The organism is Kitasatospora sp. NPDC057223, assembly GCF_042669755.1.
GTDB lineage: Bacteria > Actinomycetota > Actinomycetes > Streptomycetales > Streptomycetaceae > Kitasatospora.
The window spans coordinates 1-86598 of record NZ_JBHUWW010000020.1 but is presented as its reverse complement, the minus strand read 5'-3'; the positions used below and the strand labels follow the sequence as shown (position 1 = coordinate 86598).

Here is an 86598-nt window from a genome sequence, read left to right as displayed (position 1 = left end):
TCCCCCAGGGGATCGGCCGCATACCCCACCTTCGCCAGCGCCCGCTTCGTGAACTCGTCCGTATTGACGATGATCTCCGCACCGCGCGGCAGATCGATGACATTGGCCATCAGAGCGGCCGGGTTCATCGCCACCAGCACGTCGGGCGCGTCGCCCGGGGTCAGGATGTCGTGGTCCGCGAAGTGCAGCTGGAAACTCGACACACCCGGCAGGGTCCCGGCAGGAGCCCGGATCTCGGCCGGAAAGTTCGGCAGCGTCGACAGGTCGTTCCCGAAGGACGCCGTCTCCGAGGTGAACCGGTCACCCGTCAGCTGCATCCCGTCACCGGAGTCCCCGGCGAACCGGATGATCACCCGGTCCAGCCGCTTCACCGGCTTGGACCGATTGGGCGCGCTGGCCTCGCCGGCCGTGCTGACCATGAACATCTCCCTCTGCTGCGAAGGCGGTTGGGGGAATGGGCCGGTCCCCCGGGGGTGTCGGGGACCGGCCCTGCTCCGGGGCGGCCTGGCGTCGGGCCCGGCCGCTGGGGTTTCGGGGGCTCTCCGTCGGACCCGCCCCTGGCCCCTCGCATCGGAGTCTGCGGTCAGGGCACTGGAGCCGCTCTGCACAACCTCTGGATGGCAGGCGGGTTTTCCGGTACCCGGGCCGTCCGCGGCACGGCGCCGCTGGTGCGGACCGGCCCGGATGTGCAAGGCTCGGACGTCCCCGGCGGGCGGATGTGGGAGGGCCGGCGAGTGGACCGCAGGACGTTCGGAGAGCTTCGCCGCCGGATCGGCTACCCCGATGCCGCCGTGCCCGAGGAACGCGACTGGTACACCCTGCGCCCCGGTTACGCGGCCGTGGAGTTCGCGGGGGACCCGGCCCGGCGGGCGGCCCTCGGCTGGGACGACGACGCCGATATGGCCGAGGTGTGGCGCCGCACCGCCCGACTGTCCGCGCACCCGGTGCTGCTCCGGGACGGACGCACCGGCCGGCCGCTCAACCCGGCGGGCCCGACCGGCATCGCAGGGCTCGGCCGGCTGCGCCGGTTCGGGCCCAACCCCACCGCCGACGGGGTCGTCACGCTCGGCGAGGGCGCAGCCGCGCGGGTCCTCCTGGTCGAGCGGCGGGACACCGGCCAGCCGGCCTTTCCCGGTGGGTTCTGCGACCCGCGGCCGGACGGCACGTTCGAGCACCCCTTGCGGACGGCGCTGCGCGAGGTGTACGAGGAGACCGGCGTCGTCGTCCGCGCGGGGGGCGTGGAGCTGCTGCACCGGGGGGTGGCCGCGGGTTCGCTGCGCAACACCGACAACGCGTGGATCGAGAACACGGCCTACCACGTCCGGCTGCCCGCCACCTCGGCGGACCCGCCCCCGGCGGCCGGGCGGGACGACGCGCTGACGGCCGGGTGGTTCCGGGTCGCCGGGGTGGACCCGGCGCGGATGAGCGACGTGCACGCCGCCAACCTGCTTCGGCTGCGCGCCCTGCTCGGCCGCTGAGCCCATCGGGCCTGCCGAAGCTGCCGAGCCCGCCGGACCTGTTGAGCCCGCTGACCTCGCGGCCGACCGCCCCGGGCGGCCTGCACCACCGGTACCGACCACCTCGCCGCAGGGGGCGTGCGCTCTCGCCTGCTCACTGTGAGCAATCTCGGAGTCGCCTTCCGCCTGAGCCGCCAGCCAGGCTCAACACAGCGGAGCTCTGCGGTCAGTGAGAGGTAGTCAGACATGGCGATGCCCAACCCGTTCCTTCAGGAGACCTGGTACTGCGATTACTCCGATCCGGTCATCAAGGGTCTCGCCGCCGATCTCCAGGCGGACGCCCGGGACGACCGGGAGACCGCGGTGGCGATGTTCCGATTCGTCCGGGATGCGGTCCGTTACGAGGTCGGCAACTGGCAGCGGAGTGCGGTGGAGACACTCGCGCATGCCAGCGGCACCTGTACGAACAGCGCCAACCTTCTGGTGGCGCTGCTGCGTTCGTCCGGCATCCCGGCGGGATACGGCATCATGTCGGTGCGCGGGCGCGAGTACTTCGGCCCGATCGCGCCGCGCAGGCTCAGCCGCCTGGTGGGCGAGGTGAGCAAGCACGTGTACGCGTGTGTCGAGCTCGACGGCGTCTGGGTGCGGTGCGACCCCTCGGACGACAAGGCGCTGTCCCTGGGGACGGTGCATCTCAACCCGCAGAGCCGGATGGTGGACTGGGACGGCACCCGGGACGCGATGCTCAACCTGGACCCCCATCACATCCTGGACGACCGGTCGCCGGCCGCCGACATCGACGGCCTGATGGCCAAGCCGATGCGCCGGGCGATGCGGGTGCCGGTGCGGATCGCCAACCACTACATGGACTTCCTGCGCGCGGAGGGCGCGGGCATGCGGGATCCGGCGGAGGCGGAGCAGCGGTTCGAACGCTGGCTGCGCGGGCGCCACCCCGCGCTGTACCTGGCCTACCGCGCGCTGCCGGCCGGCGCCCCACAGGTCGAGCCTGCCGCCTCCTGAGGTGACGCGCACGTACGCGAATGGCTGGACGGCCGAGGCCGTCCAGCCATTTTCCGCGCCCTCAGTCCTCGGTGAGCCCGAACCTGGCGTGCAGCCGGCGCAGCGGCGCCGGCGCCCACCAGTTCGCCTCGCCGAGCAGCCGCATGGCGGCAGGGACCAGGAGGCCCCTGACGAGCGTGGCGTCGATCAGGACGGCGAGGGCCAGGCCCGCCCCGAGCAGTTTCAGGATGCTCAGCTCGGAGGTGGCCAGCGCGCCGAGGACGGTGGCGACGATCAGGGCGGCCGCCGTGATCAGCCGGCCGGTGCGCTCCATGCCGAAGGCGACGGCGCGGGTGTTGTCGCCGGTGGCCAGGTACTCCTCCCGGATCCGGGACAGCAGGAAGACGCTGTAGTCCATGGAGAGGCCGAAGGCGACGCAGAACATCAGGATCGGCACGGTCACCTCCAGTTGCCCGGTGTGCACGAAGTCACCGACCAGCCACTTGAGGTGGCCGTCCTGGAAGACGTACACCATGGCGCCGAAGGAGGCGGTCAGGCTCAGCATGTTGAGGATCAGCTGCTTCAGCGGGATGACCACGCTGCCGGAGAACAGGAACAGCAGGACGAGCATGCTGACCGCGATGATCGCCCCGGCCCAGGGCAGCCGGCCGCTGAGCATCGCCTTGGTGTCCACCTGGGTCGCGGCGTCACCGCCGACCAGGACGTCGGCGGGCGCGGGCAGCGCCCGCACGGCGCGGGCGTACGCCTCGCCGGCGGACGAGCCGGGATCGACGTCGGAGACGACGGACAGCCAACTGCCGCCGCCGGCCGCGAAGGCGGCGGAGGCCGGTCCGGCGGGCGCGGCCAGGTTGCCGGCGGCGAAGGTGCCGACCGCGGAGTCCACCCGCTGGGTGTGCGGGATCGCCGACAACCGCTGTGCGTAGTCGGTCAGTTCGGCCTGGCTCCTCGCCGGGTCGAGGGCGGGTGCGACGACCACGACGGGCGAGGTCTGCGCGCCGTGGAACTCCGCCCGGACGGTGTCGGAGGCGACCTGCGAGGCGCTGCCGCGTGGCAGTACCCGGTCGTCCATGAGCGCGAACCTGGCCTGGGTGAAGGGGAGGACGAGCGCGGCCAGCAGCAGGGCCACGCCGCCGCCGATCAGCACCGGGCGGCGCATCACGGTGTGCGCCAGGCGGTGCCAGAGACCGTTGCCGGTGCGCGAGCCGGGCAGCCGCCGGCGGACCGGGGCGAAGACGTCGAAGCGGTCGATCCGGTGGCCGATCAGCGCCAGCAGTGGCGGCAGGACGAGTACCGAACTGGCCGCGGCGATCACGACGACGACGATGCCGGCGTAGGCCAGCGAGCGCAGGAAGTAGATCGGGAACACCAGCAGGGCGGAGAGCGACAGAACGACGGTGAGCGCCGAGAACAGCACGGTGCGCCCGGCACTGCGCAGGCTCGCGGCGACCGCCTCGGTGACGGTGCGCCCGGCGTCGAGTTCCTCGCGGTACCGGGTGACGATGAACAGGCTGTAGTCGACGGCGAGGCCGAAGCCGAGTGCCGTGGTGATGTTCAGTGCGAACACCGAGACCGAGGTCGCCTCGGTGAGCACCCGGAGCACGGCGTAGGTGCCGACCACCGAGACGACACCGACGAGCGCCGGGAGGGAGGCGGCCACCAGCGAGCCGAAGGTGGCGAGCAGGATGATCAGGGTGAGCGGTGCGGCGAGCACCTCGGCCTTCTTGAGGTCGAGGGCGCTCTGCTCGTCGGCCTCGGAGTTCACCTGGGCCGAGCCGGTGGCCTTGACGTCCAGCGGGCCGTGCCGGCCGACCAGGGTCGGCACCAAGTCCCTTGCGAGGTGGTAGGACTGGCTCTCGTCCCCGCCGAGCTTGACCAGCACGAGTGCGGTGCGGCCGTCCGCCGAGCGCAGGGTCGGGTCCTGTGCGCTCCAGTACGACTGGGCGTAGACGACACCCGGGGTCGCGGCGACCTTCCCGGTCAGTTCGCGCCCGGCGGCGGCGGCCTCCCCGTCACCGACGTCGCCGTCGGCCCGGACCACCAGCACGAGGTTGGGCGCGCCGGCGTGGAACTGGCCGGCGAGCAGCCGGTCGGCCTTGATGGACTCGGCCGAGTCGGGGGTGTACCCGCCGCTGGACAGCTTGCTCTCGACGCTCGCACCGACCAGGGCGGCGGCCACCGCGATGAGTCCCACCAGCAGCATGGCGATCCGCCGGCGGTCCACCAGGACCCGGGCGAGCGAGGCCAGGCGGCCGGTGACCGGGGCGGGCCCGTCCCCGGTTTCCGGGTGGGCCTGGATGGTTGTGGACATGGCATCCTCATGTCGTTGTCGTTGATCCGGCGCCGCCGCAGGCCGGGGCGCCGCGTGTCGGAAGGACGCGGATCAGGACGCCGCAGGGTGCCGGGGCTATCGGGCCCCGTCGATCAGGTGGCAGCAGAGGCCGTCGTAGGCCCACTTCTCCCACTGCTCGGGCGTCCAGCCGCGTTCGGTGACCAGCAGGTTGTACATTTCCGGGCCGAGCAGGGCGTAGCAGATGTCGACGGCCCGCTCCGGGGTGAGGCCCTCCACCAGCGCGTCGGCCTTCACCAGGGCGTCGACGAAGTGGTGCTGCACGACGCGGCGTTGCTCCTTGTTGGCGGCCCACAGCTCGGTGCCGTCGTCGTTGGTGATGACGGCGTTGCGCAGGACTTCGAGCAGTGGGGCGACGCGTTCGCTGATCTCCCGGGTCATCCGGGCCAGCATCCGGATCAGCTCGTGCGGGTCCTCGGCGGACAGTGCCGCGATGACGTGCGGGCGCTCCAGGGTGGGCACCGGGTCGTCGTCGCCGGCGACGTGCAGGTCGATCAGTTCCTTGAGGATCTTCTGCTTGTTCCCGAACGAGAAGTAGATCGTCTGTACGGCGACGCCGGCCTCCTGGGCGATCGACTCGATCGTGGTCAGCCCGTAGCCGTTCTGCACGAACAGCTTTATGGCGGCGTCGAGCATCCTCCGCCGGGTCTGCTGCGAGCGGAGGCGTCGTCCGTCTGTCCGGTTCACCATGGTGATCACTACCTACTTATTGTAGCTTAACTCTAGAGTTCGACACTAGATTTACACCACCACAGCGGAGGGTGCAAGTATGACCGTCAACTCGACACCGCAGACGGCCGATCCGGCCGTGTCCCGCCCCGTTTCCAAGTCGCTCGTCCCCCTGCTCACCGGGGGTATGGGGCTGTCGATGCTCGTGCTGTACACGATCGGGGCGCTCGGGCCGTCCATCATCGACGACCTCGGCATCTCCCGCTCCCGGCTCGGGCTGCTGCCCGCCGTGGCGTTCGGCACCGCGACCGTGCTGTCGCTGTACGCCGGGCACCTCACCGACCTGGTCGGCGGACGCCGGGCGTTCATCGTGCTGACCGCCCTGATCGGCGCCGACTTCGCCCTGCTGGCGGCCGGGCACGGGTACCCGATGCTGCTCGTGGCACTGGTGCTCGCAGGGGTGCCGCAGGCGCTGGCGAATCCGTCCACCAACAAGCTGATCGCCGCGCATCTGCCGCCGCAGCGGCGGGCGCTGGCGATCGGCATCAAGCAGTCCGGCGCGCCGCTGGCCGCCCTGATCGCCGGTCTCAGCCTGCCCGCGCTGGCCCACGCGCTCTCCTGGCGGACCGCGATCCTTCTGGTCGTGCCGATCGCCCTGCTCGCCTCCGTCGCCGCCGCGGCGACGCTGCCCCGCGACCAGGCTCCGACCGGCCCGCGTGTCCTCAGCCTGCCCGCCGCGCCGAACGCCGCCACCCGGTGGCTGATGGCCTACTCGCTCTGCGTCGGCTGCGGGCTCGCCTCGCTCAGCACCTACCTGCCGCTCTACGCCCACCAGCGCCTCGGCATGGGCGAGCAGCAGGCCGGCGCGCTGATCTCCGCGATCGGCCTGTCCGGGATCATCACCCGGGTGCTCTGGGCGCGGTTCAGCAGCCGGCTGTCGGACATCCCGTCCTCTCTGCTCGTGCTGGCCGTGGCCGCGCTCGGCTTCGCCGTCCTCATCCCGGCCGCCACCCACGGCACCTGGCTGGTCTGGATCGGCGCGCTCGGCCTGGGCGGGTCGGCCGCCGCCGCGAACGCCGTCTCGATGATCGCGGTGACCAAGGGGCGCGGCTTCGGGCAGACCGGGCACGCCTCGGCCCTGGTGTCGATGGGCTTCTTCGCCGGCTTCGTGGCCGGACCGATCGCGTTCGGCCTGCTCGCGGACGGGCGGGCCGGGTTCGGCGGCGGCTGGACGCTGGTCTGCGCGGTCTTCCTGGCGGCCCTGCTGTGCGCCCGCGCCGGCCGGGTGACGCTGCGGGCGAGCGCCTGAGCTCGGGTGCCCGTCCGGCCCGCCGGGCGGGCACCCGAGCGGCCGGCCGATTGTGGAAGACTTTACTAGAGTCTTCCACTAGAGTTAGACTACAGTAACTTGGCCGTGGGACAGCCACGGCCTCAACGCGTGGAGGGGAGGGCCGAGATGGCCTCAGCACTGGCGGGAAAGCGCGCGGCACTGATCCTGCTCACCGGCGTCGAACTGATCGTCTTCCTGGACGTTTCGATCATCAACCTGGCGATGCCCACCATCGGCGCCGCGCTCGGCATGAGCGTGGTCGCGCTGGTCTGGGTCAGCACGGCCTACCAGGTCACCTTCGGCGGGTTCCAGCTCGGCGCGGGCCGGGCCACCGACCTGCTCGGGCCGCGCCGGATGTTCCAGGTCGGCCTCGCCGTCTTCACTGCGGCCTCCCTGCTCGCCGGGCTGGCCCAGTGGGGCTGGCTGCTGATCGCGGCCCGCGCCGTCCAGGGGTTGGGCGCCGCGATCCTGATCCCGGCCGAACTCGCCCTGATCACCAGCACGTTCACCGAACCGGAGGCCTACCGGCGGGCCTTCGGCGTGTGGAGCGCGATGGGCGCGGTCGGCGCGGCCGGCGGCGTGGCGCTCGGCGGCATCATCGTCCAGACGCTCGGCTGGGAGTGGGTCTTCCTGCTCAACCTGCCGATCGGGGTGGCCGGCCTGGTGCTCAGCGGGCGCCTGCTCCCCGCCGACGGCGTCGACCTCTCCGCGGTCGGACGCCGGCGCCTCGACCTGCCCGGAATGGTCACCGGCACCGGCGCCCTGCTGCTGCTGGTGTACGTCGTCACGGCGGCGGCCGAGGGCGGCATGGGCCCGGTGCAGTGGCTGCTCACCGTACTGGGCGTGCTGCTCGGCGCCGCGTTCCTGCTGATCGAGCGCAAGGTCGACGAGCCGCTGCTGCCGTTCCGGATCTTCCGTGAGCGCAACATCAGCGGGTCCGCCGCCGCCAACCTGGTGGTCGGCGCGACGCACGTGCCGGCCTTCGTCTTCATCTCGCTGTACTTCCAGGAGGTGCACGGTTACAGCGCCATCCGGGCCGGTATGGCCGTGCTGCCGATCGCCCTGGTCAGCATCCCGGTCTCGCGGACGCTGATCCCGGTCGCGCTCAAGGCGGCCGGGCCGCGGCTGGTCCTCGCCTTCGGCATGACGGCGATGGCGGTGGCCCTGTTCCTGATGGGCCGGCTGCCGGTGGACGCCGACTACCTCACCGGGTTCCTGCCGGCGGCGCTGATCTTCGCGGTGGGCCTGCCGGCCTGCTTCGTCGGCGCCACCATGCCCGGCGTGAAGGCCGCGGCGCCCGGGCAGACCGGCATCGTGTCCGGCGTGGTGAACACCACCCAGCGCCTCGGCGCCGGCCTGGGCGTCGCACTGCTGGCCTCGCTGGCGCAGTCCCGCACCGCCTCGGTGGGCGGCGACCGCGCGGCGGCGCTCAACGCCGGGTTCCACTACGCCTTCCTCGGCGCCGCCGCGATGGCCGTGGTCGGCGTCGTGGTGGCGCTCACGGTGATCCGCCCGGAGCCGCCGAAGGTGGAGCCGGTGGAACTCGCCGACCTGGCGGCCCGGCCCTCGGGGGCAGCCGCGGAGTGACCCGCGGCATCGAGCAGGGCAGGGGCAGCCGTCCGGGCCGCCCCTGCCCGTTCGGCCGTCCGGCGGCGGGGCCGGCGGACGGCCGCGCCGCTCCGGCTGGCCGCTCTCAGACCTGTGACCGCGCGCCGGTGAGTTCCAGGGTGCCGTCCGTGCGCCAGCGGCCGAGCCAGTCCGAGCGGTGCAGCAGGCCGAGGTCCGGCTGGTCCGCGTCGAAGGCGCCGACCCGCTCGAAGGGCAGCGACGGGCCGGTGGCGCACACCTCGCCGACCCGGCCGGGCGGCAGCGGGCAGCCCTCCCGGTCCAGCACCTCGACCTGGACGTTGGGGACGGGGCTGCCGAACCCGCCGGCGGGAGCCACCCTGGTGGCGCCCGCGGCCGGGAACTCCTGGACGGTCCACGGCATGACGCCCGACGGGGTGAACTCCGCCCGCAGGGACGTGCGCGGCAGCAGGGCGAAGTGCAGGTCGAGCACGTCCTGCGGGCACGGGCCGCCGACCAGCACGACGGTGCGCGGGCCGACCCGGTCCGGGCTGTCCGCCAGGGCGGCCAGTACGCCCCGGTACTCCTCGGGGCTGAACACCGCCGCCGTCGTCCGGGCCCAGCCGAGGCCGTGCACCAGATCCCGGTCCCGGGACCGGTGGTGGAGCGTGCCGCCGCCGGCGAAGGCCCACCACATGGCGGAGAGGGTGCGCGGCCCGGTGGGCGGCTGGCGGACGGCGACCGCGCCGTCGGCCGCGCCCGCCTCGCGCAGCCGCGCGGCCAGCAGGTGCTGCCAGGCCAGGTGGTCGACCAGCTGCCCGCCGGCCCCGGCGTCGTCCTCCTCGTCGACCAGCAGGTAGGCGGCGTCCAGCGGGCCGGAGCGCGGGAGCGAGGGGTCCGCGCGCACCCCGCTGAGCCGCTCGCGGACCTCGGGGTCGTCCAGCACGATCACCGGGCTGCCGCCGGGCCAGACCGCCCGGCCGGACGCACTGCACAGGACGGCCTGCGCGCCGCTCAGCGCGGCGATCCGCGCCGCCGCGGCGGCGGATGCCCCGTGGGCCACCGGCACGCACACCCCGCCGGACTTCAGCACCGCCAACTGCGCCACCACGGACTGCGGATGGTCGTCGCAGTGCACGATCACCGGGTCTCCCAGCTGGACCCCGCCGCGGACCAGCGCGGAGGCCAGCTGGGTGGCGCGGATCTCCGCCCGGCCGTAGGTGAGGCGGCCCGCGTCGTCCCAGACCGCGATCGCCCCGGGCCGGCGGTGGGCCGCCCGGGTGAACACCGCGTCAAGGGTGAACGGCCGGGCCGCGTCGCGCGGCCCGGGCCCGGGCCGGCCGAAGGCCGGCACCCCGCGCAAGACGTTCCGATCGGCCGGAGCATGCTGGGTGATCATGATGTCCCCCTGTCGGGCGCGGACCGGATATCCGCCGGAATGGACGGGGGAATCAGCCCCCGTCCATTCGTCGATGCTGCATTCCCGTACCGCTCCCGGTCATCTCCGAGATTGCCGCATCCCGCAATTCGGGGCGCTTTCTCAGGAGATGAAGTCGTAGGACAGGTGGCTTTCCTCGGCCGCATCCGTCCAGTCACCGTATCGCCGCATTCCGTACAGCAAAGGGAACTGGGAACGGAGTTGGGAGACCGCTACCACCCGGCCGAGCACCATGGCGTGCGAGCCGACCTCGTGCACGTCGGTGACGGCGCAGTCGGCGACGGTGTGCGCCGCCTCGACCAGGTGCGGGCCGCAGGCCTCCCCCTCGGCCTGCCAGGCCACCCGGTCGAAGCGCTCCGGGGAGCCGGAGGAGAACAGCTCGGCCGTCCACCGGGCGCTGCTGTGGAGCAGGTTGACGGCATAGCCACCGCTGGCGAGGGCGGCCTCCAGGGTCGGGCTGCCGCGCCGCAGGCAGACCAGGAGGGTCGGCGGATCCAGCGTGACGCTGCACAGCGAGGTGCAGGTCATGCCCCACGGCTCACCCTCGGGGGTGAGCGCGGTGATCACGGCGACGCCGGTGGGAAATCCCGCCATCAGCGGGCGGATGTCCGGTACACGGTCCGAGGTCATGCGAACGGGTCTCCTGACGATCGGTCAGACCGGCTCCCTGACCAGGGCCGGACGGTCGGTGCGCGCAGGCCGGACGGCCTGGCGGATCTCCTCGACCAGCTCCGCGGTGAAATCCGCGAACGCCGGGCCGAGGAAGTGGAAGTGGCCGCCGGTGAACGTCCGGCGGCGGAACGGCCCGCGGGTCTCGCGCGACCACGGGGCGAGCGAGGCGGGCGGCGCCCAGACGTCGTCGACCGCGCCGAACGCGGTCAGCGGCGAGCCGATCGGCGCCCGGCGCGGGTCGGGCCGGTAGCCCGCGACGGCGCGCAGGTCACTGCGGACCAGTGGCAGGAACCGGGCCCGGAAGTCCGGCAGTTCGCCCGCCCGGGGGTGCATCCCGCCCATCCTGGTCAGCTGCGTCATCAGCTCGCCGTCGGACAGTTCCTCACCCGGCAGCGCCGCCCGGACGGGCTGCCCGGGCGCGGCCCGCCCCGAGACGCCGAGCCAGGCGGCCGGCCGGCCGGCCGCCTCCAGCGCGCGGGCCGTCTCGTACGCCACGACGGCCCCGAGACTGTGCCCGAACAGCGCGAGTGGGGCGCCGTCGCACCACGGCAGCACGTCGGCGGTGGCCACCGCCGCCAGCTCGGCAATCGACTCCAGCGCCGGGCGGGCGTGCCGTTTGCCGCGCCCCGGCAGGTCGAGCAGCAGGACGTCCCAGTCCGCCGGGACGCAGCGGGTGAGCGGGAAGTAGGCCGCCGCCGAACCGCCGGCGTGGTGGAACACCACCAGCCGGACGGCCGGGTCCGCGACCGGGCGCGGGCGGACGAAGGCGGTCATGCCGCAGCCTCCGCCCGGGTGGCGATGTCCGCCGCCAGCCGGCCGAAGATGTCCGCGAGCGGCAGCTCCAGGGGCAGGTCCTCGGCGGTCAGCCCGATCTCGTAGCGCTCCTCGACCCGGGTGATGAACAGGGTGGAGATGAAGGAGTCACCGCCGGACTCCAGGAACGACCGGTCGAGGTCCAGCTCCTCGGTGGAGTCGAGCACGGCGCGCAACTCGGCCCGCAGGTAGGCCCGGACGGCCTCCGGGTCGCGGGCGGCCGGAGCCTCGGACGCGGCGGCGCCGACGGCGGCGGCGGCCGGGCCCGCGCCGAGGGCCGGTTCGTCGACCCAGAACCGGCGGCGCTGGAACGGGTAGGTGGGCAGGTCACCCAGCAGCCGGGCACCCGGCGCGCGGAGCGCGTCCGGGCGCAGGTCCGCACCGGCCAGGTGGAGGGCGGCGACCGCGTCGAGCAGCAGGGCGGGCGCCCGGCCCGGCTGTGCGTCGGTGAGCGGCATGGCGCGGGTGGCGCCGGCCGCCTCCCACTCCAGCAGCGCCGGCCCGTCGGCCGGGGCGTCGGCCACCGCCCGCACGGGCAGGCCGAGGCGGCCCGCCAGCGCGGCCAGCTCGGTCGCCGGGTCGGCGCCGTGGCCGGTGAGCAGGTCCGGGAAGGCCTCGGCGAGGGCGCCGACGCAGGCCGTCAGCCGGTCCCGGTCACCGGCCGGCAGCCGCAGGGTGAGGCGGCGCGGGGCGGTGGCGGCCGGCGCCGCCGCGTGCCGGCCGACGGCCGCGGTGAGCCGGTCGGCCAGTTCGGCGGCGGTGGAGCCGGTGACGGCGATCCGGCAGGGCTGGGGCGCCCGGCCGGCCCGCAGGGTGTGGCAGGCGGACGGCAGCAGGGCCGGGTCGGCCTGCTTCAGGTATCCGGCGACGGCGGCGGCCAGTTCGGCGAGCGCGGACGGGTCCTTGGCGGACAGCGTGAGCAGTTCGGGCCGCCGCGCGCCGCCGGCCGGGGTCTCCTCGGCCCGCTGGTAGGCCTCCAGCACCACGTGCGCGTTGGTACCGCTCATGCCGAAGGAGTTGACCCCGGCGATCCGCCGGGCCAGCCCGGCCGGCCACGGCTGGTTGTCCACAGGAACGGTGAACCCCAGCTCGTCCCACGGGATGTGGGGGTTCAGCTCGCCGTCCTCGGGTGCGCGGGCCGCCGGGATTTCGCCGTGCTCCAGCATCAGGACGGTCTTGATCACGGCGGCGATGCCGGAGGCCGCCTCCAGGTGCCCGAGCCGGGACTTGACGCTGCCGATCGACAGTGGCAGGCCGCGCTCGCGGACGGCGGCGCCGACCACCCCGTCCAGCGCGCCGACCTCGATCGGGTCGCCGAGCACGGTGCCGGTGCCGTGGGCCTCGACGTAGCCCAGCTCGGCGGCCTGCACGCCCGCGTCGGCCAGCGCCGCGCGGATGACCTCCTGCTGCGCGGGCCCGTTGGGGGCGGTCAGGCCGGAGGCGGCCCCGTCGTGGTTGACGGCGGTGCCCCGGACGACGGCCAGCACCGGCCGCCCCTCCCGCTCGGCGTCCGCGAGCCGCATCAGGACGAGGGCGCCGACGCCCTCGCCGCGCCCGTAGCCGTCCGCGGTGGCCAGGAAGGACTTCGAACGCCCCTCCGGGGACAGCGCCCTGGTCTGGCTCAGCGACACCATCAGGTTCGCGGACAGCAGCAGGTTGGATCCGCAGACCAGCGCGTACCGGCACTCGCCGCCGCGCAGCGCCCTGGCCCCCAGGTGCAGGGCCGACAGCGAGGAGGAGCAGGCGGTGTCGACGCTGAGCACCGGGCCGCGGAAGCCCATCACGTAGCTGATCCGGCCGGCGCCGAAGCAGAGCCCGCCGCCGGTGGTGAAGTACGGGTCGATGCGGCTCAGGTCGGTGCGGTCGGCCATCCGCTCGTTGTACTCGGAGGCCATCATGCCGAGGTACACGCCGACATCGAGGCGGTCGGCCCGGCGGACGGCGATGCCGGCCCGCTCCAGCGCCTCCCAGGCGGTCTCCAGCAGCATCCGCTGCTGCGGGTCGAGCAGCTTCGCCTCGCGCGCCGAGATGCCGAAGAACTCGGCGTCGAAGTGGGCGATGTCGGAGAGGAACCCGGCCCGGTCCACGTAGGAGCGGCCCGGTTTGCCGGGGACGGGGTCGTGGACGGCGCGCAGGCCCGGCCGGTCCTCGGGGATGGTGCTGTAGGCGGTGCCGGCGCCGCGCAGGAAGTCCCAGTAGGCGTCGGGCGAGTCGAGACCGCCTGGCAGCCGCAGGCCGATGCCGACCACCGCGAGTGCGGCGCTGCGCTCCTCCTCCAGTTCCTGGACCCGGGCCCGAAGCCGGCGGGTCTGCTTGAGCTGGTCCTCCATCAGCGTGCGGATCTTCTCGGCGTCCATGGTCTCCGTCCTCATTTCTCTGCTGCCACGTCGGCCTGCACGGCTTTGACGAGATCGTCGAAGGACAGGCCCGCCAGGTCGGCGAAGTCCTCCTCCGGAGCGGGATCGGGCTCCGTCGGCGCCAGTAGTCCGGCGCAGTGGGAGGCGAGTTGGGCCACCGTGGGGTGGTCGAGCGCGACGGTGGCAGGGAGGTCCCGGGCGAGGGCGTGGGCCAGCCTGGTCCGCAGGTCGATCACCATGATCGAGTCGAGTCCGCAGTCCGAGAAGCCGGCGTGGTCGTCCGGGCCGAGCGGTTCGCCCAGCACCGCGCCGGCCAGCTCCCGGACGTGTCCGCGCAGCCGGTCCGCCAGGCTCTCCGGCCCGTCCCCCGCCAGCAACTCACCCAGCCAGCCGCGTGGTCGGGCGGCCGGGGCAGCGGCCGGGGCGGCCGGCCTACGGCGGCCGAGCGCCTCCAGCAGGGCGCCGCGCGGGTGTCCGGCCAGCTGCTCGGTGTACCGCTCCGGGTCCAGCGCGACGGCGGCCAGCCGGGCCCGCTGCCCGCCGAGCGCGAGCAGCAGCAGCTCCTCGGCCTCCTGGTCGTCGAGCGCCTGCACGCCCGTCCGGGCGATGGCCCGGCCGGTCGCGGCGCTGCCGGCCAGCCCGGCCTTGGCGGCCGGGGTCCACGGGCCCCAGCCGACGGCCGTCGCGGGTACCCCCTCGGTGCGCAGCCGCACCGCCAGGCCGTCCAGGAAGCCGTTGGCCGCCGCGTAGTTCGCCTGTCCGGCGGAGCCGAGCACGGCGGAGGCCGAGGAGAACAGCAGCAGGGCGGTGAGCTCGTGGCCGGTGAGTGCGGCCGCGAGGTTGGCGGCGCCCCGGGCCTTGGCGGCGAAGACCCGCTCGAAGGCCTCGGGGGTGAGCTGTTCGAAGGCGTGGTCGTCGGTGACGCCGGCCAGGTGCAGCACGGTGCGCAGCGGTGCCTCGCGGCCGGCCTCGGCGACCGCCCGGCGGCAGTCCTCGGGGTCGGTGACGTCGCCCTGGACGATCCGGACGACGGCACCCGCGGCGGTGAGTTCCGCGATGACGGCGCGGGCGGCGGCGTCCGGGGCGGAGCGTCCCATCAGGGTGAGCGCGGGGGCGCCGAGCCGGGCCAGGAAGCCGGCCGCGCTCAGGCCGAGCGCGCCGAGGCCGCCGGTGATCAGCACCGCACCGGGGGCGGCGGGCCGGCCGCCGGCGGCCTCGCACGGGGTCAGCCTGGCGGCGTGGGCGGCGCTGCCGTCGATCCGCAGCCGGGTCTCGCCGACGGGCGCGGCGAGCACCTCGGCCACCGTCGCCGGGTTCCAGTCGGCGCCGAGGGCGAGCCGCAGCAGGCGGCGCTGCGGCTGCTCGGCCTCCAGGGCGGCCAGCAGGCCCCAGAGTGCTTCGGCGGCCGGGGCGTGCGCCGGGTCGGCCGAGGTGAGCAGCGCGTACGGGGTGCCGGGGTCGGCCGTGCGCAGGGTGTCGGCCAGGGTGACGGCGGCGGCCTGTGCGGCTTCGGCGTCGGCGGGCGCGTCGTGGAAGCGGGCGTCGACCAGCAGGTCGACGTCGGTGGGCGGCCGGGTGCCGGCCGGGGTGACCGCGTGGCCGGCGGCCGTGCAGGCGGCGGCGAGGGCGCGGCCGGCCGGGGTGTCGGCGCCGAGCAGGGTGATCCGGCGGGCGGGCCCGGCGGCGGGCCGGGCGGGCTGCCAGGTCAGCTCGTAGGCGTGCCGTGGCCCGTCCCGCAGGGAGCGTTCGAGGAGTGTGCGCGGGGCCCGGCGGAACCGGAATCCGTCGGCGACCAGGACGGGGGCGCCGTCGGCGTCGTAGAGGCGGATGTCGGCGGACTCGACCTGCATCAGGCCGTCGGCGCTGCGGTCGTGGCGGGCGGCCCGGATGTGGCCCCAGAGTTCGCGGCCGGGGCCGGGCCGGCCGGGGGAGGACAGCCGGGCGATGGCGAACGGGATCGCCAGGGCGCTCTCCTCGGCCACGTCCTCGCCGGCGGCGGGCACGGCGAAGGTGACGGCGCTCTGCAGGCAGGAGTCGAGCAGCCCGGGGTGGATCCGGTAGCCGCTCGGGTCCTCGCCGGTCGCCTCCGGTTCGACGTAGCGGACCAGTGCCTCGTCGCCGCTGATCCAGGCCTCGTCGATCCAGCGGAAGGACGGGCCGAGGTGGTAGCCGAGGCTGCGCAGGTGACCGTAGAAATCCGCGCCGGTGAGGTGGCGCTCGGCGCGGGCGGCGAAGGCGCGCGGGTCGGGCAGCGGTTCGGGCAGGGGTTCGGGTCGGGCCGGGGCGGCCGGGGCGATCCGGGCCGACAGGTGCTCCTGCCACCGGCCGTCAGCGGGGTCGACGAGGCTCTGCACGCTGACCGTCCGGGCCGTGCCGGGCGCGGTGGCGGGACCGGAGTCGATCACCTGGAGCGGGTAGCTCTCGCCCTCCCGCAGGACGAGGGCGCGCGGGAAGTGCAGGTCCTCCAGCACCACCGGGCCGCCGTCGGCGCCGAGCGCGGAGAGCGCGGTGGCGGTCTGCGAGGCGCCCGGCACCGAGACGGTGCCGAACAGCCGGTGGTCGGTGAGGTGGGCCGGGTACCCGGTGCTGCGTTCGGTGGCCCAGACCCGGCCGGGCAGGGCGGGCGAGCGCAGTTCGGTGCCCCAGGCGGGGGCGCCGACGGGGGCGGCCGCGGGGTGCGCGGCGGCCTGCGGGGGCTGGGCCTTCGTCCAGTACCGGGTGTCGGCGAACGGGTAGCGCGGGGCGTCGGCCACCCCCGCGGCCGGCTGCACCCGCCGCCAGTCGAGGTCCTGGCCGGCCAGGTAGAGCGTCCGCGCGGCGCCCAGCAGCGCGGCCCGCTCGCCGGTGCCCCGCTTCAGCGAGGCGGCGAGGCCGCCGGCCGGGGTGAGGCCGGCGCCGTTGACCAGGTTGACCAGGGTGCGGTCGGGGCCGATCTCCAGGCAGACGTCCACGCCGAGCTCCGCCAGCTGCCGGGCACCGTCGTGGAACCGCACCGGCTGCCGGGCGTGCCGGCACCAGTAGGCGGCGTCGTAGGTGTCGTCGCCGGCCGGCCGGCCGGTGACGTTGGAGATCACCGGGAGCTGCGGGGCGCGGAACTCCAGCGGCGCGAGGGCGTCGGCCAGGCCTTCGACGGCCGGGTCCAGCAGGCGGGAGTGGAAGGCGTGCGAGACGGCCAGCCGCCGGGCCCGCACGCCCTGCTCCTTGAGCCGTTCGGCGAGCGCGTCGATCGCGGCGGGTTCGCCGGCGACCACCGTCGCCGCCGGGCCGTTGACGGCCGCGAGGTCCAGGCCGAGGCCCTGCGTCCAGCCGAGGACCTGCTCCTCGGTGGCGAGCACGGCGAGCATCGCGCCCCGTTCGGTGGCCTGCATCAGGCGGGCCCGGTCGGCGATCAGGCCGAGCCCGGTGGGCAGGTCCATCACTCCGGCGTGCATCGCGGCGGCGATCTCGCCGACACTGTGGCCCATCACCACGGCGGGGGTGACGCCCCAGGACTCCCAGAGCGCCGCCAGGGCGGTCTCCAGGGTGACGAGGGCGGGCTGGGTGCAGCGGGTCTCGTCGATCGCGTTCCGGTCCTCGCCGTAGAACATCAGCTCGGTGAGGGAGGCGCCGAGTTTCGGGGTGAGGACGGCGTCGCAGCGGTCGAAGACCTCCCGGAACACCGGCTCGCTCTCGTACAGCTCCCGGCCCATCCCGAAGTACTGGCTGCCCTGCCCGGAGAAGAGGAAGGCGACCTTCGGCGCGCGGCCGGCCCGGCCGCCGGGGGCGGGTTCGCGCAGCGCGTCGAGCAGTTGCTCCCGGCTGCGGCCGAGCAGGGCGCGGCGGTACGGGAAGTGCGCGCGGCCGGCGCCGGCGGTGGCGGCGAGTGCGGCGAGCCCGGTGTCGTCGGCGGCGGTGAGGCGCTGCTCCCAGGCGGCGGTGAGGCGCTCCAGGCCCTCGGGGTCGGGGGCGGAGAGCGGCAGCAGGTGGACGTCGGAGGCCGCCGGCCCGGCAGCGGGCTCCGGCCCGGGCTCCGGCTCCGGGGCGTCGGCGAGCAGCAGGTGGGCGTTGGTGCCGGTGAAGCCGAAGCCGGAGACGCCGGCCACCCTGGGGGCGGCGCCGCGGCGCCAGGGTGTCGGGGTGTCCACCACCCGGACGTTCATCTCGGCCCAGGGCACGTGCGGGTTCGGTTCGCCGAAGTGCAGGTTGGCGGGGATCAGGTCGTGGCGCAGCGCGAGCACCGTCTTGATCACGGCGGCCAGGCCGGCGGCGGACTCGCAGTGGCCGATGTTGCTCTTCACCGAGCCCACGTGCAGCGGCTCGCCGGGGCGTCGCCCCTCCCCCAGCACCCGCCAGGCGGCGCCGAGTTCGACCGGGTCGCCGAGGGCGGTGCCGGTGCCGTGGGCCTCCAGGTAGGAGACCTCGCGGGCGTCCGTCGCGGCGTCGGCGAGGGCGCTGCGGAGCATCGCCTCCTGGGCGGCGCCGTTGGGCGCGGTGAGACCGGAGGAGGCGCCGTCCTGGTTGACGGCGCTGCCCCGGATCACCGCGAGCACCCGGTCGCCGTCGCGGCGGGCGTCGCTGAGCCGCTTGAGGACGAGCACGCCGCAGCCCTCGGAGCGGACGAAGCCGTCCGCGTCGGCGGAGAACGTCCGGCAGCGGCCCTGCGGGGCGAGCATGTGGGCCTGGCTGACGGCGACCCAGGACATCGGGTCGAGCAGCACGTTGACACCGCCGGCCAGCGCCGCGTCGCTCTCGCCGGAGCGCAGTGAGCGGACGGCGAGGTGCAGGGCGACCAGTGAGGACGAGCAGGCGGTGTCGACCGCCAGCGCGGGCCCGGTCAGTCCGAGGGTGAAGGCGAGGCGGCCGGCGGCGGCGTTGAGCGCGGTACCGGTGCCGTAGTACGCGTCGACCTGGTCGGCGCCGCCCCGGGCGAGCAGCCGGGCGTAGTCGGCGGAGCTGACGCCGACGAAGACGCCGGTGCGGGTCTCGCGCAGCCGGCCCGGGTCGATGCCGCTGTCCTCCAGGGCGTGCCAGGCGGATTCGAGCAGCAGGCGCTGCTGCGGGTCCAGGCTCTCGGCCTCGCGGGCGGGGACGGCGAAGAAGGCGGCGTCGAACCGGTCGAGGTCGCCGAGGAACCCGCCCTGGTCGGTGGTCACCCGCCCGGGGGCGAGGGCGGCCTGGTCCCAGCGGTCGGCGGGCACCGGGGTGACGCCGTCGCGGCCCTCGCGGAGCAGGTGCCACAGGTCGTCCACGGAGTCGGCCTGCGGGAACCGGCCGGCCATGCCGACGATGGCGATCGGCTCGGCCTCGCCGGGCTCCGGCCGGGGTGCTCCGGACCCGGCCGGGGCGGGGGCGGGGGCAACGACGGGGGGCGGGGCGGCGGCGGGCCGGTGCGTGACGTGGCCGGCCAGCAGGCGGTCGGCGAGGCGGGTGACGGTGGGGTGGTCGAAGATGTCGGCGACCTGGACGGCGCCCTCGAAGGCCTCGCCGAGGCGGACGGCCAGGTCGACGGCCGTGATCGAGTCCAGGCCGAGGTCGAAGAAGCCGGTGTCCCGGTCGATGTCGTCGGCGGACGCGTGGCCGAGCTGGACGGCGGTCAGCCGGGCGACCTCCGCTGCGGCGGCCTCGCGGCGGGCCCGCTCGGGGAGGGCGGCGAGGCGGCCGAGCACGGAGGGTTCGGCCGGTCCGGCGGCAGGGGCCGCAGCAGTCGTGCTGGAGGCGGTGGCGGTGGCGAAGAGCCCGCGCGGGCGCAGGCCGTCGGTCACCTGGCGCAGCCGGCCGAGGTCGAGCGGGCAGGCCACCAGATGGCCGGCGGCGCCGGGTGCGGTGCCGGTGAGCGCGGCGCGGCCGGCGGCCGCGTCCAGGGCGCCGACGCCGAGCCGGGCGGAGCGGCTGCGGAGTCCGGCGTCGGCCATGCCGTCGCCGTCCAGCGCCCAGGGGCCGTAGGCGAGGCTGACGGCGGGCAGGCCGAGCGCCGTCCGGTGGGCGGCCAGTGCGTCCAGTGCGCCGTTGGCGGCGGAGTAGGCGGCGCAGTCCTCGGTGCCCCAGAGTGCGGAGACCGAGGAGACCAGCACGAAGAAGTCCAACGGCCAGCTCTGCGAGGCCTGGTGGAGCGCCCAGGCGCCGGCGGCCTTGCCGCGCAGGGCGTCCGCGAAGTGCTCGGCGGTCAGGCCGGCGGCCGGGGTGCGCTGCAGGGTGCCGGCGGCGTGGATCACGCCGTGGACGGGTGGCAGGCCGCTCAGCGGGGTGCAGGCGGCGGCGAGTGCCGCAGGGGTGTCGCAGCCGCCGTCGCGGTAGTCCACCCGGACGCCCTGGGCGCGGAGTGCGGCCAGGAGGGCGGTGGCGGGGGCGGCGAGGTCCGGCTCCGGGCGGCGGCCGATCAGCAGCAGGTGCCGGGCGCCGAGCCGGACGAGTTCGCCGGTCAGCTCCCGGCCGACGGCGCCCAGTGCGCCGGTCACCAGGTAGGTGGCGTCCGGCCGGACGGTGAGCGGCCGGGGCGGGGCCGTGGAGGGGGTGAGCCTCGGTACCCGCAGGGCGCCGGCCCGGACGGCCGCGACGTCCTCCGTGCGGTCGGCGGCGGTGACCAGGGCGATCAGCGCCGCGGCGTCGGCCGGGCCGGGCTCGGCCGGGAGGTCGATGACGCCGCCCCAGGCCGCGCCGAGTTCCAGGCCGAGGACGGGGGCCAGGCCGTGCAGCAGGCCGTGGTCGGTGCCGGCCGTCCGCTCGCCGTCGGCGGTGCGCAGCACGCCCCTGGTGACGGCGTGCACCCGGTGGTCGCCGCTGGTGGCGGCGAGGGTGGCGGTGGTGACCGCCGCGCAGAGGGCGGCGCCGGCGTCGACGGGGTCGGTGGTGCCGGGTGCGTCCGGTGGCAGCGCGGCGGCCCGCAGGGCGAGGACGAGTGCGGCCGGTCCGGCGGCGCCGCGTCCGGCCCAGAAGGCGGCCCAGCCGGCGGAGCCGGCGGGCAGCGGCTGCTGCTGCCAGTCGGACGGCGTGCTCAGGGGCACGGGGCACAGCACGGTGCCCCGGTGCCCCCGAGCGGCCGCTTCGCGGACGAGCTGCTCCAGCGACTGAGTGTCGTCGCCCGCGAAGATCAGGGTGGCGCCGGCGGCCGGGCCGGCGGGGGTGTGGTCCTGCCAGCGGAGTTCGTGCGCGCCGGGGAGCGGCGGGGTGCCCGCCGCGTGGTCGGGGGCGTACCGCTGCCGCTGCCACGGGTACGTCGGCAGGTCGGTCACCCGGCGCGGCAGGACGGCGCCCGGGGCGCCCTCGCCGCCTGTCGCCACGGCCGGCGAGGGGGTGCCGTCGGCCAGCGCGCGCAGCGCCTCGGCGGCGGCCTGCGGGGTGGCGGCGGTGATCCGGGCGCGGTGTTCGTGCCCGGTGCGGCCGGCGGTGGCGGTGTGCGCGAAGGCCGGGTAGTCGGCGGGGTCGAGGGCCAGGGCGCGCCCGGCGTAGCGGGCGGCGAGGGTGCGGAGCGCGTCGGGGGTCTTCGCGGAGAGGGTGAACCCCTCGACCGGCACGGCGGGCCGGTCGGCCTCGGGCTCCGGGGCGCCGAGGATGACGTGCGCGTTGGTGCCGCTCATCCCGAAGGAGCTGACGCCGGCGTAGCGGCCTGCCTGCGGGCTCCAGTCGGTCAGCTCGGTGGGCAGCGTGATGCCGGTGCCGGACAGGTCGATCCGCGGGTTGAGGGTGCGCAGGTGCACCAGCGGCGGCAGCTTGCGCTCGCGCAGGCAGAGCACGGCCTTCGCCAGCCCGGCGACTCCGGCGGCGGACTCCAGGTGGCCGAGGTTGGTCTTGACGGCGCCGACCGAGAGCGGGGCGCCGCCGTTGGGGCGGCCGAGCGCGGTGGCGAGCGCCTCCATCTCGATCGGGTCGCCGAGCGAGGTGCCGGTGCCGTGCGCCTCGACGAAGCCGATGTCGGCGGGTTCGAGGCGGGCCTCGGCGAGGGCCTGCTCGATCACCGCGACCTGGGAGAGCACGTTGGGTGCGGTGAAGCCGCCGGAGCGGCCGTCCTGGTTGACGGCGGAGCCGTGGATCACCGCGTGCACGCGGTCGCCGTCGCGCCGGGCGTGGTCGAGCCGCTTGAGGACGACGACGCCGCAGCCCTCGCCGCGGGTGAAGCCGTTGGCGCGGGCGTCGAAGCTCTTGCACAGTCCGTCCGGGGCGAGCGAGCGGGTCTCGCGGACGAGTCGCATCGAGTTCGGCGACATGATCAGGTTGGTGCCGGCGGCGAGCGCGATCTCGCACTCGCCGCGGCGCAGCGCCTGGGCGGCGAGGTGCACGGCGACCAGGGAGGACGAGCAGGCGGTGTCGACGGAGACGGCCGGTCCGGTCAGGCCGAGGTGGTAGGCGACCCGCCCGGCCGCGAAGTTGTGGCCGTTGCCGGTGGTCCAGGACGCCTCGGGCTCCCCCGCCAGCCACTCCCGGTAGTCCTGCCACATGATGCCGAGGAAGAGGCCGGTGCGGGCGGCGGCGAGGCCGTCGACGGGCAGCGCGGCGTTCTCCAGTGCCTCCCAGCTGACCTCCAGCAGCAGCCGGTGCTGCGGGTCGAGGTGGCGGGCCTCGCGCGGGCTGATGCCGAAGAACGCGGCGTCGAAGTCGAGTACCTCGTCCAGGAAGCCGCCGCGCTGCGGCAGGCCCTCCCACTCGGCCGCGAACGGGCCGCGCCGCTCGGGCGGCATCGGGCGGACGAGGTCGCGTCCGGCCGCCAGGGCGTCCCAGTAGCCGTCGAGGTCGTCGATGCCGCCGGGCAGCCGCAGGCCGACTCCGACCACGGCGATCGGTTGGCTGCCCTGCTGCTCGTCCAGTTGCCGGCGCAGGGTCCGGACGGTGGCGAGCGCGCGGGTGAGCGGGGTCTGCCGCGTGCCGTCGGAGGTGCTGGTCTCTTCCATGGACTCGGTTCCTCGCGGTCTGAAGCGATGGGCTGAAGCGATGGGCTCGTCGGTCGGTGGGTCGTCGGGGGCGGTGGGTCGGGGGGCCACCCCGGCGCCGGGGGCGCGCCGGGGTGGCGGGCCGGTCAGTCGGCCGGTGCGGCGGCGGGCAGTTGGGCGCAGAGGGCCTCGGCCAGCGCCCTGGGGTTGCCGTGGGCCCAGAGCAGGGTGGGCGAGAGCCGGGTGCCGAAGGCGGCTTCGAGGCGGTTGCGCAGTTCCAGGCTCATCAGCGAGTCGAGACCGAGGGCCTTGAACGGGGAGTCGGCCTCGATCCGCTCCGGGGCCAGGCGCAGCACCCGGCCCGCCAGTTCGCGGATCTTCTGTTCGGCCGGGGCCGTCCGCGCCTCGGGGGCCGCGGCGAGCAGCCGGGCCAGGAACTCCCCGCCCCCGCCGGCCGCCTGGCCGCCGTCGCGGGAGGCGGCGTGCAGGAGCTGCCAGCTGCCCAGCGCGGCGGTGTCGGGGTAGGCGTCGAACCACTGCCGCAGGTCGATGGGCACGTACCCGGTGACGGGCCGGTCGAGTTCCAGCATCCGGGCCAGTGCGGGCCAGGCCTGCTCGGGCGGGAAGCTGCCCATGCCGCGTTCGGCGAGCCGGGCGCCGCGCTGCTCGTCGTTCGCGGCGAGGCCGATGCCCGCGAACGGTCCCCACTGGACGCTGAGCGCGGGCTGTCCGCGCCGTCGGCGGGCCTCGGCGAAGGCGTCCAGGTAGGCGTTGGCGGCGGCGTAGGCGGCCTGGCCGGTGTTGCCGACCAGGGCGGCGGCGGAGGAGAACAGCACGAAGAGGTCGAGCGGGTCGCCGGTGGTCTCGTTGTCGAGGTTGCGCGCGCCGGCCGCCTTCGGGGCCAGTACGTCGTCGAGTTGACGCTCCGTCATGGTGGCGACGGTGGCGTCGGCGAGCAGGCCCGCGGCGTGCACCACCCCGCGCAGCGGCGGCAGGCCGAGCCGGGCGGCGGTCAGCGCGGCGTGCAGGCCGGCCGCGTCGGCGACGTCGCAGCGGGCGGTGCGGACGGTGGTGCCGAGCTCGCGCAGCCGTTCCAGTTCGAGGGCGGCTGCGGCGCTCGGTGCGGAGCGGCCGAGCAGCAGCAGGGCGCCGGCTCCGTGTTCGGCGAGGTAGCGGGCGAGTGAGAGGCCGAGCGCGCCGAGGCCGCCGCTGATCAGGTAGGTGCCGTCGGCGCGGAACCGGCCGCCGGGCATCGGTACGGCGGTGACGGCCTCCACGGTGGACGGGCCGAGCAGCACGGGGATGCCGGCGGCGCCCTCGGCCTGGTCGGCCTCGGTGAAGGTGCGGGGCCGGATCGGCAGCGGTGCGAGTCCGCCGGTTTCGACCAGTGCCCAGGCCTCGGCGAGGGCGCGGGCGAACCGTTCGGGCCGGCGCAGCAGCAGCCCGGCCGCGTCCACCGTGTCGAGGCCGGCGCCGGCCGGCAGTGCGGACAGGTCGACGGTGCGGGCGCCGGGGCCGCCGAGTTCGACGTACCGGCCGTCCTCGGCGAGGGCGGCCAGGCCCGGGGCGAGGGCGGATCCGGTGGGGCGGCCGAGCACGAGGTCGGCGCCGCGTCCGCCGGTGGCGGCCCGGACGGCCTCGGGCCAGGACGGGTCGGCGGTGTCGAAGGTCTCGACACCCGCCAGGTGGGCGTGCAGGGAGTCGTCGGCGGTGGCGGCCAGCGGCCGGCCGCCGAGCGCGGCGGCGATCCGGACGGCGGCGAGGCCCTCGGCCCCGGTGACGTGCACCAGGACGCTCCGGCCGGGCGTCGGGCGGGCCGACTCGGCCAGTGCGTACCAGGCGGTGGCCGCGGCGACCGGCAGGGCGGCCGCGTCGGCGTCGGAGAGGCCCTCCGGGATCGGCCGGGTGTGGTCGGCCCGGACGGTGACGTGGCTGGCGGGGCCGCCGGCGGCGCAGGCCGCCACCCGGTCGCCGACGGCGGGCGCGCTCACGCCGGGGCCGACCGCGAGCACCCGTCCGGCGCAGGCCAGCGGGGTGCCGGCCACGGCGGCGGTGACCTCGACCTCGACCTCACCGGCGGCCGGGGGGCGCCGGGTCAGCGGGACGGGTGTGCCCGGTGTGCCCGGCGCGGTCGGGCCGGCCAGCCGGAAGGGCTGGTGGCGGGTGCGGGCGACGGGCAGCAGGTCGGCGCTGTCCGGCGCGGCGCCCCGGGCGAGCCGGGCGGCGAGGCGGCGGCCGGCCCGCAGCGCCACCTGGTCCTCCTGGCCCGCGGCGGCGGCGCCGAGGAGTTCGGCGGCGCAGGCGGCGGCGGTGGCCGGATCGCCCGGATCGGCGGGGCCGAGGTCGAGCAGGCGGGGGGTCAGCTCGCCGTGCTCGCGACGCAGGACGCGGCCGTAGCCCCAGTAGAGGGCGGCGCCCGGATCCGGCAGGTCGGCCGGGACGGCGGCCTGTGCGCCCCGGGTGACGACGGTGAGGCCGGGCGGCACGGGGAGCGCGGCGCAAGCGGCGACGACGGCGGTGAGCCGGGTCAGGCCGCGCTGCTGCGCCTCGGTACCGGTCGCGGCGGCCGGGGCGAGGAAGGCCACGCCGTCCGCCTCGCCGGCGCCGCCGAGCACCTCGGCGAGTGCCACGACGGCGGTCTGGGCGCCGGCGTCGGCCAGTGCCTTGGCGAGCGCGTCGGCGTCGGCGCCGTCCCCGCAGACGATCCAGCGGCCGGCCGGGCCCGCGGGCCGTTCGGCGCTCTCGGTGACGTCCGTCCAGTCGATCCGGTGCAGGCGGGCGGTGTCGGTGCTCTCCGCCGTGCCGGTGCCGGGCAGCGGCCGCAGTTCGAGGCCGTGGACGCTGAGCAGCGGGCGGCGCAGCCCGTCGAAGAGGTGGACGTCGAACAGGCCCTCGGCGCGGCGTACGGCGTACGACCAGAGCTCGGTGACCGGTTCCGCCGGGTCGGCGAGCACCTCGACGCGCCGGGCGGCGGTCGGCACCAGGGCGGCGCCCGCGCCGTCCCCGCCGCTGAGGGCGAGGGTCACCTGGAGGGCGCCGTCCCACAGGGCCGGGTGCAGCACGTGCGGGCGGTTGGCGGCGCGCAGCGGTTCGGCCAGCACGATCTCGCCGAGGGCCTGGTCGCCGTCCGGGCCGGCGTAGAGGGTGCGGACGGCCTGGAAGGCGGGGCCGTACTCCAGGCCCCGGGCGGCCCAGCCGCGGTAGAAGTCGGCGACGGGCAGCGGGTCGGTGCTGCCGGCCCAGCCGGGGAAGTCGGGGGCCGTCCCGGAACAGCCGCCGGTGCGGACCCGGGCGGTCGCGCTGACCTCCCAGCTCTGCTCGCCCTCGGGCAGGCGCAGCAGCCGGAAGGAGCCGCCTGCGGGACCGTCCTCGGTCCACTCGACGGACAGCCGGGTGGCGTCCTCGCCGAGCGGCACGCCGCGCAGGAAGGCCACCCGCTCCAGGGCGGCGGGCAGTTGGCCGGTGCGGGCGCGCAGGGTGGCGAGGGCCATCGTGAGGGTGGCGGCGCCCGGCAGTACGGGGGTGCCGTGCACCTGGTGGTCGCCGAGCAACGGCAGGTCGGTGAGCGAGAGTTCGAGCGCTCCGTGCCAGGTGCCGGGGGCGCCGGGAGCGGGGGTGAGCACCGGCTCGAAGCCGCGGGCCGCGTCCGCGGTGCGCGGGCGGTCGGGCGTCCAGTAGCTGTCGCGGCGCAGCGGGTAGCCGGGCAGCGGCAGCCGGGCCCGCCTCGGCAGGCCGCCGAAGGGGGCGAGGCCGGCGGTGTAGGCGCGGCCGAGGGCGGCGGTCAGGTCGGCCGCGGTGCCGTGGTGGCGGCGCAGTGTGCTGAGGACGGCGACCGGCTCGGCGCGGCCGGCGGTGAGCTGTTCGACGGCCGGGGCGAGGACGGGGTGCGGGCTGATCTCGACGACGTGCGTGACGCCCGCGTCCAGCAGCGCGGTCATGGTCTCGGCGAAGCGGACGGGGCTGCGCAGGTTCTCCACCCAGTAGGCGGCGTCCATCTCGGGGCCGGCCAGCGGGCCGACCCGGACGGTCGACATCAGCTCGACGGTGCCGGGGCGGGGCCGGGCGGGAGCGAGTGCGGCCAGCAGGTCGCCCTCCAGCGGGTCCATCTGCGGGCTGTGCGAGGCGTAGTCGACGTTGACGAGCCGGCAGTAGGTGCCCTCGGCCTCCAGGAGTTCCTTCAGGGTGAGCACGGCCTCCTTCTCGCCGGACAGCACGCAGGAGCTGGGGCCGTTGTGCACGGCGAGCGAGACGCTGTCCTCGAAGCCCTCCAGGGCGGCGAGGGCGCTGTCGCGGTCGAGGTCGACGGCGAGCATCCGGCCGAGGCCGGAGGTGCGGCGGGCGATGGCGCTGCGGCGGGCCATCACCAGGGCGGCGTCCTCGTAGCTGAGGATGCCGGCGAGGGTGGCGGCGGTGATCTCGCCCTGGCTGTGGCCGAGCACCACGTCGGGTTCGACGCCGCTGGCGCGCCAGAGTTCGGCGAGGCCGAGCGACATCGCCCACAGGGTGGGCTGCAGCATGTCGATCCGGGTGGTCCACTCGTCGCCGGTGCGGCCGGTGAAGATGTCGGTGAGGTCCCAGTCGGTGTGCGGGCGCAGTGCCTCGGCGCAGCGGCGGATCGTCTCGGCGAACAGCGGGCTGTCGCGGTACAGTTCGCGGCCCATGCCGTCCCACTGGGAGCCCTGGCCGGGGAAGACGAAGGCGGTGCGGCCGGGCGGGACGGCGCGGACGGCCGGTTCGTCCTCGCCCGCGCCGGGCGCCGCGAGGGCGGTGAGCGCGTCGCGGAGTTCGGCGGGGCCGGTGGCGACCAGGGCGGTGCGGGTCGCGAAGTGGTCGCGGTTCCAGGCGAGCGTGCCGGCGAACGCGGCCAGGCCGTCGGCGGATTCCGGTACCAGCGGGGCGAGCCGGGCGGCCTGCTCGCCGAGCGCGGTGCGGTCCCTGGCGGAGAGCGGGACGAGCGCGGGCAGCCCGGCGGGGGCGGCGGCCGGGGGCTCGGCGGGCTCGGGCTCCGGGGCGCTCATCAGCACGACGTGGGCGTTGGTGCCGCCCCAGCCGAAGGAGTTGACGCCGAGGTAGACCGGCCCGGTGGCGGGCAGCGCCAGCGGCTCGCGGACGACCTTCACGTTCAGCTCGTCGAACGGGATCGCCGGGTTGAGTTCGGCGGAGTGCAGGCTGGGCGGCACGATCCGGTGGCGCAGCGCGAGCAGCAGCTTGAAGAGGCCGGCCATGCCGGCACTGGCCTCCAGGTGGCCGATGTTGGTCTTGACCGAGCCGATGTGCAGCGGGTTGCCGGGGGCCCGGTGGCGGCCCAGCACCCGGCCGAGCGCGGTCGCCTCGATCGGGTCGCCGCGTCCGGTGCCGGTGCCGTGCGCCTCGATGTACGTCGGCGCGCCGTCGGGCACCGCGCCGTCACCGTAGGCCTGGCGCAGCAGGTCCTCCTGGCCTTCGGGGCTGGGCGTGACGAGGCTGTCGCCGCCGCCGTCGTTGTTGACCGCGGTGCGGACCACCACGCCGTGGATCCGGTCGCCGTCGGCGAGGGCCCGGCGCAGCGTCTTGAGGTACAGCGCGGCGACGCCCTCGCCGCGGACGAAGCCGTTGGCGGAGGCGGCGAAGGCCTGGCAGCGGCCGTCCGGGGAGAGCCCGCCGAAGTGGGTGAGCCCGACGGTGACGTGCGGGTCGAGGATCAGGTTGACGCCGCCGACGATCGCCGCGTCCACCTCGCCGCCGCGCAGGGCCTGCGCGGCGAGGTGCAGCGCGACCAGCGAGGAGGAGCAGCCGGTCTCCACCGCCATGCTGGGGCCGCGCAGTTTGAAGAAGTAGGAGAGCCGGGCGGCGACCACGTCCAGCGCGTTGCCGTACAGGCTGTGCGGGGTGGGCCGGGCGCCGCGGCCCATCCGCAGCAGTTCGTAGTCGTGCCAGGACGCGCCGACGTACACGCCGGTGCGGCTGCCGGCCAGGGCGGCGGCGGGCTGCCCGGCGTCCTCCAGGGCGCGCCAGCCGGCCTTCAGCAGCAGGCGCTGCTGCGGGTCGATGGCGGCGGCCTCGCGGGGGGAGACCCCGAAGAAGCCGGCGTCGAACTCGTCCACCCCGTCGAGGAATCCGCCGACGGCCTGGATGTCCTTCTCCGGGTCGAGCGGGCGGGAGGTGTCCCAGCGTTCGGCGGGCACCGGGCCGATCGCGTCCCCGCGGTCCATCAGCAGGGTCCAGAGGCGGTCGGTGTCGGGTGCTCCGGGGAACTTGCCCGCCATGCCGACGACGGCGATCGGTTCGACGGGGTGGTGGGCGGTGTGCGCGTCCATTCGCTGCCCTTTCGGCCTTGTCGAAAATCGAAGGGATCACCTCGGAACCTACCGTCGGCCGTAAATGCGGGAACACCCCTGAATATTCGGGGGTGTTCCCGCCGGACCCCTATTCCACCGATACCCCTAGGCGCCGGACGCGGGTGTGACCCGGGTGTTACGCGGTTGTCATTCCCCGCCGCGCAGACGCATCCTGACCAGCCCCTTGCTCGCGTTGATCATGCGGCCGCCGATCTCCGGCGGGGCGTCCCGGCGGCACCAGAGGGCGTTTGCCGCCATCTTCCCGGGGGTCATGTTGAAGCAGCGGGTGTCGCGCTCGCCGAGTGCGAACGACGGCGAGATGAAATCCGCGTTCTTGATGTGCGCGAGAATGCGCTCGGCGGCCTTGGCCGGCGTCACCGTCCCCGCCTCCACGGCGAGGCACTGCTCGCGGGCGAGGACGCCCATCTCGTTGAAGCCGGAGCTGACCGGCAGCGGGGAGCCGGGGTGCTTGCTCTGCTCCAGGTCGAGGAAGACGTCCTCGCGGCCGGTCTTCTGGTACCGGTAGTAGGCGTCCTCCAGCATCACGTTGCCGAGCATGGTGCCGAGCATCCAGGTGCGGTTGACGGCGTTCCAGAGCTCGTAGTCGCGGAAGCCGACGAAGGAGCTGTAGACGATGTCGTCGTGGAAGTCGAACAGGCCCTGCTGGAGGTGCTCCAGGTACTCGAAGCGCGGCTGCGACCAGTCGCCGTCGCGGGAGGCCGCGATGAGCCGCCAGCCGAGCGCGTTGACCAGTTCGAGGGTGTTGGTCAGGCCGCGCGAGTACAGCGCGTCGATGAAGCCGGCCGCGTGCGAGGTGAGGCAGAAGCGGTCGCCGACGACCTGGTTGGCGGAGTACTGGAGCCGGCCGGTGGAGACCCAGGGGCGGACGGCCTTGGCGCCCTCGAACTGCCAGGCGATCTCCGGGAACCGGGCCAGGAAGTCGTCGAACTCCTGCTGGGCGGAGAGCTCGCCCTTGGGGAACACCCGCGGGTCGAGGGTGAGGCCGACGCTGCACAGCGGGTTGAGCGAGTCGGCGTGGTTGTCGAACGGGATGACCCAGAGCCAGCCGCCGTCGAAGACGTGGTGCAGGGTGCCGTTGTGCCACGGGTTCGGCTGGGCGTGCCGGCTCGCGGTCGGCGACTTGTCGAAGGCCTTCACGCCGACCATGTGGGTGAACATGGCCCGTGAGTGCGTCCGGGCCCGGGTCGGCGTCTCCCGCAGCCCGAACTTGTCGGCCAGCGGCGAGCGGAACCCGCTGCCGTCGACCACGTAGCTGGCCCGGAACTCCTCACCGCTCTCGGTGCGCAGCACCGCGCCGGAGTCCGGGTCGATCTCGATGTCCGCGATCCTGGTGGCGAGCCTCGGGTGGGCGCCGTACTTCACCGCGACGTTGAACAGGTAGGAGTCGATGTCCTGCCGGAACAGGTGCGTCTCGGTGCGGATCGCCGACGGCACCACCAGCTGGTTGACCTGGTCGGCGGCCTGGCCGCGGCCCTCCTGGTGGTAGACGAAGCCGAAGTTCTGCTTCTGGCCGCAGTTGCGCGAGACCTTGGTGCGGATGCCCTTGAAACTGGACAGCGGCATCAGCTCGGGCACCTGGTAGCGGTCGGCGATCAGCCGGGTCATGCCCGAGGTGTACGGGATCGTGGACTCGCCGACCGCGAACCTCGGGTGCGTGCCCGCGTCCAGCAGCAGCACCCGGACGCCGTTCCTGGCGAGTACCGCACCGAGCATTCCTCCGGCCATTCCGCTGCCGAGGATCGCCACATCGTATTCGTTGCCCCGCTGCTTGGCGGACTTCATGGCCGACACCTTCCTCACCATTCCTTCTCCTGGACTCCGGTACTTCCCGACCGCTGCTCCGACCGCTCCGGCGGATCGCCCGGGGCCCCGGGGAGCAGTTCCTTCCTCGCCCTGACGCCGAGCTTCCGGAAGACCCGGGTCAGGTGCTGCTCGACGGTGCTCACGGTGACCGTCAACTTCTCCGAGATCTCCCGGTTGGTCAGGCCCCGCGCCGCGAGGACGGCCACCCGGCGCTCCGCGTCGCTCAGCGCGGCGAAGGCCGGCGAGGCCCGGGCCGGCGCCGGGCCGTCCGCCCCGGCGGGGTGGGCGTCCGCGCGCAGGCTGCGGGCCAGCGGCTTCGCGCCGACCGCCTCGGCGAGCCGGCCGGCGGAGGCGAGCACGGACCGCGCCCGGGTCAGCCGGCCGGCTTCGGCGTGCGCGCGCCCGAGGTCGGCGAGCGCCCCCGCGGTCTGCAGCCGGTCGCCGCAGGCCTGCAGGATCTGGACGGCCTCGGTGAGCAGCGCGGCCCGCTCGGCGGGCCGGCCCGAGAGGGCCAGCACGCGCAGCGCCGCCCCGCGCGCCCGGGACGCCCCGCGCCCGGCCAGTTCTACTTCCTGGCGGGCCAGTTGGTGGGCCCGGCGGGAGTCGCCCAGGGCCAGGTGCGCGCGCGCCGCCTCGCTGCGCCAGGGCACCAGGGTGGGCTGGTCGAAGCCCCAGGTGCGCATCAGCTCGCCGCAGGCGGTGAAGTCGTCGAGGGCGGCGTAGGGGCGGCCGGTCGCCAGCTGGTACCGGCCGCGGGCGTGCAGGAAGTACAGGCCGAACCGGCTCGCGTACATCCCGTCGGGTACCGGGACGTCGAGGTAGCCGGCGGCGCTGTCGTAGTCGCCGGTGTCGGTGGCCGCCTGGACGAGGTTGGCCAGCGGCCCGCCGATGCAGACGCCCCAGCTCTCGGCGGGCACCCGGGCGAGCGCGGACTCGGCGAGCCGCCGGGCCCGCGCCGGATCGCCCTGGCGCAGTGCGATGCCGGCCCGCAGTGAGGCGAACTCCGCCTCCCAGAGGGGCACATGGCGGGCCTGTGCCTCCTCCAGCCAGTGGTCGCACCAGCTCGCGGCGGCCTCCAGCCGGTCGGCGAAGGCGAGCGCCGCCACCGTGCACATCAGTGACTCCTGGGTGCTCTTGCCCAGCCGCATGGCCCGCATCGCCGATTCGGCCTCGGCGACGGCTCCGGCGTCCGGCCCGTGCGCGAGGACGTAGCTGAGCGCGGCGGCGCCGCGCACCCGGGGATCGGTGCCGGCGCCGGGGCGGCGGTCGGCGGCGACCAGGCCGGGGTAGGTCGCGGACAGCAGTTCGCGGGCGGCCCGCAGCTCCGGGCCGCCACCTGCCGCGGCGCCGTCCTGCGGGCCGCTGAGGCGCTCGATCGCATCCACTGCCTCGTCGTACCGGCCGTGCCACAACAGGTACTTGGCGAGCATCAGGGCGTGGTGGTCGGGCAGCCGGCCCTCCCGCAGGGCGACCGCGAGCTCGCCCAGGTGGGTCGCGCTGATCGACGGGTTGAGCACCCAGGCGGCGGAGGCCAGCAGGGCGCGCAGGGTGACCCGCACGCCGTCGTCCCGGCAGATCCGCAGCGCCTCGTCCAGGCAGGTCCTGGCCTCCTTCGCGCGGTTGCCCGCCAGGTGCCGTTCGGCGGCCTCGCGCAGCACGGCGACCGCCCACGCGGGCGGCTGCGGGCCGCCCGGGTCCTGGAGCCCGGGCTCGGGCGCGGCGCCCAGCAGGTGGCGGGCGATCCGGGTGACCTCGGCGCCCTCCTGGTAGAGCAGTCCGGCGGCCCGGCGGTGCAGGCCGGCCCGCTCGGCGGTGGTGAGGCCGGCCAGGACGGCCCGGCGGGCGACCGGGTGGCCGAGCCGGCGGCCGTCCAGCAGCCCGGCCACCCGCAGCGCGTGCTCGGCGCGGGCCACGGTGTCCGGTGTCTCCTCGACCAGCCGGGCCAGCAGGTCGCCGCCGTCCTCGTCCTCGTCCAGGACAGCGAGTGCCTGGGCGATCCTCGGCAGGACCGGCCGGCCCCGGTGCAGGCAGCTGAGCACGGTGTCGCCGTACGCCTCGCCGACCGCGAGTTCGGGCCCGCCCGGGGCGCTCGGCGCGGCGGCCGGGCGCTGGTCCTCCAGCAGGGCGCGGACCAGCAGCGGGTTTCCGCCGCTGACGGTGTGGCAGCGCTCGCCGAGCGCCGCGGCGGCGGCCTCGCCCAGCTGCTCGGCGAGCAGTGCGGTGACCCCGGCCGGGGTGAGGCGTTCGAGCGTGATCCGGCGGTAGCCGGGCCGGCGCAGCAGCTCGGCGTGCAGTTGCGGGTGGGACGGGTGGGCGAGCGTGCACTCGGCCAGCAGCAGGGCGATCCGGGTGTCCCGCAGCCGGGGCAGCAGGCGCACCAGCCAGTGCAGCGAGAGCGAGTCGGTGAACTCGACGTCGTCCACGCAGACCAGCACCGGGGAGCGTTCGGCGGCCTCGGCCAGGTCGTCCACGCACCGGTTCAGCTCGTCCGGTCCGGGCAGGTCCAGCGGCTCCAGGCCGGCCGAGCGCAGCAGTTGGTTGAGCACTCCGCACTGGGAGCCGCGCTCGGCCCAGGAGCCGGTCGCGCTCAGCACCAGGAATCCGGCCTCCGCCGCCTGCGCGCGGGCGGCGGCCAGCAGTTCGGTCTTCCCGCAGCCGATGCCGCCGCCGACGGTGGCGGCGCCCGCGCGGCCGGCCGCGCAGCCGGCCAGCAGCTCGGCCAGCTCGGCCAGCTCGCGCTCCCGTTCGACCAGACGCATGCGTCTCCCCCTTCAGCCGGAACGTCCTTCCTCGGGCCGTGCTACGAGCGCGTGGGCACCGGCTCACGGGGCTTCTCGGGCGCCAGGTGCGGCAGTTCCACCGGCTTGGCGTAGACCCGGGCCAGCAGCGGGCCGGTCATCATCGTGGTCACCACGGCCATGACGACCATCAGCGAGTACAGCGAGCCGTCCAGCAGGCCGAGTTGGAGGCCGACCCCGAGGATGACCAGTTCGGTCAGGCCGCGGGTGTTCATCAGGACGGCGAGCGCCGAGGCCGGCCGGGCCGGCAGGCCCTGCGAGCGGGCGCCCAGGTAGGTGCCGCCGAACTTGCCGGCCACGGCGACCACCAGGATCAGGGCGAGTTCGAGCAGTTCGCCGCCGCCGAGTCCGCCGAGGTCGACCTTGAGGCCGGCCACCACGAAGTAGACCGGCAGCAGCAGCGAGGTGACCTGGCCGGTGCGGCCGTGGATCTCGGTGCGCATGGCGTCCGTCCCGGCCCGGGGCATCACCACCCCGAACAGGAAGGCGCCGAAGATGAAGTGCATCCCCATCGCCTCGGTGGCGGCCGCGGACAGCAGCACACCGATCAGGATCACCGCGAACTTCTGCGGGCCGAGCGGCAGGGGCCGCCCGCCGGGGGCGAGCAGGGTGCGCAGCAGCGGGCGCACGGCCAGCACCATGAGGATGAGGAAGGGCAGTGCGAGCACCACCCGCCAGTGCTCGGAGCCGTCGCCGCCGACGGCGGCCTGCACCGCGGCGAGCGCGGCCCAGGCCACCACGTCCACGGTGGCCGCGATGGCGAGTGCCAGGCTGCCCAGCGCCGTGGTTCCGAGCCCCCGGTCGGTGAGGATCCGGGCGAGCACCGGGAAGGCCGTCACCGAGACGGACAGGCCGACGAAGACCACGAACGCGGCGTGGTTGCCGCTCTCGTGCCCGCGCAGCAGGTAGAACGCCAGCGGGATGCCGAGGGCGAACGGGACGAGGGTGGAGCCGAAGACCGCGCCCGCGGCCACCCGGCCCCGCCCCCGCAGTGTGCCGCTCTCCAGTTCGAGCCCGACTCCGAACATGAACAGGGCGACCCCGACGTTGGCCATTCCGGTGAGCAGCGGGCGGATGCCCGTCGGGAACAGGAAGTCGGAGACCGCGCCGTTCAGCAGGGTCGGGCCGAGCAGCACGCCCGCGAGGATCTCCCCCACGACGGGCGGCTGCTTGATCCGGACCGCCAGATGGCCGAGGCCGCGGGCCAGGAAGAGGATCAGTGCTATGTCGACGAACAGCAACTGCACTTGATGACTGGTCATGTCCCGCGCTCCTCACTCACCTTCTCGGACGGTCCGGACGCGCTCAGGCCGGTTCGGTGCTCTGCCCGGCGGGCGGGGCGGCCAGCGGCTCGTCCTCGCCGTCGATCAGGTCGGCGAGGCTGAGGTTGAGCATCGGGTGCTTGCCGCTGAGGCCGGAGATGAGCTGCACGAAGTCCGCGGAGGGCTCGCGCTCGGCGTCGGGGTCGATCATTTCCTGGGCCAGGCTGTAGTAGAACTCCTTGTACTTGGTGCGGTCGTAGAACCGCTCGACGAAGGAGCGGATCTCGTCGAAGAAGCCGCGGTACGCGGTGGCGTAGCGCTTGAGGGCCTGCTCCTCGATCTCCGGGTGCTTGATGATCTGGTCGACGATCTTCGAGAGGACGCTGCCCGCCAGCGTCGCCAGCGCCACGCCGGTGGAGAACAGCGGGTCGACGAACGCGGCCGAGTCGCCGACGCACACCCAGCCGTCGCCGTGGAAGGCCTGGCTGGTGTAGGACCAGTCGCGCGCGGTGCGCCAGCCGGCCGCCTGGTTGGCGCCGGCGAGCATCTTCTTCAGCTTGGTGGAGCGCTGCATCTCGGCGGTGAAGAGGTCCTCCAGCGACTGCCCGTCCTTGCCGGCCTGCTCGGACCGGGTGACGTAGCCGACGCTGATGGTGCCCTTGTCGAGCGGGATCGCCCAGAACCAGCCCTCGTCCAGGCCCTCGATGAGGATGTTGGTGTACTCGTCGCCGGGGAGCCGCTCGCAGTTGTCGAAGTACGTCCAGACCGCGACGTTGCGCAGCTCCTCGTGCCAGGTCACCTCGGCGTAGCGGCGGCTGAGCAGGCGGGACTGGCCGGAGGCGTCGATGACCAGCTTCGCCCGGGCCTCGTGGCTGCCGTCGGTGCCGCGGACGGTGAAGCGGACGCCGGTGACCCGGCCGTCCTCCTCGATCGGCTCCTTGACGGTGGCGTCCTCGACCACGTAGACGCCGAGTTCGCGGGCCCGGTCGAGGATCATCGAGTCCATGTCGGCGCGGCGGGTGTGGAACGCGTACGGGTACGCGCCGCCCTCGACGAAGGAGAAGTTCCACGGCACCTGCTTGTTGCCCCAGACCAGCGTCCCGCCGTACTTGCGCTCGAAGCCCCGGGCGTTCATCCGCTCGACGATGCCCAGCTCCTCCATGGGCCGCATGAAGGCGGGGATCAGCGACTCGCCGACGTGGTAGCGCGGGAAGCGCTCCTTGTCCAGGACCAGCACGCGGTGGCCGCGCTGGGCGAGCAGCCCCGCCGTGGTGGAACCGGCGGGGCCGCCGCCGATGACGACGACGTCGAATTCCTCAGGTACTCCGAAGAGCTTGGTCGGCATGCCTAGACCTTCCCGTCTGTCCGATCCGGCCGCGCACCGCACGGTTCGCGGGGCGCCACGGTTGTTCGGTCCGTTCATTTCGACCAGTCTTGAACGGGGTGCCTGAAGAGGGTCTGTACGTCGTCTGGAGACCCCTGGAGACCGCCGCGGGCCCGCTCCGGGACTACGCCGCCTCGAAGGCGCGGACGATGCCGATCGTGTCGGAGATCCCCTCGCCCTTGACGACCTTCCCGTCGCGCAGCGTCCAGAAGTGCACGAACTTGACGTTGAACTCGCCGCCGCCCACCCGGAACCGGCCGTGCCACATGCCGATCACGGCCGCCCAGTCCTCGCCGGAGGGACGGATCTCCTCCACGTCGAACCCGGTCCGGTCCAGGTACTCCAGCGCGCCGCCGAAGTAGGCGGCGGCGCCCTCCAGCCCGGTGTAGTGGCCGGTCGACCAGGGCAGCGCCTCGGGCGTGACGATCTCCACCTCGGGATCGAAGATCCCGAGCACGGTCTCGATGTCCGCCTTCGCCAGGCCTTCGTACAGCCGCTCGACGATGGCCGTGGTCTGCTCCGACATCTGACTGTCCTCTCGGTCCGCGCCCATCCGGGTGATGCGCGCGGGGCCGAGTCTGGACGCGCCGGGGCGGCCGCGTCGCCTCCGGGGTTGCCCAGTTGGCGGATTGCCCGGGCGGGGCGGCGTCGACTTTAATAGAGTGCGACTCTAGTGTCAGACTACGTAAACATCATGCTCGTCAACGCCTGCCGTACTCTCCCCCAGGAGAAGACCCATGACGATCCATCAACTCCAGCACGAGTCGGAGTCCGCGCCGCCGGCCAAGGGGCGCACCGAGCGGCCCTGGCTCGCACTCGCCGTCATCGCCGGCTGCCAGCTCATGGTGGTCCTCGACTCCACCATCGTGAACATCGCCAACCCGCACATCCAGCGGGCCCTGGACTTCTCCACCTCGGGCCTGTCCTGGGTGGTCAACGCCTACGCCCTGACCTTCGGCGGCCTGCTGCTGCTGGGCGGCCGGATCGGTGACATCCTCGGCCGCCGCCGGGTGTTCGTGGCCGGCATCCTGCTGTTCACCCTGGCCTCGGTGGCCGCCGGACTGGCCCAGGAACCATGGCAGTTGCTGGCGGCCCGCGCCCTGCAGGGAGTCGGCGGCGCGATCGCCTCGCCCACCTCACTGGCACTGATCACCACCACCTTCGCCGAGGGCCCGCAGCGCACCAAGGCGCTCGGCATCTACGCCGCCGTCTCCGGCGGGGCGGGCGCGATCGGCCTGCTGGCCGGCGGCATGCTGACCCAGTGGCTCGACTGGCGCTGGGTCTTCTTCATCAACATCCCGATCGGCCTGCTGATCGCGGTGGCCGCGCCGCTCTACATCCGGGAGTCCCCGCGCCAGCCCGGCCGGTTCGACATCCCCGGCGCGCTCACCTCCAGCCTCGGCATGGCCTCGCTGGTGTACGGCTTCATCCGGGCCTCCGAGGAGGGCTGGCGGGACGCCTGGACGATGGGCGCGTTCGCCGCCGCCGTCGTGCTGCTCGCCTCCTTCGTGGCGGTCGAGCGGCGGGCCCCCGAACCGATCACCCCGCTGCGGCTGTTCGCCGACCGCAACCGCTCCGGCAGCTACGTCATCATGCTCGGCCTCGGCGCCTCGCTGCTCGGCCTCTTCTTCTTCCTGGTCCTGTACGTGCAGAACGTGCTCGGCTACAGCGCGATCCGCTCCGGCGTCAGCTTCCTGCCGATCACGGTGGCGATCCTGATCGCGGCCGGCGTCGCCCAGCCGCTGCTCCCCCGGGTCGGCCCGAAGCCGATCCTGATCGCCGGCACCGGGCTCACCACCCTGGCCATGCTCTGGTTCACCCGGATCGAGCCGGACAGCAGCTACCTCGGCGGGGTGCTCGGGCCGATGATGCTGTTCGGCCTCGGCCTGGGCCTCACCTTCGTCACGCTGACCCTGACCGCCGTGTCCGGTGTCTCCAACGAGGAGGCGGGCGCCGCCTCCGGCCTGCTCAACGCGACCCAGCAGGTGGGCGGCGCACTCGGCCTGTCGATCCTGGTCACCGTCTTCGGGACCGCCAGCCGCAACGAGGCGAAGTCCCAGATCCCCGCCTTCATGGCCGGGGCCACCCCGGAGCAGCAGGCCGAGTTCGCCCGTACGCACCTGCTGCCCGCACCCTGGGGCGGCACCGTGCTCACCCACGGCATCACCTCGGCGTACCTGGCGGGCACCGCGATCATCCTGCTCGCGCTGTTCGCCTCGGTCTTCGCCATCAAGGTGCGCCGCCGCCCCGGGGCGGGGCCCCGGGGCGGGGGGGGCCGGGGGGGCTCCCGGGGGCCCGAGACGGGGGGGGGGGGGGCGGGTGGTGACCGGCCCGCCCCTCGTTGCCGCCCGCCCGGACGGCCCGCCCCTCGTCTTCGCCCGCCCGGACGGCCCGCCCCTCGTCTTCGCCCGCCCGGGCGGCCCGCTCAGGCGGCCGGCGAGCGGCCGGCCGCCAGCAGCGAGCGGACCACCGTGGCGGGCCGCAGGATCGAACTCGGCGGCGCCAGCAGGTGCTGGACGTCCAGCATCACCCGGTGCGCGTCCGCCGACACGTGGGTCGCCAGCATCACCCGCTTGACGTAGCGGTTCAGCAGGTCGACGCCCAGCGGCCTCGGCCCGGCCGTCTCCGGGTACATGAAGTCCCCGCCGGTCGCCATCTGCCACGGCGTCGCGATGATCTTCGCGGCCGCGCGGTAGTACGCCCTGGCCATCCCCGAGGACGCACTGCCGTACCGGTCCAGCGCCCGGCCCAGCTGCACCGCCTCCAGCGTGCCGACCGTCATCCCCTGCCCGTACAGCGGGTTGAAGCTGCAGATGGCGTCACCGAGCGCGACATAGCCGGCCGCGGGCTGCACCAGCCGCTCGAAGTAGCGCCGGCGGGCCTGCGGGTAGGTGAACTTCTTCGCGTCACCGTCGTCCAAAGGCTTCGCCCGGTCGATCAGTTCGGCGATGTTCGGGGCCGGCAGCCCGGCCGCGAACGCGGCGAAGCCCGCCGGGTCGACCGGGGCGTGGGCGCGGTGCCAGCCGCCCAGCGTGACCACCCAGCGGTCCCCCTCGATGGCGAAGACCGCGGCGGCCCGCTTGTCGTGCGGCGGCACCGCGGCCATCAGGTAGAGCAGGCCCTCGTCGCGCATCCGGTCGCCCGGCGGGCGGTGGAACAGCTGGGTGGTGTAGCCCACGTCGATCTTGACGGTGTCCGTCAGCGGCGCCTCGCAGCCGAACTGCTCCAGCCAGCGGTCCGTCCGGCCGCCGCTGCGGCCGGTGGCGTCCACCACCAGGTCCGCGCGAAGCGTCCCGGCGATGTCGCTCTCCACACCGGTGACCCGCCGCAGCCTCCCGGTGAGGCCGGTCACCGCCGTCCCGTCGTGGATCTCCACATTGCGCAGACCGCGTACCCGGTCGCGCACGGTGTGCTCCAGAAATGCCCTACTCAGACTGATTCCGAGCTTTCCGCTGTTGAACTTGACCCGGTGCGCTCCCATCTGATGGAAAATCAGATCCGATCCCGGATCGAACGGCACCGCACCACCCGCACTCAACTCGTGGGTGAGCCCGGGAAACAGCTCCTCCAGCTGCATCCGCCCGCTGATCAACAACGCGTGCGCGTGCGGACTCTGCGGCACCCCGCGCCGGTCCTGCGCGTCCTCGGGCAGGGCGTCCCGGTCCAGGACGGTGACGCGGTCGAATCTGCGGGAGAGCACCCGCGCCGCGACCAGACCGCCCATCGAGCCGCCGATCACCACCGCGTGGCCACGAGACGCACCCATCAGTCCTCCTCGGCAAGTTCCCCAGAGGCCACGCGAGTTCGTGGCATCCCAGCGAGTCTCAGCGGTCCGCCCGCGGTCTGTCGTCTCCCGGGTTGCTCAACCCCGCCGGCCGCGCCGCCGGACCGTCAGCCGCGGAACAGCTCGGGCAGCGCGTAGCCGAGCATCACCCGGGTGTCGTCCGGCCGCTGCACCCGCCCGGGCGGCTCCAGCACCAGCTCGACCCGGCTCTCGGCGCCGGGCAGCACCCGCAGCGGCCCGGCGGCGGCCACCACGATCGCGTCCACCCCCGTACCGCCGCTGCGCGAGACCGCCTGGACGTACCAACGGCCTTCCGGTACATGGGGGATGCGCCACTGCCCGGCCGCCCGCGCCGATCTGAGGCAGCGCGGCGAACGCCGGCAGGACGCGGCCGAGCCGCCCGACCGGCCCGCCGGGAACGCCGCCACGAAGACCGGTTCGCCGTCCATCCCGTCCGAGCGCCTGGTGTCGCCGAGGATCGAGCCGTACGTGCTCGGGGTGTCGTCGCCGCCCGAGATGAAGTCGACCGCGGCGGCGCCGAGCGACACCAACCGCCGGTAGCGGCCCGGCGAGACGCCGACCGTCCTGGTGAAACGCGTGGTGAACGCGCCGATGCTGGCGTAGCCGCAGCGCACCGAGATGTCCGCGATGCTGTCCTGCGTGTGCAACAGCCGCTTCCTCGCCTCCTCCAGCCGGACCGCCATCAGGAAGGACGCCGGCGGCAGCCCCGTCTCCTGGCGGAACAGCCGTGCCATGTGGAACGGACTCAGCCGGGCCATCTCACCCAGCTCGGCCAGTGTCAGATCCTCGCTGAAACCCTCTCGGATACCGCTGACGACACGTTCGATCTCTGATCGCATCAAGACTCCCCCGTGACTGGCGGCTCCACGCGGAACCCGCCATTCCCGTGGGCAGGCAAGCAGAGCCACGGGGCGCTGTCAAGACGTTAACCTCCCTGACAGTAGCGGAATTCGACTTCCCGGATCGGCCCGGCAGAGCAATCTCGGCGGTGACAGAAACGCACCCGAAGAACAGATTGATACGTCGCAGCTATTCGGCATCGGAAGATTCGGGGGAGCCGTGCGACTGGAACTCTTGGGGCCGATGAGGGTATGGGCCAGAGGCGCGGAAGTCGTTCTCGGACCGCCGAAGCAACGAGCCGTGCTGGGCCTTCTCGCGAGCCGGGTCAATCAGGTGGTGGGCGTCGAGCAGATCGTCGACGCCGTATGGGGCAGCGCCGTACCGCAGACCGCCGTCAACGGGGTGCACACCTACGTGGCAGGGCTGCGGCGCGTCCTGGAGCCGGAGCGCGGACCGCGCGAGTCCGGCGGCGTCCTGGTGTCGGCGGGAGGCGGCTACGCGCTCTGCCTGGACACCGCGGCGGTCGACGCGGAACTGTTCGCCGACAGTCACGCCCGGGCCCGGCGGCTGCTCGGCGCCGGCGAGGCCGAGGAGGCCATCCGCGGATACGAGAACGCGCTCGCCCTCTGGCACGGTGAGGCGTACGCGAACGTCCCCGGCCCGTTCGCCGAGCTGGAACGCACCCGGCTGCACGAGGTGCGGCTCACCGCCGTCGAGGAGTGGGCCGAGGCCGTCCTCGCCGCCTCCCGGCACAGCGAGGCGGTGACGGTGCTGTCCGGCCTGGTGGCGAAGGAGCCGCTGCGCGAGCGGCTGCGCTGGCTGCTGATGCTCGCCCTCTACCGCTGCGGGCGCCGCGCCCAGGCCCTCGGCACCTACCGGGAGACCCGGCGGCTGCTCCAGGACGAGCTGGGCATCGAACCCGGCGGCGAACTGCGCCGCCTGCACCAGCAGATTCTGGCCGGGCACACCGACCTCGACCTGCGCGCCGCCGCCACCGCGCCCACCGTCCTGCGGACCGCTCCGCCCGCCCCGGCGCCCGCCCCCAAACCGGCCCAGTTACCGCCCGGCGCCCGGGGCTTCACCGGCCGCACCGAGGAGTCCGCCCGGCTGCGCAACTTCGTCGGCTGCGGCGTCGCCCGGCCCGAGATGCACGCCACCGTCGCCGTCGTCGAGGGCGCCCCCGGCATCGGCAAGAGCGCGCTGGCCCTGCAACTCGCCCACCAGCTCTCCGAGAGCTACCCCGACGGCCAGCTCTTCGTCGACCTCTGCGGCTCCGACCCCGGCCGGGAGCCGCTCGGCGCGCACGAGGCGCTGGCCATGCTGCTGCGCAGCCTCGGCATCGAGGAGCGGCTGCTCCCCGCCGACCTGCCCGGCCGCACCGCGCTCTACCGCAGCCTGCTGCACGGCAAGCGGGTGCTGATCGTGCTGGACGACGCGCTGCACGCCGACCAGGTGCGCCCGCTGCTGCCGCGCGGGCCCGCCTGCGTACTGGTCACCAGCCGCCGCCGGCAGTACGGCCTGGCGGCCAGGGACGGCGCCTACCGCATCGAGCTGGCGCCGCTGGCGACCGAGGACGCCGTCGACCTGATGGCCTGCCTGGTCGGCGAGGAGCGCCTGGCCGGGCAGCGCGAGGTGGGTGCCCGGCTCGCCGGGCTCTGCGGCAACCTGCCGCTGGCCCTGCGGATCGCCGCCGCCGGGCTGGCCGCCTCGCCCCGGCTGACGCTCGCCGAACTCGCCGACTACCACTGCGCCGAGCACGGCACCCTCGACCGGCTCACCGTCGAGGACGACGTCACGGCCAGCCTGCGGACGGCGTTCGCGGCCTCCGTCCGCAGTCTGCCCCCCGACGCCGCGCGGATGTTCCGGCTGCTCGGGCACTGCGAGGAGGAGCTGATCAGCGCGCCGCTCGCCGCCCGCTACGCCGGCACCGGCGAGGCCGATGCCGCCCGGCAGTTGGCGGCGCTGGCCGACAACCACCTGCTGGAGGAGGTCGGCCGGGGGCTCTACCGGTTCCACAACCTGATCGGGGTGTACGCCGCCGAGTGCGCGCGGGACGGCCAGGCGGGCGACCGCGCGACCGTCCTGGCCCGGCTGCTGCGCGGTCCCCGGGCGGGCGGGCCGCTGGACGCCGAGCCGCCGCACGTCTGCGGCACGGGCGGTGCGGCGTTGCACCTGCTCGCCCGCGTCCCGGAGGGCGGGCGCTCCTGAGTATGCCCGGCACACCGCTGAGCAATATCGGAGATGCAGCCGCCCCGTCACTGATGCAGACTTTCAACCGCCCGACCGCCGGAGCAGGTCGATTCGCGGCGGCGAGTACTCATCGGGGGAGTGCGAGTCATGCGGCGAAATGAACCGGACGGGCTGCCGGCCGACAGCCCCATAGCGGTCATCGGAATTTCCTGCCGGTTTCCCGGGGCGTCGAATCCGGAGGCATTCTGGAAACTTCTCCGAAACGGTGGCAGTTCGGTCTCACCGGTACCGCCGGGCCGGTGGGAGCGTACCGCGCCGGTGCCGGACGACATCGGGTACGGCGGCTTCCTCGACCGGGTCGACCTGTTCGACGCCGACTTCTTCGGCGTCTCGCCGCGCGAGGCGGCCGCCATGGACCCGCAGCAGCGGCTGCTGCTGGAGCTGGGCTGGGAGGCCGTCGAGGACGCGGGCCTGCTCCCGGCAGCCCTGGAGGGCACCTCAACCGGCGTGTTCGTCGGCGCGATCCAGGACGACTACGCCTTGCTGACAGACCGTCAGTCACATGCCGGGGTGACCCGCCACAGCCTGACGGGTACTCACCGCAGCATCATCGCCAACCGGCTCTCCTACCGGCTCGGCCTGCGCGGCCCCAGCCTGACCGTCGACTCCGGCCAGTCCTCCGCGCTGGTCGCCGTGCACCTGGCCTGCGACAGCCTGCGCCGGGGCGAGTCCGGACTCGCCCTCGCGGGCGGCGTCAACCTCAACCTGCTGGCCGACACCACGCTGCGGGTCGCCCGGTTCGGCGGCCTCTCGCCCGACGGCCGATGTCACACCTTCGACGCCCGGGCCAACGGCTACGTACGCGGCGAGGGCGGCGGCCTCGTCCTGCTCAAGCCGCTGGCCGACGCGCTCGCCGACGGTGACCCCGTCCTCGGCGTGCTGCTGGGCAGCGCCGTCAACAACGACGGCGGCGGCGCGGGGCTCACCACCCCGGTCGCCCGCACCCAGCAGGAGGTCGTCCTGACCGCCTGCCGCCGGGCCGGGATCGAGCCCGCCGCACTCCAGTACGTCGAACTGCACGGCACAGGAACGCCGGTGGGCGACCCGGTCGAGGCGGCGGCCCTCGGCGCGGCCGTCGGCGCCGCCAAGGCCCCGGGGTCACCGCTGCTGGTCGGCTCGGCCAAGACCAACGTGGGCCACCTGGAGGGCGCGGCCGGCATCGCCGGACTGCTGAAGACCCTGCTCGCCGTCGCCCACCGCGAGCTGCCCGCGAGCCTGAACTTCACCGAACCGAACCCCGGCATCCCGCTGGAGCGGCTGAACCTGAGCGTCGTCCGGGAGCCGTCGCCCTGGCCGCAGCCCGAAGGCCGGCTGCTCGCCGGGGTCAGCGCCTGGGGCATGGGCGGCACCAACTGCCATCTGGTACTGGGCGAGGCGCCGCAACCGGCCGCGGGCCCGCCGGCCCCGGCGCGGCCCGCCGGGCAGGCCGCCGTGTGGCCGCTGTCCGGCCGCACACCGGCGGCCCTGCGCGCCCAGGCCGCCGCGCTGCTCGACTTCACCGACCGCCACCCCGGCGTCGCACCGGCCGACACCGGCCACTCGCTCGCCCTGCACCGGACGGCCTTCGAGCACCGCGCCGCCGTCGTCGCCGACCGGCCGGAGGACTTCCGGGCCGGGCTGGCCGCACTCGCCGCGGGCCTGCCCGCCGCCCAGCTGGTGGAGGGCGTGGCCGCCCCCGGCAAGGTGGTGTTCCTGTTTCCCGGCCAGGGTTCGCAGTGGGCCGCGATGGCCACCGGGCTGCTCGACTGCGCCCCGGTCTTCGCCGACACCCTGGCGGCCTGCGCGGACGCCCTGCGGCCGCACACCGACTGGTCGTTGATGGACGTGCTGCGCGGCGCCGGAGCGGCCGACGGAGCGCTGCTGGAGCGCGTGGACGTCGTGCAGCCCGCCCTGTTCGCCGTCATGGTGTCACTGGCCGCGCTGTGGCGCTCGGCCGGCGTGCGGCCGGACGCGGTGGCCGGCCACTCGCAGGGCGAGATCGCCGCCGCGTACGTCGCGGGCGCGCTCACCCTGGACGACGCCGCCCGGCTGGTCGCCCTGCGCAGCCGGGCCGTCCGGGCGCTGTCCGGCCGCGGCGGCCTGCTGTCCGTGCGGCAGAACGCCGACGCGCTCGCCGGGCGGGTCACCGCCTCGGGCGGCCGGCTCGACATCGCCGTCGTCAACGGCCCTGCCGCCACCGTGATCTCGGGCGACCCGGCCGCGCTGGACGAGCTCGGGGCCGCACTCGCCGCCGAGGGCGTCGAGGCGCGCCGGATCGCCGTCGACTACGCCTCGCACTCACCGCAGGTCGAGGAGATCCGCGAGCCGCTGCTGGCCCTGCTCGCCGGGATCACCCCGAGGGCCGGCGAGATCCCGTTCTACTCGACCGTCACCGGCGGCCTGCTCGACACCACCACGCTGGACGCCGAGTACTGGTACCGCAACCTGCGCCGGACCGTACGGTTCGAGGCGACCGTCCGCAGCCTGCTGGCCGACGGCCACCGCGCCTTCATCGAGACCAGCCCGCACCCCGTGCTCGCCGGCGGCCTGCGCGACATCCTCGACGACGGCGGCGACCTCCAGGAGCCCGGCACCGGGCGGGCGTTCGGCGCGGGCACGCTGCGCCGGGGCGACGGCGGCAGGCTGCGCTTCCTGACCTCGCTCGCCGAGGTCCATGTTCGCGGCGTGCCGGTGCACTGGCCCGCCGTGTCGGCCGGTACGGGCGCCCGTCGCACCGCACTGCCGACCTACGCCTTCCAGCGGGAGCGGCACTGGCTCGACGCACCGCCGCAGCAGCCGGGCGGGACAACGGCGGCCGCCGCTCCCCCGGCCGCGACTCCCGCGACCGCGCCGCAGCCGGCCGGCCCGGCCGCGGCCGGCCAGGAGATCGCCGGCCTGCCCGCGGCCGAGCAGCGCAGGCGACTGGCGGGCCTGGTCGGCGCGCACACCGGCGCCGTCCTCGGCCGCAGCGCCGGATCGGTCACCGCCACCCGGCCGTTCAGGGAGCTGGGCCTCGACTCGCTGGGCGCCGCCGAACTGCTGCGCCGGCTCGGCGACGCCCTCGGGCTGAAGCTGCCGACCGCGCTGGCCTACAACCACCCCAGCCCGGCCGCTCTCACCACCCACCTGCAGACCCTGCTGGCCGAGGGCGAGCAGCCGCCCGGCGCGCAACTCCTCACCCGGATCGACGAGATGGCGGCCACGTTGGGCTCCGCCGATCTGGACGACGGGGCCCGCGAGGCGGTCACCCGCCGCCTGCGCGACCTCCTGGGGCGCCTGGAGCGCCCGCAGCAGAACCAGCGCCGGCAACCGCCGGGCGGCGACCTCACCGAGGCGATCCTCTCGGCCAGTTCGCAAGAGATCTTCGACCTCATCGACAGCAGGGGCCAACTGTGACCAACGAAGAGCGGCTCACCCAGTACCTGAAGAAGGCCACGGTCGACCTGTACCAGGCCGAGGCTCGCCTGCGCGAGGTCGAGGAGCGGGCCCACGAACCCATCGCGATCATCGGGATCGGCTGCCGGTTCCCCGGCGGCGCCGACTCCCCCGACCGGCTCTGGCAACTGGCCGCCGACGGCGTGGACGCGATCTCCGCCTTCCCGACCGACCGGGGCTGGGACATCGCCGGGCGCTACCATCCGGAGCCCGGCAGACCCGGCAGGACGTACAGCACCAACGGCGGATTCCTGTACGACGCGGCAGAGTTCGACGCCGGCTTCTTCGGCGTCTCACCGCGCGAGGCCGCCGCGATGGACCCGCAGCAGCGGCTGCTGCTGGAGACCGTCTGGGAGGCCGTCGAGCGGGCCGGCATCGACCCGGCCTCGCTGCACGGCAGCAGCACCGGCGTGTTCACCGGCCTCAGCCACAACGGCTACGGCGGAACGCTGGACCAGGCCACCGAGGAGTCCGCCGGATACCTGCTCACCGGCAGCGCCGGCAGCGTCGCCTCCGGCCGGATCGCCTACACCCTGGGCCTGCTGGGGCCGGCCGTCACCGTCGACACCGCCTGCTCCTCCTCACTGGTCGCCCTGCACCAGGCCTGCCAGGCCCTGCGGGCCGGCGAGTGCGACCTCGCCCTTGCCGGCGGTGCCTCCGTGATGCCCAACCCGGGCATGTTCCTGGAGTTCAGCGCCCAGCGCGGGCTGGCCGCCGACGGCCGGTGCAAGCCGTTCGCCGCCGCCGCGGACGGCACCAGCTGGAGCGAGGGCGCCGGCGTCCTGCTCGTCGAGCGGCTCTCCGACGCCCGCCGGAGCGGCCAGCGGGTGCTCGGCCTGATCCGGGGCAGCGCGATCAACCAGGACGGCGCCAGCAACGGCCTGACGGCGCCGAGCGGCCCGTCGCAGGAGCGGGTCATCCGCCAGGCCCTGGCCAACGCCGGCCTCGCCCCGGCCGACATCGACGCCGTCGAGGCGCACGGCACCGGCACCGCCCAGGGCGACCCGATCGAGGCGCGGGCCCTGATCTCCGTCTACGGCGACCGGCGGCCCGCCGGCGAGGAACTGCTGGTCGGCTCGCTCAAGTCGAACATCGGGCACACCCAGTCGGCGGCCGGAGTGGCCGGGGTGATCAAGATGGTGCTGGCGATGCGGCACGGCCTGCTCCCGGGCACCCTGCACACCGACCGCCCCACACCGGAGGTCGACTGGGACGGCAGCGGGGTCGCCCTGCTCCCCGAGGCCGCGCCGTGGCCCGAGCGCGGGCACCCCCGGCGCTGCGCCGTCTCCTCGTTCGGGATCAGCGGCACCAACGCCCACGTCGTCCTGGAGCAGGCCCCCGAGGAGCCCGCCCCCGCCGGACAGGGGCCGGAGGGCCCGGCGCACCCCCTGCCGTGGACGCTGACCGCTCGCGACGACACGGCGCTGCGCGCCCGGGCCGCCCGCCTGCACACCCGGCTGACCGAATCGCCCGAGCTGTCCCCCGCCGACGTGGGGTACTCCCTGGCGGCCGGCCGAAGCGACTTCGAGCACCGCGCGACCGTGATCGGCGACAGCCGGGACGACCTGCTGGCCGGCCTGGCGGCGCTGGCGTCCGGCAGCCGCCCGCCCGGCCTCGTCCAGGAGAGCGCCCGGCCCGGCTCGATCGCCTTCCTGTTCTCCGGCCAGGGCGCCCAGCGCCCCGGTATGGGCCGCGAACTGCACGCCGCCTTCCCGGTGTTCGCCGAGGCCTTCGACGAGGTCTGCGCCCACCTCGACCCGCTGCTCGACCGGCCGCTGCGCGACCTGGTGTTCTGCGCCGAGGGCTCGCCCGAGGCCGATCTCCTCGACCGGACGGGCTACGCGCAGCCCGCGCTGTTCGCCCTGGAGGTCGCGCTGTACCGCCTGGTCCGCTCCTTCGGGCTGACGCCGAGCCACCTGATCGGGCACTCGGTGGGCGAGCTGAGCGCGGCGCACGTGGCCGGCGTGCTGTCGCTGCCGGACGCCTGCCGGCTGGTCGCGGCGCGGGCCCGGCTGATGCAGGCCGCACCCGCGGGCGGCGCGATGGTGTCCGTCCAGGCCACCGAGGAGGAGGTGCTCGCGGCGCTCGTCGAGGAGCCCGGGGTCGCCGTCGCCGCCGTCAACTCCCCGCTCTCCACCGTGGTGTCGGGCGACGCCGAGGCCATCGCCCGGCTGGTCGCGCGCTGGGCCGGCGAGGGCCGCTCCAGCACCCGGCTCCGGGTCAGCCACGCCTTCCACTCCGCGCAGATGGACTCCGTCCTCGCGGACTTCCGGGCCGCCGCCGCGACGGTCGGGTTCCACCCGCCGCAGCTGCCGGTGATCTCCGACCTCACCGGCCGGCCCGCGACCACCGCACAGCTCCGTTCGCCGGAGTACTGGGTCGACCAACTGCGCCACACCGTCCGCTTCCTGGACGGCGTACGGCACCTGGAGGCCGAGGGCGTGACCGGCTGGCTGGAGCTCGGCCCCGGCGCCACCCTCACCGCGCTCGTCCAGGACTGCCTGACCGGCGAGGGCGCGCCCGTCGCCGCCCTGCGCCGCAACCGGCCCGAGCCGCGCACGCTGCTCACCGCGGTGGCCCAGCTGCACGCCGAGGGCGCCGAAGTGCGCTGGCCCGCCGCTCTGTTCGGGCCCGGCGCGCAGCCGGTCGAGCTGCCCACGTACCCGTTCCAGCGGCGCCGGCACTGGCTGGAGGCACCCGCCGCGACAGCTCCCACGGCGGAGCTGCACCCGCTGCTCGGCTCGGAGATCGAGCTCGCGGGCACGGCGGAACGCCGGTACTCGCAGACCCTGACCACCGAACGGCCCTGGTACCTCGCCCAGCACCGGCTGGGCGGCGCCGCGGTGCTGCCCGGCAGCGCGATGATCGAGTGGGCACTGGCGGCGGCCCGGGTGGCCGCCCCCGGCCACGACGGGCCGTGGACGCTCACGGACACCGCCTTCACCGCCTTCCTGCCGCTGCCCGAGGGGCGGCCGGTGGCCGTGCAGTCGGTGGCCGGGACGGCCGACGGAGCCACCGGCGTCCGATGTCTCAGCCGCCACGACGGCCCCGGCAGCGCCTGGACCCAGCACGTCGACGCCGCCTCGGCCGCACCCGGCGGCATCCCCCGCCCGGCGCCGGCCGACCTCGACGCCCTGCGCGCCCGGCTCACCGCACAGGACCCGGCGGCGCTCTACGACCGCTTCGCCCGCATCGGCCTCGACTACGGGCCGGCCTTCCGCGGTCTCACCGGCCTGTGGCGCGACGGTGACGAGGCACTGGCCCTGATCGAGGTCGCCGAGGCCGCCGAGGACACCGGCGCCCTGCTCCACCCGGTGGTCCTGGACGCCTGCTTCCAGAGCGTCGGCGCCTTCACCGAGGACGAGGCCGACCCCTGGGTACCGACCCGGCTGGCCGGCCTCACCGCCTACGCCCCCCTCCCGCACCGCCTCTGGTGCCACGCCCGCTGGCAGCGCGCCGCCGGCTCACCCGAGGGCACCCTCGACCTCGACCTGCTCACCGGGAGCGGCGAACACCTGGCGACCGTCCGGGGGCTGCTGATGCGCGCGGTACCGCGCAGCGCGCTGCCGGACGCCGGCGCCGGCCCGCGCCGCTACGGGATCACCTGGCAGCCCGCCGCGCCCGCCACCACCCCGGCGCCCCGGGGAGCCTGGCTGGTGCACAGCGAGGAGGCCGGCCGGGCCGAGGCCTGGCGCAGCGGCTTCGAGGCCCTCGGCGGGCAGGCCGCCCTGCTCGGCGACGACGCACCGGCGCCGGTCGAAGGACTGCTGCTGCACCTCGGCGCGGGCTCCCCGGACGGCGGCGACGACCCGCTGGAGGAGGCGTACCGGCTGGCCGGAGCGCAGTTGACCGTGCTGCGCGACTTCCTGGCCGCCCACGCCGCCGCCCGGCCGGCGGTGCTGCTCTGCACCACCGGCGCCACCGCCCCGCGCCCGGGCCGGGACACCCCCGACCTGCGGCAGGCGCCGCTGTCCGGCCTGGCCCGCGCGGTGATCGCCGAGTACCCCGAGGTCACCGTCGTCCAGGCCGACCTCGACCCGGCCGAGCCGGCGCCCGCGGTGGCCGAACTGCTGGGCCGCGCCGCCGCACTGGGCGGCTCGGGCCACCTCGCCGTCCGGGCCGGCCAGTGGTACGAGGCCCGGCTGCTGGAGCAGACCGCGCCGGGCCCGGGGCCCGCCCCCGTCCGCCCGGACGCCACGTACCTGATCACCGGCGGCTGGGGTGCGCTGGGCCTGGTCACCGCCGCCCGGCTGGCCGAACGCGGCGCCCGCACCCTGCTGCTCACCGGTCGCACCGTCCCCGCCGCCGAGCCGGCCGCCGTGGCGCGGCTGCGCGCCGCCGGGGTCCGGGTCGAGCTGCGTCCGGCGGACCTCGCCGACCCCGCCGAGGTGGACGCCCTGATCGGGTACGCCGAGCAGCACCTGCCGCCGCTGCGCGGCGTGGTGCACGCCGCGGGCGTCAACTCCGAGGTGATCCTGCACCAGCAGACCCCGGCCGAGCTCGCCCGGATCATGGACCCCAAGGTCCGCGGCGGCTGGCACCTGCACCGCCGCACCGAGGGCGCCGAGCTGGACTTCTTCCTGCTCTACTCCTCCATCGCCTCCCTCTTCGGCGCGGCCGGCCAGGCCGGCTACGTCGCCGCCAACGCCTTCCTGGACGCACTGGCCGAACACCGCCACCACCGGGGCCTGCCCGCCCTCAGCATCAACTGGGGCCCGTGGGCCGAGACCGGCATGGCCGCCCGCGAGGACGTCCTGGCCCGGTACGCGGCCACCGGCATCACCGCGCTGGGGACGGACGCGGCGCTGGCCGCACTGGAGCGGACCGGGGCGGGCCCGCAGAGCGGCATCCTGACCGTCGACTGGGCCAGGTTCCCGGCCGCGACCCGCCGGCTGCCGTACACCCTGCTGGCCGGCCTGGCCCCGGCGGCCGCCGCACCCGGCACCCCGGACCCGGGGCGGGCGAAGGAGCTGGCCCGGCTCACGATCACCGACCCGGCCGGGGCCAGGGCCGCCGTGCTCGACGAACTGCTGGGCCTGGTAACGCAGTTGCTCGGCATGACGGTGAGCGAACGGGACGCCGTGCGGCCGGGCTTCGGCCACCGGCGGCTGAACGAGCTCGGCTTCGACTCCCTCACCACCATCCAGCTCCGCAACCGCCTGCTGGCGGACTTCGCCACCGACGCGCCCACCAACCTGCTGTTCGGCGGCGGCACCGCGCTGGAGATCGCCGAGCTGGTCTGCCGGCACCTCACCGCCCTGTCGGTCCTGGCCGCGGACGAGGACTTCGACGAGGACGACGAGGAGACCGAAGTGCTGACCCTCTGACAGCGGCGACCGGACCAGCGCGTCAGCACACCCGTGGAACTAGGAGACACCCTCAGTGAGTGGAACCGGCACAACGACGGTACCGTCCCTCCTCGACGAACTCGCCCGCAACGGAATCAGGTTGAAGCTCGCCGACGGCGGCGGGCTGGAGGTCAGAGCCCCGAAGGGGCGGCTCACCGCCGAACTGCGTGCGCAGATCGGCCTGCACAAGCCCGAGCTGCTGGAGCGGCTCGCCGGCCTGGCCGCCGACCGACCGGTGGACACCGCACTGCCGCAGGTCACCGCCGACCCCGCGGCCCGCTGGGAGCCGTTCCCGCCGTCCGACCTCCAGGCCTCGTTCCTGATCGGCAGCCGGGAGGGCTTCGAGTACTACGTCCGGCCGCACCAGTACTTCGAGTACGAGCTGCCCGACACCGACCCGGAGCGGCTGGAGGTCGCCCTCAACGCCGAACTGCACTACCAGCGCGGCAACCTGGTGGTGATCCGGGACGACATGCGGTTGCAGGCCGTCCGCGATCCGGCGCCCGCCCGGCTGCCCGTGCTCGACGTGCGCCACCTGCCGCCGGACGAGGCCGACCGCGCGGTCGGCGAGGTCCGCGCCGAGATGGCGTCCACCGAGCCCCCGCACGACCGGTGGCCCTGGGTGGACCTGCGGCTCAGCCTGCTGCCGGGCGGCCGGGCCCGGCTGCACCTGAACAACAACAACATCTTCAGCGACGCCCCGGCGACCCTGCGCTTCGTCAGTACGGTGCTCCGCCGCTACCGCGAACCGGACTGGGCTCCGCCGGAGTTGGAGATCACCTTCCGGGACTGCGTGCTCACCCTGGCCGAGATCGAGGAGTCCCCGCTCGGCCAGGCCGCCCGCAGCTACTGGGAGAACCGGATCGCCGACTGGCCCGAGGCGCCGTACGTACCGCTCGCCGCCGGCGCCGACCCGCGCGGCCGCTCGGACCTGCGCCGCCGCGAACTGCTGTTCCCGCCGCAGGTCTGGGCCGCGCTCAAGGAGAAGGCGGCGGCCCGGCACCTGACCACCACCAACCTGCTGTCCGCCGTGCAGGCCGAGGTGCTCGCGTACTGGAGCGGCTCCCGGCACTTCCTGCTCAACAACATGATCACGCACCGGCTGCCGCTGCACCCGCAGATGGCCGACGTGCTGGGCAACTTCGCCTCGCTGTACCCGCTGGAGGTCGACTGGCGCCCGGACGAGGCCTTCGAGGCCCGCGCCCAGCGGCTGCAGTCCCAGGTGCTGGCCGACGTCGGCCAGGTGTACTGGAGCGGGGTGAAGGTCCTGCAGTCGCTGAACCAGGCCCGCCGCACCCCCGGCCGGGCGGTCTGCCCGTACGCGATCGGCAGTGCGCTGTTCGTCGGGCAGCAGGACCGCCCGGTGCACAGCAGGCTGGAGACACCGCAGACACTGATCGACTGCGAGTTCTGGGACTTGAGCGACGGCAGTCTCTGGGTGGTCTGGGACGTCATCGAGACCATGTTCCCCGAGGGTCTGATCGACGCCATGGAGCAGGGCTACCGCAGCATGGTGGAGCAGCTGGCGGCCGGCGACGAGGCCTGGCGCAGCCCCGCGTTCGACCTGCTGCCGGCCGCGCAGCGCGAACAGCGGGCGGCGCTCAACCGGCCCTCCCGGCCGGTTCCGGCGGGCCTGCTGCACGACCGGCTGCGCCTGCACGCCGCCGAGCGGCCCAGCCACCCGGCCGTCCGGAGCGCCGGCCGCAGTCTGGACTACGGCGAACTCGGCTACGCGGCCGAGCGGATCGCGGCCCTGCTGCGCTCCCAGGGTGCGCGGCCCGGCGACCTGGTCGCGGTCGCGCTGCCGAAGGGCTGGGAGCAGGTCGCGGCGGTGCTCGGCGTGCTGACCGCCGGCGCGGCGTACGCCCCGCTCGACCCGGCCTGGCCCGAGGAGCGCCTGCGGGCCGTCCTCGCCGACACCACGGCCTCGGTCGTCCTGACCGACCTGGCCGGCCGGGACCGGCTCGCCAAGCTGACGGACGCCCCGGTCGTCGCGGTGGACGGACCGGCGGGGCCCGGCACGGCCGCCGCCACCGCCGACACCCCCGCGCGCAGCCCGCAGGACCTCGCGTACGTCATCTTCACCTCCGGCTCCACCGGCCGCCCGAAGGGCGCGATGCTGGAACACCGCGGACCGCTCAACACCATCGACGAGATCAACCGGCGCTTCCGGGTCACCTCCGAGGACGTGCTGTTCGGCATCTCCTCGCTCTGCTTCGACCTCTCCGTGTACGACATCTTCGGCGCCGTCCGCGCGGGCGCGACGCTCGTGCTGCCCGAGCCCGGCGAGCCCGACCCGCCCGCCTGGGTGGAGGCGGTGCTCGCCCACGGGGTGACGGTCTGGAACTCCGTGCCCGCCCTCATGCAGCTCCTCGTGGAGGAGGCGGAGGCCACCGGCCGGACGTTCCCCTCGCTGCGGACGGTGCTGCTCAGCGGCGACTGGATCCCGGTCGGCCTGCCCGCGCGGATCCGGGCCGTCGCGCCGAACGCGCAGGTGATCAGCCTCGGCGGCGCCACCGAGGCGTCCATCTGGTCGATCGTCCACCCGGTCGCGCCGGCCGACGCCCACCGGGTGAGCATCCCGTACGGCAGGCCGCTGGCGAACCAGAGCTGGCACATCCTGGACGGGAACGGCCGCTCCGCCCCCACCTGGGTCTCGGGTGAGCTGTACATCGGCGGCGTCGGCCTGGCCCTGGGCTACCTCGGTGACGAGGAGCGCACCGCGGCCGCGTTCACCGCCCACCCCGTCACCGGGGAGCGGCTCTACCGCACCGGCGACCTCGGCCGGTACCTGCCCGACGGGTCCATCGAGTTCCTCGGCCGCGCCGACCACCAGGTGAAGATCCAGGGGTTCCGGGTCGAGCCCGGCGAGGTCGAGTACGCGCTGCTGGAGCTGCCCGGGGTCGGCCAGGCCGCCGTGGTGGCACGCCGCACCGACTCCGGCAACCAGCTGGCGGCCTTCGTGACGGGCGCCGACGGCGCCCCCGCGCCGGACGCCGCCGGCCTGCGCACGGCGCTCGGCGAGCGGCTGCCCGGCTACCTGATGCCCAGCCGGCTCACCGTGCTCGACGCCCTCCCGCTCACCGCCAACGGCAAGCTGGACCGCGCGGCACTGCAGCACCTCGGCCAGGACGAACAGGCCGCCCCGCGCACCCGCACGGCGCCCCGCACCCCGGTGGAGAGCACCCTGGTGGAGATCTGGGAGTCGGTGCTCGGCACCGGGCCGATCGGCGTGCACGACGACTTCTTCGAACTCGGCGGGCAGTCCTTCACCGCGCTGCGGGTGATCGGGCAGATCGCCCACCGGCTCGGCCGCCGGCTGCCGCTCGGCGCCCTGCTGGAGCGGCGGACCATCGCCCGGCTCGCCGACTGGCTGGCCGCGCGGGAGCAGGAGTGGTCACCGCTGGTACGGCTGCGGGAGGCCGCGCCGGACGAACAGCCGTGGTTCTTCGTCCACCCCGCGGGCGGCAACGTGCTCTGCTACCGCGACCTCGCCGAGCAGTTGGGCGAGCCGTTCCTGGCCTTCCAGGCCCCCGGCCCGGCCGGCGGCGGCGCGCCGCTGGAGACGATGGCCGAGCTGGCCGGGCTGTACGTCGCCCGGTTGCGGGAGGCTGTGCCGCACGGCCCGTACCGGCTCGGCGGCTGGTCCTCCGGCGCGGTGATCGCCGCCGCGATGGCCGAGCTGCTGGAGGCCGCCGGCGAGCGGGTGGAGCGGCTGGTGGTGATCGACGCACCGGCCCCGACCGCCTCCCGGGAGATCGGAGAACTCCAGCTGCTGCACTGGTTCCTGGAGGATCTGGACATCGGCTTCGACCCGGCCGGGGCAGCCCCCGCGGCACTCGCCGCACTCGCCGAGCTGGCCGGGCTGCCCGAGGCCGGGCGCACCGAGCGCACCGCGGAGCTGCTGCACCTCGCGGCAGGCCCGGCCGGCGGTCTCGGCCCGGCCGAACTCGCCACCACGCTGGCCGTGTTCCGGGGCGTCGTACGCGCCTGCAACCACTACACGGCCGGGCGGATCGCCGCCGACATCACGGTGCTGCGGGCCGCGGACGGCCAGGTCGGCGAGTTCGCCGGCCACCCGGAGGCCGCCGCGCCGGACTGGGGCTGGGCCGGGCTGACCACCGGCCGCACCCGCGCCACCGCCGTCCCCGGCACCCACCACACCCTGCTCACCGGCCGGTCGGCCACCGCCGTCCGTGACGCGATCGCCCGGCCCAGCGAAGAGGACGTCCCACGATGACCCAGGACCTGCTCGTCCGGCTCCACCAGCAAGGAATCCGCCTGCGGCTGGTCGACGGCCGCCTCGACGTCCTCGCCCCGGCCGGCTCCCTCACCCCCGAACTGCGCGCCGAGCTCAAGGCCCGCAAGGAGGACCTGCTCGCCGTCCTCCAGGGCGTCGAGGCCGGCACCGCCCGCCCGCCCCTGGTGGCCGCACCGGCCCGGCGCCACGAGCCGTTCCCGCTCACCGACATCCAGCACGCCTACTGGGTGGGCCGCCGGCCCGCCGTCGAACTGGGCGGGGTCGCCACCTACGTGTACTTCGAGCGCGAGCGCGGCGGGCTGGACCTCGCGCGCCTCGAACAGAGTCTGCGCCGGGTGATCGAGCGCCACGACATGCTCCGCGCCGTCATCCAGCCGGACGGCGCCCAGCGGGTGCTGCCCGAGGTGGCGCCCTACGAGATCGCCGTGGACGACCTGCGCGCGCTGCCCGCCGGGCAGCAGCAGGCCAGGCTCGCCGCCACCCGGGCCGCCATGGACCACCAGGTGCTCCCGGCGGACCGCTGGCCGCTGTTCGACGTCCGCGCCTCGCTGCTGGACGACGGGGTGCTGCGGCTGCACATCGGCCTGGACATCCTGCTCGTCGACGGCTTCAGCATGTACGTGCTGTTCCAGGACTGGCGGCGGTTCTACGAGGATCCGTCCTGGCAGCCGGAGCCCCTCGAACTCTCCTTCCGCGACCACGTGCTGGCCGAGGAGGAGGCCCGCTCGGGCAGCCGCTACGCCAAGGCCGAGGAGTACTGGCTCGCCCGGCTGGACGAGCTTCCGGCCGCGCCCGCCCTCCCGCTGGCGACCTCGCCGAGCCGCCTCGGCCGCCCCGAGTTCACCCACCGCAGCGGCCGGCTGGCGCGGGAGCGCTGGCAGCAGGTCAAGTCGGCGGCCCGGGCCAGGGGTCTCACGCCCTCCTCGGTCCTGATGACCGGCTACGCCGAGGTGCTGCGGATGTGGTCCCAGCAGCCGGACTTCACGGTCAACCTGACGCTGCTGAACCGCCCGCCGACACACCGTCAGATCGACAGTCTGATCGGCGACTTCACCTCCGTGACCCTGCTCGCCGACCCGGACCGCCCCGGCGAGCCGTTCGCCGCGCGGGTGGCCCGGCTCCAGGAGCAGTTGCTGCGTGACCTGGAGCACCCGGAGTTCAACGGCGTGCGGGTGATGCGCGAGCGCTCCCGTCGCGAGGGCGGCGGCCCCGGTGCGAGCATGCCGGTGGTGTTCACCGCGATGATCCTGAACGGTGACGGCGAGGACCCGTCGGCCGGCATGGACTTCTTCGGCCCGCTCGTGCACCAGATCAGCCAGACCCCGCAGGTGTGGCTGGACCACCAGGTGACCGAGGAGCGCGGCGACCTGGTCTACAACTGGGACGCCGTCGAGGAGTTGTTCCCCGCCCGGCTGCTCGACGACATGTTCGCCGCCTTCGGCCGGGTGCTGGAGCGGCTCGCCGACGACCCCGTCGCCTGGGACGCCGCCGCACTGGCCGAACTGCCGCACTGGCAGGCCGAGGAGCGCAGCCGCGCCAACGACACCGCCGCGGACATCCCCGCCGGGACGCTCTACGGCCTGGTCGCCGACCGGGCCCGGCAGACCCCGGACGCCGTCGCGGTGATCACCGAACTCGGCGAGTACAGCTACCGGGAGGTGCTCGCCGAGGCGCACCGGCTGGCCCGGGTGCTGCGCGCACTCGGCGCCGAGCCCAACACGCTGGTCGGCGTCGTCCTGGAGAAGGGCTTCGACCAGGTCGCCGCGGTGCTCGGGGTGGCCGCGGCCGGCGCCGCCTACCTGCCGGTCGACCCCGGCTGGCCGCAGGCGCGCCGCGACCAGCTGCTGGAGCAGGGCCGGGTCACCGTCGTGGTCACCGCCCCGCACCTGGCCGAGGCGGCGCCGCTCCCGGCCGGGATCCGGGCCGTCACGCTGGCCGACGACGACGTCCGCCGGGCCGACCCGGCGCCGCTCGGGGACGGCCCCGCGCCCGAGGACCTGGCGTACGTCATCTTCACCTCCGGCTCGACCGGCCGCCCCAAGGGCGTGATGACCGACCACCGCGGTGCGGCCAACACCATCCAGGACGTCAACTCCCGCTTCGCGGTGAGCCCCGACGACCGCGTACTGGCGCTGTCCGCGCTCAGCTTCGACCTCTCCGTCTACGACGTGTTCGGCGTCCTGGCGGCCGGCGGCGCCGTCGTCCTCCCCTCGCCGGCCCGCCTCACCGACCCCGCGCACTGGACGGAGCTGGTGCGCCGCCACCGGGTCACCGTCTGGAACTCGGTGCCGGCCCTGATGCAGGTCTGGACGGAGAACGCGCCCGCCGAGGCCGGCTCCGCGCTGCGCCTGGTGCTGCTCAGCGGCGACTGGATCCCGGTCTCGCTGCCGGACGCGATCCGGGCCGGACACCCCGGCGCGCAGGTGGTCAGCCTGGGCGGCGCCACCGAGGCGTCCATCTGGTCGGTGCACCACCCGATCGGCGAGGTGCCCGGGGACTGGACGCGCATCCCGTACGGCAAGCCGCTCGCCAACCAGCGCCTGCACGTCCTCCACCAGGGCTTCCGTCCGTGCCCGGTGTGGACCCCGGGCGAGATCCTGATCGGCGGCATCGGCGTCGCCAAGGGCTACTGGGCCGACCCGCAGCGCACCGCCGAGCGGTTCGTCACCCACCCGCAGACCGGTGAACTCCTCTACCGCACCGGGGATCTGGGCCGCTACCTGCCCGGCGGGGACATCGACTTCCTCGGCCGGATGGACTTCCAGGTCAAGCTGAACGGCTACCGGATCGAACTCGGCGAGATCGAGGCGGTGCTGCGCACCCAGCCCGCCGTCGCCGAGGCACTCGCCTCGGTGGAGACCAACCCCCGCACCGGGCGCCGTCAGCTGGTCGCCCACGTGGTGCGCACCCCCGGCACCGACGAGGACGCGGCGCAGGTGCGGACGGCGGCGGAGAAGCTGCTGCCCGGCTACATGGTGCCGCAGCACGTCGTGTTCATCGAGCGCCTGCCGCTCAGTGCCAACGGCAAGGTGGACCGCTCGGCGCTGCCCGCCCCGTGGCAGGACGCCGGACCGGAGGAGCACACCGCTCCGCGCGACGCGCTGGAGGCGCAGCTGCTGGCGATGTGGGCGCAGGCGCTCGGCAACCAGGACTTCGGCGTGCACGACAACTTCTTCGAGCTCGGCGGCGACTCGCTGCACGCGGTGCGCATCCTCACCCGGATCCGCACCGAGCTGGGGATCGAGCAGGACGCCGAGGAGGACCTGGAGATGCTCTTCGACCACCCCACCATCGCCGAACTGGCCGGCACCCTCGCCGACCGGATCGGACGCTGACCGGTGGACACCGACCCCGACGAGCCGCAGGGCGGCTGGGACGACGTGGTGGTCGGCGCCGGCTCGGCCGGCGCGGTGCTCGCCGCTCGGCTGACCGAGGACCCGGGCCGGCGCGTCCTGCTGCTGGAGGCGGGCACCCGGACGGGCGGCGGCGACAGCCCGGTGCTGTCCGGCGCCAACTGGGAGTTCTCCGCGTACGTAGGCGACGCCGGTCCGGACGGCCGGCTGTACCCGTACCCGGTGGGCCGGGCGCTCGGCGGCTCCTCCGCCGTGAACGGCGGGCTCGCGCTGCGCGGCCTGCCGGCCGACTTCGACGGCTGGGCGGCGGCCGGCCACGACCGCTGGGCCTGGCGGCACGTGCTGCCGCACTTCGTCCGGCTGGAGGCCGACGCCGACTTCAAGGGCGACGGCCCCGGGGGCGAATGCCACGGCTCGGACGGGCCGCTGCCGGTGCGGCGGCCCGCCGGCGCCGAACTGACGCCGCTGGCGGCGGGGTTCCTGCGGGCCTGCCGGGCGCTCGGGATGCCGGAGGCCGCCGACCTCAACAGCCCGGCGGGCCTGCTGGGCGCCGGGCCGATCCCGCTGAACACGGTCGGCCGCAACCGGGTCTCGACCGCCGACGCCTACCTGGCGCCGGCCCTGCACCGTCCCAACCTCACGGTGTGGGAGTCGAGCCGGGCGGTCCGCGTGCTGACCGGGGGCGGCCGGGCCACCGGCGTGAGCGTGCTGCGCGACGGGCGGCCCCGCACCGTTCGGGCCGGCCGGGTGACGCTGTCCGCGGGCAGTGTCAACACCGCCGCGCTGCTGCTCCGTTCGGGTATCGGGCGGGCCGACGCGCTGACCGCGCTCGGCATCCGCCCGGTGGCCGACCTGCCGGGCGTCGGGGAGAATCTGGGCGAGCACGCGATCATCGCGCTCTGGGCGCTGACCCGGCCCGGGGCCGGCGACGCCGGCGATCCGATGCACCAGGTACTGGCCCGGATCTCCAGCCGGGGCGGGCCCACCCCGGATCTCAACCTGACGCTGGTCAACACCCTGGCCGGCCTGGCCGTCCCGGGTATCGCCGAAGTACTGCGCGGACGCCCGGCGATGTCGCTGCACGCGACCCTGCTGAGCCCGGCCTCGCGCGGCGCCGTCACCCTCGGCCCGGACGGCGGGCCGGTGATCGCGCTGCGGCTCGCCTCCGAACCCGAGGACGTGGACCGGCTGATGGCCGGGATGCGGCAGGTCTGGGAGCTCGTCCGGCACGCCGAGCTCGGCGGGCACCTCGACCGGGTGCTGGTCTGGACCGAGCGGATGGTGCAGGACGACGCACTGCTGCGGCGCTCCGTCACCCGGTTCGTCTCACCCGCCTGGCACCCCTGCGGCACCGCCCGGATGGGGCCCGCCGACGACCCGGGCGCGGTGGTGGACCAGCAGTTGAACGTCCACGGCGTCGACGCGCTGCGGGTGGTGGACGCCTCCGTCATGCCGGCCGTCCCCAGTGCGCCGACCAACCTCAGTTCCGTCATGATCGCCGAGAGGGCAGCCGGATGGATGCGATAGCCACCAAGGTTCACCAGGACTGGGCGGTGCGCTGGCGGCCCGCCCCGGACGCCGCGCTGAGACTGTTCTGCCTGCCGCACACCGGCGGCGGCGCCGGACTGTACCGGCAGTGGGCGGCCGAGACCGGACCCGGGATCGAGCTGGTGTCGATCCGGCTGCCGGGCCGGGAGACCCGCTTCCGGGAGCGCCCCCACGACTGCCTGGACGAGCTGGTGCCCGCCCTGGTCGACGCGATCACCCCGCAACTCGACCTGCCGCACGCCTGGTTCGGTCACAGCATGGGCGCGCTGCTGGCGTTCGAGGTCTGCCGCGAGCTGCGCCGGCGCGGCCTGCCGGAGCCGGTCCGGCTGCTGGTGTCGGGCCGCCGGGCCCCGCACCTGCCGGCCCGCACCCCGCCCGTGCACGCCGCGCCGGTCGAGGACCTGCTCGCGCATCTCGCCGAGCTGAACGGCACGCCGACCGAACTCCTCTCCCTGCCGGGTGCGTTCAAGGCACTGCTGCCGATGCTCCGGGCGGATTTCGCCGTCTCCGAGACCTACCGGTGGCGGCCGGAGCCGCCGCTGGACTGCCCGGTGTCCGTGCTCGGCGGCGCGGCCGACCCGGTCGCCGACCCGGCGGAGCTGCTGGCCTGGCAGCACCACACGACCGCCGACTGCTCCGTGCGGCTGTTCGCCGGTGACCACTTCTACCTCCACCAGGACCGCGCGCCGGTGATCTCCGCGCTCACCGCCGCACTCCTGCCCCACATCGCCCCCGGCCGGAGGACACGGTGACCGACACCGCCGCGACGACCACCCAGCCGTTCCCGATGACCGACCTGCAGGCCGCCTACCTGGTCGGTGCCAGCCCGCTGATGGAACTCGGCGGGTTCCGTCCGAACCTCTACTACGAGCTGGACCTCGTCGACTTCGACCCCCGGCGGGCCGAGCACGCCCTGCGCCGGCTCGTCGACCGGCACGAGCACCTGCGCACGCTGATGCTGGACGGCGGGGAGCAGCGCGTCCTGCGGGAGGACGAACTCACGCCCTTCCGGCTGCGGGTGGTGGACCTCACCGGGGCCGGGCCCGAGCAGCAGCGGATCGCGCTGGAGCGCACCCGGGAGCGGATGCGCGACCAGGGCCCCGACCCGGCCGGCTGGCCGCTGTTCGAGATCACCGCACTGCGGCTGCGCCCGCACCGGACCAGACTGCACCTCGCGATGAGCCTGCTGCTGCTGGACTCCGGCAGCACCCGCCGGCTGCAGGACGAGTGGTGGCAGCTGTACCGCGATCCGCAGGCCGAACTCCCGCCCGTCCGGGGCACGTTCCGGGAGTGCCTGCTCGCCCTGGCCGAGCGCGAGGACACCGAGGGCTTCCAGGCCCACCTGGCCTACTGGCAGGCCCGGCTGGACACCCTCCCGCAGGCGCCCCGGCTGCCGCAGGCCACCCGCCCGGCCGCCGCCTCCCCCGTCCACCTGACCCGCCGCTCCTTCACCCTGGACGGCGGGCAGTGGAAGCGCCTGCGCGCCAACTTCCGCGCCCACCGGGTGCTTCCGACCACCGCGCTGCTGCACGTCTACGCGGAGGTGCTCGGCGGCTGGGCGGCGGGCCCGCACTTCTGCCTCAACGTGCTGCACCAGAACTGGGCCACCGGGCACCCGGAGGCGGCCGGTGTGGTCGGCCAGTTCAGCGCCACGCTGCCGCTGGAGGTGGACCTCGCGGCCGAGGGCGACTTCTGGGCCCGCGCCGGGCGCCTGCAGAAGCAGCTCTGGCGGGACCTGGAGCACGGCGACGTCACCGGCGTGCGGATCACCCGTGAACTGGCCGCCCGCCGCGGCTGGACGTCCTCCGCCGCGCTGCCCTACGTGTTCAACAGCATGCTGGGCCCCGCCGACACCCGGCCCCAGGAGGGGCTGCGGGCCTGCCGCACGGTGCACACCGGGCTGCGGACGCCGCAGGTGCTGGTCGACAACCAGACCAAGGACGCGCCGGGCGGCGGCATCGAGTGCGTCTGGGACGTGGTGGACGAGGCCTTCCCGCCCGGTCTGCCGCAGGAACTCTTCGACGCCTACCGGCGGATGGTCGAGCAGCTGGCCGGCCCGGACGGTGCGCAGCTGCGGCCCGACCCGGCGCCGCCGGCCCACCGGCCGCTGGTCGAGGCACTGAACGCCCCCGCGCCGGCTCCGCAGGGCCGGCTGGAGGACGGCTTCCTGGAGCAGGCCCGGCGCAGCCCCGGGGCCCCGGCCGTGGTGAGCACCGGGCGCACGCTCAGCTACGCCGAACTGGAGGACGCCTCCCGGGCGGTGGCCGCCCGGCTGGCGGCACTCGGGGTCGGCCGGGGCGACCTGGTGCCGGTGGTGATGGCCAAGGGCTGGGAGCAGGTGGCGGCCGTGCTCGGCGTGCTCCGGGCCGGCGCCGCCTACTGCCCGGTCGACGCCGCCACCCCGGGCGAACGGACCGGCCGGCTGCTGCGGGCCTGTGCGGCCACCGTGGTGCTGACCCAGTCGCACGCCGGCGCCGACCTCGGGCCGGCCGGCGGGTTCACCGTGGTCGAGGTGGACCGCCTGCCCGGCGGCGCCGGCCTCCCGGAGCTCTCCGGCCGGTCCCCCGACGACCTCGCGTACGTCATCTACACCTCCGGGTCCACCGGTGAGCCGAAGGGCGTGCTGATCGAGCACCGGGCGGCGCTGAACACCGTCCTGGACGTCAACGAGCGGATCGGGCTCGGGCCCGGGGACCGGGTGTTCGGCATCTCCTCGCTCAGCTTCGACCTGTCGGTCTGGGACGTCTTCGGCGCCCTCACGGCCGGCGCCGCCCTGGTGCTGCCCGCCGCCACCCCCAGGCCCGACCCGGTCGGCTGGGCGGCGCAGGCCCTCGAACACGGCGCGACGGTGTGGAACTCGGTGCCCGCGCTGGCCGAGATGCTGGTGGAGGTCGCCGAGCAGCGCCCCGGGGCGGGCCTGCCCCCGGTCCGGGCGTTCCTGCTCAGCGGCGACTGGGTGCCGGTGCCGCTGCCCGGCCGGATGCGCCGGCTCTGGCCGGGGACGAGGGTGCTGGCACTCGGTGGCGCGACCGAGGCCTCGATCTGGTCGAACCTCTTCGAGGTCGGGGAGGCCGATCCGGCCTGGAGCAGCATTCCGTACGGCGTGCCGCTGCGCGGGCAGACCATGCGGGTGCTGGACCACCGGATGGGGCTGTGCCCGCCCTGGGCGACCGGCCGGATCCACATCGGCGGCACCGGCCTGGCCCGGGGCTACGCGGGCGACCCGGAGCGCACGGCCGAGCGGTTCGTCCGCCACCCGCGGACCGGCGAACGCCTGTACGTCACGGGCGATCTGGGGCGCTACCGGCCGGACGGGACGATCGAGTTCCTCGGGCGCGAGGACCGCCAGCTGAAGATCCAGGGGTTCCGGGTGGAGCCCGGCGAGGTGGAGGCGGCGATCCGCAGTCACCCGCAGGTCGCCGAGTGTGCGGTGGGCGCGGCCGACGGGCCCGGCGGGCAGCGGCAACTGGCCGCCCTGGTGGTGCCGGCGGACGGCGCCGACCTGACCGGCCTGGGCCGGTACCTGGGCGAGCGGCTGCCGTCCTACCTGGTGCCGGGCCGGATCCACCTGCTGGAGCGGCTGCCGCTGACCGCGAACGGCAAGGTGGACACGGCCGCCGCACTGGCCGCGCTCGCCGCGCGGCCCGTCGGCCCGTCGCCGGGTGCGGCGCAGGCGCTGCCCGACGACGGGACGCTCAAGCAGGTCGCCGAACTGTGGACGGAGCTGCTGCAGACCGAGGTGCTCGGCCCGGACAGCGACTTCTTCGCGCTGGGCGGCAACTCGCTGCTGGCCCTGCGGCTGGTGAACCGCATCCACACGGCCCTCGGCGTCGACCTCCGGTTCGGCGAGGTGTTCGAGGCCCCCACCCTGGGGGCGCTCGCCGCCCGGGTCGCCGAGGGCGGGCGGCGATCCAGCTGCGCCGTGACGCTGGCGGGCGGTACCGGTCCGGAACTCTTCCTGTTCCATCCGGTCGGCGGCTCGGTGGCCAGCTACCTGCCGCTCGCCCGGTCCTGGCCGGGCCCGGTCCGCGCGTTCCAGAGCCGGGCCCTGCTGGAGGACGGCGACGACGCCCTGGCGCCGAGCCTGCCGGCCATGGCCGCCGGCTACCGGGAGGAGCTGGAGCGGCTCCGCCCGGAGGGCCCGTACCTGCTGGGCGGCTGGTCGATGGGCGGGGTGCTGGCCTACGAGGTGGCCCGGCAGCTCGCCGAGCGCGGCCGGCCGTCCCGGGTCTTCATGATCGACAGCAGTGTGGGCGAGCACCGGCTGCCGGCCACCGAGACGGAGCGGCAGTCGGAGTTCCTCACCGACCTGGCCGGCGGCCGGCTGCCCGAGGGGGTGGCGGCCGCGGTGCGCGGCGCTGCGCCCGGGGCCGAGACGGCGGCGGCCCGGGACGCCGCCGTCCGGCACGGCCTGCTGCCCGCCGAGCTGGACCTCGCCGCGTACCGCCGGCTGGCGGCCGTCCACGCGCACAATCTGGCCGTGCTGGGTGCCTACCGCCCGGGCCCGTCCGAGCAGCCGACGCTGCTCGTGGTCGCCGCCGCCGAGCGGGCGCGGCGGGCCGCCGACCCGGCCGACGCCTGGCGCGAGCTGTGCCCGGGCATCGAGGTGCTGGAGCGCCCGCAGGACCACTACTCGATCGTCGCGGAGCACGAACTCGCGGCCGTGGCCGGCCTGGTGGCCGGCCGGCTGGACGGACCGACCGCGCCCTCCACCCACCGAACCACCGGCACCGTCGAAAGGGAATCCACGCAATGACAGAGCACGGACACATGAGCGAACGCGTCGCCCGGACCTTGCGCGGCTCCTTCGCCGGGAGCGTCCACGTGCCCGGCGACGAGCCGTTCGAGAGCGAGCGCCTCGCCTGGATGCGCGCCGTGGAGTCGCGCCCGGCCGTCGTCGCGACGGCCTCCGGGGCCGCGGACGTCCGGGCCGCCGTCCTCACCGCCCGCGAGCACGGGATCCCGTTCGCGGTGCAGTCCACCGGTCACGGCGCCGTCCGCCCGGCCGACGGCGCGCTGCTGCTGCGCACCTCGGCGCTGACCGAGGTCACCGTCGATCCGGAGCGCCGCACCGCCCGCTTCGGCCCGGGCGCCACCTGGGCCGACGTCATCGCCGCCGCCGCACCGCACGGCCTCGCCCCGCTGTCCGGCACCCCCACGGTCGGGGCCACCGGCTTCACCCTGGGCGGCGGCATCGGCTGGCTGTCGCGTGAGTACGGCTACGCCGCCGACAGCCTGGTCAGCGCCGAGGTGGTCAGCGCCGCCGGCCGGCTGCACACCGCCAGCGCCGAGGAGCACCCCGACCTGTACTGGGCGCTGCGCGGCGGCAGCGGCAACTTCGGGGTCGCCACCTCGCTGGAGGTCAGGCTGTACCCGGTCGCCACGGTCTACGCGGGCGCGGTGATGTTCCCGGTCCAGCGCGCCGGCGACCTGCTCGCGTACTACCGCGAGTGGGCGCCGCAGCAGCCGGACCAGATGTCCACCGCCGTCCTGCTGATCCGGATGCCGCCCGGCCCGCCGATCCCGGAGCCGATGCGCGGCAAGCAGTTCCTGGCTCTGCGGGTCTGCTTCGACGGGCCGGCCGAGGAGGCCGAGCGGCTGCTCAAGCCGCTGCTGGACACCGGCGGGCAGCCCGTGATGAACGGGCTCGCCGTGATGCCGTTCGCGCAGTCCGGCGCCGCGATCACCGGGCCGCCCCCGCCGCCGATGGTGGCCGTCCAGGTGATCGACCTGTTCCGGGAGCTCCCCGAGGACGCGATCGACGCGATGGTGGACGCGGCCGGCGCCGACTCCCCCGCGCCGCCGATGTCCACCGTCGAGGTCCGCCACTGGGGCGGCGCGATGGCCGAGGCGGGCCCGGACGCCGGGCCGGCCGGCCACCGGGACGTGCCGTTCTCCGTCATCACCACCGCGATGATCCCGGCCCCCGCGCTGGACGCGCCCGTCCGCGCCTGGGCCGACGCGCTGGCCGCCCGGCTGCGGCCGTACGCCACCGGTGGCACGTTCCTGAACTTCCTCACCGACCCGGCGCTGACCCGGACGGCCTTCACGGAGCAGAACTACGCGCGCCTGGTCGAGGCCAAGCGCACCTGGGACCCGGACAACGTCTTCCGGCTGAACCACAACATCCCGCCGCACTGACCGCCGGGCGCGCGCCGCGCGGGGGGCGGGCCGGCCGGTCCGCCCCCCGCGCCGTGTCCCGCGTGCGCCCGCGATCGTTCAACCGACTGACCGGGTACCGACCCGACAGCCGGCCGGGCGGCCGGTCGAGACGACGAAGGGAAGCCGGTGCGACAGATCGTCAACACCACCCAGTCGGAGGCCTGGAACGGCTACGAGGGCAGCCACTGGGCCGGCCACCAGGACCGCTACGACGCGGTGAACAGCGGCTTCAACGACTGCCTGCTGGCCGCGGCCGCCGTCGGCGAGCGGGACGCCGTGCTGGACGTCGGCTGCGGCAACGGCCAGACCACCCGGCTGGCGGCCGGCCTGGCGCGGGGCGGCCGGGCCGTCGGCGTCGACCTGTCGGCGCCGATGCTCGCGCGGGCCCGCGCCTCGGCGGTGGCCGAGGGCCTCGGCAACGTGGTCTTCGAACAGGGCGACGCGCAGGTGCACCCCTTCCCGCAGGCGGCGTTCGACGTGGCGGTCAGCCGCTTCGGGGTGATGTTCTTCGCCGACCCGCGGGCGGCCTTCGCCAACATCGGGCGGGCCCTGCGTCCGGGCGGGCGGCTCGCCTTCCTCTGTCTGCGGGAGATGCGTGACAGCGGCCTCGGCCCGGTACTGGCCGCGCTCGCGGAGCAGCTGCCCCGGCCCGCCGGGGCCCCGCGCCCGGACGAGCCCGGGGCGGTCTCGCTGGCCGACCCGGCGGCCGTCCGCGCCCTGCTCGCCGGGGCCGGCTTCGAGCAGGCCGGGATCACGCCGGTCGAGGCCGACCAGTTCTGGGGCCGGGACGCGAAGGACGCCGCGGAGTTCCTGCTCGGCTGGGGCCCGGTGCGCCACCACCTGGCGCAGGCCGGGCCGGACGACGCCGCCCGGGCCGCGGACGCGGTGTACGGGGCGCTGGCCCGGCACGAGCAGCCGGGCGGCGTCCGCCTGCGCGGCGCCGCCTGGCTGGTCGAGGCGGTCCGTCCGTAGCCGCCGGGCGTCAGGCGCCCTCGGTCACGCCGACCACGTGCAGGTACAGCACCGCCGAGTCGACACCGTCCACGCCCAGCAGCTGGTTGACCGCGTCGTCGTAGTAACCGCTCAGGCCCACCGTGGACTTGCCCAGCCAGGTCGCCACCAGGGCGAGGTTCTGGGCGAGATGGCCGGTCTCCTGGAGCACCAGCCGGTAGGAGCGCAGCCCGTAGTGCAGCCGCTGGTAGGTCAGGTCGGCGACCGTGAAGACCCACAGCGGGCAGTCGGCGGCGTCGATGTTCCCGCCCGCCTTCGGCGGTGTGGTGACCCGCGGGTCGGTGGCCGGCGCGCTGCGCTGGAGGTCGGCCGAGATGTCGGCGTCGCTGAGCAGCTGCAGCGCGTGGGCGTGCGGGTCGTACCGGTAGGTGCCGCGGGCCAGTCCGGTGACGTCGTGGCAGTAGAGCAGCAGTTGGAGCGGGTAGCGGGTGCCGCCGCTCGGATACGGCCGGACGGCGTAGCTGAGGCCGGGGCCCATCCGCTTCTCGGTGGTGACCGCCGCGGAGTAGTGGAGCAGGGTGCTGAGTTCGGCCAGCGTGACCGGGCCCCGGTAGCTGCCGTAGCCGCTGCGGCGGGCCAGCAGGACGTCGGCGAACGCGGGCGCCTGCGGGCCCGGCGCCACGGGCTGCGGCAGCGCGACGACGTCCTGCCCGCGGACGGGCTGCCAGCGGCCCGCCGTCTCGGACTGCACCAGGTCGGGGCGCTGGTCGGGCAGCCGGCTGCCGATGTACTTGCTGTCCTCGTGGAAGCGCCGGTCGGGGGCCGCCGGGCCGTCCGCGAAGAACGGCTCGCGGGGGCCGCCGAGCACGGCGAGCGAGAGCAGCCAGGCGGCCTGGGCCTGCTCGGCCGGGCTGAGGCCGAGCTGGCGGCAGGTCGCGGCCGCCAGCTCGCGGAAGGCCTGCTGCCGGTCCTGCGAGGCGTGCGGCCCGGCGGCGTGCGGGTGGCCGAGTCCCGTCCAGAGCCCGGCCAGCCGGCGGTGCCAGTCACCGAGCCCGGCGGCCGGGGAGGCGATCTCCTCGGCCGTGCGGTCGTACCTGCGCAGCCACTCCGCCTCGTTGCGGTGGAACTCCGCCTCGGCGGCGTCCCGGGCCGCGGTGGTCTCGGCCGGCGTGGTCAGCGTGCCGGCGTAGGTGCGGAGCCAGTGCGCGCAGCCGATCCGGTCGGCGCCGGTGGCGCGGGCCGCCGCCAGCAGCAGGCCGGTGGCGGCCTGCAGCCGCTTGGGCCGCGACCGGGTGGCGCCCACCAGCGGGACGGTGACGGCCGTGGACGCCGCGAGGTGGCCGGCCGCCGGTTCGGCGGTGGCCGGCCAGGCGCAGGGGGCGGCCTGGCCGCCCGGCCGCCCGGCGAGTGCCTGCGCGACCAGCGTGCCGAGCTCCTCCAGCGCCTTGTCAGGCTCCTCGCCGGCCGGGGCGCGCAGCCCGAGGAGCAGCGCGGCCGGGGGGCGCTCCAGGGCCCAGGCGTCGATGGAGCCCTGGGCCAGCGCCTGCGCCGCCCAGGGCTGGACGACGTCGAGGAGGATCCCCTCCAGCGCGTCGGCGGCATCGGCGCCGGCGCTCACCCGCAGGGCGCGCCAGGAGGGTTGCGTTGCGAAGGTCGTGCTCATCCGTCACCTGCCAGGTCGGGAGGGGTGTGTGGTCGGCGGCTGCGCATCCGGGCCGTCAAGCCGCGAGGGCCGGCTCGGCAAGGTCGGGCAGCGCGAGCAGGACGGGCGGGTGGGACCACCGCAGGGGGTGCAGGGTGAGGTCGAGGTGCAGGCTGCTGCCGGGGCCGGTGGTGACCGGCCCGGCGGTGGCGACCAGCATCTGCTGGCCGGGGCACGAGGCGTCGTCCGGGAACGCCCCGTGGGCCACCGCGTGGATGTACCAGGTGCCGTCGGGCACGCCGGTCAGGCGGAAGGGTCCTGGTTCGGTGATGATCGCCCGGACGGCGGGACATCGTTCCAGGATCGGGCTGTCGAACAGCCCCACGTAGACGGCCGACACGCCGACTCCGGCCACGCAGGCGTCGCCGGAGATGGATCCGGTCCGCGAGCCGGCGGCACCGAACGGTGCGGCGGCCTCGCCGCGTCCGTGGTCGCCGAGGTGGCGGTACTGGGTCGGCGAGCAGCCCACCGACTCGGTGAAGCGGCGGGTGAAGCTGCCGGTGCTGCTGTACCCGACCTGGGCGGAGATGTCGGAGACGTTGAGCGAGGTGGCGAGCAGCAGCCGCTTCGCCTCCTCCAGCCGGACGGCGCTGAGGAATCGCCCCGGGGTCACGCCGGTGATTCGGCGGAAGGTCCGCAGGAAATGGAATTTGCTCACCATCGCCGACTGGGCGAGTTCGTCGAGGCTGAGCGGCTCGAAATATCGCTCTCTTATCGTGCTGACGGCGCGTTCGATTACATGCTCCATGCTGCCTCCCGGTGAATTTGTTACGGCTGTTCCCGCTCGCCGGTTAATTCGAAAAAACGCGCGTAGAACAAGCACAGGGACATACGGGTGCACCGAACTTGTGAACGACGGATCAGCCGGAGGCCTGGCTCCGCGCCGGCTTCGACGCACAGCGCCACGCGCACCCGGCCGGTCGCTGGGGGCCTCGGACCGGGTGCTGACACCACCCATCGTCACAGGGTGAGGAGGAGCATGTCTTCTTCAATCTTGCTGTTTCTAGAGGCTCACTACAGTTTTAAGCCAGTCGCGCTCATGTCAGCTCGATCGGAGGCACCCCGATCGGCGTGAATCCCAGCGTGTGTCCGTAGAAGGCCAGCTCAGCGCCGAGGGCGGCAATCACCGTGGCCGCCTTGCGGAAGCCGTGCGACTCCCCGGGGAAGGCCATCAGCAGGTGCCCGACCCCGTGGGCTGCGAGCTCCCGGGCCAGCCCCTCGGACTGCTCCGGCGGCACCACCGGGTCGTCCAGCCCCTGCAGCAGCAGCACCGGGCAGGTGTCCGGGCGGACGTGACCGATCGGCGAGCGCTCACGATAGGTCGCTTTGCTCTCCGGCAGCGGCCCCACCAGGCCGTCCAGGTACCGGGACTCGAAGTCGTGCAGGCCGGCCGCCAGCAGCTCCAGGTCGGCGACCCCGAAGTACGACGTGGCGGCCCGGAACACCGGCCCGTGCGCGGCGACGCCGGTGGTCACCGCGGCCAGCGCCGTCCAGCCGCCGGCCGACGGGCCGCGTACCGCCAGCCGCTCCCCGTCCGCCTCGCCGGACTCGGCCAGCAGCCGCGCGGCGGTCACCACGTCCGCCACGTCCACGACGCCCCACTGGCCCTTCAGCCGCTCACGGTGGGCCCGCCCGTACCCGCTGGAGCCGCCGTAGTTCACCGCGATCACGCCGATGCCGCGGCTGGTGAAGTACGCCTTCGAAAGGTCCAGCGAACCGCCGTCGTGCCCGGTCGGGCCGCCGTGCACCCAGACCAGGTAGGGCGGGCGCTCCCCCTCGGGGGCCCGTACCTCCGGGTGGGCCGGGGGGTGGACGAAGGCGTGCACGGGGTGGCCGCCCGCCCCGGTGAACTCCACCGCCCGGGGCACCGAGAGGTAGGCGGGGTCGGGCAGGGCGGCCGGCTCGGCGCCCAGCACCTCGGTCCGGCCGGAGCCGGCGTCGATCCGCACCACGCCGACCGCGTCGGCCGGCCCGCCGGCCAGCGCGGCGATGCCGGTCCCCTCCGCCGCCAGCTCCGGGGCGAACACGGTGAAGCGGCCCCCGACGTCCGTCAGCTCGCCGGTGGCCGGGTCCAGCAGGCCGAGCCGCTGGTCGCCCCGGCCGTGCACGACGGCCAGCCGGCCGTCCGCGAGCAGCGCGAACGGTGCCCCGCCCACGTCCCAGAGCGGCGCGGCGAACTCCTCGGCGGCCGGGTGCAGGTTGCGCGGCGGCCGGACTCCGGCCGGGTCCACCTCGTAGAGGTTCCACCAGCCGGAGCGGTCCGACACCGCGTAGAGCGCGTCCTCGTCCCGCCAGCACGGGGCCAGGACGGACTCGCGGGCATCGCCGCCGAGCACCGCCCGGCCACCGGTCGGCCCGGGCCCGTCGGTGGGGCCCACCCGCAGCTGCGCCGCGTCCCACGGCATGTCGGGGTGGTTCCAGGCGATCCAGGCGACCCGGCGGCCGTCCGGCGAAGGGGCCGGGAAGGCCAGGAAGTCGGAGCCCGTCACCAGTACGCGCACCGCCGCGGGGGCGCCCGCGGCCGAGCCGTCCAGCGGGACGGCCACGATGGCGCGGCTGATCGCGCCGCCCGGCCCGTGCTGCTCGCGCACGCACCAGACCTCCCGCCCGTCGGCGGACGGCACCAGGTCCGCGTAGCGCAGCGCGCAGGGCTCGGGGGGCTCCGGGGTGAGCGGCGCGGGCGGGCAGCCGTCCGGCCCGGTCAGGTAGAGCCGCTGGTCGGCGCGGTGCGCGAAGACGATCCGCCACTCACCCCCGGGGCCGGCCGGCACCGGCAGGTAGGACCGCCCGCCGTACTCGTGCACCCGGGTGCAGGCGTCCCACGGCCGCGGCAGCACCGAGCGGTGCGAGCCGTCCGGCCCGGCGGCGACCACGGTCGTCCGCCCGTCCTCCCCCGGCCGGGACTCCTGCCACCAGACCCGGCCGCCGGCCGCCTGGGGAAATGCCGGCCGCACTCGCGCGCGGGCCACCATCTCGGCGGTGATCGGGGAGGGCCAGGCTCCGAAAGGGAGGGTATCGGACATGAAGGCCTCGCAGGTGGAGTGGGCATGGAATATTCGCGGCCGATCGCCTATGGTTTCGTGACCGTACACGCTTCACTGCCCACCCGATGCGAATTGCCAACTTTCGAGGGAGAGGCACGTGCATCTGAGTCCGAAGCAGCAGCAGATCTTCTCTATGATCGTCGAAGGCTGCGGCAACAAGGAGATTGCCAAACGGCTGGATATGTCGACGCGCACGGTCGAATCACATCTTCAGCGGTTGTACGACCGGCACGGTCTGCACAGCCGGGCGGCACTGGTCGCCAAGTGGCTGATGGAGGGCGGCGTCCCCTGTACGGTGGCCCGGACGTAGCGTCCGGGCCTGCGCAGCGGAACAGGGCAGCCGACACCGCCGGCTGCCCTGCCGTCCGTCACTCGTCAGCAGAGCACCATCACGGTGGCCTGGACGAACTTGTCGCCCTTGAACTCGGCGAGGACGGGGCCGAAGGCCTCGGCCGCCGTCGAGGGGGCGGCCGCGGGGGCGCCGATGCTCAGCTCGCGCTCGCCCGAGAGGGCGGCCTTGACCTGCTCGCCGGGGCAGTGCACGCCGCGGTTGGAGACCAGGACCTCGGTGAGCTGGGTGACCAGCCCGCCCATGTCCTGCTCGTCCCAGCCGGCCACGGTGCCCTCGGTGTCCTCGATGCTGAACCGCTCGAAGATCCGGGCCTCGGCCCGGCTGTCGCCCTGGATCATCAGCATGTAGACGCGGCGGCCCACCAGCTCGTCCGGCAGCTCGGCGAGGTTGGCGGCCACCGTCTCCGGCGAGCCGAGGAAGGAGTGGGTCTGGCAGTCCCAGGCGGCGGCGACGCATGCCTTCGCGGTGGCCTGGGTGACGGTCTCGGTGGTGCCCATGGTGTCGGTCGTCATTGCAGCGAATCCTCCTGTGAGGCGGACGGGACGCTGGAGCGCAGCCCACGCTAGTCGCACCGGACGGGTGCGCGGCACCCGGTATTCGACCCGTCGGTGAAGCACCGGTCGGCGCCTCGACCGGCCGGATTCGCTGACACCGAACATATGTGACGCTACGTCAGATCCCGATCGCGGCCCCGCCCGGGCCCGCCAGACCGGCTGGAGGCAGACGCCGATGACCGCCATCGCCCGCTACCGAACCGCCCTCGCCCACCCCGGCGCCGCCCGCGTGATGGGCGCCGCCTTCGCCTGCCGGATGCTGGCCGGCATGGTCAGCCTGGCCCTGCTGCTGGTGGCCGAGGACGCCAGCGGGAGCTACGCCAGCGCCGGCCTGGTCTCCGGCGGGTACGCGGTCGCACTGGCCGCCACCTCACCACTCTGGGGCCGGGTCGCGGACCGCCGCGGACCGCGCACCGCGCTCGCCTGGGCCACCACCCTGCAGTCGCTCGCGTTCGGCCTCTTCGTCCTGGTCGCCGCGACCTCCGGCTGGCCGCCGCTGCTCACCCTCACCGCCGCGGTGGCGGGCGCCGCGACCCCGCCGGCCGCCGCCGTCTCCAACGCCACCGTGATGGCGCTCGTCGAGGACGAGGAGGATCGCAGGACGCTGTTCGCCCTGTCCGGTCTGCTCACCGAGAGCGTGTTCATCGGCGGACCGCTGCTGGTCGCGCTCATCGTCGTGCTGCTCCCGGCGCTCTACGCCGTCGTGGTGACCGCCGCCGTCTCCTCCGCCGGCGTCTGGTGGCTGCGCTCCTCCCCCGGTGTCCGGCAGGTCGACCGCAACCGCCCCCGGCTCTCCGGCCCCGGCCTGCGCCTGGCCTGGGACACCCGCCAGGTGCACATCCAACTCGTCGTGGCAGCCGCCGCGTTCGCGATCGGCGGGCTCCAGGTCTCGGTGGTGGCGCAGGCCCACCGGATCGGCACCGGCGCGGGCGTCCTGCTCGCCGCACTGGCCTGCGGCGGCGTCCTGGGCAGCTTCCTGTACGGCGGCCTGCGGCTGCCCGGCACCAACCGCGCCCAGCTCGCGGTCGGCCTCGCCCTGTACGGCGGGCTCATCATGACCGTCGGGGCCGGCCCGGCCGTGCTGCTCACCGTCCTGGTGCTGGTGCTGATCGGCTTCGTCAACGGGCCTGCCGACGCGATCGAGACGGTGCTGGTCGGCGAGTACTCCACGGAGTCCACCCGCTCCCAGGCGTTCGCGGTGCTGGTCGCCGCCAACTGGGTGGGCTTCGCCGCCGGCAGCGCGGTGACCGGCGCCGTCGTCCAGCACGTCTCGTCCGGGCTCGGCGCCGTCGTCGCCGGGGGCGCCGCCGTCGCGGCGGCCGCGTCCCTGCTGCTGCCGACCGCACGGGAGCGGACGGCGGCGCCCGCGCCGGAACCCGTGGGCGGCCAGGTCTGAACGGCGCCCGTGGCGGTCTGCTGCGGCAGAACCACGGACGGCACAAAGCACGGCTGTCCGGTGCCGGCCCGCCGCCCTACCCTGGGTGCGCGTCGGCCCAACTCCGAACCGACCAAGGCGGACGACCATGACCTTCGCACAGTTCCACGCCTTCACCGGCACCCCCGACTCGGTGGCCCGGCACCTCTACGCGCTCCCCCGCGACGTGGTGGAGCGCCCGCTGTGGGCCCTGCTGCTGCACGGCTCGGGCGGCGCCCAGGTGCTGCTCCAGCAGCGCGCCGAGGCGGGGGCGGACCGGGCCAGGGTGCTCTCCTGGCAGGGCCGGGACCTCGGCGCCCTCCCCGCCCGCCTCGCCACCCTGCTGGCCGGCTCCGCGTACGGGGAGCTGGCGGGCGCCCTGCTCGCCCACGGCGACTACACCGACCTCGGCATCGTCCCCTGCCCGGCTACCGCGCGGGGCGCGTTCGGCCACCCGCTGCGGCACCACGAAGGCCAACCGGAGGTCCGCGCGTTCGTCCTGGCGCACTGAGCGGACGTGCGCGGGCCGCCCGGTGACGCCCACCGGGTGACGCCCGCGCCGCGGCCGCCCGCGCCCGCCCCGCACCGCCCCGCGCGTCCCGGGCGCTCCCGCGCGCACCGGGTGACAAGCCGCCGTCCGGCTCCGAGACTGGAAGGGGATCCGTGCGAGGCGAGCGGCGGGTGCCGCGAAGCACCGGCCGCGGAGAGCGGGACGCCATGGAACAGCGAGTCTTACCAGATCCGGACGCACTCCCGATCGTGTACGTGCGCGGCTACGCCGGAGGCACCTCGAGTATCGACAAGGCCGTGGCCGACCCGTTCTACGGCTTCAACGAGGGCTCCACCCACGTCCGCATCCAGAGCGACGACAGTCCGGCCTTCTTCCAGTTCGAGAGCCCGCTGCTGCGCCTGCACCTCGACCACGGCTACGAGATCCTGATCGCCGGCGACCAGCAGGCGTACCTCGACACCCACCGGGACATCCCGGCCAACAGCATCTGGATCCACCGCTTCTACGACGCGTCCGCCGGCACCTGGGGCGGCCGGCCGCGTGACTACAGCCTGGAGCGGGCCGCGGAGGACCTGCTCGCGCTGATCGAGAAGCTCCAGGAGAAGACCGGCGCCCCGCGCGTCCACCTCGTCGCGCACTCGATGGGCGGGCTGATCGCCCGCTGCCTGATCCAGAAGATCATCCCCGACCAGCGCCCCGGGCGCCGGGCCACCGACTACGTCGACAAGCTCTTCACCTACGGCACACCGCACGGCGGCATCACCTTCAGCGTCGGCTTCGGCGTCCCCGAAGCCCTGCGGGACGCCTTCGGGATCAACCAGGCGGACGTCTTCGGCCCCCGCCGGATGTACGAATACCTCACCCCCGCAGCGGAGTTCGACCCGGACGGCCCGCCGGACGGCTGGCAGGCGCAGCAGATGCCGGACGGCCCGGACGGCTTCCCGCACGAGCGGGTCTTCTGCCTGGTCGGCACCAACCCCAAGGACTACGACGTGGCGCACGGGCTCTCGGCCGCCGCCGTCGGGGCGAGCAGCGACGGCCTGGTGCAGATCGAGAACGCCCAGGTCCCCGGTGCCCACCGGGCCTTCGTGCACCGCAGCCACAGCGGCCGGTACGGCCTGGTGAACTCCGAGGAGGGCTACCAGAACCTGCGGCGCTTCCTGTTCGGCGATCTGCGGATCGACGCGGCGCTCACCGGCCTCACCCTCCCGGCCGAGGAGGAGGACATCAAGTGGCAGGCGGAGGTCCGCCTTTCGGTCCGGGGGCTGATCATCGTCACGCACGAACAGCTGGCCCGGCACTGGTGCCCGATCCAACTGCCCAAACCCACCCCGGAGGACCCGCGGCCCGACGTCGCGCTGACCACGACCTTCCTCTCCCGCGGCCTGTCCCGGCCCGGCGGCACCGACACCCTCCGGTACGCGCTGCACCTCAAGGTGCTCTCCCTGCGGGAGCACCACGGGCTGCTGCGGTTCCTGGACCACCTGGAGCAGATCGCCGACTTCGACGACATCCTCATCATCGACGTCCGCGCCACCCCGGGCGGCCTGCAGACCTGGGCGAGCTGGAACTCGGAGACCGACGGCCTGATCAGGGATCTCGAACCGGCCGGCGATCCGGTCGGCGACGAGGACCCCGCCGACGGCTCCTGGGTCGCCCACATCCGCCTCCCGCAGACCGCGGTGCCGTTCCTCGGCGAGGGCGCCCGGGTCCGCCTGACCGTCACGCCCTGGAGCTGAGCGGAGGGCAGGAGGGGACCGAACGGCCCGGCCGCCGGAACCTGCTCCGACGACCGGGCCGTCCACCTGCCGCCCTCGCTGCATCGCCGCAGCCCGGGCGTCAACGGATCATCCGGTGCAACTCCTTCCGTTCAGCGCGAAGACCGGCAGCCCGGCGGGCGCGCCGGCGCCCTGGAACCCGAAGGACACGGACGCCCCCGGGGCGATCGCGGCATTGAACCCGGCATCGGTCGCGGTCACCGCGGCGCCGGTCTGGACGGCCTTGGCGTTCCAGGCGTTGGTGACCTTCTCCGCCCCCAGGAAGCTCCAGCCCAGGCTCCACCCGGAGACGGCGGTCGTACCGGTGTTGCGCACCGTCACGTCGGCCGTGAAGCCGGAGCCCCAGTTGCTGCCGATGGTGTAACCGACGGCGCAGCCGGCGCCGGGAGCGGTCGACGTCGCCGTGGGGCTCGCGGTCGGACTCGGCGAGGCCGACGCGCTCGGGGACGGCGACGCACTCGGCGAAGCACTGACCGTCGGCGAGGGGCTGACGGTCGGCGAGGCGCTGGGCGACGGCGAAGTACCGGGCGACGGCGACGCGGTGGATCCGCCGGGGACCGTCCCCCACTGCGGCGCGCTGCCCTCCAGCAGGAGGATGTTCGCCGCGTCGACCGGGACGGCACCCGGCGTGGTGGCGATGCCCTGGTACGACCAGTCGTTGGCCGGGTCCCAGGCACCCGAGGAGGCGATCCGGAACTGGACCTCCTTCCGGTAGGCCGACTGCCCGGCCGGGGCGATGGCGGTGTTGGAGCAGTCCACCGTCACGTAGTACGTGGAGCCGGAGGCGAGCGTGGGCCCGCTGACCGTCCCGCACTGGTTGTAGTTGGTGCTCAGGGTGATCTGGCCGGGGCTGACGCCCGGCTCCAGCGTGAAGTAGTAGCGCAGCGAGGCCTTGGTCAGCGCCCGGGCGGGCCAGGCCGACTTGTTGATGACGTACGCCTTGATCTCGGTGAAGTTGGTGCCGGCGGCGTTCACGGACGCCTGCACCGACATCTCCGGCCCGTCGGGTGCCTCGGTGGCCGGGAAGGCGGCGAGCGCGCTGCCGCCGTACTCGCCGTAGAGGCGGGCGAGGGCTCCGGTGAAGGCCGCGTTGTAGTCGGTGGCGACCTCGTTGTTCACGTAGTTGGAGCGGTCGTCGGTGTAGGAGTCGTCCGCCGTGCTCGGCCCGCCGACCAGCGCGCCGACCAGCGTGTGGCGGCTCTTGACCGGGCTGGTGAGCTGGTCGGTCCAGGAGCCGTGCGCGGTGCGGTGGTGCGGGTTCTGCGGCGCGTTGGCGCCGAACCCGATCAGGTAGCTGGACTTGCGCGGGTTGTCCCCCAGCGCGTAGTTGATCTGGCGCACCGCGAAGTCGTGGTAGCGGCTCTTGCGGGTGGCGTCGCCGGTCAGCCAGTCCGAGTAGAGCAGCGCCACGAACGAGGTGTTGGCCGCGTAGCGCAGCGAACCCCAGGAGTCGAGGACGGCCTCACCGCCGGGCGAGTACTTGACCTGGCTGCCGTTGACGCCGACCGTCCACCAGTCCAGCCAGCGGTTGGCGTCGTCGATGTACCCCTGCTTGCCGGTGAGTTGGGCCAGCAGCACGTACGCACCGTAGGACTTGTCGTCCCAGGCGATCGTCCAGCGGTACGACTTGGTGGTGCTCTGCGGCTCGGTCGACAGGCCCGCGTAGTACGACTCCGCCTTGGCCAGGTAGGAGCTGTCCCCGGTGGCCTTGTAGAGCCAGATCGCGCCCCAGACCAGTTCGTCGTTGTAGCCGCTCCAGGAGTTGTAGTAGCCCTGGGCGTCACTGATGCAACTGCTGTACTTGCCGCGGTAGGTGTCGGCGAAGGAGTACAGCTGCTTGGCGTGCGTGAGCAGGGTGGCCGCGTACGCCGGGTCGCTGTCGGCGAACACCATCGACGAGGAGGCCATCGCGGCCGCCGTCTCGCCCGCCAGGTCGGAGCCGGGGCAGGAGGCGTCGATCTTGTAGGCCGGCCGCGCCATCGGCAGCACCTCGGCCGGACCCCACCAGGCGTGGTCCGTACCGCCGTTGCCCACCTGGCCGTACAGCACGTTCGGCGCCGGGTGCGCCTTGATGAAGTAGTCGTTGACGAAGCGCAGGTTGTTCTTGAGGTACTGCATCTGGCCGGAGGCGGTGTACGCCTGCTTCTCCTCGATGCCGCCCCAGGCGAGCATCGTGGCCGAAGCAGCCATCGGGAGGCCGAACTTGACGTGGTCGCCCGCGTCGTACCAGCCACCGGTCAGGTCGAGGCCGACGTCCTTGCCGTCGTTCAGGGCGGAGTCCCCGCGCCAGGAGACGCGGTTGGTGGCGGGCAACTTGCCCGACTGCTGGGCCTCGTAGAACAGGATCGACTTCTGCAGGGCCTCGCCGTAGTTGAACGCGCCGGTACCGGCGGCGGCCACCGGCGCCGGGTCGGCGGCGTCGGCGTGGGCCGGCACCAGGACACCCGCCAGCAGGGCTCCGGCGAGTGCGAGTCCGGCGGCCAGGCGGCCGCGTGCCGCTGCGGGGCGGCGGCGCGGCCCGGCGGCGGGCGCGGTGGATCTGGTTAACGGCGTCATGGGGTGGGGCATGGCGACCTTCCGGTGAGACTGCGCGAGTGGGGGGCCGCCCGGACACTCGACGGCTCGCGTTTCCGGGCGGGGTGGAGCGGTGGGGCAGGTGCGGTACGGGGTGGGGCCCGTACGCGGGCGGTGCGGACCAAAAGCGTGGGAGCGCTCCCACGCTGCTGTGGACACCACCGCTGAACAGGTGCCGCGGCGCCGACCATGGTGGCGGCGGCGCAGCGGGCCTGTCAATGGATCGGCTCGCACCCTCCGCCACCCGCCGACCGTACGAATCAGCGAATCTTCCGCATTCTTCCCCACAAGAGTGCTCGACAGGGCAGAATAGGGAGCAATGGAGAACAACGAACGCGAGCTGTACTCGGTCGGCGAGGTGGCCGAACGCCTGGGGCTGCATGTGCGCACCGTCCGGAGCTACGTCCGCGACGGGCGGCTGAAGGCCGTCCGGATCGGCAAGCAGTACCGGATCGCACGGGAGGACTTCGAGGCGCTCGCCGGCCTCCCCGGGGCGGCTCCGCCGGCGGAACCGCCTGCCGCCCGCAGGCCCCCGGAGGTGTCGAGCATCGTGCAGATCGACTCGATCGGCCCGGAATCGGCAGGCCGGCTGAGCACCCTGGTGACGGCCGGCGCGCAGGCCCCGCCGGGCTCACCCGACCGGCTCAACGTCCAGACGATCTACGACAGGGAGCAACAACGGATGAAGATCGTGATCCTGGGCGGCGCCGCCGCCACCGCGGATCTGCTGCAGCTGGTCGACGCCGTCGTCGGGCCGGAGAACACCCTCTTCCCGGCCAGCACCCCGCCGGCGGCGCCCCGTGCCTGACCTCCTCGTCGCCCACCACGGCGTACCGGTGCTGGTCTGCGACGCCGACGGCCCGCAGGTCGCCACCGTGCAGGACGCTCTCGACCACCTGGTCAGCGGCGCCTTCCAGGACGCGGAGCTGGTCGCCGTACCGGCCGGCCGGCTGGACGACCGCTTCTTCGACCTCAGTACCGGCTTCGCCGGGGAGGTCATGCAGAAGTTCGCCAACTACCGGCTGCGCCTCGCCGTCGTCGGGGACATCTCGCGGCACCTGGCGGCCAGCCGGGCGCTGCCCGAGCTCGTCCGCGAGTCGAACGAGGGCCGGCAGGTCTGGTTCGTGGCCGACCTCGACGAACTCGCCGCCCGCCTGGGGCAGCTCGGGCACCGGTAGCCGGGGCCCGGGGCGCCGCTACGAGCCCTTCCGCGCCACGTAGTAGAGGTTCAGGATGTCCCCCTCGACCTGGTGGGTGTCCACCTGGGTGAACCCGGCCTCGGCGAGCATCCGCCGTGCGGTCTGCTCGCCCCAGACCGTGCCCAGGCCCTCGCCGCCCTGGGCCAGCGAGACCGTCATGCAGTAGAAGACCGAGAAGGTGTAGAGCGCGGGCGCCAGCGGGTGCTCGATGTTCTCCTCCAGCTTGCTGGAGGCCGCAACGTCGCCCATCAGGAACACGCCGTCCTCGCGCAGCGCACCGGCGATGGCAGCCAGTGTGCGGGTCGGCCGGGCCAGGTCGTGGATCACGTCGAACGCCGTGATCAGGTCGTACGCACCGGTCAGCTCCGCCGAGTCGCCGGCCTCGAACTCCGCGTTCGCCAGACCCCGGGCGGCGGCCTCGGCGCGGGCCGCCGTGATGCCCTCCTCGGAGATGTCCAGCCCGTGGAACCGGCTGCGCGGGTAGGCCTGCGCCAGTACGTTCACCGCGTGCCCCTGGCCGGTGCCCACGTCGAGGGCGTCGATCCCGGACTCCAGGCGCGCGGCCAGCCCCGGGACGACCGGCACGATGCTCCCGACCAGAGCCGCGTCGTAGACCCGGCTGGACTCCTCGGCCTGGAGCTCCTGGAACCTCGGGTAGGCGGAGTACGGAACCCCGCCGCCGTTCCGGAAGGCCTCCAGGATCCGCTGCTCCACCTCGCCCATCATCGAGAGGTCCTGCATCAGCCCGGCCAGGTTGTCCGGCCCTGCGGCCCGGGTGAGCGAGGCGGCGTGCTCCGGCGGCAGCGCGTACGTCGCGGCCACCGGGTCGTACTCGACCACCCCGCCGACCACCATCGCACCCAGCCACTCACGCACGTACCGTTCGTTGAGACCGGTGGCTCCCGCGACCTCCTGCACGGTGGACGGCGGCAGCCCGGCCAGCGTGTCGAACAGCCCGCTCTGGTGGCCGAGGCTGCTCATCAGGGCGAGGCAGCCGTCGTTGAGCATCTGCACCATCCGTCCGGCGAAGGCTTCCTGTTTCGCCGGATCCAGCTCCTGCACAGTCATCGCTCCTCCTAGGCCATCGGGCCGCAGGCGGGCGTCGGACGTCGGCCGGAGCGCGGCGCGATGATCGGATTGGCAGACCAATCTCCTTGTCACCACGCTACGCGTCCGCCACCGGGGAGGGCTCGTCGAGCTACGGCCAGGGGATCTCCGGGCGCCGGTCGTAGCCGAACCCGGCCGCGTCCCAGCGCGGAGCCTGGGCGGCCAGCCGTCGCCGCATGCCCTCCCAGTCCCGGCCGGCCTGCGCCGACCAGCCGACCTCGGCGAGCACGGGCAGCCGGGGCAGCGCCATCCGGTCCGCCTCGGCGAGTGACGGGAGGGTCTCCGTCCACAGCGGCGCCTCGATCCCGGCGACCGAGCCGGCCGGCAGGGCGATCAGCGTGTCCGGGTCCCAGGAGTAGGCGGCCCGGACGTCGACGGTGCCGGCCCACCGCACCCCGAGCGAGGTGCCCGGGTCGTACTTCATGTCCAGGTACGCGTGGTCGGCCGGTGCCATGATCACCTGTGCCCCGGACCCGGCACCCGCCGCCGCCTCGGCCGCGCCCTCCCCGGCCTTGCCCCAGTACTCCAGCATCCCGACACCGGCGGGGCCGACGGCCGAAGCGGTCTGGTGCCAGCCGACCGGAGTCTTGCCGGCTGCCCTGACCTGCGCACCGACCCGGCGGACGAACTCCTGGTACGCGGCCGGCCCGAGCGTCTTCACCTCGTCACCGCCGATGTGCAGGTACGGGCCGGGGGTGAGCGCCGCCAGGTAGGTGATCACCTCGCCGGTGAGGGCGAAGGTGCGCTCGTCGGTGGGGCAGATCAGGCTGAAGCCGACCTCGACGCCCGTGTACGGCCGGGGCGTGGGCCCGCCCGAGCAGTCGAGTTCGGGGTAGGCGGTGAGTGCCGCGTTGGTGTGACCGGGCAGGTCGATCTCGGGGACGACCGTCAGGTAGTGCTCCTGCGCGTAGCGGACGATCTCGCGGTAGTCGGCCTCGGTGTAGAAGCCGCCCGGGGTGCCGCCGACCTCGGTGGCCGCGCCGATCCCGGTCAGCTCCGGCCGGCCGGGAACCGCCAGCCGCCAGCCCTGGTCGTCCGTCAGGTGCAGGTGCAGGTGGTTGAACTTGTACAGGGCCAGCCGGTCCACGTACTCCTTCACCTCGTCCAACGAGAAGAAGTGCCGGGCGACGTCGAGCATCGCGCCCCGGTACGGGTAGCGCGGCCGGTCGGTGACGGAGACCGGCGCCAGCGTCCAGTCGGCGTCGGCCCGGGTCCGGCCGTCGATCTGCGGCGGGAGCAGCTGACGGAGCGTCTGGGTGCCCCGGTAGAGACCCGCGTCGGTACGGGCGGTGATCAGCACGCCGGTCGGGCCGGTCTCCAGCCGGTAGCCCTCGGGGCCGGTCTCCTCGGGGAGGGCCGGGTCCAGTCTCAGGTCGATCCGGCCGCCGGGGGCGTCATCCCGGCCTGCCGGTGCCGTGACCGGCAGCGGCAGGCCGGTGGAGCGGCGCAGGCCGGCCGCGAGCTGCTCGGCGAGCCGGCGGACGGGCCCGTCGGCGTCGGCCGTGGTGATCACCGTCCGCCCGGAGAGGGTGTAGCCGGCGCCGCTGCCGGCGGTGGCGGTGAGCGGCGCCGGGATGACACGGGCGGCGGCGCTCCCGGCATCGGCGTCCTGACCGGCGGCGGCCGGCTGCACGGTGTCGCGGTCGAGCGCGTGCCGGATCCCGAACCCCCCGGCGAGCAGCGCGAGCAGAGCTGCGACCAGGACGGCCCGGCCCGCCCGGGTGGTGTGGTCCGGTCTCCGTATCCGCACTGCCGCTCCTGCTGCTCTGGGCACACCGCCGTGCCGGGTGGCGACAGTGTGCCAGCAGCCCGGCGGATGTGTCCCGGAGTTCGCGGCAGCGGCCCGGACGACCGCCCCGGCGGCGGGCGGGACGCCTCGCGCCCGGAGCCGCCGCGGTCGGTGAACGGCGCGGTCGGCGGAGGATTCGGTCGGCGGAGGGTGCGGTCAGGAGAAGCGGACCGAGCGCACCAGCAGCCGGTCGGATGCTCCGCCGCCGGGGCGCAGCACGAAGTCGGGCCCGGCCTCGTCGCAGTCGGAGCCGAGGAAGACCCGGGCGGCCGAGACCGTCCAGTTCTTCGGGGCGTAGGCCGGCTCCTCGTCGGTCGCCTCGTCCAGGTTGATGCAGTGTCCGCTCGGCGGGTCGACGAGCCAGCCGGTGTTCTCGGCGCCGGCGTCGCGGTAGGTGTAGCGGAACTCGCCGACGGTGGCCGAGGCCGAGCCCGGAATGGCCAGCACGAGGGTGACGGCGCTGGCGGCGGCGATCGCGGCGTTGCGGAGACGCATGAGAGGTGATCCTTTTCCAAGTGGTGCGGTGCAGAATCACCCTAGGGGCCGCAAAAGTGGCGAAACGGTTCTTCTTTTTCACCCTTTTGAGTGGTTTTGCCCCCTAAGCCGCTACGCATAGGGGGCAAGGCGTTTGAGGTGCCGTCAAGGCGGCGCGGTGAACGCGTAGCCCCGGTCGATGAGCACCGGGAGGTAGGCGCGCAGCGCCGCGACGGTCTGCGAGCGGTCACCGCCGCCGTCGTGGTTGAGCACGATGGAGCCCGGCCGTACGGCGCCCAGCACCCGGGAGGTGATCTTCGCGGTGCCGGGTCGCGCCCAGTCGGCCGGATCCACCGACCAGCCCATCGGCCGAAGGCCCAGTGCCGAGCAGACCCGCATCGTCACCGGCGCCCAGTCCCCGCCGGGCGCGCGGAACCAGGTCGTCGCCCGGCCGGTGGCCTTCTCCAGCAGCTCGGAGGTGCGCTGGAGCTCGGCACGGACCTGGGCCTCCGGTAGGTGCCGCAGGTCGGGGTGCGACCAGCTGTGGTTGGCGAGGTGGTGGCCCTCGTCCGCGATGGCCCGGACGAGGGCCGGGTGGGCCGCCGCGTTCCGCCCCACCACGAAGAAGGTGGCCCGGATCCCGTGCCGGCGCAGGGCCGCCAGTACCGCCGGGGTGTAGCGCGGGTCCGGGCCGTCGTCCACGGTGATCGCCACCGCTCGCCGCTCGCGGGAGAGTTCGAGCAGCGGCCGGTTCTCCGCCGGGTCGAGCGCTCTGGACACGAGGGGTGACGGCGAGGGCGCGGGGGCAGGCGCGGGACTGACGGCAGGCGCCGGTGAGGGGGCGGGAGCCGGTTCGGGTACGGCGGGCGGGGCGCCGTCGCGCTCCCCCTGCAGCAGCCGGCCACAGCCCTCGGCGGACAGAACGGTGGCACCGAGGGCCACCAGAAACACTCTTCGGGATACGAGCTGACGATACGACAACATGTCCGATCCCTCCCCCGATTGGTCCCGCCCCTCCCGCACCGCACCGCCCGGGGCCCCGATCATCACCCGGACGGCGCAAGCATCCCCCGGCCCCGGCCGTGGATACGCCCCTCCGGACCCGACCGGCACCGCTACCCTGACCGCAGTGTGATGATCTGCCTCCAGAGGAAGTACTAATGACGACTGGTCAGACTTTTCCCCAGCAGGGCGATGCGGACCGTACCGACGTGGGTGACTGGGAGCGCCTCGGCGTCGACACCAGCAAGCCGCACTCGGCCCGGATCTACGACTACTGGCTGGGCGGGAAGACCAACTTCGCCCCCGACCGCGCGATGGGCGACGCGATCGGGCAGGCGATCCCCAGCATTCGCGCCATGGCCAAGGAGAACCGCGCCTTCCAGGCCCGCGCGGTCCGCCATCTGGTGCGCGACCAGGGCATCCGGCAGTTCCTCGACCTCGGGACGGGCATCCCCACCTCCCCCAACACCCACGACATCGCCCAGGCCATCGCATCCGACGCCCGCGTGGTCTACGTGGACAACGACCCGATCGTGCTGGCCCACGCCCGCGCGCTGATGGTCAGCGACGAGGCCGGCCGCACCAGCTACATCCACGCCGACCTGGGCAACGCCGAAAAGCTGCTGGCCGACCCGGCCCTGACCTCGACGCTGGACCTGGAGCAGCCGGTCGGCCTGCTGCTGATCGCCGTCCTGATGCTGATCGCCGACGCGGACGACCCGTGGGGCAAGGTGGCCGCGCTGCGCGACGCGCTGCCCTCCGGGAGCTGTATCGCGCTCACCCACCCCACCCAGGACTTCGACCCGGAGTCGGTCGGCCAGGTCGCCGCCGCCGCGCGCGAGGGCGGCATGACGCTGGTGCCGCGCTCCCGCGCGGAGGTGACCGCGTTCTTCGACGGCTGGGAGCTGCTGGAGCCGGGTGTCTCCCCCGTCATGGGGTGGCTGCCCGACGGCGAGGCCCCGGCCGACCCGGAGGCCGCGTACTACTGGGCCGGCGTCGCGCGCAAGAAGTGACCCGGTACCCGGCTCGCGGTGGTGCGCGGCATCCGGCCGCCGACCGGTCCGCGCACCAC

The 86598-nt window shown here is 74.7% G+C and carries 45 protein-coding genes and 1 pseudogene; 22 read left to right on the top strand and 24 right to left on the bottom strand.

Translation table 11 applies throughout. The features are described 5' to 3' along the window. A partial coding sequence (locus tag ACFUK0_RS10975; protein WP_380248482.1) for a 2-oxoacid:acceptor oxidoreductase family protein occupies positions 1–425 on the bottom strand: 425 nt, incomplete at its 3' end. Between the two features lie 309 nt (positions 426–734). Here ACFUK0_RS10975 and ACFUK0_RS10970 point away from each other — a divergent pair. Next, complete coding sequence (locus ACFUK0_RS10970) at positions 735–1478, top strand: NUDIX domain-containing protein (protein ID WP_380248480.1); 744 nt, start codon at positions 735–737, stop codon at positions 1476–1478. Between the two features lie 225 nt (positions 1479–1703). After that, positions 1704–2477, top strand: a complete 774-nt coding sequence (locus tag ACFUK0_RS10965; protein WP_380248478.1) for a transglutaminase family protein — start codon at positions 1704–1706, stop codon at positions 2475–2477. A 61-nt stretch (positions 2478–2538) separates the two neighbouring features. Here the strand turns inward: ACFUK0_RS10965 and ACFUK0_RS10960 are convergent, their stop codons facing one another. Continuing rightward, complete coding sequence (locus tag ACFUK0_RS10960) at positions 2539–4785, bottom strand: MMPL family transporter (protein WP_380248476.1); 2247 nt, start codon at positions 4783–4785, stop codon at positions 2539–2541. 96 nt (positions 4786–4881) lie between these two features. Beyond that, positions 4882–5514, bottom strand: coding sequence for a TetR/AcrR family transcriptional regulator (locus ACFUK0_RS10955; RefSeq protein WP_380248474.1), 633 nt, complete (start codon positions 5512–5514; stop codon positions 4882–4884). Between the two features lie 79 nt (positions 5515–5593). Between ACFUK0_RS10955 and ACFUK0_RS10950 the strand changes: the two genes are divergently transcribed. Together ACFUK0_RS10950 and ACFUK0_RS10945 are read left to right on the top strand one after the other, a co-directional pair. Then, on the top strand, positions 5594–6802 hold the full coding sequence (locus ACFUK0_RS10950; RefSeq protein ID WP_380248472.1) for an MFS transporter: 1209 nt from the start codon (positions 5594–5596) through the stop codon (positions 6800–6802). A 147-nt stretch (positions 6803–6949) separates the two neighbouring features. After that, positions 6950–8410: an MFS transporter gene (locus ACFUK0_RS10945; RefSeq protein WP_380248471.1), complete on the top strand. Its 1461-nt coding sequence runs from the start codon at positions 6950–6952 to the stop codon at positions 8408–8410. A 106-nt stretch (positions 8411–8516) separates the two neighbouring features. Here ACFUK0_RS10945 and ACFUK0_RS10940 read toward each other — a convergent pair whose 3' ends face one another. From ACFUK0_RS10940 to ACFUK0_RS10890, 11 genes are all read right to left on the bottom strand, one after another. Further along, the gene (locus ACFUK0_RS10940) at positions 8517–9788 is read right to left on the bottom strand and encodes an AMP-binding protein (protein WP_380248469.1); all 1272 of its coding nucleotides are present in this window, start codon (positions 9786–9788) and stop codon (positions 8517–8519) included. A gap of 141 nt (positions 9789–9929) precedes the next feature. Beyond that, the gene (locus ACFUK0_RS10935) at positions 9930–10457 is read right to left on the bottom strand and encodes a flavin reductase family protein (RefSeq protein ID WP_380248467.1); all 528 of its coding nucleotides are present in this window, start codon (positions 10455–10457) and stop codon (positions 9930–9932) included. Between the two features lie 24 nt (positions 10458–10481). Next, positions 10482–11273 (bottom strand): thioesterase II family protein, encoded by a 792-nt coding sequence (locus ACFUK0_RS10930; RefSeq protein WP_380248465.1) that lies wholly within the window; start codon positions 11271–11273, stop codon positions 10482–10484. Next, positions 11270–13669: a beta-ketoacyl synthase N-terminal-like domain-containing protein gene (locus ACFUK0_RS10925; RefSeq protein WP_380248463.1), complete on the bottom strand. Its 2400-nt coding sequence runs from the start codon at positions 13667–13669 to the stop codon at positions 11270–11272. Before ACFUK0_RS10925 ends, ACFUK0_RS10930 begins: the two co-directional genes overlap by 4 nt. Before the next feature lie 11 nt (positions 13670–13680). Then, positions 13681–22530, bottom strand: a complete 8850-nt coding sequence (locus ACFUK0_RS10920; RefSeq protein WP_380248461.1) for an SDR family NAD(P)-dependent oxidoreductase — start codon at positions 22528–22530, stop codon at positions 13681–13683. Between the two features lie 125 nt (positions 22531–22655). Continuing rightward, complete coding sequence (locus ACFUK0_RS10915; RefSeq protein WP_380248459.1) at positions 22656–28805, bottom strand: SDR family NAD(P)-dependent oxidoreductase; 6150 nt, start codon at positions 28803–28805, stop codon at positions 22656–22658. A 168-nt stretch (positions 28806–28973) separates the two neighbouring features. Then, positions 28974–30629, bottom strand: coding sequence for an NAD(P)/FAD-dependent oxidoreductase (locus tag ACFUK0_RS10910; RefSeq protein ID WP_380248457.1), 1656 nt, complete (start codon positions 30627–30629; stop codon positions 28974–28976). Between the two features lie 14 nt (positions 30630–30643). After that, the gene (locus tag ACFUK0_RS10905) at positions 30644–33409 is read right to left on the bottom strand and encodes a LuxR C-terminal-related transcriptional regulator (protein ID WP_380248455.1); all 2766 of its coding nucleotides are present in this window, start codon (positions 33407–33409) and stop codon (positions 30644–30646) included. Positions 33410–33450: 41 nt separating this feature from the next. Beyond that, positions 33451–34710 carry a cation:proton antiporter gene (locus tag ACFUK0_RS10900; protein WP_380248453.1) on the bottom strand — a complete coding sequence of 420 codons (1260 nt, stop codon included), beginning with the start codon at positions 34708–34710 and terminating at the stop codon, positions 33451–33453. 43 nt (positions 34711–34753) lie between these two features. Next, entirely contained in the window at positions 34754–36055 is a 1302-nt protein-coding gene (locus ACFUK0_RS10895; RefSeq protein WP_380248451.1) for an NAD(P)/FAD-dependent oxidoreductase, read from the bottom strand. 163 nt (positions 36056–36218) lie between these two features. Continuing rightward, positions 36219–36620: a nuclear transport factor 2 family protein gene (locus ACFUK0_RS10890; protein ID WP_380248449.1), complete on the bottom strand. Its 402-nt coding sequence runs from the start codon at positions 36618–36620 to the stop codon at positions 36219–36221. A gap of 211 nt (positions 36621–36831) precedes the next feature. On the opposite strand from ACFUK0_RS10890, the gene ACFUK0_RS10885 reads away from it, so the two are divergent. Then, a complete protein-coding gene (locus ACFUK0_RS10885; protein WP_380248447.1) occupies positions 36832–38676 on the top strand; it encodes a DHA2 family efflux MFS transporter permease subunit in 1845 nt (614 codons plus the stop codon). Between the two features lie 1309 nt (positions 38677–39985). Here ACFUK0_RS10885 and ACFUK0_RS10880 read toward each other — a convergent pair. After that, on the bottom strand, positions 39986–40738 hold the full coding sequence (locus ACFUK0_RS10880) for a helix-turn-helix transcriptional regulator (RefSeq protein ID WP_380248445.1): 753 nt from the start codon (positions 40736–40738) through the stop codon (positions 39986–39988). A 244-nt stretch (positions 40739–40982) separates the two neighbouring features. Between ACFUK0_RS10880 and ACFUK0_RS10875 the strand changes: the two genes are divergently transcribed. The 10 genes and pseudogenes from ACFUK0_RS10875 (at position 40983) to ACFUK0_RS10830 (ending at position 68047) form a co-directional block, all read left to right on the top strand. Then, positions 40983–42947, top strand: coding sequence for a BTAD domain-containing putative transcriptional regulator (locus ACFUK0_RS10875; RefSeq protein WP_380248443.1), 1965 nt, complete (start codon positions 40983–40985; stop codon positions 42945–42947). 129 nt (positions 42948–43076) lie between these two features. Then, a complete protein-coding gene (locus ACFUK0_RS10870; protein ID WP_380248441.1) occupies positions 43077–46364 on the top strand; it encodes a type I polyketide synthase in 3288 nt (1095 codons plus the stop codon). Continuing rightward, positions 46364–51730: pseudogene (locus ACFUK0_RS10865) on the top strand (SDR family NAD(P)-dependent oxidoreductase); the annotation flags it as partial. The gene ACFUK0_RS10870 and the pseudogene ACFUK0_RS10865, both read left to right, overlap by 1 nt. Positions 51731–51785: 55 nt before the next feature. After that, the gene (locus ACFUK0_RS10860) at positions 51786–55991 is read left to right on the top strand and encodes an amino acid adenylation domain-containing protein (protein WP_380248439.1); all 4206 of its coding nucleotides are present in this window, start codon (positions 51786–51788) and stop codon (positions 55989–55991) included. Continuing rightward, positions 55988–59347 carry an amino acid adenylation domain-containing protein gene (locus ACFUK0_RS10855; RefSeq protein WP_380248437.1) on the top strand — a complete coding sequence of 1120 codons (3360 nt, stop codon included), beginning with the start codon at positions 55988–55990 and terminating at the stop codon, positions 59345–59347. Before ACFUK0_RS10860 ends, ACFUK0_RS10855 begins: the two co-directional genes overlap by 4 nt. A gap of 3 nt (positions 59348–59350) precedes the next feature. Further along, the gene (locus ACFUK0_RS10850; RefSeq protein ID WP_380248435.1) at positions 59351–60892 is read left to right on the top strand and encodes a GMC family oxidoreductase; all 1542 of its coding nucleotides are present in this window, start codon (positions 59351–59353) and stop codon (positions 60890–60892) included. Continuing rightward, on the top strand, positions 60880–61665 hold the full coding sequence (locus tag ACFUK0_RS10845; RefSeq protein ID WP_380248433.1) for a thioesterase II family protein: 786 nt from the start codon (positions 60880–60882) through the stop codon (positions 61663–61665). Before ACFUK0_RS10850 ends, ACFUK0_RS10845 begins: the two co-directional genes overlap by 13 nt. Next, complete coding sequence (locus ACFUK0_RS10840) at positions 61662–65669, top strand: amino acid adenylation domain-containing protein (protein ID WP_380248431.1); 4008 nt, start codon at positions 61662–61664, stop codon at positions 65667–65669. The genes ACFUK0_RS10845 and ACFUK0_RS10840 overlap by 4 nt, the downstream gene beginning before the upstream one ends. Continuing rightward, a complete protein-coding gene (locus ACFUK0_RS10835; protein ID WP_380248429.1) occupies positions 65666–67054 on the top strand; it encodes an FAD-binding oxidoreductase in 1389 nt (462 codons plus the stop codon). Before ACFUK0_RS10840 ends, ACFUK0_RS10835 begins: the two co-directional genes overlap by 4 nt. A gap of 147 nt (positions 67055–67201) precedes the next feature. Next, positions 67202–68047, top strand: a complete 846-nt coding sequence (locus ACFUK0_RS10830) for a class I SAM-dependent methyltransferase (RefSeq protein WP_380248427.1) — start codon at positions 67202–67204, stop codon at positions 68045–68047. A 10-nt stretch (positions 68048–68057) separates the two neighbouring features. Here ACFUK0_RS10830 and ACFUK0_RS10825 read toward each other — a convergent pair whose 3' ends face one another. From ACFUK0_RS10825 to ACFUK0_RS10815, 3 genes are all read right to left on the bottom strand, one after another. Next, complete coding sequence (locus tag ACFUK0_RS10825; RefSeq protein ID WP_380248425.1) at positions 68058–69689, bottom strand: SagB family peptide dehydrogenase; 1632 nt, start codon at positions 69687–69689, stop codon at positions 68058–68060. Between the two features lie 55 nt (positions 69690–69744). After that, on the bottom strand, positions 69745–70476 hold the full coding sequence (locus ACFUK0_RS10820; protein WP_380248423.1) for a helix-turn-helix transcriptional regulator: 732 nt from the start codon (positions 70474–70476) through the stop codon (positions 69745–69747). A gap of 289 nt (positions 70477–70765) precedes the next feature. After that, positions 70766–72751, bottom strand: a complete 1986-nt coding sequence (locus ACFUK0_RS10815) for a S9 family peptidase (RefSeq protein WP_380248421.1) — start codon at positions 72749–72751, stop codon at positions 70766–70768. Positions 72752–72869: 118 nt separating this feature from the next. Here ACFUK0_RS10815 and ACFUK0_RS10810 point away from each other — a divergent pair, with 118 nt between their 5' ends. Next, entirely contained in the window at positions 72870–73082 is a 213-nt protein-coding gene (locus ACFUK0_RS10810) for a response regulator transcription factor (RefSeq protein ID WP_380248419.1), read from the top strand. A 65-nt stretch (positions 73083–73147) separates the two neighbouring features. On the opposite strand, the gene ACFUK0_RS10805 is transcribed toward ACFUK0_RS10810, so the two are convergent. Next, a complete protein-coding gene (locus ACFUK0_RS10805; protein WP_380248417.1) occupies positions 73148–73636 on the bottom strand; it encodes a hypothetical protein in 489 nt (162 codons plus the stop codon). 133 nt (positions 73637–73769) lie between these two features. Here ACFUK0_RS10805 and ACFUK0_RS10800 point away from each other — a divergent pair, with 133 nt between their 5' ends. The 3 genes from ACFUK0_RS10800 (at position 73770) to ACFUK0_RS10790 (ending at position 77342) form a co-directional block, all read left to right on the top strand. Continuing rightward, positions 73770–75074 (top strand): MFS transporter, encoded by a 1305-nt coding sequence (locus ACFUK0_RS10800; protein ID WP_380248484.1) that lies wholly within the window; start codon positions 73770–73772, stop codon positions 75072–75074. A 127-nt stretch (positions 75075–75201) separates the two neighbouring features. Next, positions 75202–75603, top strand: a complete 402-nt coding sequence (locus tag ACFUK0_RS10795) for a hypothetical protein (protein WP_380248415.1) — start codon at positions 75202–75204, stop codon at positions 75601–75603. 206 nt (positions 75604–75809) lie between these two features. Beyond that, positions 75810–77342, top strand: a complete 1533-nt coding sequence (locus tag ACFUK0_RS10790) for an esterase/lipase family protein (protein WP_380248413.1) — start codon at positions 75810–75812, stop codon at positions 77340–77342. A 108-nt stretch (positions 77343–77450) separates the two neighbouring features. Here the strand turns inward: ACFUK0_RS10790 and ACFUK0_RS10785 are convergent, their stop codons facing one another. Further along, positions 77451–79937 carry a glycoside hydrolase family 9 protein gene (locus tag ACFUK0_RS10785; RefSeq protein WP_380248411.1) on the bottom strand — a complete coding sequence of 829 codons (2487 nt, stop codon included), beginning with the start codon at positions 79935–79937 and terminating at the stop codon, positions 77451–77453. 337 nt (positions 79938–80274) lie between these two features. On the opposite strand from ACFUK0_RS10785, the gene ACFUK0_RS10780 reads away from it, so the two are divergent. Further along, entirely contained in the window at positions 80275–80763 is a 489-nt protein-coding gene (locus ACFUK0_RS10780; RefSeq protein WP_380248409.1) for a helix-turn-helix domain-containing protein, read from the top strand. Continuing rightward, entirely contained in the window at positions 80756–81133 is a 378-nt protein-coding gene (locus ACFUK0_RS10775) for a DUF4180 domain-containing protein (RefSeq protein ID WP_380248407.1), read from the top strand. The genes ACFUK0_RS10780 and ACFUK0_RS10775 overlap by 8 nt, the downstream gene beginning before the upstream one ends. An 18-nt stretch (positions 81134–81151) precedes the next feature. On the opposite strand, the gene ACFUK0_RS10770 is transcribed toward ACFUK0_RS10775, so the two are convergent. The 4 genes from ACFUK0_RS10770 to ACFUK0_RS10755 all read right to left on the bottom strand — a co-directional run bounded on the left by ACFUK0_RS10770 (position 81152) and on the right by ACFUK0_RS10755 (position 85304). Then, a complete protein-coding gene (locus ACFUK0_RS10770; RefSeq protein WP_380248405.1) occupies positions 81152–82222 on the bottom strand; it encodes a class I SAM-dependent methyltransferase in 1071 nt (356 codons plus the stop codon). A 130-nt stretch (positions 82223–82352) separates the two neighbouring features. Further along, positions 82353–84011: a beta-N-acetylhexosaminidase gene (locus tag ACFUK0_RS10765; protein ID WP_380248403.1), complete on the bottom strand. Its 1659-nt coding sequence runs from the start codon at positions 84009–84011 to the stop codon at positions 82353–82355. A gap of 195 nt (positions 84012–84206) precedes the next feature. Further along, the gene (locus ACFUK0_RS10760; protein ID WP_380248401.1) at positions 84207–84545 is read right to left on the bottom strand and encodes a hypothetical protein; all 339 of its coding nucleotides are present in this window, start codon (positions 84543–84545) and stop codon (positions 84207–84209) included. 144 nt (positions 84546–84689) lie between these two features. Then, on the bottom strand, positions 84690–85304 hold the full coding sequence (locus tag ACFUK0_RS10755) for a polysaccharide deacetylase family protein (protein WP_380248399.1): 615 nt from the start codon (positions 85302–85304) through the stop codon (positions 84690–84692). 380 nt (positions 85305–85684) lie between these two features. On the opposite strand from ACFUK0_RS10755, the gene ACFUK0_RS10750 reads away from it, so the two are divergent. Beyond that, complete coding sequence (locus ACFUK0_RS10750; protein WP_380248397.1) at positions 85685–86539, top strand: SAM-dependent methyltransferase; 855 nt, start codon at positions 85685–85687, stop codon at positions 86537–86539. The last annotated feature ends 59 nt before the right edge of the window (positions 86540–86598 follow it).

Bases quoted from the DNA above. Each gene is read 5' to 3' on its own strand.
- ACFUK0_RS10910 (WP_380248457.1), bottom strand. From the start codon at position 30,629: ATGAAGTCCGCCAAGCAGCGGGGCAACGAATACGATGTGGCGATCCTC.
- ACFUK0_RS10960 (WP_380248476.1), bottom strand. From the start codon at position 4,785: ATGTCCACAACCATCCAGGCCCACCCGGAAACCGGGGACGGGCCCGCC.
- ACFUK0_RS10805 (WP_380248417.1), bottom strand. From the start codon at position 73,636: ATGACGACCGACACCATGGGCACCACCGAGACCGTCACCCAGGCCACC.
- ACFUK0_RS10780 (WP_380248409.1), top strand. From the start codon at position 80,275: ATGGAGAACAACGAACGCGAGCTGTACTCGGTCGGCGAGGTGGCCGAA.
- ACFUK0_RS10920 (WP_380248461.1), bottom strand. From the start codon at position 22,530: ATGGAAGAGACCAGCACCTCCGACGGCACGCGGCAGACCCCGCTCACC.
- ACFUK0_RS10885 (WP_380248447.1), top strand. From the start codon at position 36,832: ATGACGATCCATCAACTCCAGCACGAGTCGGAGTCCGCGCCGCCGGCC.
- ACFUK0_RS10965 (WP_380248478.1), top strand. From the start codon at position 1,704: ATGGCGATGCCCAACCCGTTCCTTCAGGAGACCTGGTACTGCGATTAC.
- ACFUK0_RS10950 (WP_380248472.1), top strand. From the start codon at position 5,594: ATGACCGTCAACTCGACACCGCAGACGGCCGATCCGGCCGTGTCCCGC.
- ACFUK0_RS10815 (WP_380248421.1), bottom strand. From the start codon at position 72,751: ATGTCCGATACCCTCCCTTTCGGAGCCTGGCCCTCCCCGATCACCGCC.
- ACFUK0_RS10935 (WP_380248467.1), bottom strand. From the start codon at position 10,457: ATGACCTCGGACCGTGTACCGGACATCCGCCCGCTGATGGCGGGATTT.
- ACFUK0_RS10770 (WP_380248405.1), bottom strand. From the start codon at position 82,222: ATGACTGTGCAGGAGCTGGATCCGGCGAAACAGGAAGCCTTCGCCGGA.
- ACFUK0_RS10925 (WP_380248463.1), bottom strand. From the start codon at position 13,669: ATGGACGCCGAGAAGATCCGCACGCTGATGGAGGACCAGCTCAAGCAG.
- ACFUK0_RS10750 (WP_380248397.1), top strand. From the start codon at position 85,685: ATGACGACTGGTCAGACTTTTCCCCAGCAGGGCGATGCGGACCGTACC.
- ACFUK0_RS10790 (WP_380248413.1), top strand. From the start codon at position 75,810: ATGGAACAGCGAGTCTTACCAGATCCGGACGCACTCCCGATCGTGTAC.
- ACFUK0_RS10855 (WP_380248437.1), top strand. From the start codon at position 55,988: ATGACCCAGGACCTGCTCGTCCGGCTCCACCAGCAAGGAATCCGCCTG.
- ACFUK0_RS10825 (WP_380248425.1), bottom strand. From the start codon at position 69,689: ATGAGCACGACCTTCGCAACGCAACCCTCCTGGCGCGCCCTGCGGGTG.
- ACFUK0_RS10940 (WP_380248469.1), bottom strand. From the start codon at position 9,788: ATGATCACCCAGCATGCTCCGGCCGATCGGAACGTCTTGCGCGGGGTG.
- ACFUK0_RS10945 (WP_380248471.1), top strand. From the start codon at position 6,950: ATGGCCTCAGCACTGGCGGGAAAGCGCGCGGCACTGATCCTGCTCACC.
- ACFUK0_RS10835 (WP_380248429.1), top strand. From the start codon at position 65,666: ATGACAGAGCACGGACACATGAGCGAACGCGTCGCCCGGACCTTGCGC.
- ACFUK0_RS10785 (WP_380248411.1), bottom strand. From the start codon at position 79,937: ATGACGCCGTTAACCAGATCCACCGCGCCCGCCGCCGGGCCGCGCCGC.
- ACFUK0_RS10875 (WP_380248443.1), top strand. From the start codon at position 40,983: ATGAGGGTATGGGCCAGAGGCGCGGAAGTCGTTCTCGGACCGCCGAAG.
- ACFUK0_RS10760 (WP_380248401.1), bottom strand. From the start codon at position 84,545: ATGCGTCTCCGCAACGCCGCGATCGCCGCCGCCAGCGCCGTCACCCTC.
- ACFUK0_RS10870 (WP_380248441.1), top strand. From the start codon at position 43,077: ATGCGGCGAAATGAACCGGACGGGCTGCCGGCCGACAGCCCCATAGCG.
- ACFUK0_RS10900 (WP_380248453.1), bottom strand. From the start codon at position 34,710: ATGACCAGTCATCAAGTGCAGTTGCTGTTCGTCGACATAGCACTGATC.
- ACFUK0_RS10795 (WP_380248415.1), top strand. From the start codon at position 75,202: ATGACCTTCGCACAGTTCCACGCCTTCACCGGCACCCCCGACTCGGTG.
- ACFUK0_RS10820 (WP_380248423.1), bottom strand. From the start codon at position 70,476: ATGGAGCATGTAATCGAACGCGCCGTCAGCACGATAAGAGAGCGATAT.
- ACFUK0_RS10930 (WP_380248465.1), bottom strand. From the start codon at position 11,273: ATGACCGCCTTCGTCCGCCCGCGCCCGGTCGCGGACCCGGCCGTCCGG.
- ACFUK0_RS10895 (WP_380248451.1), bottom strand. From the start codon at position 36,055: ATGCCGACCAAGCTCTTCGGAGTACCTGAGGAATTCGACGTCGTCGTC.
- ACFUK0_RS10915 (WP_380248459.1), bottom strand. From the start codon at position 28,805: ATGGACGCGCACACCGCCCACCACCCCGTCGAACCGATCGCCGTCGTC.
- ACFUK0_RS10905 (WP_380248455.1), bottom strand. From the start codon at position 33,409: ATGCGTCTGGTCGAACGGGAGCGCGAGCTGGCCGAGCTGGCCGAGCTG.
- ACFUK0_RS10845 (WP_380248433.1), top strand. From the start codon at position 60,880: ATGGATGCGATAGCCACCAAGGTTCACCAGGACTGGGCGGTGCGCTGG.
- ACFUK0_RS10880 (WP_380248445.1), bottom strand. From the start codon at position 40,738: ATGCGATCAGAGATCGAACGTGTCGTCAGCGGTATCCGAGAGGGTTTC.
- ACFUK0_RS10955 (WP_380248474.1), bottom strand. From the start codon at position 5,514: ATGGTGAACCGGACAGACGGACGACGCCTCCGCTCGCAGCAGACCCGG.
- ACFUK0_RS10890 (WP_380248449.1), bottom strand. From the start codon at position 36,620: ATGTCGGAGCAGACCACGGCCATCGTCGAGCGGCTGTACGAAGGCCTG.